General features: G+C 59.8%; 97 protein-coding genes and 1 pseudogene (2 of these 98 cut by a window edge). 47 read left to right on the forward strand and 51 right to left on the reverse strand.

The genetic code is table 11. The features are described 5' to 3' along the window. A protein-coding gene (locus tag BV106_RS18490; protein WP_038167133.1) for a hypothetical protein crosses the window boundary here: on the reverse strand, window positions 1-157 show its 5' portion. 251 nt of this gene lie to the left of the window's left edge; the window shows 157 of its 408 coding nt (coding positions 1-157); the start codon lies at window positions 155-157; its stop codon lies beyond the left edge, outside the window. After that, entirely contained in the window at window positions 154-642 is a 489-nt protein-coding gene (locus BV106_RS18495; RefSeq protein WP_038167135.1) for a hypothetical protein, read from the reverse strand. The genes BV106_RS18490 and BV106_RS18495 overlap by 4 nt, the downstream gene beginning before the upstream one ends. A gap of 141 nt (window positions 643-783) precedes the next feature. On the opposite strand from BV106_RS18495, the gene BV106_RS18500 reads away from it, so the two are divergent. The 3 genes from BV106_RS18500 to BV106_RS18510 are packed head-to-tail and all read left to right on the forward strand — an operon-like array spanning window position 784 to window position 4,447. Continuing rightward, window positions 784-2,019, forward strand: coding sequence for a putative zinc-binding metallopeptidase (locus tag BV106_RS18500; protein WP_081891902.1), 1,236 nt, complete (start codon window positions 784-786; stop codon window positions 2,017-2,019). A gap of 58 nt (window positions 2,020-2,077) precedes the next feature. Then, entirely contained in the window at window positions 2,078-3,187 is a 1,110-nt protein-coding gene (locus BV106_RS18505) for a hypothetical protein (RefSeq protein WP_038167136.1), read from the forward strand. A gap of 21 nt (window positions 3,188-3,208) precedes the next feature. Next, window positions 3,209-4,447: a PQQ-binding-like beta-propeller repeat protein gene (locus BV106_RS18510; protein WP_265595827.1), complete on the forward strand. Its 1,239-nt coding sequence runs from the start codon at window positions 3,209-3,211 to the stop codon at window positions 4,445-4,447. A gap of 663 nt (window positions 4,448-5,110) precedes the next feature. On the opposite strand, the gene BV106_RS18520 is transcribed toward BV106_RS18510, so the two are convergent. Then, entirely contained in the window at window positions 5,111-5,761 is a 651-nt protein-coding gene (locus BV106_RS18520; protein ID WP_265595828.1) for a hypothetical protein, read from the reverse strand. 139 nt (window positions 5,762-5,900) lie between these two features. On the opposite strand from BV106_RS18520, the gene rsmA reads away from it, so the two are divergent. The 5 genes from rsmA (at window position 5,901) to BV106_RS18550 (ending at window position 10,239) form a co-directional block, all read left to right on the forward strand. Then, window positions 5,901-7,205: a 16S rRNA (adenine(1518)-N(6)/adenine(1519)-N(6))-dimethyltransferase RsmA gene (rsmA, locus tag BV106_RS35845; protein ID WP_063767959.1), complete on the forward strand. Its 1,305-nt coding sequence runs from the start codon at window positions 5,901-5,903 to the stop codon at window positions 7,203-7,205. A gap of 326 nt (window positions 7,206-7,531) precedes the next feature. Further along, complete coding sequence (tnpA, locus tag BV106_RS18535) at window positions 7,532-7,987, forward strand: IS200/IS605 family transposase (protein ID WP_038167139.1); 456 nt, start codon at window positions 7,532-7,534, stop codon at window positions 7,985-7,987. Between the two features lie 381 nt (window positions 7,988-8,368). Further along, complete coding sequence (locus BV106_RS18540) at window positions 8,369-9,262, forward strand: TIM barrel protein (protein ID WP_038167140.1); 894 nt, start codon at window positions 8,369-8,371, stop codon at window positions 9,260-9,262. A gap of 62 nt (window positions 9,263-9,324) precedes the next feature. Next, complete coding sequence (locus BV106_RS18545; RefSeq protein WP_038167142.1) at window positions 9,325-9,804, forward strand: hypothetical protein; 480 nt, start codon at window positions 9,325-9,327, stop codon at window positions 9,802-9,804. Window positions 9,805-9,945: 141 nt separating this feature from the next. Next, the gene (locus tag BV106_RS18550) at window positions 9,946-10,239 is read left to right on the forward strand and encodes a hypothetical protein (RefSeq protein WP_038167260.1); all 294 of its coding nucleotides are present in this window, start codon (window positions 9,946-9,948) and stop codon (window positions 10,237-10,239) included. Window positions 10,240-10,587: 348 nt separating this feature from the next. Here BV106_RS18550 and secA read toward each other — a convergent pair whose 3' ends face one another. From secA to BV106_RS18585, 6 genes are all read right to left on the reverse strand, one after another. Next, entirely contained in the window at window positions 10,588-13,779 is a 3,192-nt protein-coding gene (secA, locus tag BV106_RS18555; protein WP_038167143.1) for a preprotein translocase subunit SecA, read from the reverse strand. 273 nt (window positions 13,780-14,052) lie between these two features. Continuing rightward, entirely contained in the window at window positions 14,053-14,589 is a 537-nt protein-coding gene (locus BV106_RS18560; RefSeq protein WP_038167144.1) for a hypothetical protein, read from the reverse strand. Between the two features lie 183 nt (window positions 14,590-14,772). Continuing rightward, window positions 14,773-16,128: an exosortase/archaeosortase family protein gene (locus BV106_RS35850; protein ID WP_051946034.1), complete on the reverse strand. Its 1,356-nt coding sequence runs from the start codon at window positions 16,126-16,128 to the stop codon at window positions 14,773-14,775. Then, a complete protein-coding gene (locus BV106_RS18575) occupies window positions 16,125-18,152 on the reverse strand; it encodes a VIT domain-containing protein (protein WP_051946035.1) in 2,028 nt (675 codons plus the stop codon). Before BV106_RS18575 ends, BV106_RS35850 begins: the two co-directional genes overlap by 4 nt. 130 nt (window positions 18,153-18,282) lie before the next feature. Further along, window positions 18,283-20,031: an alpha/beta hydrolase fold domain-containing protein gene (locus BV106_RS36855; RefSeq protein ID WP_063767960.1), complete on the reverse strand. Its 1,749-nt coding sequence runs from the start codon at window positions 20,029-20,031 to the stop codon at window positions 18,283-18,285. 76 nt (window positions 20,032-20,107) lie between these two features. Continuing rightward, window positions 20,108-20,500, reverse strand: coding sequence for a hypothetical protein (locus BV106_RS18585; RefSeq protein WP_051946036.1), 393 nt, complete (start codon window positions 20,498-20,500; stop codon window positions 20,108-20,110). A 107-nt stretch (window positions 20,501-20,607) separates the two neighbouring features. On the opposite strand from BV106_RS18585, the gene BV106_RS18590 reads away from it, so the two are divergent. Both BV106_RS18590 and BV106_RS18595 read left to right on the forward strand, forming a co-directional pair. Further along, entirely contained in the window at window positions 20,608-21,465 is an 858-nt protein-coding gene (locus BV106_RS18590) for a helix-turn-helix transcriptional regulator (protein WP_038167145.1), read from the forward strand. Between the two features lie 74 nt (window positions 21,466-21,539). After that, window positions 21,540-23,165 (forward strand): FAD-dependent protein, encoded by a 1,626-nt coding sequence (locus BV106_RS18595; protein WP_038167146.1) that lies wholly within the window; start codon window positions 21,540-21,542, stop codon window positions 23,163-23,165. Between the two features lie 120 nt (window positions 23,166-23,285). Here the strand turns inward: BV106_RS18595 and BV106_RS18600 are convergent, their stop codons facing one another. The 4 genes from BV106_RS18600 to BV106_RS18615 form a co-directional block, all read right to left on the reverse strand. After that, window positions 23,286-24,239 (reverse strand): hypothetical protein, encoded by a 954-nt coding sequence (locus BV106_RS18600; protein ID WP_038167147.1) that lies wholly within the window; start codon window positions 24,237-24,239, stop codon window positions 23,286-23,288. Between the two features lie 75 nt (window positions 24,240-24,314). Then, the gene (locus tag BV106_RS18605; RefSeq protein WP_051946037.1) at window positions 24,315-25,280 is read right to left on the reverse strand and encodes a phosphatidate cytidylyltransferase; all 966 of its coding nucleotides are present in this window, start codon (window positions 25,278-25,280) and stop codon (window positions 24,315-24,317) included. Window positions 25,281-25,343: 63 nt separating this feature from the next. Then, on the reverse strand, window positions 25,344-25,982 hold the full coding sequence (locus BV106_RS18610; protein WP_081891904.1) for a lysophospholipid acyltransferase family protein: 639 nt from the start codon (window positions 25,980-25,982) through the stop codon (window positions 25,344-25,346). Continuing rightward, on the reverse strand, window positions 25,982-26,683 hold the full coding sequence (locus BV106_RS18615; RefSeq protein WP_038167149.1) for a CDP-alcohol phosphatidyltransferase family protein: 702 nt from the start codon (window positions 26,681-26,683) through the stop codon (window positions 25,982-25,984). The genes BV106_RS18610 and BV106_RS18615 overlap by 1 nt, the downstream gene beginning before the upstream one ends. 117 nt (window positions 26,684-26,800) lie before the next feature. Here BV106_RS18615 and polA point away from each other — a divergent pair, with 117 nt between their 5' ends. Beyond that, window positions 26,801-29,704 carry a DNA polymerase I gene (gene polA / locus BV106_RS18620; RefSeq protein ID WP_038167150.1) on the forward strand — a complete coding sequence of 968 codons (2,904 nt, stop codon included), beginning with the start codon at window positions 26,801-26,803 and terminating at the stop codon, window positions 29,702-29,704. 89 nt (window positions 29,705-29,793) lie between these two features. Here the strand turns inward: polA and BV106_RS35855 are convergent, their stop codons facing one another. Beyond that, window positions 29,794-30,471 carry an SdpI family protein gene (locus tag BV106_RS35855; RefSeq protein ID WP_081891906.1) on the reverse strand — a complete coding sequence of 226 codons (678 nt, stop codon included), beginning with the start codon at window positions 30,469-30,471 and terminating at the stop codon, window positions 29,794-29,796. Then, the gene (locus BV106_RS18630) at window positions 30,380-30,751 is read right to left on the reverse strand and encodes an autorepressor SdpR family transcription factor (RefSeq protein ID WP_038167151.1); all 372 of its coding nucleotides are present in this window, start codon (window positions 30,749-30,751) and stop codon (window positions 30,380-30,382) included. The genes BV106_RS35855 and BV106_RS18630 overlap by 92 nt, the downstream gene beginning before the upstream one ends. 151 nt (window positions 30,752-30,902) lie before the next feature. Between BV106_RS18630 and BV106_RS18635 the strand changes: the two genes are divergently transcribed. Beyond that, a complete protein-coding gene (locus tag BV106_RS18635; RefSeq protein ID WP_038167152.1) occupies window positions 30,903-36,659 on the forward strand; it encodes an autotransporter-associated beta strand repeat-containing protein in 5,757 nt (1,918 codons plus the stop codon). A gap of 47 nt (window positions 36,660-36,706) precedes the next feature. Here BV106_RS18635 and BV106_RS18640 read toward each other — a convergent pair whose 3' ends face one another. Then, entirely contained in the window at window positions 36,707-37,021 is a 315-nt protein-coding gene (locus tag BV106_RS18640; RefSeq protein ID WP_038167153.1) for a hypothetical protein, read from the reverse strand. 254 nt (window positions 37,022-37,275) lie between these two features. On the opposite strand from BV106_RS18640, the gene BV106_RS18645 reads away from it, so the two are divergent. From BV106_RS18645 to BV106_RS18655, 3 genes are all read left to right on the forward strand, one after another. After that, window positions 37,276-37,974, forward strand: a complete 699-nt coding sequence (locus tag BV106_RS18645; RefSeq protein WP_038167154.1) for a DUF1080 domain-containing protein — start codon at window positions 37,276-37,278, stop codon at window positions 37,972-37,974. Between the two features lie 113 nt (window positions 37,975-38,087). After that, window positions 38,088-38,711 (forward strand): hypothetical protein, encoded by a 624-nt coding sequence (locus BV106_RS18650; RefSeq protein ID WP_038167155.1) that lies wholly within the window; start codon window positions 38,088-38,090, stop codon window positions 38,709-38,711. A 63-nt stretch (window positions 38,712-38,774) separates the two neighbouring features. Further along, window positions 38,775-39,728, forward strand: coding sequence for an amidohydrolase family protein (locus tag BV106_RS18655; RefSeq protein WP_051946039.1), 954 nt, complete (start codon window positions 38,775-38,777; stop codon window positions 39,726-39,728). 77 nt (window positions 39,729-39,805) lie between these two features. Here BV106_RS18655 and BV106_RS18660 read toward each other — a convergent pair whose 3' ends face one another. From BV106_RS18660 to BV106_RS18670, 3 genes are all read right to left on the reverse strand, one after another. Further along, the gene (locus BV106_RS18660; protein WP_038167159.1) at window positions 39,806-44,905 is read right to left on the reverse strand and encodes a PVC-type heme-binding CxxCH protein; all 5,100 of its coding nucleotides are present in this window, start codon (window positions 44,903-44,905) and stop codon (window positions 39,806-39,808) included. 102 nt (window positions 44,906-45,007) lie between these two features. Next, window positions 45,008-45,412 carry a GxxExxY protein gene (locus tag BV106_RS18665; RefSeq protein WP_009960980.1) on the reverse strand — a complete coding sequence of 135 codons (405 nt, stop codon included), beginning with the start codon at window positions 45,410-45,412 and terminating at the stop codon, window positions 45,008-45,010. An 85-nt stretch (window positions 45,413-45,497) separates the two neighbouring features. Next, the gene (locus BV106_RS18670) at window positions 45,498-46,361 is read right to left on the reverse strand and encodes a phosphoenolpyruvate hydrolase family protein (RefSeq protein ID WP_038167271.1); all 864 of its coding nucleotides are present in this window, start codon (window positions 46,359-46,361) and stop codon (window positions 45,498-45,500) included. A 164-nt stretch (window positions 46,362-46,525) separates the two neighbouring features. On the opposite strand from BV106_RS18670, the gene BV106_RS18675 reads away from it, so the two are divergent. From BV106_RS18675 to BV106_RS18690, 4 genes are all read left to right on the forward strand, one after another. After that, window positions 46,526-47,461 carry an AraC family transcriptional regulator gene (locus BV106_RS18675; protein ID WP_038167160.1) on the forward strand — a complete coding sequence of 312 codons (936 nt, stop codon included), beginning with the start codon at window positions 46,526-46,528 and terminating at the stop codon, window positions 47,459-47,461. 39 nt (window positions 47,462-47,500) lie between these two features. Then, window positions 47,501-47,686: a hypothetical protein gene (locus BV106_RS18680; RefSeq protein WP_038167162.1), complete on the forward strand. Its 186-nt coding sequence runs from the start codon at window positions 47,501-47,503 to the stop codon at window positions 47,684-47,686. Between the two features lie 64 nt (window positions 47,687-47,750). Next, complete coding sequence (locus tag BV106_RS18685) at window positions 47,751-49,892, forward strand: FAD-dependent oxidoreductase (protein WP_038167163.1); 2,142 nt, start codon at window positions 47,751-47,753, stop codon at window positions 49,890-49,892. Between the two features lie 165 nt (window positions 49,893-50,057). Further along, window positions 50,058-51,218 (forward strand): GTP-binding protein, encoded by a 1,161-nt coding sequence (locus BV106_RS18690; RefSeq protein WP_051946040.1) that lies wholly within the window; start codon window positions 50,058-50,060, stop codon window positions 51,216-51,218. 15 nt (window positions 51,219-51,233) lie between these two features. Here BV106_RS18690 and BV106_RS18695 read toward each other — a convergent pair whose 3' ends face one another. Next, entirely contained in the window at window positions 51,234-51,671 is a 438-nt protein-coding gene (locus tag BV106_RS18695) for a hypothetical protein (protein WP_038167164.1), read from the reverse strand. 94 nt (window positions 51,672-51,765) lie between these two features. Here BV106_RS18695 and moaA point away from each other — a divergent pair, with 94 nt between their 5' ends. Further along, complete coding sequence (gene moaA / locus BV106_RS18700) at window positions 51,766-52,767, forward strand: GTP 3',8-cyclase MoaA (protein ID WP_038167165.1); 1,002 nt, start codon at window positions 51,766-51,768, stop codon at window positions 52,765-52,767. Window positions 52,768-52,845: 78 nt separating this feature from the next. Here moaA and BV106_RS18705 read toward each other — a convergent pair whose 3' ends face one another. After that, window positions 52,846-53,511, reverse strand: coding sequence for a GDSL-type esterase/lipase family protein (locus tag BV106_RS18705; RefSeq protein ID WP_038167273.1), 666 nt, complete (start codon window positions 53,509-53,511; stop codon window positions 52,846-52,848). 198 nt (window positions 53,512-53,709) lie between these two features. Here BV106_RS18705 and BV106_RS18710 point away from each other — a divergent pair, with 198 nt between their 5' ends. After that, window positions 53,710-54,150 carry an NYN domain-containing protein gene (locus BV106_RS18710; RefSeq protein WP_038167166.1) on the forward strand — a complete coding sequence of 147 codons (441 nt, stop codon included), beginning with the start codon at window positions 53,710-53,712 and terminating at the stop codon, window positions 54,148-54,150. A gap of 776 nt (window positions 54,151-54,926) precedes the next feature. Here BV106_RS18710 and BV106_RS18715 read toward each other — a convergent pair. Continuing rightward, window positions 54,927-55,646 (reverse strand): MBL fold metallo-hydrolase, encoded by a 720-nt coding sequence (locus tag BV106_RS18715; protein ID WP_081891910.1) that lies wholly within the window; start codon window positions 55,644-55,646, stop codon window positions 54,927-54,929. 26 nt (window positions 55,647-55,672) lie between these two features. After that, window positions 55,673-56,647, reverse strand: a complete 975-nt coding sequence (locus BV106_RS18720; protein WP_038167168.1) for a hypothetical protein — start codon at window positions 56,645-56,647, stop codon at window positions 55,673-55,675. Between the two features lie 296 nt (window positions 56,648-56,943). Here BV106_RS18720 and BV106_RS18725 point away from each other — a divergent pair, with 296 nt between their 5' ends. Together BV106_RS18725 and BV106_RS18730 are read left to right on the forward strand one after the other, a co-directional pair. Beyond that, window positions 56,944-58,194 (forward strand): homoserine dehydrogenase, encoded by a 1,251-nt coding sequence (locus BV106_RS18725; protein ID WP_038167170.1) that lies wholly within the window; start codon window positions 56,944-56,946, stop codon window positions 58,192-58,194. Between the two features lie 38 nt (window positions 58,195-58,232). Further along, window positions 58,233-59,621 carry an FAD-dependent oxidoreductase gene (locus BV106_RS18730; RefSeq protein ID WP_038167171.1) on the forward strand — a complete coding sequence of 463 codons (1,389 nt, stop codon included), beginning with the start codon at window positions 58,233-58,235 and terminating at the stop codon, window positions 59,619-59,621. A 20-nt stretch (window positions 59,622-59,641) separates the two neighbouring features. Here the strand turns inward: BV106_RS18730 and BV106_RS18735 are convergent, their stop codons facing one another. After that, the gene (locus BV106_RS18735; protein ID WP_265595829.1) at window positions 59,642-60,097 is read right to left on the reverse strand and encodes a DUF4112 domain-containing protein; all 456 of its coding nucleotides are present in this window, start codon (window positions 60,095-60,097) and stop codon (window positions 59,642-59,644) included. Between the two features lie 102 nt (window positions 60,098-60,199). On the opposite strand from BV106_RS18735, the gene BV106_RS18740 reads away from it, so the two are divergent. Continuing rightward, window positions 60,200-60,598 carry a DUF423 domain-containing protein gene (locus BV106_RS18740; protein ID WP_038167275.1) on the forward strand — a complete coding sequence of 133 codons (399 nt, stop codon included), beginning with the start codon at window positions 60,200-60,202 and terminating at the stop codon, window positions 60,596-60,598. Window positions 60,599-60,610: 12 nt separating this feature from the next. Here the strand turns inward: BV106_RS18740 and BV106_RS18745 are convergent, their stop codons facing one another. The 4 genes from BV106_RS18745 to BV106_RS18760 all read right to left on the reverse strand — a co-directional run bounded on the left by BV106_RS18745 (window position 60,611) and on the right by BV106_RS18760 (window position 66,650). Then, complete coding sequence (locus BV106_RS18745) at window positions 60,611-62,500, reverse strand: DUF1592 domain-containing protein (RefSeq protein WP_051946043.1); 1,890 nt, start codon at window positions 62,498-62,500, stop codon at window positions 60,611-60,613. Window positions 62,501-62,627: 127 nt separating this feature from the next. Beyond that, window positions 62,628-63,731, reverse strand: a complete 1,104-nt coding sequence (locus BV106_RS18750; RefSeq protein WP_081891912.1) for a galactose oxidase — start codon at window positions 63,729-63,731, stop codon at window positions 62,628-62,630. A 39-nt stretch (window positions 63,732-63,770) separates the two neighbouring features. After that, complete coding sequence (locus BV106_RS18755) at window positions 63,771-65,213, reverse strand: neutral/alkaline non-lysosomal ceramidase N-terminal domain-containing protein (protein WP_051946044.1); 1,443 nt, start codon at window positions 65,211-65,213, stop codon at window positions 63,771-63,773. A gap of 57 nt (window positions 65,214-65,270) precedes the next feature. Beyond that, a complete protein-coding gene (locus tag BV106_RS18760) occupies window positions 65,271-66,650 on the reverse strand; it encodes a hypothetical protein (RefSeq protein WP_051946045.1) in 1,380 nt (459 codons plus the stop codon). Window positions 66,651-66,973: 323 nt separating this feature from the next. On the opposite strand from BV106_RS18760, the gene BV106_RS18765 reads away from it, so the two are divergent. From BV106_RS18765 to BV106_RS18790, 6 genes and pseudogenes are all read left to right on the forward strand, one after another. After that, the gene (locus BV106_RS18765) at window positions 66,974-67,798 is read left to right on the forward strand and encodes a PEP-CTERM sorting domain-containing protein (RefSeq protein WP_038167174.1); all 825 of its coding nucleotides are present in this window, start codon (window positions 66,974-66,976) and stop codon (window positions 67,796-67,798) included. Window positions 67,799-67,958: 160 nt separating this feature from the next. Further along, window positions 67,959-68,561, forward strand: a pseudogene (locus BV106_RS18770) (lactate racemase domain-containing protein); the annotation flags it as partial. A 261-nt stretch (window positions 68,562-68,822) separates the two neighbouring features. Next, window positions 68,823-69,662, forward strand: coding sequence for a PEP-CTERM sorting domain-containing protein (locus tag BV106_RS18775; RefSeq protein ID WP_081891916.1), 840 nt, complete (start codon window positions 68,823-68,825; stop codon window positions 69,660-69,662). 107 nt (window positions 69,663-69,769) lie between these two features. Continuing rightward, window positions 69,770-71,008 carry a Tm-1-like ATP-binding domain-containing protein gene (locus BV106_RS18780; protein ID WP_038167177.1) on the forward strand — a complete coding sequence of 413 codons (1,239 nt, stop codon included), beginning with the start codon at window positions 69,770-69,772 and terminating at the stop codon, window positions 71,006-71,008. A 43-nt stretch (window positions 71,009-71,051) separates the two neighbouring features. Next, complete coding sequence (locus BV106_RS18785; protein WP_038167281.1) at window positions 71,052-71,309, forward strand: DUF6429 family protein; 258 nt, start codon at window positions 71,052-71,054, stop codon at window positions 71,307-71,309. 150 nt (window positions 71,310-71,459) lie between these two features. Continuing rightward, complete coding sequence (locus BV106_RS18790; RefSeq protein WP_081891918.1) at window positions 71,460-72,836, forward strand: universal stress protein; 1,377 nt, start codon at window positions 71,460-71,462, stop codon at window positions 72,834-72,836. 16 nt (window positions 72,837-72,852) lie between these two features. Here the strand turns inward: BV106_RS18790 and BV106_RS18795 are convergent, their stop codons facing one another. Beyond that, on the reverse strand, window positions 72,853-73,416 hold the full coding sequence (locus BV106_RS18795; RefSeq protein WP_038167179.1) for a flavoprotein: 564 nt from the start codon (window positions 73,414-73,416) through the stop codon (window positions 72,853-72,855). 135 nt (window positions 73,417-73,551) lie between these two features. On the opposite strand from BV106_RS18795, the gene BV106_RS18800 reads away from it, so the two are divergent. From BV106_RS18800 to BV106_RS18810, 3 genes are all read left to right on the forward strand, one after another. Further along, window positions 73,552-75,891 (forward strand): GDSL-type esterase/lipase family protein, encoded by a 2,340-nt coding sequence (locus BV106_RS18800; protein WP_038167180.1) that lies wholly within the window; start codon window positions 73,552-73,554, stop codon window positions 75,889-75,891. Between the two features lie 75 nt (window positions 75,892-75,966). Continuing rightward, on the forward strand, window positions 75,967-77,757 hold the full coding sequence (locus BV106_RS18805; RefSeq protein ID WP_038167181.1) for an ABC transporter transmembrane domain-containing protein: 1,791 nt from the start codon (window positions 75,967-75,969) through the stop codon (window positions 77,755-77,757). Window positions 77,758-77,869: 112 nt separating this feature from the next. Beyond that, window positions 77,870-78,571, forward strand: a complete 702-nt coding sequence (locus tag BV106_RS18810) for a GNAT family N-acetyltransferase (RefSeq protein ID WP_051946047.1) — start codon at window positions 77,870-77,872, stop codon at window positions 78,569-78,571. Here BV106_RS18810 and BV106_RS18815 read toward each other — a convergent pair. Genes BV106_RS18815 through BV106_RS18825 form a run of 3 tightly spaced genes read right to left on the reverse strand, consistent with a single transcriptional unit; the run spans window position 78,537 to window position 80,435 of the window. Further along, window positions 78,537-79,493 carry a sialidase family protein gene (locus tag BV106_RS18815; RefSeq protein ID WP_265595831.1) on the reverse strand — a complete coding sequence of 319 codons (957 nt, stop codon included), beginning with the start codon at window positions 79,491-79,493 and terminating at the stop codon, window positions 78,537-78,539. The two genes, BV106_RS18810 and BV106_RS18815, sit on opposite strands and share 35 nt — an antisense overlap. Then, complete coding sequence (locus tag BV106_RS18820; protein ID WP_265595832.1) at window positions 79,490-79,999, reverse strand: DUF6614 family protein; 510 nt, start codon at window positions 79,997-79,999, stop codon at window positions 79,490-79,492. Before BV106_RS18820 ends, BV106_RS18815 begins: the two co-directional genes overlap by 4 nt. 25 nt (window positions 80,000-80,024) lie before the next feature. After that, window positions 80,025-80,435 carry a YciI family protein gene (locus BV106_RS18825; protein WP_038167183.1) on the reverse strand — a complete coding sequence of 137 codons (411 nt, stop codon included), beginning with the start codon at window positions 80,433-80,435 and terminating at the stop codon, window positions 80,025-80,027. Between the two features lie 277 nt (window positions 80,436-80,712). Here BV106_RS18825 and BV106_RS18830 point away from each other — a divergent pair, with 277 nt between their 5' ends. Beyond that, on the forward strand, window positions 80,713-81,189 hold the full coding sequence (locus BV106_RS18830) for a VOC family protein (protein WP_038167184.1): 477 nt from the start codon (window positions 80,713-80,715) through the stop codon (window positions 81,187-81,189). A 66-nt stretch (window positions 81,190-81,255) separates the two neighbouring features. Here the strand turns inward: BV106_RS18830 and BV106_RS18835 are convergent, their stop codons facing one another. Together BV106_RS18835 and BV106_RS18840 are read right to left on the reverse strand one after the other, a co-directional pair. After that, window positions 81,256-82,137: a CHAD domain-containing protein gene (locus BV106_RS18835; protein ID WP_038167186.1), complete on the reverse strand. Its 882-nt coding sequence runs from the start codon at window positions 82,135-82,137 to the stop codon at window positions 81,256-81,258. Between the two features lie 31 nt (window positions 82,138-82,168). Further along, a complete protein-coding gene (locus BV106_RS18840; protein ID WP_009961020.1) occupies window positions 82,169-82,675 on the reverse strand; it encodes a hypothetical protein in 507 nt (168 codons plus the stop codon). 149 nt (window positions 82,676-82,824) lie between these two features. Here BV106_RS18840 and BV106_RS18845 point away from each other — a divergent pair, with 149 nt between their 5' ends. From BV106_RS18845 to BV106_RS18860, 4 genes are all read left to right on the forward strand, one after another. Continuing rightward, window positions 82,825-83,604: a glycosyltransferase family 2 protein gene (locus BV106_RS18845; protein WP_038167187.1), complete on the forward strand. Its 780-nt coding sequence runs from the start codon at window positions 82,825-82,827 to the stop codon at window positions 83,602-83,604. A 6-nt stretch (window positions 83,605-83,610) separates the two neighbouring features. Further along, window positions 83,611-84,720 carry a glycosyltransferase family 4 protein gene (locus BV106_RS18850; RefSeq protein ID WP_038167189.1) on the forward strand — a complete coding sequence of 370 codons (1,110 nt, stop codon included), beginning with the start codon at window positions 83,611-83,613 and terminating at the stop codon, window positions 84,718-84,720. Between the two features lie 98 nt (window positions 84,721-84,818). After that, on the forward strand, window positions 84,819-85,526 hold the full coding sequence (locus BV106_RS18855) for a response regulator transcription factor (RefSeq protein ID WP_038167190.1): 708 nt from the start codon (window positions 84,819-84,821) through the stop codon (window positions 85,524-85,526). Window positions 85,527-85,567: 41 nt separating this feature from the next. Then, entirely contained in the window at window positions 85,568-86,833 is a 1,266-nt protein-coding gene (locus tag BV106_RS18860) for an ATP-binding protein (protein WP_038167191.1), read from the forward strand. Between the two features lie 91 nt (window positions 86,834-86,924). Here the strand turns inward: BV106_RS18860 and BV106_RS35860 are convergent, their stop codons facing one another. The 4 genes from BV106_RS35860 to BV106_RS18880 all read right to left on the reverse strand — a co-directional run bounded on the left by BV106_RS35860 (window position 86,925) and on the right by BV106_RS18880 (window position 92,251). Further along, window positions 86,925-87,701, reverse strand: coding sequence for an NlpC/P60 family protein (locus tag BV106_RS35860; RefSeq protein ID WP_265595833.1), 777 nt, complete (start codon window positions 87,699-87,701; stop codon window positions 86,925-86,927). 40 nt (window positions 87,702-87,741) lie between these two features. Next, window positions 87,742-89,877: a glucans biosynthesis glucosyltransferase MdoH gene (gene mdoH / locus BV106_RS18870; protein WP_063767961.1), complete on the reverse strand. Its 2,136-nt coding sequence runs from the start codon at window positions 89,875-89,877 to the stop codon at window positions 87,742-87,744. Window positions 89,878-89,900: 23 nt separating this feature from the next. Continuing rightward, window positions 89,901-90,515: a hypothetical protein gene (locus BV106_RS18875; RefSeq protein WP_265595834.1), complete on the reverse strand. Its 615-nt coding sequence runs from the start codon at window positions 90,513-90,515 to the stop codon at window positions 89,901-89,903. Between the two features lie 62 nt (window positions 90,516-90,577). After that, window positions 90,578-92,251, reverse strand: coding sequence for a glucan biosynthesis protein G (locus BV106_RS18880; protein ID WP_265595835.1), 1,674 nt, complete (start codon window positions 92,249-92,251; stop codon window positions 90,578-90,580). 220 nt (window positions 92,252-92,471) lie between these two features. Here BV106_RS18880 and BV106_RS38665 point away from each other — a divergent pair, with 220 nt between their 5' ends. Together BV106_RS38665 and BV106_RS38670 are read left to right on the forward strand one after the other, a co-directional pair. Next, complete coding sequence (locus BV106_RS38665) at window positions 92,472-93,293, forward strand: chloride channel protein (protein WP_265595836.1); 822 nt, start codon at window positions 92,472-92,474, stop codon at window positions 93,291-93,293. A gap of 47 nt (window positions 93,294-93,340) precedes the next feature. After that, the gene (locus BV106_RS38670) at window positions 93,341-93,811 is read left to right on the forward strand and encodes a chloride channel protein (RefSeq protein WP_343123378.1); all 471 of its coding nucleotides are present in this window, start codon (window positions 93,341-93,343) and stop codon (window positions 93,809-93,811) included. A 133-nt stretch (window positions 93,812-93,944) separates the two neighbouring features. Here BV106_RS38670 and BV106_RS18890 read toward each other — a convergent pair whose 3' ends face one another. The 3 genes from BV106_RS18890 to BV106_RS18900 form a co-directional block, all read right to left on the reverse strand. After that, window positions 93,945-95,180, reverse strand: coding sequence for an LL-diaminopimelate aminotransferase (locus BV106_RS18890; RefSeq protein WP_038167193.1), 1,236 nt, complete (start codon window positions 95,178-95,180; stop codon window positions 93,945-93,947). 350 nt (window positions 95,181-95,530) lie between these two features. Continuing rightward, the gene (locus BV106_RS18895) at window positions 95,531-96,007 is read right to left on the reverse strand and encodes a YetF domain-containing protein (RefSeq protein ID WP_038167194.1); all 477 of its coding nucleotides are present in this window, start codon (window positions 96,005-96,007) and stop codon (window positions 95,531-95,533) included. Between the two features lie 105 nt (window positions 96,008-96,112). Next, on the reverse strand, window positions 96,113-97,030 hold the full coding sequence (locus tag BV106_RS18900; protein ID WP_038167195.1) for a sugar phosphate isomerase/epimerase: 918 nt from the start codon (window positions 97,028-97,030) through the stop codon (window positions 96,113-96,115). A gap of 133 nt (window positions 97,031-97,163) precedes the next feature. Here BV106_RS18900 and BV106_RS18905 point away from each other — a divergent pair, with 133 nt between their 5' ends. The 3 genes from BV106_RS18905 to BV106_RS18915 are packed head-to-tail and all read left to right on the forward strand — an operon-like array spanning window position 97,164 to window position 100,880. Next, a complete protein-coding gene (locus BV106_RS18905) occupies window positions 97,164-97,355 on the forward strand; it encodes a hypothetical protein (protein ID WP_265595838.1) in 192 nt (63 codons plus the stop codon). Continuing rightward, entirely contained in the window at window positions 97,352-98,668 is a 1,317-nt protein-coding gene (locus BV106_RS18910) for a DUF3142 domain-containing protein (RefSeq protein WP_038167197.1), read from the forward strand. The genes BV106_RS18905 and BV106_RS18910 overlap by 4 nt, the downstream gene beginning before the upstream one ends. Then, the gene (locus BV106_RS18915) at window positions 98,643-100,880 is read left to right on the forward strand and encodes a hypothetical protein (protein WP_265595839.1); all 2,238 of its coding nucleotides are present in this window, start codon (window positions 98,643-98,645) and stop codon (window positions 100,878-100,880) included. The genes BV106_RS18910 and BV106_RS18915 overlap by 26 nt, the downstream gene beginning before the upstream one ends. Window positions 100,881-101,463: 583 nt before the next feature. Here BV106_RS18915 and BV106_RS18920 read toward each other — a convergent pair. After that, window positions 101,464-102,093 carry a hypothetical protein gene (locus BV106_RS18920; RefSeq protein ID WP_038167199.1) on the reverse strand — a complete coding sequence of 210 codons (630 nt, stop codon included), beginning with the start codon at window positions 102,091-102,093 and terminating at the stop codon, window positions 101,464-101,466. Window positions 102,094-102,225: 132 nt separating this feature from the next. Between BV106_RS18920 and BV106_RS18925 the strand changes: the two genes are divergently transcribed. Beyond that, a complete protein-coding gene (locus BV106_RS18925) occupies window positions 102,226-102,765 on the forward strand; it encodes a hypothetical protein (RefSeq protein WP_038167200.1) in 540 nt (179 codons plus the stop codon). Window positions 102,766-102,798: 33 nt separating this feature from the next. Beyond that, on the forward strand, window positions 102,799-103,695 hold the full coding sequence (locus BV106_RS18930; RefSeq protein WP_038167201.1) for a sigma-70 family RNA polymerase sigma factor: 897 nt from the start codon (window positions 102,799-102,801) through the stop codon (window positions 103,693-103,695). A gap of 574 nt (window positions 103,696-104,269) precedes the next feature. Here BV106_RS18930 and BV106_RS18940 read toward each other — a convergent pair. From BV106_RS18940 to BV106_RS18965, 6 genes are all read right to left on the reverse strand, one after another. Continuing rightward, entirely contained in the window at window positions 104,270-105,394 is a 1,125-nt protein-coding gene (locus BV106_RS18940) for an acyltransferase (RefSeq protein WP_038167203.1), read from the reverse strand. Window positions 105,395-105,678: 284 nt separating this feature from the next. Further along, window positions 105,679-106,782: a type IV pilus twitching motility protein PilT gene (locus BV106_RS18945; protein ID WP_038167204.1), complete on the reverse strand. Its 1,104-nt coding sequence runs from the start codon at window positions 106,780-106,782 to the stop codon at window positions 105,679-105,681. Window positions 106,783-106,853: 71 nt separating this feature from the next. Next, window positions 106,854-107,987: a type IV pilus twitching motility protein PilT gene (locus BV106_RS18950; RefSeq protein WP_265595840.1), complete on the reverse strand. Its 1,134-nt coding sequence runs from the start codon at window positions 107,985-107,987 to the stop codon at window positions 106,854-106,856. Continuing rightward, window positions 107,984-108,385 carry a hypothetical protein gene (locus BV106_RS18955; RefSeq protein ID WP_038167206.1) on the reverse strand — a complete coding sequence of 134 codons (402 nt, stop codon included), beginning with the start codon at window positions 108,383-108,385 and terminating at the stop codon, window positions 107,984-107,986. Before BV106_RS18955 ends, BV106_RS18950 begins: the two co-directional genes overlap by 4 nt. After that, window positions 108,355-108,765, reverse strand: coding sequence for a phage holin family protein (locus BV106_RS18960; RefSeq protein WP_038167207.1), 411 nt, complete (start codon window positions 108,763-108,765; stop codon window positions 108,355-108,357). The genes BV106_RS18955 and BV106_RS18960 overlap by 31 nt, the downstream gene beginning before the upstream one ends. Window positions 108,766-108,840: 75 nt before the next feature. Further along, the gene (locus BV106_RS18965; protein WP_038167209.1) at window positions 108,841-109,188 is read right to left on the reverse strand and encodes a DUF883 family protein; all 348 of its coding nucleotides are present in this window, start codon (window positions 109,186-109,188) and stop codon (window positions 108,841-108,843) included. Window positions 109,189-109,385: 197 nt separating this feature from the next. Between BV106_RS18965 and asnB the strand changes: the two genes are divergently transcribed. Continuing rightward, window positions 109,386-111,320, forward strand: coding sequence for an asparagine synthase (glutamine-hydrolyzing) (asnB, locus tag BV106_RS18970; protein WP_038167210.1), 1,935 nt, complete (start codon window positions 109,386-109,388; stop codon window positions 111,318-111,320). Between the two features lie 62 nt (window positions 111,321-111,382). On the opposite strand, the gene BV106_RS18975 is transcribed toward asnB, so the two are convergent. Continuing rightward, entirely contained in the window at window positions 111,383-111,880 is a 498-nt protein-coding gene (locus BV106_RS18975) for a hypothetical protein (RefSeq protein ID WP_038167211.1), read from the reverse strand. 136 nt (window positions 111,881-112,016) lie between these two features. Between BV106_RS18975 and BV106_RS18980 the strand changes: the two genes are divergently transcribed. Beyond that, entirely contained in the window at window positions 112,017-113,876 is a 1,860-nt protein-coding gene (locus BV106_RS18980; RefSeq protein WP_081891928.1) for a DUF1549 domain-containing protein, read from the forward strand. 11 nt (window positions 113,877-113,887) lie between these two features. On the opposite strand, the gene BV106_RS35865 is transcribed toward BV106_RS18980, so the two are convergent. Together BV106_RS35865 and BV106_RS18990 are read right to left on the reverse strand one after the other, a co-directional pair. Next, on the reverse strand, window positions 113,888-114,778 hold the full coding sequence (locus tag BV106_RS35865; protein WP_051946052.1) for a hypothetical protein: 891 nt from the start codon (window positions 114,776-114,778) through the stop codon (window positions 113,888-113,890). Between the two features lie 105 nt (window positions 114,779-114,883). Beyond that, window positions 114,884-115,343 carry the 3' portion of a Gfo/Idh/MocA family oxidoreductase gene (locus tag BV106_RS18990; protein ID WP_038167213.1) on the reverse strand. 698 nt of this gene lie beyond the right edge of the window, so 460 of the gene's 1,158 nt are visible here — the last part of the coding sequence; the start codon falls outside the window, past its right edge; it ends in the stop codon at window positions 114,884-114,886.

Consider the following 115,343-nt stretch of genomic DNA (forward strand, 5'->3'; position numbering starts at 1 on the left):
TGTCAATCAAGGTGATCAACGCCTTCACGTCTCCTTCGCATCTGTCCCGACAGGCCAGGCCCTTGCCCAAGTCTGTGAGGTGATTGGGCGAGAGACCTTTGCCACAGGATTTGCAGGTGCCGACAGCGTCTTGTGCGGGATCGTAAAAGCACTTCATGGCAACGTGTGGTCTTTCAAGGTTGATGCAGGAGGGGCGGGTTTGAGTTTCGTCAGCCAATGGTTGAGAGGTTCGACGACGACGTGAGCCATCGCCAAAGCAGTGGGTGCCGCCAGCCACATCCAGTCGAAGGGCTGATCGATACGGTCTTGAAACAACTTGGAAGGGGATAGAACCGCCAGCAGGTCAATCAAGATAATGCTCTCAATAAGCGTGGGCACAAACCGCAGGCGAAAGATCAACCACATGAGGAGGGCCATTGCCAGCCAGCCAAGAACCACAGGGTAGGTGACTGCCAGCAGGTGGAACTCTCCCAGCACTGTCGCCCGTGCTTGGAACAGCCAGGCGATAAACACAGCAAGCCAGAGAAAAGCGACGAGCCGCTCCCGGCGTGTGAAGCTGCCCGCCAGCGTAAACCACGACCAAAACAGAGGCAGCACAAAGACGCCGAGCCAGAAGAAAAACTGTTTGCGACGGTCTTGCACGGTTGGGGAAATCGTGGGTGTTAAAACCCACTATAAGAGGCAGTTTTTCCAAGTGCAATCCTTCTTCAGCGAGGCGTCGGTATCAGACCTTGGTCTTATCGCCACCGCCGCCCGTGCCCCCGAAAATGTGGGTGGCCCGGTATGAATACCTTGATTGAGAATATCGCGAAGCGCCTCGTGGACGTTTGGCGTTCGCCTGATGTCCCACGGCGGGGGCATACCTACCGCTGCCAGTGCGGTCGGCCGATATTCTTTCGCAACAGCGTCTGTCTCGCGTGCGATGCTGTCCTTGGCTATGAACCTGAGCGTGCGGAAGTGTGTGTTCTTGAGCGAGGGCCCACTGCCGATACCTGGCGGGTGCTTGGTGATTCGCCGGAGGCAACGGCTTTCCGCCGATGTGAAAGCTTCAACATGGCGGCGGGCTGCAATTGGCTTGTGCCGGTGGCGCATCCGTCGGCTCTGTGCATCTCGTGTCGGCTCAATCGCACCATCCCAGACCTCTCGGATCCGGACAATTGCCGCTACTGGCGCTCCATTGAGATTGCGAAACGCCGACTGGTCTCACAGTTGCTCGCGCTCGGCCTGCCAGTCAGGTCAAAGGTGGAGGAAGACCCCGACAGAGGCGTGATGTTTGACCTCCTCCGCTCGCCGCCGGAAGGCCCTCGCGTGATGACCTGCCACGGCAACGGGCTCATCACGCTCAATGTCGAGGAGGCTGACGACTCCATCCGTGAAAAGACGCGGTATGAAATGCGTGAACCGTACCGCACCTTGCTCGGGCATTTCCGGCATGAGATCGGTCACTACTACTGGGACCGCCTCATTGCAGGGACGCCCTGGCATGAGAAGTTCCGGGCGCTGTACGGCGATGAGCGGGAAGACTACGCTGCGGCTCTGCGACGGAATTACAAAAACGGCCCGCCGCTCGACTGGCGCGACCGTCACATCAGTTCGTATGCCTCTGTCCATCCGTGGGAGGATTGGGCGGAGTGTTTTGCGCACTATTTGCACCTGGTGGACAGCCTCGATACCGCGCTTGGGTTTGGCCTGACGGCGGATGATATCGAGATGGAGGTGGAGCCGTTCTTGCTGGAGGACCTCTACGATCCGGAAGACCCCGACGCTGCGAGGGCGCTCTCTCTGGTGAACTCGTGGATGGAACTCGTCACCGCGATGAATGAACTGGCCCGGAGCATGGGGCAGCAGGATTTTTATCCGTTTGTCATCTCGCGTCCGGTGCTGCGCAAGATGCACTTTATCGAACTCGTCGTGAAAAACGCACGGGAGTCGGCGGAGTCCGCGGTCATGGCGTCATGCGCCGGGGGCGGTCCAGAAGTTGCGCAAGTCACGGCATTCTCACGAAGGGCGTGGAAATGATGAGTGACATTCGTTCGTACTTTCTGGCACACTGCACCCGGTCCAGCCCTTTCCAGCAATGATCCTGCGAACTTCCTGTCTGCTGATCCTCTCCGCCGCCTTGGCGCATGGGGATGTTCCCACTTCTCTCAACACCATCCTCGCTGTCGGTCGGGAAGGGAAGGGGAATGAAGAGGCCAGTTTGGCTTGGCGGGATCTCGTGAAAGCGGGGCCGCAAGGGCTGCTTTCCATCGTGGAGGCCGCCGGCAAAGGCAATGTGGTGGCGGACAACTGGCTGCGCATGGCGGCGAGCGTGATCGCGGACGAGGCGATGGAGGCCAAGCAGCCGTTGCCCGTTGCGGAATTGGAGGCATTCCTGCGAGACACGCGGCACGCCTCCGCAGCGCGGTCGATTGCGTTCGACCTCATCCAGCACGCGGATCCTGCCAAGGCGAATGCGATTGAGCCGACCCTGATCAGTGATCCCGCCCAGGAACTGCGACGCGGTGCCGTGCAACGTCTGATCGTCGCTGGGAAGGAAAAGGCGGATGCCAAAGACGAGGCGACGGCTAAGAGCACCTATCAGGCGGCTCTGGATGCTGCCCGTGACGAGGATCAGGTGAAAGTGATCGCGGAGGCTCTGACGAAGCTGGGTGTGGAGGTGGATCTGCCCAAGCACTTCGGCTTCATCACGAAATGGAACGTGATCGGTCCGTTCGACAATGCACAGCGTGCTGGATTTGACGCGGTGTATCCGCCGGAAAAGGAGATCAAGCTCGATGCCAAGTATGCGGGCAAGGGAGCAGAAGTGGCCTGGCAGCCCTTTGAGACCAAGCACGAGTACGGCAAGCTGGACTTCAACAAGCCCCTTACGATGTTGAAAGACGCCACCGCCTACGCGGTGAGCACGTTTGATTCCACCTCCGATCGCGATGCCGAGATTCGGCTGGGCTGCAAAAACGGCTGGAAGGTGTGGCTCAATGGAGAGCTGCTGTTTGGACGGGACGAGTACCATCGCGGAGCGCAGATGGATCAGTACACTCTGAAGTGCCGGCTTAAGAAGGGAGCCAACACCATCTTGGTGAAGTGCTGCCAGAATGAGCAGAAGGAGCAATGGACCGTGGAGTGGGAGTTTCAGCTCCGCGTGTGCGATGCCACCGGAACCGCCATCCTTGCCAGCAATCCCTGAAACCCCTTTTCCTGTATCCCGATGAACCAGAAAGTTTCCTCGATCTCAAAGGCTGCATTTTTGACGGGCCTGCTGGCCATGGCTGCCCCTGCCTGTGCCTGGGCGTCTGACTGGCCCCAGTTCCGCGGCCCCAACAGCGCGGCGTATCTTGCCGAAGCGCAGATGCCAGTCGCACCCAAGGTGGAGTGGTCTGCCGAGCTTCCGGGCCGCGGGCTCTCCAGTCCCATCATTGTGGGGGACAAGGTCTATGTCACGGCTTCCAGCGGGCCCAAACAGGAGCGGTTGCACGTCATTGCCTTCAGCGCCAAGGATGGCAGCAAGGTCTGGGAGCGTCATCTGCGTGCCACCGGCCGGACCATGAGCCATGGCAAGACCTGCGTGGCCGCGCCGACGCCCTGCAGCGATGGCAAGCGCGTGGTGGCGCTCTGGTCGTCCAACGATCTGGCGGCATTTGACCTGGAGGGAAACCTGCTTTGGGTTCGAGGGCTTACAGTGGACTATGCGAATGCGAGCAACAGCCTGGGCATGTCCTCCTCTCCCATCATCGTGGGTGAGACGGTGGTGACAGTGATCGAGAACGACAGCGAGAGCTACACGCTGGGCATCGATGTGACCACGGGGCGCAACTTGTGGAAGATGGAGCGCCCCAAGGCGGCCAACTGGAGCAGCCCGATTGTGTGGCAGCCCGATGCCGCCAGTCCTCCTGTGGCTGTGCTGCAATGCAAGGATGGGCTCATGGGTGTGGATCCCGCCACCGGGAGCCGGCTGTGGGAGTACAAGGACGGGGCGTCAACCATGTCCTCCAGCGTGGCCGCCAACGGTGTGCTCTATGCCGCCTCCAAAGGCATCACTGCCATTCAGCCAGCCAAAACGGGAGGAGATCCTGCCCAGATCTGGCGGTCTGAGCAGATGAACGCCGCCACTGGCAGCCCGGTCGTGATGGGGGACAAAGTCTATATCATCAACAGCGCGGGGGTGCTGGCCGTGGCTGATGCCAAGACCGGCGAGCGCGGGTGGAAACTCCGTCTCAAAGGCCCCTTTAGCGGATCACCGGTGGGCGCAGGAAACCTGTTGGCCGCCGTGGGCGAGAAAGGTCTGTTGCAGATTGTGGACGTCACTGCGCCGGAAGGAGCGGTGGTGGGTTCCCTAGATCTCAAAGATGAACTGGCGGAAAAGGAGCTGATCCTGTGCACGCCGTCACTGAGTGGCGGGAAGATTTTTGTACGCAGTGATCGCAAGCTTTGGAAGGTGGGCGGCTAAGTCGGTGGTTCAGTGAGCGGGTGTATCGGGGGACAGGGGCATGCGCAGAGCTGCACTAGATACCCGCGTCGTCCAACCTCACTCCACAGCAGGAGCAGTTGCGGATGCTATAGTGGCGCCGCTTCCGAGTTATCATTTTCTTCCTGCAGGCCTGACAGCGTGGCGATTTGAACCAGCCTCCGGGTTGGAGCGAACGCTTGCCGCATTCAGGGCAAAACTCGCCCAGGTGGACGCCAAGTTTTACAAGGCATGCCGGACAATCTGGCATGTGTGGAGAGACAAGCATGGCGTAAAGCCACGAGCACATGGCCGTTGCCCACACATACATGAAGAGATGCTTGGGAACAAAGAAGCCAAGACAGATGCACGCGACGAAAAGGACCACGCCCGGAGTTGCCCTTCGCTGGCGACGGCGATAGTGATCCATGGACTGCTGAAAACGATCACGAAAGACAGCGAGCTCTTCAGGCGTGTAGTCCGACACCACGAATTTTGGCGTGGGCGGTGGCTCTCCTAAGTACAATCGAAAAGATTTCACGGGCATCACGTCAACGCTTAGAGAGGGCAGTTGACGATCCTCTGAAATTACTTTTGTTGGAGTGCGATGCAAGAGCTCTTCCGTGACCAATGAGGGCAGATGACATGGCCCGGCGGTCTGCCATGCTATCTGCGCCGGTAGTGAATCGATTTTAGATTGTGCTTCTTCTGCGAAGGTGTGCAGAAGAATCGCCCAGTCTCGGTGTTGAAGTGGAGACGCCAGTCCGAAATCCAGTAACTCTCGCCCGTGTCGGTTCCGTGGAGGCTGAACTCTAAGCACTTGCCGTCGTCGCCCCAAGAAAGAAATTCGACGCCGTCATGATAGAGGGCGATTTTGAGCTGGGTGTTTTGTTGGAAGAACTCCCAAGCCGCGTTCGAAAAGGGAAGGGGAGTTGAGGCGATCGCTATAGGACGGAATAGCCCATCGGCATCACGAGCAAAGAGGGCACCGTAGTTGTCGCCGCTTCCTGTTTTCTGGACGTGGAAAATGAAGCGCTCGTTGGGCGAAATCTCGAAGAGACCTGGCCAGGTGAGCTCTCCGTCATGACAGAGGGCCAGGCGGTAGGGAGACTCGCCATTTGCAGGTACGATCCAACTCTGCCAGAGCAGGGTGGAGTCGCTGTCCCCCTCTTCGGGGCGAGACCGTTGTTCAATGCGAAACGTGCGTTTGGGAGAGACTTTCTCCGTGTGGTGACTTCCTGGTTGCTTGTCGGCAGCCATCGATGCGGCCGACAGTGCGAGTAGGGAAGTCGCGATGCGAAGGAAGGACTTCATCATCTGGTGTGGTTTCTCGGGTGCCCGGCCTGCTATCCGTCAAAAATGGCATGGAAGATCTGGGACGCAATGATTTGCGGGAGGCTTCCTGGCGGTCCCGCCCATTGCACCTGCCCCCTTCCTGCGCTATGTCCTCGGCGACATGGCATCCTCCTTTGCACCCAAGAAAAGCCTCGGCCAGAACTTCCTCCACGACGCGGGAATCGCGAAATGGATTGCGGACGAGATCAAGCCCGATGGCGCGCCCCTCGTGGTGGAGATCGGCCCGGGGCAAGGAGCGATGACGACGCATCTGGTGGGCCGGGCGGCAAAAACCTTGCTGCTGGAGAAGGACAATACCCTGGCGGCAGATCTGAAGGGGAAATTCGAAGGCCGGGAGGATGTGGAGGTCTGGCACGGGGATGCCACCCGGTTCGATCTGCGTCCTCTGTTCAAGTTTGGTGGTGTGAAAGTGATCGGAAACCTGCCCTATTCCATGGGGGGTGAAATCCTGCGCCATGTGCTGACTCCACCCACTCCGGTGACGGAGGCGGTGTTCATGCTTCAGAAGGAGGTGTGCCAGCGTCTCGCGGCTGATCAGGAGGATGATGCCTATGGTGGCCTCAGCCTGGTGGTGCAGCATGACTGGGAGGTGGAGATCCGCCGCATCATTCCGCCCGAGGTCTTCAAGCCCCGGCCGAAGGTGGATTCAGCCATTGTCCGGCTTACTCCGCGGCCTCCGGGAGATCTGCCGGTGCATGACCGCGCGGTATTTGATCGCCTGGTTCGCATGGGCTTTTCCCAGCGGCGCAAACAGCTGAAGAACTTGCTGCCCGAATGCCCGGGTGGCTGGGACAGCCTCATGGGCACTTTGGGCAAGCCGCTGACCATCCGCGCTGAGGAACTGACGCTCTGGGAGTGGGTGGCACTCACCCGGCACTATGAGGGGCGGCATGAGGAAGATCGCGGACAGAAGGCCAGCGAGATCTTTGATGTGGTGGATGACAACAACGTGGTGATCGGCCAGGCACCGCGTGGCGAGGTGCATGCCAAGGGGCTGAAGCATCGGGCTGTGCATATCTTTGTCTTCAACAAACACGGTGAACTCTGGCTGCAGCAACGCTCCCATTTGAAGGACGTGCATCCTCTGACGTGGGACAGCAGTGCCGCCGGGCATCTGGATGCTGGAGAGGACTATGCCACTTCCGCCGCCCGGGAGCTGAAGGAAGAGATCGGGATCACCGCGCCGACGAGGTGCGTGGCCACGATCCCGGCCTGCGAAGCCACGGGCCAGGAATTTGTGGAGTTGCACGTGGCCGAGCACAATGGTCCGATGAAATATGCCCCGGACGAGATTAAGACCGGATTGTTCTTCCGTGTGGACGAGATTCAGGCGTGGATCGAGGCCCGGCCGCAGGATTTTGCGACAGGGTTCATTGAGTGTTTTGCGCTGTGGCGGAAGTTGTAGGCGGTGGCGGACCGTTTATGGAACTCTCTTGGAGTTCGGGGTTCTGGTTCGATGTACCCGGCGTTGCGGGTTGGGGCTCGCCTGACCCGGGGCTACGATGTGTGATACCTTTGTTGTCGAATCACATCGTGGGGATGTAACGCTGAGGACACTGTCAGTTATGTGACTGCACACCAAAGGTGTGATACAAAATAGCCCAGGGTAAGGCGAGGAACGAGCCGCCACCCTGGGTATTTGCAGGAGGAGCCGGAACTCCAAGGGAGTTCTACAAACCGGGCAATTCCTTCGTTGATTCACTTGAAGCATGGTGGCAAACATTTTCTCCGATGCCCCAGTCTCTCAGTCAGAATTACGTGCATTTGGTCTTCTCCACAAAGGAGCGGCAGGCTTTCCTGCAGGATTTGAATCTCCGGCATCAAATGCATGCCTACTTGGTCGGCGCCTGCAAAAACTTGGAATCACCAGCCCTTGTCGTTGGAGGAGTCGAAGATCATGTGCACCTACTGCTTCAGTTGGGCCGAACGAAGGCTCTTGCGGATCTGGTCCGCGATATCAAAAAGGAATCCACAAAATGGATCCGCCAAGAAGCGCCACGTCTATCGGACTTTCATTGGCAACACGGGTATGGGGCATTCTCAGTGAGCTATTCTATGATTTCGAAGGTGGAAGACTACATTCGGAACCAAGCGGAACATCATCAGCGAACTTCGTTTCAGGACGAGTATCGCAAATTGCTCGAGAAGAGCGGTCTCCAATGGGACGAGCGATATGTTTGGGACTGAAGATGGGACACCGGGGTGTTTGCACGGTTTGTAGAACTCCTTTGGAGTTCGAACTTCTTTTGTCGCATACCCAGGGTGGCGGCTCGTTCCTCGCCTGACCCTGGGCTATTTTGTACCACGCCGTTGGCGTGAGGGATCGGAGCGAAGGGGCGACCGTATGATGGAGCGACCTGGCTGGGGGGCGGACCAAAGAAGACCACGTGAGGCTGTGTCAGGCGGCGACCTTGGGGGCGATCTGGGTGATCATGTCGCAATGAGGCTCCCGAAGGTTCGCGTCGGCAGTTGAGCATGCCCAAACCACCTCTCCTGGCTGGTGGGCAAGAGATGCAGGGACTTTTGCCCGACGTTGACAGTTTGCCCCCGGCCTGTCAGCTTCGAGGCATGAGCATCCGCACGCGTCGCCAATTTCTCCATCAGTCTGTCGCCACTGCCGCCGGGGCCTTGGGGCTTTCCGCGTTTGCCCAGCAGTTGAAGCCGCAGGGGGAGAACATCTCCTTTGGTCTGGTGACCTACATGTGGGGCGCCGAGTGGGATATTCCCACCATCATCGCGAACCTCACCCAGCTCGGCATTTCAGGCGTGGAACTCCGTGTGGATCATGCGCACAAGGTTTCTCCCACTCTGAGCCCGGAGCAGCGGAGTGAGGTGAAAAAGCAGTTCACGGACGGTGGCATTGAAATCGTGGGCATGGGCACGAATGCGGCCTTTGACTCACCGGACAAGGGCAAGCTTCTGACGAACCTGGATGTGGCCAAGCAGTACATCAAACTCAGCCACGACATTGGCGGCAGTGGGGTGAAGGTGAAGCCGGACCAGCTTCACGAGAAGGAAGGCGTGCCGAAGGAGAAGACGCTGGAGCAGATTGGCAAGTCGCTCGCGGAACTCGGAGACTTTGCGCTTGGTTTTGGCCAGGAGATTCGGCTGGAAGTGCATGGTCAGGTGACTGCGCTGCCGGACATCAAGAAGGTGATGGAAGTCGCCGCAGCAGACAACGTGCGCGTCTGTTGGAACTCGAACCCGGCTGACTTGGAAGGAGACGGGCTGGAAAAGAACTTTGCGCTGGTGAAGGAGTATCTGGGTCGGACCACGCATGTGCGGCCTTTGGGGGATGAGAAGTACCCCTTTGCCAAGCTGATCAAGCTGCTGACGGAAGCCGACTACGAAGGCTGGGTGCTCATGGAGGCCAACACGAAGGTGGAGGACAAGGTGAAGGCGCTGGGCGAGCAGAAGGCGTTGTTCGACAAGTATCTGACGGACGCGCGAAAGGTGTCGTGAGCCAGTTGCCGTGACGGCGAATTGCGTATCGATCGGCGACAGCCGCCCTGATTGACAGCTCCATGCTTCGTTTCCTCAAACTGTTGGCGGTCTATGTGCTGCCAGTTTTCTTGTTCGACGGATGTTTTAACAGGGATCCGGCATTCTACTTGGACGACAAGACGGAGCTGATTGCCCCGTGGCAATCAGCCCCTCTCACGTTGAGCTATAGGAACGATTCAGCAGCCTCCGGCAACAGTTTTCAGCTGCGGGATGTCACTGAGTTTTTGATGGCGGGATCGGTTTTCACAGGTAAAACCGGGGAGGATTATTTCATTGTGCGAAGCTCGGATGGAGTGAAGCTGGTTTTTTCCAGCATTGCGAAGAGGGATCATGCGTTGAAGTCCCAGTTTGCGTTGGAGGTTTCGCAGATGCACCCAGAGCCATGGTATGCCGGAATGAGGGCCAATCACTTCTACCCATACAATCTGATCTACTACGCCATGGCTGCTGTCATGTGCTTCGGCTATGTGATCTTCACAAGGCGGAGAAACAGCCGATGACCGAGCAGAGGCACTTTACTCAGAGTCGCTAGGTTGCGAGAAAAGGCGATCGAACGGGCCTGTCTTGTGACGGTAAGGTTGTGATTTTCCGGCTCAAATGCGTTGCGGCGTTCATGGCGACGCTTGAATTTGGTCAATTTCATGCCGACCACAATCTATCGTAGAACCCCACCGGGTGAAAAACATAAAGATATCGCATCGCTTTGTGATGATGTTTGGGAGCTTCCTGCCCAAACGTTTGAGCTTGAAGTGTGGCTGAGCAAGAATCGCGAAAAGCTTGAGCCAGCTGACTACGTTGCTGACATTGGGTATACTCCGCGGGAAGGGGCCATGGGCGGCGGAGCAGCTCTCTCTCCGGAGATGCTCCGCACAATGGCTGATCTTGGTATGTGGTTGTTTCTCTCCGAGTATCCCGTCTGTGAGGATGATGATTAACCGCTTGAAGTTGTTTCGATCGAACATTGAACTGGGATTTGGAGCTGAGAGTCTTGGACGCGGGCCTCTAATTCGAGCGTGACGGATTTTGTGTCGGCGGAGGAGAACATGCGTCGCGAGTCAGCCTGCCCCGCCGCAACTCCTTCGGAGTGGGATATCCAATCCCCTTCAGGGATCAAATTCCAGTAGTCTGCACGTTGCAGGCTCTCACTCTTGAGCTTGAGGGTGGTCGTGATTCAGCTCAAACCAGTAGGCGTGGGGAGTGACGTCAGATTCACCTGCACGACACAAAAAAGCCGACCCTCTCGCGAAGGCCGGCCTTTTCATTGAATCAATAGTCAGGGCAGATCAAGCGCCGCGACCGCAGCAGGCCTTGTACTTCTTCCCGCTGCCACAGGGGCAGAGGTCATTGCGGCCTACTTTGGGGATGTCGCGCTTGAGCGGGATGGTGATCCTGGGGCCTTCGTCCTCGGGCTCGGGGGAGTCGGGGGCGGCGGACTGGCGTGGGGCGTTTTCCGGCCCGGTCTGGCGGGCGTTGTTGAGCATGCTGTTGCGCAGATGCTCCATGAATGCCTGAAGACGCTGGTGGCTGCTGAAGAGGTTGGAGACCGCCTTGTTGTAGATGTTGGTCATCAACTCCTCGAACATGATGTACGCCTCGGACTTGTACTCCACGAGGGGGTCCTTCTGGCCGTAGGAGCGCAGGCGGACGCCTTCGCGAAGGCCGTCAATGGCGTACAGGTGGTTCTGCCACTGCTCATCGATCGCTTCCAGCAGGATGATGCGCTCGCTCTCTTGCAGGAGCTGCGGCAACACGCCGGTGGTCTTGAGGTCGTAAGCGCGGCGGACGCGATCAATGACGAACTGGACGGTTTCCTCAAAGCTCTTCGTCTCCAGAGCGGCTTCCTTCTCGGTAAGCCCGAGGGGGAAGGAGGTGTTGAGCCAGTTGAGCAGGGCCTGATAGTTGGCCTGCGTGTCGCTGCTCTGATCTTTGGGGATGAACTCCTCAAGACGGGTCGGGATGACCTTGTCGAGCACCTCATTCAGCAGCAGGCGTGGATCGGGGCTTTCCAGCACCTCGTTGCGGTAGGTGTACACCACCTCACGCTGCTGGTTCATGACGTCGTCATACTCCAGCACGTGTTTACGGGACAGGTAGTTCCGCTGTTCCACACGCTTCTGGGCAGTCTCGACGGAACGGTTGAGCCAGGGGTGTTCCAGTTCCTGACCTTCCTCCATGCCGAAGCGTTCCATGATCTTTGTCATGCGCTCAGCTGCGCCGAAGTTGCGCATGAGGTCGTCTTCGAAGCTGATGAAGAACTTGCTGTTGCCCGGGTCACCCTGACGGGCGCAACGACCACGCAGCTGGCGGTCCACGCGACGGCTCTCATGACGCTCCGTGCCGAGCACGAAGAGGCCACCGAGTTCTGATACGCCTTCGCCCAGCTTGATGTCCGTACCACGGCCGGCCATGTTGGTGGACACGGTGACGGAGCCCTTCTGACCGGCGCGCGCCACGATCTCCGCTTCTTGACGGTGATACTTGGCGTTCAGTACGGAGTGGGGGATCTTCTGCAGCTTGAGCAGACGGGAGAGGGTCTCTGAGGATTCCACGCTCGCCGTACCGATCAGCAGGGGCTGACCCGTGGCGTGAGTCTCAGTGATGAGCTTGAGCACCGCCTGGTACTTCTCACGACGCGTCTTGAAGATGCTGTCGTTGTGGTCCTTGCGCTTGATGACACGGTTGGTCGGGATACTCAGCACGTCCAGACGGTAGATGTCGTGGAACTCTGCTGCGTCCGTCTCAGCGGTACCGGTCATGCCGCCCAGCTTCTGGTAGAGGCGGAAGTAGTTCTGAATCGTGATGGTCGCCAGCGTCTGGGTCTCGTGGTCGATGTGGACGCTTTCCTTGGCTTCCACGGCCTGATGCAGACCATCGCTCCAGCGGCGGCCGGGCATCTTACGGCCCGTCTGCTCATCCACGATGATGACCTTGTTCTCCTCAACGACGTACTCCTTGTCCTTTTCGTAAAGGCAGTAGGCACGCAGGAGCTGGTTGATGTTGTGAATGCGTTGGCCCTGGGTGTCGAGCTTGGCCTGCATTTCTTCCTTCCTGGCCAGCCGCTGCGAGTCATTCAGCGCGGCATCGGCATCGATGTCTGCATAGGCAGAAGCGATGTCAGGCAGCACGAAGGCATCGGGTTCGTCCGGGTTCAGGAAAGTGCGTCCCATTTCGCTGAGATCGGCATCATGCGTCTTCTCATCGATGGTGTAGTAGAGCTCTTCCTTGAGTTCGAAGAGGGCCGTCTTCTGCGTGTCCTGGTAGAAGCTCAGCTCGGCCTTTTCCATGGCACGACGCTTGTCGGCGTCTTCCTGGGCGCGGAGGAGGCCGCGGTTCTTGGGCTGGCCCAGGCGCACCTGGAAGAGCTTGCGCCCGCCCAGCTCGTTCTCGTTCTTCTCGAAGTTCTCGTTGGCTTCCTGGATGAGGCGGTTGCACAGCGTGTTCTGGCGGCGCACGAGCTGCTCCACGAGCGGCTTGTAGCGGTCGAACTGGTGTGTGCTCGTAGCCACGGGACCACTGATGATCAGAGGCGTACGGGCTTCATCAATGAGGACGGAGTCCACTTCGTCAATGATGGCGAAGTAGTGGCCGCGTTGGACCTGGTGGTCCTTGCTGCGGGCCATGCCGTTGTCACGCAGGTAGTCGAAGCCGAACTCACTGTTTGTTCCGTAGGTGATGTCGGCCACATATTGGTCGCGGCGTACGTCAGGGGCCTGGTCGTTCTGAATACAACCGACCGTGAGTCCCAGGAATTTATAGAGGGTGCCCATCCACTCGGAGTCACGACGGGCGAGGTAGTCGTTCACGGTGATGACGTGAACTCCGCGACCGGTCAGGGCGTTGAGGAAGACGGGCAGGGTGCCCACGAGCGTTTTCCCTTCCCCCGTGGCCATTTCCGCGATCATGCCGCGATGCAGGGCGATACCGCCGATGAGCTGAACGTCGAAGTGCACCATTTCCCAACGCAGGGGCTGGTCACACACAAGCACCTCGCGACCGCACAGACGGCGGGCGGCATTCTTCACCACTGCGTACACCTCGGGGAGGATCTCCTCCAGGATGCTGGCTTCGATCTGGCCGAACTTGGGGGCGATGTCCGTGTAGGCTTCGCGAGCCCTGACGATGCGCTCTTTACGAGCATCGAGAGGCTCTTTGGCCCACGCGTCTTCGCTCACAAGATTGACGTCCAGGCTGGGGAAGTGGGGCTTCAGGCGATTGAAACGGTCGGCAACCAGACGCAGACAGTGATCTACCTCCTCTTCACCTGCCACGCGCAGCCAGACGCCAGCGAGGAACTGGGGTTCATGGAAGGCACGGAAGCGTTCCTGCCAGCCCGCGGTTTTTTCGCGGAGCACGTCTTCAGGCTCATTCTGAAGTTTGGCTTCAATCTGGTTAATCTGATGCACCAGAGGCCAGAGGCGCTTGACGGCGCGCTGGTTCTTTGAGCCTATAATTTTTCGAACGATCCAATCAAACATGGCAAGGGGAGGGAAAAAGGGACGGTAGGATGGCTGAGGATTGACTTTGCGCAAGGTAAGTGTTGAGCAGGCCCCCGCAGGCAATCCTGAGGGGCGCGGAGATGCACGCAGTCAATTTCTCGATGAAGCTATGGGAACAAGGCAGAAGCTGCGCAAAGGCAGGATCTGCCGGAAAACTGCGCCAGCCATCACCCAGTAGAAGGGTGAAGGTTCAGGGAAGAGTACATTGTCTTCCTCAGGGGAGGGGCAGGGCTCCCAGGGTGTGTAGGAGGCTCAGGCCTCGATCCCGTCTGGTGCCCGGAGGCACCCCCTCATGAATTCCCACTTGTCGGTGAACCGGTGTTGCTGATGGTCTGGGTACTTGGCTCGTCGGGAAGTCAGCTCCGTTTCCGCCTGCCTCTGATGGTCGATATGGACGGCGGAAGAGGCCGCTGCGGGGTCGAAATGCAGCGGCGGATGGGTGACTTGATCGGCATCCGCCAGCGCGGGAACAGCACTCTGCCACGGCAGTGCCACTTGGGCATTGGCACGGGGGCGTTCCTGGTTGGCGGTCAATATCGCGACGAGCGCAGGTGGCGTCACGCGCAAGGGCGACGCTGGGCTGGAAGGATCCAGCGGGGTGCGCTTTTGTCTGTGAGGCTCACCGGTAGAAGGCCTGACGGACGCGGAGCGGAGAGGCAGCTTGATGGCGACCACTCCCGCCTGATCCTCACCGCTGTCACGCGCGAGGCGTGGCTCAGCTGGCGACAGCCCCACCAAGCCCGCTCCCAGAAATAGGAACGCACAGGTGGAAAGTCGGCTGGAGGTCATGGCGAAAAGGAGACAAACACCAATGGGTGTCACCGGAAATACGCGGCTCCTCTGGAAAAGGGAGCGGAGAACCCGGGAGAACACCTGAATGTCTGGAATGCGCAATTTCTCACAGTCTGGCCGCAGGTAAAGCAATTGCGTCTCGCAGCAGTGTAAAAGCTGGAAGGCTCTGCTGCCACGGCATCAGCGTGACGGAATGGTTTCAATCATGGTCACCGCCAGCCACGGCCCGGACTCAGGATTCCAGACAGCAGACCAATACCAGCTGGAGACGTCTGTGTGGCTGTGGGACTGCGACGAGTTGGTGATGCGTTCCCGGACTCGATACGATTGCCCTCGGTGACGGGCCTCGTAGCACCCCCAGACCCGGCCATCGACATCCTGCCAGGCGGGCTTTGGGTGCACTTCGTACCCGGAAGCCCGCAGGCAGTCCGCACTGCTGTGGAGAAGGCGGGTGGGCTGGGTGACATGCCGCAGGATGATCTCTGTCTCGCCACATTGGAATCGGCCGAGCTGACCGGGAAAGGAACGGGCGAACTGGACCTCACGTTCTGAGAGCTCCACGGGGCGCAGGGGCACTCCATCCCAAGTGGCGGGCCATACGAAAGCCTGAGAATGGGAAGGAGGGGACGGCAGGAAGTGCCACAGGAGTGCCAGAGCGATGAAGCAGGGGGCGAGCGCAGCCATCCAAGCATGGCTGTGTGAAGGACGTCCCGTTCTGTATCCATCTCCGATGCGACCGGCCATAAAGTACACCCCGGCCAGCACCAACGCCTGGCAGGCAAGTCCCACGCCCTCGTGGGCCACCTGAGGCCAGTGCGCCCGGCCCGACTCGGGAAAGAACAAGATCGTGGCGCGCAGACTGTTTCCTGCGGTGACCAGGATGGTGGCTACAGCCACCAACAAGAGGGTGCCGGGCAGACGGAGGCGTCGCAGGCTGGCCAGAGTGGCTGCGACAAACCAGGTGGTCCACAGCATCCTCACTCCGGAGCAAGGCGGGTCCACGCCCACGATGCGGTCGCCATCCATCAGGAGGGTGCCCGCCCGGGTCACGGTAAGACCGAGCGTCGAAAGTGTCACGCGGGCTATCTCTGCTGCCGCCAGACGCATGGGACTGCCCGCATAGAAATCGAGCGAGGCCATGAGCGGCAGTGAGAGGAGCAGCAGTGCCGCCAGGCCCGACTTTCCCTCACGGAGCTGCATGGATGAAAGAAGCACCGCGAGCACTCCCGCGGCCATCACCATCGGGTAGGTAAAGTTGCCGGCCCAAGTCCAGGCCAGCAGCAAGCCGCTGCCGCGGATCAAAAGACTGGAGTCCCACTGGATGTCCCGGCGTCGCGTCCAAACCAGTCCGGTGAACACAAGCAGGGCCAGGAGTCCGAGAGGTTCATCAGACTGGTCCGAGATCCGATGCAAATACCATCGGCAGGAGGGAAGGGCCGCCAGAAGAAAGAGACCCCAGCCCGCCAGGGGCCAGAGCCGCACCGGGAGCGGCAGGGCATCCCGGACGACCAGATCCGTGGGGGACGCAGGATTCACCGGGGGCGCTGGCGGTTCATGAGCAGACTTGCAGCGGCCAGGAGGAGCAGGCCTGTCACGCCGGGTTCAGGCACCGCCCCGGGAGTCTTGCCCTTGGAGGAAGAGCTCACTACCACCACGGGCTGGGCCGCGCCGGTGGGCTGGCCAGCGGCTTGCGCTTCCGCAAGGATTTCCTTCGGGGCCTCGTCCACACCGACGAAAGAGGTGTAGGGTGTCAGCAAGGCATAGCGGACGCCCAGATCGGTGACTGTCTTGATGGTCTTCGCGTCAGGCGTGATCTGGAGCTCGTAGTTAAGGGTGCGAACCCGGTCCTTGGCCCACAGGGGGCGCAGGGCGGGATTGGTCAATCCCTTGGCAGACTCTTGGCCGACGTTAAAGCTGGCTTCATACGGTGAGCCCCCGGTTTTTCCGCGAACGATGATGCGGCCTTGGGGCTGACCCCGCCACTTGCCGATCAACTCGATGGGACGGTCGGCAAAGACATCCGGGATGCTGGCAGGTTCTGCATCATAGGCATCGAAGCCTTCATAGGTCACCTGGACATCCGTGAGCACGGGGCGGGAGATGTATTCCCTGAACCGTTCCGCAGCAGCGGACGCATCTTTTTCCGAAAGCACGACGAAGGGATCGCCCTGGCCGGCATGTGCGAGACCTTCAATGAGCCAGCGGTTCACCGATGTGCCAATTCCGAAAGTGAACACGTTGGCGTCATGAAGCTCCTTCCGCACCAGTTGGAAAGCTTCTTTTTCGATGGTCACATACCCATCGGTGAGGATGACGATGCTGCGCGACACGCCTTCCTCCTGAGGCATGGCCAGAGCCCGTTTGAGCGCGGGCAGCAGCTCGGTGCCACCATTGCCGCGATGGCCTGAAAGATCCTTGGTCGCAAGCTGAATGTTGTCAGGGGTCGCGGCCAGGGGCTTGGGGGAAAGCACGGCGCTGTCGGAGGCGAAATGGAGGATGTTAAACGTGTCGCTGGGATTCAGTCCTTTGAGCAGGTCGCTCATCAGGCGCTTGGAGGTCTCGATGGGAAAGCCATTCATCGAACCGCTTACATCCAGGACGAAGAGGTAGTCCCGCGGAGGTGTCTGCCCGGCCTCCAGTTTGGCGGGAGGCTGCACGTTGAGCAGGAAGAAGTTCTCCGCGTCAGGGCCGGACCCGGCGGGAGCCTGGTGCAACAGGAGCCCGGTGGCGACCTCGCGTCCGGAGAGTTGGTAGCGTAGGACAAAGTCACGGGTGGCGTGATCTGCCGAAGGGGAGAGCGTGAAGGAAGCGCTGCTCTTGCCGCTGAACTGCATCAGCCCCTGATGGCTGGGGGAGGCGATGGACTGGAGGGGCATGCCCGCCTGGAGTTCCAGATTCATGGCAAAGGTCGCCGCGCCGGCTGTGCCTGTGGCCACGTAGGGATTTTCCGCCCAGGCCTCGCCGGTGCCATTTCCTGAACCGCCCAGGTATCGGGGACCTACCACGCTGGGGAAGATGAACTCGTAAACCCGATTCGAGGGAAGCAGCTTTTCACTGTAGTGGAGGGAGACCTTGACCACCTCTCCCGGCAAGATGTTGGCCACGCTCATCTCAAACACATTTGGCCGATGCTCTTCCAGCAGGGTTGCGGACTTGCTCTGGCTCTTGGCTTTCTCGTAGGTGGCCTTGGCCTGGGTCTTCTCCTGAATGACGGATTTGATGACTCGCTGGCCCAGTCGCATCTCTACGCCATGGACGGCTGCGCGGGTGGAGGCGGGGAAGATGTATTTGGCTTCAATGGGGGCGGACCCGGTATTCTGGTACTCTTGCTCCACCGTGACATCGGCGATGACACCGGAGATCTTTGCCTGGACTTGAGTGGACCTCAGCGGCAGCACCTCAGTCTGGCTGGCGGTCTTGCCGCTCACCTGGAAAGTTGGAGCGAGCGTCTTGTCCGGTGGACCGTCGCCATAGGGGTGGGGTTGGGTGATGGCCAGCCCCATGGGGGAGGCGCAGAGGGCCAGAAGCGTGGCCGCGAGCGGGATGAATCGCTTTTTCATAGGGCAGGGGAGGTCCGGATTGTGTTCCCGAACCCTGCCCGCCCTGGATGAAGCTATTGTGAACCGATGGTGAAACCGACGTGAATTGCCAGTGAAGCTGCCTGGCGAAAAAGGCGGTCCCTTCGGCAAGCTACTTAGGTGCCCCGAGCGATTTCACCAGAAAGTCCCAGATATCCGCGTAGCCCTCGGTCTCGCGACCGGGATACTTCACGTAGCAGGTCGCCCCTGCCTGAGTGGCAAGCTTCTGGAAGCCTAGGGCCCAAGCAGGAGAGTGGACCTTGTAGTCCATCTCGGTCACGGTAGTCGGTTGGGTGAGGTCCCAGTTGTTTTCGAAGTACATGGGGGCGGCGCCCGCGTGGAGCAGGTGGTCCGGCGACCACTTGCGGATCACTGGCAGGAGTTCCTCCCGTCGCTTGAGGGATTCCTCAAATCCAGAGCCCAGCGCGGGCGCTCCCCAGATCACACCCGGGACCCATTCCTGCATGCGCACGGGATCGATGGACGGTTGACTGCGATAGGCGGCGACGCAGGTCACCCGGCTGGACTGGCGCTCCACAGGATCGGCCGAGTCGGCACGCTGGCGGTCTACCGAGCAACCAGCATACAAGGCGGGCAGAGCGCCTTGGGAGCCGCCGCCCACAGCAATGCGGTCGGGGTTGAGGTTCCATTTTGAAGCCTGGGCCCGCACAAACTGCACCGCCCGGCAGGCATCCTCCATGGGGTAGGCAACGGGCGGGCTGATTTTGTCTTCAACACCGTCAGTGAGCGTCCGTGACTCCACCGCGACCACGGCGATATGGCGGGGGAGAAACTGGTTCAGATCGGGAGCGTTCTTGGCAGGTTTCCAGAGCCCGCCATACCACACCAGAACCGGAAAGGGCGCGCCAGATGGGTTCGAGGAAGGAAGATACACATCCATCAACTGGTGTGGATGAGGGCCGTATGAGACGTCCGCATGAGTGGGCGCGGGTTTCGTAGGCCTGGCAGAGCTGCTGGCGACTCGATTGAGGAACGCCACCATCACCTTCGTCCGAGCCTCATCATAGAACTCCCGGCCGCCGTGCTTGCCGCCGACCACCGGGACGAACTCTACGCTGAGTCCGGCCTTCTGGTAGGCGCGTTGGAATTCCTCGGACTGGGCGAAGGGCATCTGTGGATCGGCATCTCCGTGAATCAGCAACAGCGGCGGATCCTGGGCATCGAGCTGGGCGACCGGGCTGGCCAGCCGGGCGAGGTCTGGTTTCTGTTCAGGTTGCCCGCCTAGTAACAACTCGAGTGCAGGCACCCGAACTTTCAAGCCATGTGGCGTGCTCTGCGAAAGGATGGTCTGCAAGTTTGAAGCTCCGAAGTGGCTGATGATGCCTTGGACATCACTGGAAGCAGATGGGGCTGAGCCCACGGTGCCCTCCAGGACTTTGTTGCCATTGGTGACGCCTACAATCGCGGCGAGATGTCCACCAGCAGACCCACCGGCGATCACGATCTTGGAGGTGTCGTCCAGGCCGAGGTCCTTGCCCTTGGCCCGCAGGAAGCGGATGGCCGCCTTGATGTCATGAGCCTGCGCCGGGAACGGGGCGATGGTGGAAAGACGGTAGTCTACACTGGCAACTGGAAAGCCTTGTGCCACGAGGCTGTCCAGTGGCATGTCTGAGCGGGAGCCGGAACGCCAGCCACCGCCGTGCACGTAGACGATGAGGGGAGACTTTGCTTTTCCCTCGGGCAGGTGCAGATCGAGTTTGAGCGACTCGTCTCCCACCTGGGCGAACTCGATGCCCTCTTTGACCACCGGTTCCGCCTGAGCGGATTCTGCAAGGTTAACGAACCCGGTGACAAGTGAGAGCAGCAGAGCAGAGCGATACCAGTAGAAGGGATTAGTCATGGGAGGAGCCGGTCGGACTCTGTATACGCGACGGGACGGGCTCCTCTTTGATCAGGCTTTCTTGCTGAGAGGGCGTCTATTTCACAAGGCTGCGGTATTGGAGCACCGCGAAGGCTCCGACGATGGCGGCCTGTCCCAGGATGAAAGCGATGCCAAGAGTGGTGGGTTGAACCCAGTGCGTGGCGAGCAGGGCCACGCTGTCCAGCGTCCACAAGACATTGATGCCGACAATCGCCCAGGCCAGGCCGTGGGTGAAGCTCGGACGGAGTGACATCCAGGCAACCACGGCGGCGAAGGGGATGAGGATGTAGCTGACCCAGCGGAGTAGCCCGGCCGGGAGCCCAAGCAACGGCGAGAGCATCTCTGAAAAGAAGAGCAAGCCCAGAGCCATGCCTCCGGTGGCAATTGCATCGAGGAGGAAGATGGCAGGGGCTTTTTGAGCAGCAGTGGTTTGGGCGAACGTGTTCATTGATTTGTTGGTTTGAGTGGATCTCGGTTTCAGGGAGTCGCCTCTGTTGGCGACAAGGGGATTCTATTGCGGGCGCTCTCCTTCACGATTACCTGCGAGGTAATAAGATGAGCGTTTCCGCACTTTCTTCTGCGTCACCTTTTGTGGCGTCTGGTGGCTCCTTCGGGGCCATGCTGCGTGGCTGGCGTGAGCATCGCCGCTACCGGCAGATGGAACTGGCGCTGGAAGTGGAGATCTCCACGCGGCACCTGAGTTTCATCGAGAACGGTCGTTCCCGTCCCAGTCGGGAGATGATCCTGCGGCTCGCGGAATTCCTGGACATCCCATTCCGCGAGCAAAATGACCTGCTCATTGCCGCAGGTTTTGCGCCCGAGTATGGCGCGCGTTCCCTGAAGGATCCCTCGCTCAGCGAGGTGAGGCGAGCGGTGGGGCTCATGCTCTCCAGCCTGGAGCCCTGTCCCGCCCTGGCCGTGGATCGCAGATGGAATCTCGTGGAAGCGAACCGGCCCGCCAAGGCGCTGCTGGCCGGGGTGCCAGAGGAACTTTTGCGCGGGGACGTGAACGTGCTGCGGGTGAGTCTGCATCCGCGAGGACTGGCACCGCAGATCCTGAACCTCTCAGAATGGCATGCCTATGTGTTGGGCAGGTTACGTCGAGATATCGCGATCACTGGCGACCGTCAGCTCCAGGTGTTGTTGGCAGAGCTGGAGTCCTATGTGTCGCCCAACTCGCGGGCACGTGCTGCGAAAGGGACCGCAATCGCTGGCGAGTCAGGACCCGGGTTGCCGGTCCTGGTGCCGTTTCGCCTCCGCACTCCGGTGGGGGATTTGTCCTTCGTCAGCACCACGACGGTCTTTGGCTCCGCTCTGGATGTGACCGTGTCTGAGCTGGCCATCGAGTCGTTCCTGCCAGCCGATGAGGCCACGGCTGAGGCCCTCAAGACGCTGATCCATGGCGCGAGTTAATGGCCATTCTTGGCAAATCTCCTCAGAGGAAGCTGGAGTTTTGGCCCGGATCAGGCTAGAGCAGGCAGCATCTCATGCTTCAGATCAGCCAGTTCCGCCTGCCCATCGATCACACCGACGACGCTCTGAAAAAGTCTGTCTGCAAGGCTTTGGATACTCGCCCGGAGCGGCTGGGCAGAATCAAGATCAAGCAACGGGCGGTGGACGCCCGGAAGAAGAATGAAGTTCTCTTCTGCTACACGCTGCTCGTGGAAGTGCCGGATGAAGAGCGCGTCCTACGGCGGGTGGGCAAGCCCGGCCGGATTGAGAAAGCACCGGACGAACGGTACCTGGAGCTGGAGAAGCTGACAGCCGAGGGAGGCAGTGACACGGCACCCAAGCCCAGAATCGTGGTGGTAGGCACGGGGCCGTGCGGACTTTTCTGCGGGCTGCTGCTCGCCCGGCAGGGGTATAAACCCATCCTGCTGGAGCGGGGCAAGGCGGCGGGACCGCGCGCTCGAGATGTGACTGGCTTCTGGCGTCGTGGCTGGGCCTTCGATCCCAACTCCAATGTTCAGTTTGGGGAAGGGGGCGCGGGCACCTTCTCCGATGGCAAGCTCTACACTCAGATTCGGGACCGGGAGAACCGCATCCCCTGGATCTTGAAGGAGCTCGCCAAGGCGGGGGCTCCGGAGGACATCCTGGTAAAGAGCCGACCTCACGTGGGCACGGACCGTCTGATCAAAGTGGTGCGGACGATTCGTGAGGAGATCATCAGTCTGGGTGGCGAGGTCCGATTCGAAACCCGGGTGGCTGACGTGGTCCTGGAGAACGGAGTGATGCGCGCGGTGAAAACTGAGACCGGCGAGATCATCGAGGCGGAGCGGTTTGTCTTTGCCGTGGGGCACAGTTCACGGGACACCTTCGAGGCGCTGTACAAGCAGGGTATTCCTTTTGAGGCGAAGCCGTTCTCGGTGGGGGTGCGCATCGAGCATCCCCAGGCACTGCTGGACCATTCCCAATTTGGAAAAGCCGCAGGGGACCCCAAGTTGGGGGCGGCGGCCTACAAGTTCGTGGCGCACGCTCCCACCGGGCGGGCAGCCTACAGTTTCTGCATGTGTCCTGGTGGGCTGGTGGTGGCTGCCACCTCTGAGCCGGACATGGTGGTGACCAACGGGATGAGCAGCTACGCCCGGGCGGAAGCCAATGCCAACTCGGGGTTCATGGTCGATGTCCGGCCGGAGGACTTTGCTGCGGAGAATGTGCTGGGCGGAATCGACTTCCAACGAAGCCTGGAGCGCCGTGCCTTCGAGGTCGGCGGGCGGAACTACCATGCGCCTGCGCAGTTGCTAGGGGACTTTATGCAGGGCCGGGCCAGCACCAGTCAGGGGAAGGTGAAGCCTTCCTATGAACCGGGAGTGTTCTGGACGGATCTGCGAGAGGTGCTGCCTGAGTTCGTGTGCAACACGATCAAGGAGGCCGTGCCCATGATCGAGAGCGGGCTCAAGGGATTCATGCTGGATGACGCGGTGATGACCGGCGTGGAAACCCGCAGCTCTTCACCTGTCCGGATTCCACGAGATGCCCAGACATGCGAGTGCGTGGGGGTGAAGCATTTCTATCCAGCAGGAGAGGGCGCGGGATACGCCGGCGGGATCATCTCTGCGGCGGTGGATGGCATGCGCGTGGCAGAGAAGATCATTGCGGGGATACAGGGGTAGGTTCGGCCTTTGGTTTGGGTTCGTGTTTTCCCACGGGCGTAGTCGTTTTGGTACATGCACAAAAAAGGCGTCTCGCGCTTTCACGCGAGACGCCCAAAAGAGCATCGCTGTTGAGGTGGCTTAGGGAACCACTTCGCCGGAACCCGTATAGATCCACTTCTCAACCTTGCCGCCGAAGACGCGGGCTTGGGCTTGGGTGTCGAAGTCACCGAACATCGTCTTGGTGGTGTAGTCCACGATGATGGTCCAGTACTCCTTCTCGTCGATCTTCTCGAGAGCGGCATCACCCCACTTCTTGATGTTGGTAGGGGTGATTTCCGTCACCTGACCGGCTTTCATGCTGGCGAGCAGGATGTCGTAAGTGCCTTCGGCATTCTTCGCGGGCTTGTCACCACGGCTGGCGACGGCCGGCGTGGAGGCTGCGGTCGCCTTGGCGTTGTTGGCGGAGTTCTGGGCGAAGAGGAACTGGCGCTTCAGCATGGCGGTGCGATCCACCTTCCAGCGCTCATACACATCAGTCAGCACGGCCTTGAGGTCCGTGTCATCCAGAGACACCGTGGCGCGGGCAGGGGAGGTCGGCGTGGGGGAGACGGTGAGGTTTTCACCGAGTTGGCCAATGGCGGTGGCGATGCCGCCAGCGGTCATTTTCGAGCCGAACTTGTTGCCATTGATCTCCGCCATGAACTCCACGTTCTTCATGAGCTTGATCGGACGTGGGAAGGCGGACTTGGGAATCTCAGCCCAGTTTTTCACCACTTGTTCGATCGGCGGGAAGTCAGGAGGGAGGAAGCCGTCAGCATCGGGCTTCTTCACTTCAGCACCCAAGCCAGCCGTCATCGGGGGCGGTGTGGGCATGGGTTCGGGCTTGGGCGGCTCCGGTTTGGGCGGCTCAGGCTTGGGTTCAACCTTCGTTGGCTTGGGTGGTTCCACCGCCACCAGTTCCGGTTGCTTGACCTCCACGGTCTGCGGTTTGGGCTTCTCCAGACCAAAGTAGTCCGCCACGGGCGGATAGGCATACTGGAAGCCGACAAAGCCGACGCCGAGGAGTAGGATTAGAATGCCAAGGGCTTTCATGGGTGGGATATATCAGCGCACTGAGCGGGTGTTGGGGGAGGGAAAAGGTACGGCCAGCTGGGAGGTTTTCAATATTCAGCCGTTGAAAAAATAGCGGAGGATATGGTAGTACAGCGGGGCGGAAAAGCAGAGGGAGTCGATCCGGTCCATCATGCCGCCATGTCCCTCGATGAGGGTGCCCCAGTCTTTGATACCACGTTCGCGCTTGATGGCGGACATCACCAGGCCACCAAAGAAAGCCACGAGGCAGAGCAAAAGGGACACCCCGAAGGCCTGAAGCGGGGAAAACGGGGTCAGGCGATGCATGAGGGCCCCCAGCAAACTGGCGGAGAGGATGCCGCCCACGAGCCCTTCAAGGGTCTTTTTGGGGCTGAGAGCGGACACCGGGGTCTTGCCAATCAGTTTGCCCCATACGTACTGAAGGACGTCACTCCCCTGGATTACGGCGACGAGGAAGATGATCAGGCCGGCGCTCCCCATCTTGATGGCGGGCAGGTTGTCCAGATTCTCCAGCATGGGGATGTGGCTGATGAAGTACACACAGACCATCAGGCCCCATTGCGTACGCGCATTTCGCTCCAGGAACTCCGTCACATCCGGTGTCAGCACCGTGAGGATCGGGATCAGGATGAATGCATAAACAGGAATCATGATGGCAAACATCCCGTACCAATGGGTGGCGACCAGCCAGTACTGATAGGGGAGGATGACGAAGAATGCGGCAAACAGGGCCCAGTGGTCCCCCCTGCGCGTGGGGGTGGCGGTGATGAACTCGCGCAGCGCCAAGAACGAGATCAGGCCAAAAATGATGGTGGAGCCAGCCCGATTGAAGGACAGAGCGGAGAACAGGACGATCACCATGACCCACCAGCTGTTCACGCGGGCTTTCAGGTTGGCGACGGTCGCTTTGCCCCCCTCACTCTGAACCTTGCGCCCCAGAATGTAACTGATGGCGCTGGCCAGAAAGAGCACCCCAAACACCGCGATGAAGAGATTCCGGGTGACGTCGGAGCTGAAGTTGATGGAACTGAGGATGGGCACGGGGAGGGGTAGGGAAGGCGCTGGGTTCGAAACGGATGGGGCGGGATTTCGTTAGGTGAGACGTCAGCCGGGCTTGAGGCTGCCCCCATGCGCGTGAGGCATGAGATTCAGCACGGCCTCGCGAGTGCGACGGAGGAAGTCGGGTTTCTTTTCACCCTCCTCCAGGCGGAGCGGGGCTCCAAATACCACGGTGCTGATCAGAGGGATGGGGAGGAGGTGGCCCTTGGGGAGGATGCGATTGAGATTCTGCAGGTACACGGGGATCAACTCCGCTTCCGGCACCTTGTTTGCCAGGTGGTAGAGGCCGGGTTTGAAGTCGGTGATGTTCCCATCCATGCAGCGGGTCCCTTCCGGGAAAATGATGAGTGACTGCCCTGCGCGCAAGGCATCCGCCATCTGGGAGATCGGGTTTTCCGTCCGGGAAATGGCCTCCCGGGCGATGAGGAGAGAGTTAAAAATGCCGCAGGCAACCCCGCGGGTGAGGGCGGTTCGCCCCCAATAGTCGCGGGCGGCAACGGGGCGGGTGCGTTCCCGGGCCGCGGAGGGCAGGGCGGCCCAGAGGGTGGCAAAGTCCAGGTGACTCCCGTGATTGGCAAAGTAGATGCGCAGTTTTTCGCACTTGGGGTCGCAGCCTGCCCACACGGCGTTCGCGCCGGTGATCAGCTTGGTCAGGAAGATTGAGGCGGGTCTCAACATGGGCATCACGGGTTCGTTGGAGTATTCTTGTAAAGATCCCGCGAAATAATACACAGCCTCCTCCAGCAGGTGAAAACACAGCCCACCACGATGAGGGCCAGGGCGACGGTCATGACGATGTCCGCCTTGCCATCGGGACGCACCCAGAGCTCCACGATGCTGCCCAGACAAGCGAAGGTGATCACCGCCATGCGGTGCTGCTTGGCCATGGGGCCAGCGAAGGATTGGTTGCCCGTGAGGGTGCCACCCAGCACGCGAATGTAGGCGGTCATCACCGCCAAGACGGCGGCGACCCAGCCCAAGGGCATGCCCCAGAGCTTGATGATCCAGTCGCTGCTGTAGCCGGCGGCCATGAGGATCAGAGGATCGGCAATGCGGTCAGGCACCTCGTTGTAGAGGCCTCCCACCACGCTCTTTTTGCCCCCTTCGATCGCCACCATGCCGTCCAGGAGATTGCAGAGCAGACGCATCTGAATGCCCACGGCGGCACCGATCCAGAGCAGTGTGGCGGCTGTAGGGCAGCAGGCCTCGCTGGCGGTCATGAGGCAGACGACGCTGACGAGAGCAAAGGCCACACTGAGCACAGAGATGGCATTCGGCGTGAGGCCCCACGCGTCCACTTTCACGGCCAGACGTTGCGCCCATGGTTTTTCACGGGATTTCAAATAGCGCCGTGCTCCCATGCCTGCGGGGGTCTCTTCTTGCATGGTGCACTGTTGGCGGATTCGGTGGTCGTGCAATGCGATTTGTTGAAGCAGGCAACTGGCAGCCAATGGGTGTGACTTCCTGCTTCTCAGAACGCGCATCCTGCCTATGCTGCGCGGATGCCCCAGTCTCAGCCCCAGCGCCTTTTCCTCTTGGACAGCATGGCCCTGCTGTATCGCGCCCATTTTGCCCTGATCAGGAAGCCGATTTTCACCAGCGATGGGGTGAACTCCTCCGCTCTGTTTGGCTATGCGAATGCGCTGCTGGACATTCTGCAGAATCAGAAGCCGACCCACTTGGGGGCGGCATTCGACACCAGCGCACCCACGCCCCGCCACACGATGTTTCCCGCATACAAGGCGCAGCGAGACGAGATGCCGGAGGATCTGAGTCTGGCGATCCCGGCGGCCAAACGTCTGCTGAAGGCGATGCGCATTCCGGTGCTGGAAGTGGATGGCTGGGAGGCGGACGACATCATCGGCACCCTGGCCCACCATGCAGAGGCGCGGGGAGGATTTGAGACCTACATGGTCACTCCGGACAAAGACTTTGGCCAGCTGGTGACGGAGAACACGTTGATCTACAAGCCGGGGCGGCAGGGCTCTGACACCGAGATCCTGGGGGTGAAGGAAGTCTGTGAACGCTGGGGTGTGAGCAAGCCGGAGCAAGTCATCGATCTGCTGGGGTTGATGGGGGATGCCAGCGACAACATCCCGGGTATTGCTGGGGTGGGGGAAAAGACGGCTGCCAAGCTCATTCAGCAGTTCGGCAGTGTGGAGGCTCTGCTGGCCCGGTCGGACGAGGTTGAGGGCAAGCTCAAGGACAAGGTAAAAGCCGGAGCGGAGATGGCGGCCCTGTCCAAGCAACTGGCCACGATCATGATCGATGCTCCGATCTCGGTGCAGCTCGATGATCTGGCAGTGCAGGGATTTGATGACGACGCGCTCAAGTCCATCCTGGTGGAGTATGAGTTCAATGCGCTGGGGCGTCGGCTGTACGGAGATGACTTCAAAGCTGGCAGAGGGCGACAGCTCGGGGCCGCGACCCCGGCAGCTACGACTCCCACCAGCAAGAAGTCCAAAGGGACGGACCTGCAGGGGGATCTGTTCGGGGCGGGGACGGAAACCATCCCGGTGGCCACGGCTGGAGACGAAGGTTCCGCTGAGGACATGGCTGCAGAGCCTGTGCATCTTCCTGGGCTGAAGACCATTCAGGACGTGCCGCATCGCTATGATCTGGTGAAAACCGCAGAGGAGCGTTCAGCATGGTTCCAAAAGCTCAGCGAGGTGGAGGCCTTCTGCTTTGACACCGAGACGGACGGGCTGGACCCGCTCTCCGCCCGCATGCTCGGCATTGCCTTCAGCATCGCCCCTCATGAAGGATGTTATTTCCATATTCCAGAGGACCGGGATGAGCATCTGGCGGTGCTGAAGGAGGTGAAGTCGTTCTTTGCTGCTTCGACGGCGGAGAAGATCGGTCACAACCTGAAGTTCGACCTCCGCGTGTTCCTGGCCCACGGAGTTGAGGTGCAGGGGCCATTCTTTGACACCATGCTGGCGCATGCCCTGGTGGAGCCGGATCAGCGCCATGGCATGGACTACCTGAGCGAACGCTATCTGGGCTACAGCCCGGTGTCCATCACGTCGCTTATCGGTGAGAAGAAAGGGGCGACGCCCCAGAAGAGCATGGCGGAGGTGCCGCTGGAGCCTCTTGCCGAGTATGCTGCGGAAGACGCTGACGTGACGCTGCAACTCTCTCAGAAGTTGCGCCCTGAACTGGAGCGGCTTGGCTTGAATAAGGTGTTTTTCGAGATTGAGGCCCCGCTGCTGCCGGTGCTGGCGCACATGGAGCACGAGGGGGTGAAGGTGGATGTGCCCACTCTGGAGGAGTTTGGGCTGGAACTGCTCAATCAGGCCAATGTGCTGAAGGAGCGCATTCAGGGATACGTGGACTGGCCGTTCAACCTCAACTCGCCCAAACAGCTTGGGGAGGTGCTGTTCGACCATCTGAAGCTGATGGAGAAGCCGAAGAAGACGGCCACCGGTCAGTACCAGACCAATGAGCAGACGCTGCTGACGCTTCAGGGGAAGCATCCCATCATCGATGACATCCTCGCCTATCGCGAGTGCACCAAACTCAAGAGCACCTACGTGGATGCGCTTCCCGCGGCAGTGAATCCTCTCACGCACCGCGTGCATACCACCTTCCATCAACTGATGGCGGCGACAGGGCGCATGGCCTCGACGGATCCCAACCTGCAGAACATCCCCATCCGGACGGACCAAGGCCGGGAGATCCGCAAGGCTTTCGTTCCCGAGAAGGAAGGCTGGGTGCTCATGAGTGCTGACTACTCCCAGATCGAGCTGCGGGTGATGGCGGAACTGAGTGCTGATCCGGCCATGATCGAGGCCTTCCAGGAAGGACATGACATTCACCAGGCCACCGCGGCCAAGGTGTATGGGGTGGCATTGGACGAGGTGTTGCCAGAAATGCGGCGCACGGCCAAGATGGTGAACTTCGGCATCATCTATGGCATCAGCGCCTTCGGGCTGAGCCAGCGGCTGGGCAATACTTCACGTACGGAAGCCGCGCAGATCATTGAGAACTACTTCAAGCAGTATCCCGGCGTGAAGCGCTATATGGAGGACATCGTCACCCAGGCGCGGACGCTTGGCTATGTGGAGACCGTCGTAGGCCGCCGCCGCTATCTGCGGGACATCAACTCCTCCAACATGTCGGTGCGCAGCGCCACGGAGCGCGTGGCGATGAATGCGCCGATCCAGGGCACCGCCGCGGACATGATCAAACTGGCCATGGTGAACGTGGCCCGCTCACTCAAAGAGGGCGGGTTCAAGACCCGCATGCTTCTCCAGGTGCACGACGAACTTCTCTTTGAAGTGCCAGCGGATGAAGTGGAGAAGGTGAAGCCCGTCATCGAGCAGGGGATGCGGGAGGCTCTGCCGCTCAAGGTCCCCGTTCTGGTGGAGGCCGGGACTGGCAAGACCTGGCTGGAGGCGCATTGAGGGCGGTGGGTTAGGAGTTAAGAGTGAAGGGTTGTGGGGCTGAGACTTGAAGTTTGAGTTTTGAACTTTGAAGTTTTCAGCCCCCTTTTTCACAACGCCTTCGACTGTAGTTTTCGTGAGGTATGGAAGGCGTAGCCAAGGGCCAGGGCGGACCAGCCGAGCAAGAGAGCCAGCAGCGTCCAGAAGTAGGGGACGGCGCCAAGGCCGGAGAGTTTGAGGACGATCAAGAGCAGGCTGATGCCCATGAGGATGCGTCCGGCGAAGCGATGGGTACGGTTCCAAACCTCAGGAGACTCCAAGGTCCAGGGGCAGCGGATGCCGATGGTGTAGTTGGGGCGCAGTTTGCCGAAGTAGTTTCCCAGAAACAGGAAGAGCAGAGGCACGCCGTAGAAGATGGTGCCCTTGATGACCTCCAGGTTGCCCCATGAGGCATAAACGATGCCCACGGTGCATGAGCCGAGAAGGATGCACACGGCCAGCATCGATTTACGCAAAACGTTGCGCACCTGGTCGCGGGTATCCGGTTCGTACTTCGCCATTTTGGGATCAAACCGGAACCAAATGAGAGTGGCCACGGTGACCAGAATAGAGGTGATCGGCAGCAGGAGCACGCCCGGAAAGCGGTTCATGAAACCATCTGGCCGGAAATGGATGTTGAAGTGAACGGGCACCCGGTCAGGGATCTGTGGCCAGACGACGGCGAGATACACCAGAGGGGCGGCGAGCACCACGATCTCGGGCCAATGTTTGATCAGTTGCTTTTTCATGGGATTCGGGGAGCTCGGCAGGCTTGGCTGCCGTGAGGCTGAGCAGCCAGCGGATGGCGTCTTCCACCACGCTGGTGGCGAGGGAATAGATGACAAACTGCCCCTGCTTTTCCGAGGTCACGAGGCCTGCCCGTTTCAGCAGATCCAAGTGGTGGGAGACGGTGGGGCGCCCCAGCTTAAAATGCTCTGCGATGGCTCCGGCAGACAGGTCTCCACCCCGCAGCAGATCCAAAATGGCCCGCCGGGTGTCATCATTCAGTGCCTGAAAAAGAGTCGTCACAGGATTGATTCGATATTTCGACAATCATCGAAATGATTGGCCTTGTCAAGGCGGCCAAAAATATTTTGTCCAACGGGCAAAATATTCTGCCTTTTGTTCAACAGCCCCATCAGCTCGCACGTTAAGGTCCAAGATTTTAGTTCGTACATACATGGTAACAACCACTTCTGACTCCCATGCCCGGTGCAACCGACCCATCGGTTCGCAGGCAAATTCACTCCAGGGCCCGGGCAGATACGCCGGTTGGTGGAAGGGGTTCTGTGCGGCAATCATCCTGTTGGCCACGAGCGCGGAACTTCCTGCGGCGAACATCTACTGGGGTGGCACGAGTGACGGAAACTTCCAGACGCTGGGAAACTGGTACACGAATGTGACGCAGACCACGGCGGCGTCGGCCCTCCCTGGGGCATCAGACATCGCCACCTTCAACGCCCAGGGGACGGTGACGAACGCCATCAGCACGCTCGGGCAGTCGCTGGCGCTCCAGGGGATGCTCTTTAATAGCAACGCGTCGGGCAACATCACTCTCGGTACGTTGAACGACTTCGTCGTGACGTTGGGCACGGCAGGGATCTCCGTGCAAGCTGGCAGCGGGAGCCATACCATCAATTCGGGAGTGACGGTGGGGAGCACTCAGTCCTGGACGAACAATGCGGGGAGCAACAAGATGCTGACGGTGGCGGGCAACGTGACATTGAGCGCCAACCTGACCCTGGCGGGTGACACGGGGATCAATGTGACGGGTCCGATCACGGCCACGACCAACCGGACTCTCACGATCTCCAACACCAGCGGGGCAGTCAATTTGGGGGCGGTGAGCACGACGAACACCCAGACCTTTACTGTGCAATCGGGAGCGGCGGCGACGGTGAATGGGGTGGTGTCGGGGGCGAACTATCACAAGGATGGAGCTGGCACCCTGACCTTCGCAGCAGCGAATACCTTTACTGGCAACCTGCGCATCCTCGATGGCAAGGTGGTGGTCAAAGCCTCAAACACCGCCAATCATCAACTGATCTTTGGCAACGCCTCAGGTGGGGCGGGCTCAAATGGATTTGGCACCTTCGAACTCGACAACACGGTGGCGGATGTGAACTACCGCATTTCCACGCTCTATGTGCATCCCACCAGCGATGGAGCGGTGATTCAATCCACGGGGGGAGCCTTTGCCGCCAACCTCTTCCTCAACGCAACTCGCGATTTCATCGTCAATGAAACGGCGTCGGACATCGATCTGCTGGTCAAGGTGGGGATTGCCAACGGTGACGGTACGGCACGCAGCCTCAACAAGCGGTCGATCGGCACCATGGTGATGCAAGGGGTGAACAGCTACACCGGCACCACCTCGATCGCACGTGGCAAACTGGTGCTGGACTACAGCGTGAACAACAGCAACAGCCGGTTGGCAGATGCTGCGGTCGTGTCGATGAGCGGCGGGAATCTGGAACTGCTCGCGAATGGATCCGCCTCCTCGGCGGAGACTATCGGTTCCCTGACGCTCGGTTCAGGAACCAACGGAATCAAGCTGGTGGAGAATGGCGTAAATGGTGTCACGCTGACAATGGCGGCAGGCATCACTCGGGCCGCCCCCAGCTCGTCCAGCGGCTCTGGAGTGGTGAACTTTGAGCTGGGAAGTGCCAGTCTGAACAAAGTGGTGTCCGTCGGTGGATTGGGGAATGACGCCCGTGGCATTCTCGGTGCGTGGGCAACGGTGGGAGGAGATCGCTGGGCGACGAAGAACGGCAGCAATGAAATCGTGGCCCACGCGGGCACAGTGCAGAGCAATCAGTCGGCTTGGGTCGCCCTGGATCATGTGGTGGTGGACGCGGCTCTGACGGGCACATTGCGGACAGCAGAGGTGGCCTCATTGGTCTTCGACGCTCCCGTCGCCAACAACCTCGTCATCAACAATGCGGCGGCAGCGCTCATGTTGGGATCTGCCGGGGTGCTCGTGAGCGACGATGTGGGGGCCAATGCCACGACGATCTCGGGAGGTCAGCTGCTGGTACGCAATGCCACCCAAGGAGCCAACGCTGAGCTGGTGCTCACCAACTATTCTACGGGCACCCTTTCGGTGACCTCGCATATCGGCGCCAGCAACACCACGCAGTCGGCCACGCTCAACCTGACGCTGGCCGGAACTGGCCTGATTGAGATTGCCGGAAACAACTACTACAACGGCATCACCAACATTCAGGGCAACGTGCGGGTGAGTGGGGGCAATGCTTTCAACGACTACGCCGCACTGGTGATGGCGGCCAGCGGGCAAATGACGTCCCTGGGAGCCTCTATGAACCTGAACGGCTCTACGGAAATCGTGGGGTCACTCCAGGGCGGGGCGGCCACGGATGACACCTATGCCGAACTGGGGCGTGGTGAGCTGTCTCTCGGCACCGGGGGCACCTTGATTGTGAATCAATCGGCGACCAGCACGTTCCACTCCCGCATCAGCGGCAGTGGCACACTGGTCAAACGGGGCAGCGGTACTTTGACGCTCTCCACAAATGGCAACCACACGATGACGGGAGAGCTGCGGGTATTGGGAGGATTGTTGGATCTTACCAGCGGCAGTGAAGGATTCATCAACATCAACACCATCCGGCTCCGGGGTGGGCAGCTTCGGGTGGAGCAGAACCAAGCCACTCAAGTCAACAAGCTGAACAACAATGCGACGCTGGTACTGGAAGGGACGGCCGGCGACGGCTACCGCATCACGGGCAACCAGAATGCCACGCGGACGGAGACGGTGAACATCCTGGAACTCCAAGGTGGGGCGAACACCTTTACTTTGAGCCATTCTCTGACGGCGAGCGCAACGAACAATGCAGTGCTGACGACCTTCGCGTTTGGCAGTACGACGACGAGCAACTTTGTGCGGAACAACGGGGCCACCCTCTTGGTACGTGGGGCCAACTTGGGAGGGACCGCGAGTGCCACCACAACCGCCACACGGGTGACCTTTGGTAGCTACACCAAGCTGGACAGCTTCTTGATTGGGGATGTGAGCAACAGTGGTACGAAACGCAAGATTCTGCCGTTCATCATCTCGGACAGCTCGGCCACTGGCGCTGGAAACACCTTCGTCACGCGGGATACGAATGGCCTAAGAGCACTGGATGTTGGCACCGAATACGTGATCACCTATGCGGGGGCAGTGGCGGGCGACAACGTATCGCTCAACAGCGCCGTGGCTGCAGCGGGTACGGCGACAGTCAATGCCTTGAGATTGGATGGTAGCGCCGCTGGCTTCAGTGTGACGGGGGCAGGTGGAGGCACCAATGTCCTGACCCTGACGAGCGGCGCACTGTTGTTCACGGCAGGTGCCACCGACAATGACGTCACGATCAGCGGATTCGATCAAATTCTGGCGGGCACTGCAGACGCTGTGGCGGATGAACTGGTCGTCTTCACCACCAGCACGCATGCGACAAACCCGGCTGGGGCGACGCTCACGATTGCTTCCCAGATTGCGAACCAGGGAACAGCCGCAACTGGGATTACTAAAGCAGGGAATGGCACCCTGGTGCTGAGCCACACAAACAACACTTACTCGGGCCCCACCACCATCAACCAGGGAGTGCTGGAGTTTGGGGCGGCGGGCAGCCTTGGCAGCGGCGGCGTTGTCATGGCGGGAGGAACGCTGCGCTGGGGGGCGGGAAACAATGCTGATATCAGCAGCGGTCGTTCGGTGGAGTTGCTGGGGACTTCCGTTTTCCTCACCCCAGCCGGTGGGGGCAACATCCTGAATGTGGGCAATGTGTTCGACGTAGGGGCTAACAATGTAAGTTTGAGTGGGGCAATTGGAAACAACGGCTACGGAGGACTGACCAAGATTGGTGCTGGCACCCTCTCGCTTTCTGCGGCCCCCACCTATAAGGGCGCGACGGTGGTGGCCCAGGGGGCGATGAACTTTCAGACCATTGCTGCGAACACGACGGAGGCTCTCTACCTGGTGGCGAGCAGCGGGACGGTCTCCTCCATCGTTGAGAGTGGCCTGAATGTGCAGTCGCTGATTGTGGGCGGGGTGTACGGCACGGCCCAAGGCATGACGGGGCAGTTGACCGTGAACGGTGGAGCAGTGAACATCGGTGATGGAAGCAGTGACGATTTCCTTCTCATCGGCTACCGTGACGCCTCTGCATTGGGAGGCGTCGATACAACGAGCAGCACCCGAGGGGATGCGAATTTTTCGGCCGCCAGCTCGGTGAACATCAATGTGAGCCGGATTCTGATTGGGGCCTACCAAGGAACGGTGCCTACTACCAACTCCTATACGGCTACAGGGGGGCTTGTGCTGTCCAACACATCCAACACCATCACCGCGGGTACTTTCATCATCGGCTTCGCTCCTACTGCGGTGGTCAATACAAATACCGCCTCGACGGTGAACTTGGGAACAGGCTCCACCGCCATCAACGTGGATTCCTGGGTGATCGGAGGTGAGCGGTCCAAGGCCACGGTATCGATTGGTGGCGGAGGAAGCCTGACGGTGAGAGGACAGGCGGGTGGGGAAACCGGTGCCAATCTTTTCATTGGCGACAACGACATGGTGGGGACGGGAACACCCAACATCTCATCCCTGGATCTGACTGGGGCCTCATCGGTCAACATGAAGCTGAATCTGCTCGTGCTCGGGCGAATTGGCAGTGCCAACGGTGCGAACGGCTACGGGCAAGGCAGCCTGACCTTCGGCATTGGCACCATCGAAGCCACCAGCATTCGCATGGCGGATCACGACTACTCGCAGGCGGGCACCGGGGCCACCACCCCGGCCAACACCAAGGGAACGATCACGCAACGGGGGGCATCGACCTTCCGGTTCGGGGAAATGAGCCAGGGCACAGGGGTTGGGACCTATTACTGGGAGGCGGGCACCATTGAGAACCTACAAGGGCGGGATCAACTCAATCAAAATGTCACCATCACGCTCAATGGCGGCGGCTCTGCGACGGATGTGGGACTGCGTACATTCTCAGTAGGCGAGAACCAGCAGTCCACGTTTGAGTCTGCGGCAGAGTTTGCCGGGACCGGCTCGTTCACCAAGGCCGGTCTGGGGGAGCTCATTTTGAACGGGATCAACCTGAACTCGGGCAACCTGCGCATTGCCGCGGGTCGCGTTTCACTGCGCTCCACTGCGACGATGGATGATGTGGCCTGGGTCAATCTGGATTCGGGCGCAGCATTCGACGTGAAGAATCGCACGGCCCCGAGCTACACCACGGATGCGGTCATTTCAGGCACGGGCGTGATCGATGCCACAGGAGGTACATTCACTGTCGGAACGGGCGTGGGGGGAACCTCCCGGGTGGGCGTGCTGCGGCCTGGGGCGTCCAGCGTGGTAAACAGTGCCGCCTCAGCGAGCACCGTTGGAGACGCTACAGGCACTCTCACGGTTCTGGGAGGTCTGAATCTCGCAGGCGATGCGAGCCGTGTGGATCGGGCAATTCTGCAGGTGGGAGGCACCACTCGCAACATCGCCTCCTCGTTCAGCTCCTTTGCCACAGTCGGGGAGTGGGTGGACTCCATCCCCACCGCTTATGCCAGCTACTTGGAGGACAGCGGCGGCAACCACGATTTCATCGACGTGCAGGGGGCGATCACGCTGAATGCCAATGGCGGCATCACCGTGCAGACCACTTCTGGCTACACCGGGGCGTTCGGCGATGTGTTCAACCTCATCGACTGGTCAAGCATCATCAACAACGGCTTCACGGTTCCGAATCGCTACGATGATGGCACGGGGCTGGGGCTGATGCTGGATCTGCCCACTTTGAGTGCTGGCCTGACCTGGGACACATCCTTGTTCCTGAATCACGGCACTCTGGTGGTGACGCCAGAACCCTCACGGATGCTTCTTCTGGTGGCGGGAATGAGCACGATGGTTCTCCGTCGTCGAAAGAAGCGGTGAGAACAGGGCAAGCCGAACAGGGGCGGGGCACTCGCCGCCCCTGCTGGTTAGATTCCCTTGAAAGCCATTGAGCAGCCGAAGAAGAAGACTGCGGCACTTAGGAAAATCCCGCCCAAGAACAGGCCAAGCGCAAGTCCCACAGGGGATTTGTCTGGATCGACCTGAACGGCGCGCGCGAACACGGTGCTGGCGACAAGGATCAGGATCAAGCCGATCGGAATGGCCAAGAGGACGATGGGGCCAGACGGCATGAACTTGTCGACGAGCACCATCGCTATCAAGGGATAGGCCACGACAGCTCCGAACCAGACGGTGCAGCCCATGCCAGAACTGGTGGGGGGGCGGGATTCGCGATCTGACATGGTGAGGTTGACGGATTTTACTTCATGGGATCTCCAAGTGGCAAGACCTGTGGTGGTCAAATAGGTGCCCTGACTACATTCTCACGGAACACAGCCGCGAATCTCTCCGCGAGCGTTCGCTAAGGTGCAGCCGCATGGACTGACCGCTTCAACGCTGCATTTGACGAAAGATCACGGCGGGGGCGGAGCGTTTCACTTGGCCCCGTCTTTCCGGGTACGGAGAGGCGATGGTTCACTAGGATCCCAATACACACATGAAGAAACTGCTTCCCGCCCTCTTTCTGGCCGCCCTCATGACGGCCCAAGCTGAAGACAAAAAACCGGCTGCCGATGAAGGCAAACCATGGAAACAATGGTTCGCAGACGGCAAGCTGGATGGCTTCACCATCGTGAGCGGGACCGCAAGCTACAAGATCGAAGACGGCGTGCTGGTGGGGACGACGACAGAGGGCAGCCCCAACTCCTTCCTGATGAGCCCGAGCTTCAAGGACTTCGAGCTGGAGTTCGAAGTGAAGGTGGACGACGCCCTCAATTCCGGCGTGCAGGTGCGCAGCCATCTGGCCAAGGATGGTGATCCAGCTCCTGAAGGGGCCAAGAAGCCGCTCCCGGCAGGCCGCCTCTACGGCCCGCAGTGTGAGATCGCCGTCAACGGCACCGCCGGTGACTTTTATGACGAAGCCCGCCGCGGCACCTGGTGGAGCGAACTGACCCAGACCAAGGAAGCCGTGCGCACCGAGGCGGCCAAGGCAGCTTTCAGGAAGGGCGAGTGGAACCAGTACCGCATCGTGGTGAAGGGTGACCACTATCAGAGCTTTGTGAACGGCGTGAAGGCGGCCGACTTCAAGCAGGCCAATGACCCCGAAGGCCACATTGGCTTCCAGGTCCATGGCATCAAGAAGGGCACCGGGCCGTTCAGCGTGCGCTGGAAGAATGTGAAGATCCGCGAGCTTTAACCGGTTCGCTGGATCTTTGGGGGATGAGGTTTCGACCTGGGTGTTTGACCTGCGGCGAAAAACCTCGTCCCCCTTTTTGTTTTGATTATGCTGCGACGAACATGAAACACGGAATGAAAGTATACGTTGCCGCTGTGTTGTCGGCGATCTGTCTGGTAGACAGTGGTGTTCTCGCGGTGGACTATTCCGCCGAATCCTTGTTGCAACTACGACTGCGCCATACGGAAATCGAATTCGTATCGGGTCAACTTCACGAGTGCATCTCCAAAGTTGAAGCCAAAGTGAAGGAGCAGTTTCCGTGGGTGACTGGTCTGCCGGTGAAAGTAATTCCTGGAAGCCCTATGGTCAGAATGAATCAACTGGATTTTGGGAAACGCCCGGCAGAAAAAATTTCTTACGACGCCCCTTCGCTCGGTGAGCTTCTTGCAGCGATTGCCACATTGAATGGATACATGTTCGATGTGAACGAAGGTGTCATCGAGTTCAGGCCTGCAGATGCGAGCGGTAGCTATTACTTTGAGAGGATCTACGCGCTGGAGTCGAAGGCGTGGCGAGTACTAAAGTTTGACGAGAAGAATCAAGCCGTATTCTTCGAGAGAATGAACGACTTGGGAGTGGAGTTGAAGGTGAAGTTTGTCGACGAAAAACGTGGTTTCATCGTCTTTTTCGCGACTCGCCGGGATCTGGACCTGTTGGATCAAATCATACGGTTGGCTGAGTTGGATATGTTGAAGTGAAAGGCAAACTAGCAATGGGCAGAACAGCACCCAAACAGTTCTGGCTCAGTAACTCGAAGCATTATGAATCATCTCACAATGGGGCGCAGGGAGGCGATGGGGATGCTCATCGGAGCCGCATCAACTGCACTGGCATCCTCAGCGAAATGCGAAGAGGTGCCTGCGGGCCTGGAAATCGTGGACACCCACACGCATTTCTATGACCCCACCCGGCCGGAAGGGGTGCCCTGGCCCCAGCCGGGAACGCCGCTCTATCGCAAAGTGATGCCTTCCGACTGGAAGGCTCTGGCCAATCCTCTGGGCATTCAAAAGACGGTGGTCGTTGAGGCCAGCAAGTGGGTGGAGGACAATCAGTGGATCCTCGAACTCGCGGAGCGGGAGAAATGCATCGTAGGGTTTGTGGGCAACCTGGACCCGGGAACGCCGGAGTTTGGGGACCAGTTGAAGCGGTTTACGGCCAATCCAGTGTTCCGGGGCATTCGCGTGGGCGGGTCGAGGTTGATCAAAGGGGTGGAGGAGCCGGAGTTTCTCGCGGGCATCAAGCGTCTCGTGGAACGGGATCTCTCACTGGATGTCAACGGTGGCCCTGACCTGCTGATGGCGGTGGACAAACTTGCCGTGAAGGTCCCCGAGCTGCGGATCGTGGTGGATCATGTGGGTGGGGCCGGTGATGCGGCCAAACCCAGCAGTGCGTGGAAGGAGGGGATCAAGGCTGTCGCCCGACACCCCAAAGTCTGGTGCAAGGTAAGTGGCCTGGTGGAAGGTGCGGGCGGAGGAAAGGGAAATGCACCCAAAGAGGCCGGATACTATGCCCCAGTGCTGGACATGGTCTGGCATGCCTTTGGCGAGGATCGGGTGGTCTTCGGCAGCAACTGGCCCGTCAGCGATCGCGGGGCACCCTTTGACGTGGTGGTGGGTTTAGTCCGGCAGTACTTCGAGGGCAAGGGCAAGACGGCCGCGAGGAAGTACTTCGCAGACAACGGGAAGGCCGTTTACAAGTGGATTGACCGTTCCTGATTGCCCCCTCAAACGCAAAAAGGCCGCCAGCAGAGCTGACGGCCTTTGGGTCTCGGAGGTTAAAGCGGCTTAGGAAGTTATTTCTTGGTCCACTTCACGGCATTGATCAGGATCTTCTGATAGCCATCCACTTCGTGGGTGCGGCCATCATGTCCCAAGGTGATGCCGACAATGCGGGCCTTGTCGTTCTGAGTGACCCACACCGCGGGGTGAGGCTTCTTGTACTTGTCGCTGGGGGAAGTTTCCGCCAGGACTTCGATCGGTGCAGTGCCTTCCGGCACGGCTTCCGCATTCATGTAGTACAGCTCGTCCTCCACCTTGAAGCTGGCAGGCACGCCCGCCATGACGGGGTGATCCTTCTTCAGCGTGTTCACATCGAACGGGTGGATCTTGTCGTGGCCACGGGAGCCACCACCCACGATCTTCGCGTTCACTTCTGGCCAGCGAGGGAAGCCATACCAGGTGCCGGGGTGGAGCATGATCACGCCCTTGCCCGCCTCCACGTGGTCGAAGAGGGCCTTGCGCCAGGCGGGGGTGTCAAAGAACGTGCGGTTGGTGCTGCTGATGACAACGTCCGCGTTCTTGATCTCCGCCGTGGCCTGGGGGCTGTTCTCCGTGTAGTTCACGGAGAAGCCTGCGGCCTTGAGGAACTGGCTGTCATACTCCTCGAACCACTTCTTGAAGTCGTGGGAGGATCCGCCGGCGACGATGAGGACTTTGATCTTGCCGTCCTCCCACTGGATGGGGAGGGGGGCAGGCATTTCGTCCTCAGGCTTCTTGGCTGGAGCAGGAGCAGGAGCGGGTGCCGCGGCCGCGGCAGGCTGGCTCGGGGCGGCATTAAGCTTGGCTCCAGCCTTGCCTTCCACATCGGCGGTGATGGCCACGATCACAGGAGTGACCCCGTTGTTGTAGCTTTCCAGCTCGACCTTCGTGATTACCGAGGCCTTGGCGATGTCCAGGCTGATCAGGCGAAGCTGGCCGCGGGACACCACACCTTCCGCGAAAGCGGACTTAGGCACGTCGATTTCACGATTGTAGTCGGCGAATTCCACCCCGTTCTTCATTTCATGAACCTCCGTCTGGCCGTCCGCAAAGGTCACGGTCAGCTTCAATGCGGGTCGCTCGTCTTTGGTGGCAGGGAAGCCCCAGCCTGCGATGCCACTCAAGAGGTGGAGCTTCTTCGCCGCCACGCCCACCGGTGCTTCCACCTTCTGGGGGAGGGTGTGGGCAAAGGTCTTGTCACCGCCACCTTTCAGCGTGACCACGTTCATCCCGGTGGAGGACTTGGCAGGATCCATGATGTAGAAGGGGATGCCGTCCACGGTCACGTTGCCGAACTTGGAAAGGAACACCGTGTCCTTCGTGGCTTCCTCGCTGTTGAAGAGGCCGCGACGGGTGTCCGTGGTATAAGCCTTGGCCAGATCCACAATGCGGAACTTGGCATCACTGCCGCCGCAGATGAAGGCGAGGATGTCGCGCATGACTTCCGGTCCGAGCGCCTCAAAGCCTTCTGGCATGAGGGAGCGGCGGGTGTTTTCCCGGTTGGCGATGTTCGCCTTGGGGATCTCCACGTCACCTGTCTGGCTGCGCAGCGTCACGCTGGCGGCGTTTTCACTGGTGATCACGCCCACCAGGGTTTCGCCCTTGGTGGTGGTGATGTTCCACTGCCAGAAGCTCGGGTCCACCTCACGGTTGGGATCCACGATATGCACAAGCAGTTCGGCAGGACCATGGGCACCCATTCCGGTGAGGGGAGGACCCACATCACGTGTGCCCACATCGCCCAGCTTGTGACAGATGGCACAGGCAGCGGTGAACATCAGTTTGCCGTTGGCCACGTTGCCAGGCTTCAACACCTCGGGGGTGAGGGCGGCGATGGCTTCGTTCTTTTGCTTGGTCTGCGGGCTCAGGGTGTCCATGAGCGCAGCCGCCTGCTTGGCTACGGCCTTGTTCGGGTGGGTGCGCAGACGGGCGACATTGCCGGGACCGAGGTCGGTCACGGTAATCTTGCCGTCCTTCACTGAACCGAGGAAGGCGAGGGTGGCTTCCGGACGTTGCAGGATCTGGTCGAAGGCCTGTGTGCGGACGGCACCTTGCAGAGAACTGAAGGTGGACACCAGGGCGGACACATCACCACTGTTGCCCAATGCCTCAATGATGGCTGAGAGCAGGGGGGCAGGACTGTCGCTGGCCGTGAGCACGGGGACGACGGCTTTCCGGCCTTCGCCACCGACACCGATCAACGCTTTGGCGGCATTGATGCGGGACTCCACGGACTGGGCCTTGTCGGCGAGTTGGGTGGAGAACTGGCTGACCAGGGACTTCACGTCATTGACCAGGGTGCCGGCTTGATCCCACTTCACCACGAGGGGAAGCGTGGAGGAGGCGAGGGCTGGCTGGCTGATCAGCTTCTTCAGTGTGGCAGCCAGTTCAGGAGTAAGGTTGACCTTGAGGTCGCTGGCGGAGCCGATGGAGCGAAGCACGACGATCTTGATGGCGTCGGAGGTCGCGGGAGCGTCGGCACAAGCACTCAAGAGTTGGGCGGCGTTTTGAGAGGGAGTGATGGCGACGTTCTTACCATTCAAGACCACGTTGACTTCGTCTCCTGTAACTGCCGTGATGACGAGTGGGCCGACAAGACCGGACAAGTCAGCAGCACGGGGATGCTTGAGCGCATCCGCAACAGCGGCGACTGGATGCGCGGTAAGGGCCGCAATCATCGCAGAGCGAGTCCAGTCGTCCTGGGCGGAGAGATATTTCTCAATACCGCGATTTCCGACAACTTCAGGATCCGCCGGGGTGACCGTGTCATCCAACACCTGAATATCTTCATACTCTCTGAGTACTTTGCTGCCCATGCGGTGCAAGTTAGGCGTGGAAGCCAGGATCCAGTCGATGCTGTCACTCTCGATCTTGCCTTTCTGGATGCTGCCACTCTTCGCTTTCACATCATTGTTTTCCCCTTCCCTGATCAAGCGCCAGGCATTCTGCTTCACCTTCGCATTGGGGCTGGTCTCGATGACTTTCGTCAGGCTTTTCAGATCCTTGGCATCGAGCACGGGAACGTCCAGCTTCTTGGCCTGCTTGTGCTGCACCTTCCAGATGCGGCCGAAGTAGTGGTCGCGGTCAGGGCGCACGGCGGCGTTGGCAGGGCCATGGAGCGGGCCGCGGGTGTCATTGTGAATGACGGCCTGGTTGTAGAAGTCCACCAGATAGAGGGCGCCATCGGGGCCCACTCGGTTCTCAATGGGGCGGAACCAGAGGTCCTTGCTGCGGATGAACTCGGTTTCTTCGCGACCCTTTTCCTTCTCCACGGTGTAGCTCACGCCATCGGGCTTCACGAACTGCTGGTGCACGATGTTGAGCGTGGCCTCGGTCGTGAAGTAGCTGTAGTTCCACTTCTCCGGCCAAGCCCCGCCTTCATAGACGGCGCAGCCAGCGGCAGCGGTGAAGGAGCCCACCTGGTCAATCTGCACATAGGCCTGCTCCGGCCAGCTCATGAGCGGGAAGGTCTTCTGCCCGGTGATCATGCCCTTCCAGGAGTTGGTTCCAGGAACCTTGCCCTTGGCGAGTACGTACTCGGGCAGGACTGTGTGGAAGAAGACGGTGCCGCTGGTGGGCTGGGTCCAGAAGACCTGACCATCCCAGGTGATGTCCAGCCCCCAGGTGTTGCCACCGCGGGAGGAGTACATCTCGATCTCAGAGCCGTCTGGCTTGAAGCGCACGACACCGGAGGCGATGCGTACGGGGGGCTTGGGGGACTTGGCACCCAGAGAGGTGACATCGCCGGCGGAATAGCCATGAGTCGCATAAACCCAGCCATCAAGACCCCAGCGGAGGTTGTTCATCACGGCATGGGTGTCGCCGTTGCCGAGACCGCTATAGAGCTTGGTGCGCTTGTCGGCGACATCGTCGCCGTCGGTGTCTTCAAAGTACCAGATGTCCGGTGCGGCAGAGACGATGACGCCTTTCTTGTAGAAGCAGAAGCTGGTGGCGAGCTCGAGCTTGTCGGCAAAGATCTTCTTCTTGTCCATCACACCGTCGCCATTGGTGTCGGAGAGGATGGAGATCACGTCGCGGGGCTCGCGCTGGTCATAGCCTTCCTTGGAGATCGAGCCGGATTCTTTCCAGGCGTCGGTGTTGGGCACGCGGCGACCATTGGGATACTCGGGGGTCTCGCAGACCCAGAGGCGGCCCTTCTCATCCCAGTCGATGTTCATCGCCTTGTTGATGAGCGGCTCGGCGGCGACCAGGGAGATTTCGAACTCCGGGTGCACCTCGATGAGGGCTGCAGCCTTGTCCGGGCGGGTGGGGCCGCCTTCCACGTAGCGAAGGCCGTCGCCCAGTTCCTCGGGCTTGCAGAACTCATCTGCATTCTGCCTCTTCCCGGCCCAGGCGATGCCGCGCAGCAGGATGGCGCGGTAGTTGGGACGGTTGAAGTTGATGTAGAGGTGGCCGGGAATACTCACGAAGGAGCGGTAGGCGGTGCTGCCTTCCGGTGCCGTGGTTTCATAGGTCCACATCTGCGGCTGGATGTCGTAGATGGAGACCTTTTTTCCGCCACCCGTTATCTCCTCAGCCCGCTTCGCGGCCTGGGCATTGCGGGCCCCGGCCGGCTTGGGCGTGTAAGCACCGGCAAGGATGCGGGCCTCCGGCAGGATTTCCATGTCATAGTAGATCTCATCGTCCATCGCGAAGTTGGAGCAGTCCTTCGTGATCGGGTTTTCACGATCCGTGAAGTAGAGGTGCATGGGCCCCTCCAGCCACTTCGTGGTGCCCTGGCGCCAGGAGCCACCGATGATGCTCTTGAACCAGTCGGTATCCTGCGAGACCGCCCCGGCGTGCAGGGTCACCAGACCGCCGCCGCGTTTGAGAAATTCCAGGAGGTTCTTGCGCTCTTCACCGATCTTGATGTTGCCCGCCTCCTGGGAGTGGAGGATCAGCACATCGGTCTTGTCGAGCTGTTCTTTCGTCGGGAAAGCCAATGCGCCATCGGCCTGAATGCCGCGCTCCTTGAGTAACGGTACCCAGTCTTTCAAGAACTGGGGATAGTCATGGGCCCCCGGGCCGTGGGACTTCTGTCCCGCCCGGATGAAGACCCGCAATGGGCCTTCCGCCGCGGCGAGCATGCTGCAGGGCAGCACGGCGCAGAGGGTGAGGAGGATAAATGATTTCATGGAAGAGGAAATGCGAGGGGAGGAACCACTAATTGACACTAATGGAACACTGATAAATGAGATTCAAAACAACCCAGAACTATGATGGGAGAGAGGAGCTGGCTAGAGGATGAACCGCTGCCATCTAAGCTTGTCGAGCGGAGCAAAGTTGAGGAGGTAACCCACCGGTTTACGTGCAAGTCGCATGTAGTTCATGAGCTGAGCCACGTGTTCAGGGAGAAATTCGCCAACGGCTTTCAATTCCACGACCACTCCGCCGTACACACAGAGGTCTGGGATGTAGCATTTGCGGAGCTGCTGACCTTTGTAGTAGATGGAGAGCGCTTGCTTTGCCACAAACGGAATACCCCGTGCTGCGAGCTCCATCTCCAGGCACTCTTGGTAGACTTCTTCCAGCAATCCACCGCCAATCGTGCGATGAACCTCGAACGCAGCGCCTACAAGAGCATAGCCCTCGTTTTTGAAGGGCGTAGCGATCTCGATATCCGGAAAACTGCTGGCATCCATGGAGTGCGAATGAAGAGTCTATGAACCCGTGTTATTTTTTGGATTTCATTAGTGTTAAATTAGTGTCAATCAGTGGTTCGGAATTCTACTGCTTGAACGGCACCTTCTTGAACTCTTTGGTGAGGTTCGTCAGGCTTTCTTCCACGCCCATGCGCTCCAGGCTGCTGGCACCGACGAAGCCGTGGGCGGTGGTTTTACCGAGGATGAACTCCACGTCCTTGGGCGTGTTGATGGGGCCACCGTGGGTGAGGAAAAAGATGTCCTTCCGGACTTGGCTGGCGGCGTCGATGATTTCCTGAGTGCGGGCGACGGTGTGATCCCAGGACACGACGGCGCTGGTGACGCCGATGCTGCCACCGACAGTGGTGCCGACGTGGGCGATGATGCAGTCGGCGCCTTGTTTGGCCATCTCGATAGCTTCCTCAGGGGTGGCCACATAGACGATGCTGAAGAGATCCATGCGACTGGCGAGACCGATCATCTCGAACTCCTTCTTCACACTCATGCCGGTCTCTTCCAGCACCTGGCGGAAGTGACCGTCCACAATGGTGTGGGTGGGGAAGTTGTTCACGCCGGAGAAGCCCATGTCCTTGACCTTGCCCAGCCAGTGCCACATACGGCGGCGGGGATCGCTGGCATGCACCCCGCAGACCACGGGGATCTCATTCACCACGGGGAGCACTTCGTACTCGCCGATCTCCATGGCGATCTCGTTGGCATCACCATAGGCCATGAGGCCGCAGGTGGAGCCATGCCCCATCATGCGGAAGCGGCCGCTGTTGTAGATGATGATCATGTCCGCCCCGCCGCGTTCGATGAACTTGGCGCTGATCCCGGTGCCGGCACCGGCGACGATGAGAGGCTCGCCGCGCTTCAGAGTGGCATTGAAGCGATCGACGACTTCTTGGCGGGTGTAGGGATTACCGATTCCGGTCCAGGGATTGGGCATGAGTTTGGAATTGCTGATTTTTGGTTTTGGTTTGCGGATTGGCGTTGCGGCGGAACCCATTCACGCGCTTCATGTCTTTTGGACTGAATCGCAGGCGTGGATCGACGCGGATTTAGCATCTCAGAAACCAACGCCTCCCGCCCGCTTTTTTCACTTACCGTCGCATGAGCAAGACGCACCAAGACCTATCCGAAACCCACATCCTGGGGGAGGCGACCACGCAAAAGGTGGTGCGGGTGGACGTGCGAGACCGGCGGGAATGGCTGGCAAAAGCGCCTGCCTGTAGCGCCTTGGCCCAGCATCGGATCGCTCACCTCGGCATCTGCGAGGCCCAGTCTCCATACAACATCGTGCGGATGAAGCAGAGCGGCACCTACTTCATGGCCTGCTACGGTGGGGAGGGGCGGATCCTCGTGGACGGACGTTGGCAGAAATGCCGGGCGGGCATGGCCTGTCTGCTGCCTCCCCATCTGCTTAATGCCTTCCATGCCATCCCCAGCAAGCCCTGGAACTTCGTCTGGGTTCGCTACCAAGCAGTGCCGGAGCAGCGGCCCCTTGTTTCGGCCAGTTCCCCAGTGCTGGCCAAGTTTGACCCTGAGCCCTTGCGTCTGGCCATGCTGGGGCTGCATGCGGAGTGCGTCCGCTCCCAGTCAGAGACCTCCGGTGAGAAAAAGGTGCCGTCTTCTGCTCCCCCAACTCCCGCCCCGGTGGCGATGCACCACTGGGTGGAACTGGTGCAAACTTATGTGCTCCGCTTCGCTCAACCCTGGCAGATGGATGACCGGCTTTCCCGTCTCTGGGAGAAGATCGCTCATCGGCTGGGAGAGCCGTGGACCCTGAGCCAACTGGCCCAGGAGGTGCACATGAGTGAAGAGCACCTGCGGCGTCTCACCACGCAGCAGCTCGGCCGCTCACCCATGCGGCAGCTCACGTATCTGCGGATGCGCCATGCGGCGGAACTGCTGGCGAGCACTGAGGATAAGATCGAGTCCATCGCCCTTGCGGTGGGCTATCACAATGCGTTTGTGTTTTCCACCACCTTCAAGAAATGGACGGGGTGGCGCCCCAGTGAGCATCGTGCCCGCAGTCACCGCGTTTAGTCGCCGCTCCATCCCTGATAGTTCTATTTTCTGAGTTACATGTCCGCTCCCAAGACGATTTTCACCTGGATCATGTGGTTGCTACTGGCTGCGCTGGTGGCTCTGGCCGGATGGATCTTCTGGGCAGTGGGCAAGGTGGAGGATGCCAAGCGGGAGGGGAAAAAACCCGCGGTAGCACCGGCGGCACCAGCCGCTCTAGGGCAATCGGGGAACGCGACCCCCTAGGCGGGGTGCCGTGTCCATCGAGCGATTTCTTGTCCAAAAGGGAGAGTCGTGGCCTTACCCTGTCATGACGTTCCAACGTTCCCTCCTCACACTCACCCTGACAGCGCTCTGTGGCGTGCCTCTGGCGGCGCAGGCGGAAAAGGAAACTCCCAAGGCCGGGGCCAAAGCCAAGGCGTCCGCTGAAAACAAAAAGACGGAGACCTACGACATCGTCGTCTACGGCGGCACCTCCGGTGGCATCACGGCTGGGATTCAGGCCGTGCGCATGGGCAAGACGGTGGTGATCATTGAGCCGACCAAGTTCCTCGGTGGCCTGACCACTGGCGGGCTGGGAGCAACCGACATCGGGAACAAGAAGGCCATCGGCGGCATGTCCCGGGAGTTCTACCACCGCGTGTGGCAGCACTACCAGCGTGACCAGTCCTGGGTACAGCAGAAGCGGGAAGACTATGTGGCCAAGCGTCACGGCGGCAATACTCCCAACGAGGAAACGATGTGGACCTTCGAGCCGCATGTGGCCACGAAGATCTATGACGAGATGATCGCTGAGGCCAAGGTGCCGGTGGTGTACGGTGAGCGCCTGGACCTCAAGAACGGAGTCAAGAAAGACGGCACCCGCATCACCGAGATCGTGATGGAGTCGGGCCGCACCTTTGCAGGCAAGATGTTCATCGACGCCACCTATGAGGGCGACCTCTTTGCCAAGGCGGGTGTGTCCTACCATGTGGGGCGCGAGGCCAACGCCAAGTACGATGAAAAACTCAATGGCGTGCAGACCGGCCATGCCCGCAGCCACCAGTTCATCAAGAACGTGGACCCGTACGTGGTGCCCGGAGATCCGAAGAGCGGAGTGCTGCCCGGCGTCCAGAAGGAAGCTCCCGGGGAGGAGTTCGCCGGTGACCACCGGGTTCAGGCCTACAACTTCCGCATGTGCACCACGGATGTGCCTGAGAACCGTCTGCCCTGGCCCAAGCCAGCCAACTACGACGAGAAGAACTACGAGCTGGCTCTGCGCAACGTGGAGGCGGGGGATGGTCGTTTGTCCTGGAATCCGGTCTGGATGCCCAACCGCAAGACGGACACGAACAACAACTTCGCCATCAGCACCGATAACATCGGCCTGAACTACGACTATCCGGACGGCGACTATGCCACCCGGGATCGCATCATCCAGCAGCATCGCGACTACCAGCTGGGCCTCATGTGGACCTATGCGAACCACCCCCGTGTGCCGGAAAAAATCCGTGAGCACTTCACCAAGCTGGGCCTGGCCAAGGACGAGTTCGCCGACAGCGGTCACTTCCCGCGCCAGCTCTATGTGCGTGAGGCCCGCCGCCTGGTGTCCGACTATGTGATGACGGAGAAGAACTGCCGCCGTCTTGAGATCGTGCCCGACTCGGTGGGCATGGGGGCCTACAACATGGACTCCCACCATGTACAGCGCTACATCACGAAAGAAGGTTTTGTGCGCAACGAAGGCGATGTCCAGGTGGGCAGCCGCCCGTATCCCATCAGCTACCGCTCGATCGTACCCAAGGCAACTGAGTGCACGAACGTGCTGGTGCCGGTGTGCCTGAGCTCCTCGCACATCGCCTTTGGTTCCATCCGCATGGAGCCCGTGTTCATGGTGCTGGGGCAGAGTGCTGCCACGGCTGCCTCCCTGGCCATCGACGCCAAGGTGGATCTGCAGAAGCTGGACTATGCCACCCTCAAGGCCAAGCTGGATGCTGACAAGCAGGTGCTGGACTTCGAATCACCGGCCAAGCCGATGGTGGAGTCTCTCGACAAGGCCAAGCTCGGCGGAGTGGTGGTGGATGATGTCGACGCGGTGCTGACCGGCTTTGAGTCGCACGGGGCCAGTGCTACGCCGTTCATCGGTGCTGGCTATGCCCATGATGGCAATGCCGAAAAAGGCCACCAGAAGGCCGTGTTCCGCACCCAGCTGAAGGAGGCTGGCCAGTATGAAGTGCGCCTGGCTTATCAGGCCTTGGCCAACCGGGCCAGCAATGTGCCGGTCACCATCCGCAGCGCGGATGGCGTGAAGACCGTGAAGGTGAATCAGAAGGAGAAGGCCCCGATCGACGGCGTGCTCTATTCACTGGGCAGCTTCAAGTTCGAAGCCGGTCAGGATGCGGTCGTGGAAGTCTCCAACGAAGGTACCGATGGCCACGTGATCGTGGACGCGGTGCAGTGGATCAAGAAGTAGAAGGGAGATCAGCTTCTCGCACATTTGATGGGCCGCTTGGTGATCCCAAGCGGCCTTTTCTTTGGGGACTTGTGATCAGATGACACTGGGCAAGGCAGGTGGCATAAAACGCAATTTAGTTGCGAAAGTGTTTGCGAGGGAGGCTCTGCGGTGTCTTCATTGCTAATGCAATCTAAATGCATTAGCAATGAAGCCCTGTCCAAATCAAAACTGCCCGTCACTGTCCTCTCCGGATTCTTGGGAGCGGGAAAGACAACCCTGCTGAATCACATTCTCCGGAATCGGGAGGGAATGAAGGTGGCAGTGATCGTAAACGACATGTCCGAGGTGAACATGGATGGCCTGCTCGTGAAACAGTCGGATGTCGCCTTCGCACGGGCCGAAGAGAAGCTCGTGGAGCTGTCGAATGGCTGCATCTGCTGCACCCTGCGGGAGGACCTTCTCATCGAAGTCGGGCGCTTGGCGGGTGAGGGCCGGTTTGACCACCTGGTGATTGAGAGTTCCGGCGTCTCAGAACCGATGCCCGTGGCGGAGACCTTCTCATTTGCGGACGAGTCAGGGCGCAAGCTTTCGGATGTCGCTCAGCTCGACACGATGGTGACCGTCGTGGATGGGCGGAACTTCATGAATGACTTCCGCTCTACTCAGGACCTGAAAGGTCGAGGCCAGGAGATTGGAGAGGAGGACGAGAGATCGGTGGTGGATCTCCTCGTGGATCAGATTGAATTTGCCAATGTGATCCTGATCAACAAGGCGGATGCCATGGATCTGGATTCCCGGGTGGCGGTGCGAGCAATTGTGAAGGCACTGAATCCCAAGGCTCAGGTCTATGAAACGACCAAGTCCGAGGTGGCCTTGGGGGCGGTCATGGGAACGGGCCTTTTTTCTGAGAGTCAGGCCGAGTCCACAGGGGGGTGGATGGACAGTCTGACGGGGCACACCCCGGAGACGGAGGAATACGGCATTACCAGCTTTGTTTACCGCGCCCGTCGCCCGTTTGATTCGCGCTCATTTCACAAGTGGAGCCAGCAGGAGTGGCCGGGGGTGCTGAGGGCCAAAGGACTGGTTTGGCTGTCCAACGAAATGGACAAGGCCAGCTTCGTCCAGCAGGCAGGGGTGATGCGGCAGACAGAAGAGATCGGGTACTGGTGGGCCGCCGTGGATCAGGCGGCCTGGCCGACGGACCCTACGGAGCGGAAGGAACTCCAGGAGAACTGGCAGGAACCCTGGGGGGACCGGCGTCAGGAAATCGTGGTGATTGGTCGGAAGATGGACGAGACCGCCCTCCGCCGCGAATTCGACGCCTGTCTTGCCCGAGGATTCTAAAGAGTGGAGTCAGCCTTACTTGGTGACGGACCAAGAGGAGACCTTGCCATTCAGGAACTCAACCCGCCCGGCTTCGTAAGGCACCTCGATAAAGGGATCATAATAGAAGAGGGGGTCATAGATGTAGCGGTGGCCCCAGAACCCAGGAGCGTAGCCGTAGCCAAAGCCGCCGCCATAGGCGGGGACAGTGTCGGTGCCCGTGTAGCTCCAGCGCTCGTACTGCTTGCCATTCTTGGTCCCACGTCCGACGCGATCCGCACGGCCCCAGGCGATGAAGACGGCTCCTTTCGACATGCCTTCCTCGATCTTGCGTTGGGCGACCATCGCCTTGTGTCGCTCACTCAATGCACTGTAAATCTGAGGGTTGCGCTCGATGCGCTTCTGCACGGGGGCCGTGCAGCTGGCCAGCAGGCCGAGCGCGGCCAGGGCAAAAATGAGCGGGAACTTTTTCATGGGACAAGCGTAGCACAATTAGACGCGTCATCACCAGTGCTGTTCAGCGTGGTGGTGGTTGCCTTTGTCCAGCGTTGTCCTACCTTTCCCCTCTGTGGAAGATCCCTTTGGTCATCACATTTCCTATTTGAGAGTCTCGATCACGGACCGCTGCAATGAGCGGTGCCGGTACTGCATGCCAGATGAAGAGCAGCAGTGGTTCGATCGGGCGGAGGTGCTCACCTATGAGGAGATGTTGCGGGTCGTCCGGGTGGGAACCCGGTTGGGCATTCGAAAGGTCCGCATCACGGGTGGGGAGCCGTTGACCCGACCCGGGGCCGTGGACTTCTGCGCCCAAGTGGCCGCGCTGCCGGGCATCCAGGACGTAGGGATCTCCACCAATGGGACGCTTCTCACCAAGCCTCTGGCGGATGGTCGAACCACCGCAGAAGCCCTGGTGCAGGGGGGGGTACGGACAGCCAACATCTCTCTGGATTCGCTGGATCGGGCTTCGTACTTCTCGACCACGCGCCGGGATCTGCTGCCGAAGCTCATAGCAGGAGTGGATGCGGCGAGGGATGCCGGGTTTGAGTCGATCAAGTTCAATTGCGTCCTCATCCATCACCAGACGGAGCGGGAACTCATGAATCTCATCATGTTTGCCCGCGAGAAAGGGGCGCTGATCCGGTTCATCGAGCTGATGCCGGTGAGCACGGCTGAAGTGCTGCGGGAAGAGAGTTTCCTGGCCTGCGGTCAGGCCAAGAAGCTCATCGAACGCGAGACCGGGCCCCTGATCGCACGCCCGGACTTCAAGACTAATGGGCCGGCGAGCTACTATCAGATTCCTGGTACGGATCAGTTGATCGGCTTCATCGGGGCCATGACCAACTTCCATTTTTGTGAGACCTGCAACAAGCTGAGGCTCACCTGCGATGGCAAGCTGAGACCCTGCCTGGGCAGCTACCTTGAGTTTGACCTGCGGGAGGTGCTGCGAAGTGGATGCTCAGATGATGAACTGGCTGACTTCTTCCTGCATGTCGTGGCGCGGAAACCCAAGGAGCATGACTTCCGGGGGAGCTACCAGCCGGGACGCCGGATGATCGCCATTGGCGGGTGAGATCCAGTAGCCTAGTGCACCGGTAATTCCGCAATTCAGAACTACCCGGAACACTGGGCGCGGCGGGCCGCGAGAGCTTCAAGATGCCTTTTTGCTGTTCTTGAGTGACTCGAAGACGGTCTTGGCAATTATGGTGGCCCCGGCGTCATTGGGGTGGACCCGGTCTGGCACGAGGTCGCCCTTGCCGTCGAAAGGGGTGTGCAGGTCGATCAGCGGGATCTTCAGCTCCGCAGCGATCTGCTTGTCCAGGGGGATGATCTCGTTGAGCACCACCTCTCCGCGGATCCCAAAGTTCCCTTGGGCGAAGACGGGGACAGGAGTGCAGAGGTACACCTGCGCCTTGGGATTGGCCTTCTGAAAGGAGGCGATCAATGCTTTGGCGTCGGCTGCGAACCCTTCCTTCTTCTGCCAATTGTGGGGCTTGGTGTCGTTCGTTCCCAGTTTGATGACCACAATGTCCGGGGCGAAGGCCAAGGCATCCTGATAGCGCTTCTCCTTTTGATAGGGTTTGTCACCGGCGTTCAGCATGGTGGAGCCGCCGACACCAAAGTTCTGGACTTCATACTTGTCACCCAAGAGGCCGCCCAGCTGCTTCGGGTAGGTCTTGGTTTTGTCTTTGACGCCGGATCCGGCGGTGATGCTATCTCCCACACAGGCGACTTTCACGGGAGCGGCTGCCGCGTGGCTGAGTGCCATGCCGACCAAGGCGACGGGGAGAAGGCGGAGCAGGGAACGGCGAAGCATGGGGGGCGTGACGAAGGAACGGGATGTTGGGAGGATGTTCATCGGGATGAGGTTGCGGTCTTGCGACACTTCGGAAACGCACGGGGAGGGGATGACATCCAACTTTTTTTTGGCGAAGACATCACTTGGATATGCTGATTCCCACCGGCTTCTGCTTGCCCGGCACCGGAGCGTCTGGAAAGCTGCTGAAAGAAACCCATGGCGGACATCACAATGCAGTTTGTCATCGTGGACGGACACAGCGTCATCCACGCTTGGGAAGAATTGCGCCAGCTGCATGGCACCGGACCGCGTAGGTACCTCGCCCGGGAGGCGCTGTTGAAGAGGCTCCGTCTCTACCAAGACGTGACCGGCACGCGAGTGGTGGTGGTCTTTGATGGGGTGGGAACCAAGGTGACTGATGAGCGGGAGACGGCTGGGATTCAGATTTTCTACGCGGATTCCGGCCGGACAGCTGACTCGGTGATCGAGCGGCTGGTGGCCAAATACGCCGACACGTTTGCCATCCGGGTGGCGACGGCAGATCAAATGGAGCGGGATACGGTCGAGTCCTTCGGGGCCGTCTGGGTCTCGCCTGACGAACTGAGATACGAGGTTGAACGAGCTGAGGCAGATCTCGGCCGGCGTCTCAAACCCTGATTCGAAACAGATAGAGGCGGGGGCTCCTGGTGAGTTCTGAAGGCCGCTTCACGTGAAGAGAGGGGAGAGGACCCTGACTCAAACACACGATGGACCTGCCAAAATCAAAGGTAATTTTCTTGATGGTCTGAGGAAAAAATAATTCCGGGTTTCCCCAATCTGCCCGACCTAAGTTACAGAGAATTTAACTTGCTCGTTGTTTAACTTACATTGATAATCAAATTAATTGAACTAAATAGTAACGTGTAAACGTTATCACTTAGTGTGCGTGTTTTGGTGTGGGAATAGAAAATATCGGACATTGCCGATGGGGTAACTATGCTAGCGTGTTATATTTATTTATAGAATTGAGGTTCAGAGTTTTAAGATGCAATAACACGATATTTATAGTTTGAAATGAGAGTGCAAAGGTTGCGATTGCTGATTGTGAATATCTCCTTGGTGAAGGAAGTGGTGAACATTCAAGTTGCTCCCAAGTATCTTCACACGTTGTTCACAAAAGATATTGTTTTATTGCATCCGTAAAATGCTGGCAAAACCTGATCAGTCTTAAACTGATAAGACAGATATTACGAAAAGAATTCCGCATCGGAAATTAGTGAATGTGAGCTGAAATGTGAGTAAAGGGATGTGAATCGAGGTGTGGATTTTTGAGCTCCTAATCCAGAGTTGTGAGTAAAATGGGAACAACTCTATCGTCAGTTTGATGTGAATATGTGAATAACCCTGAGAGATTCAGGCGAGCTCAACCCGTGTGACTGAGGGATGTGAGAGTGTCAGGAGGGCTCGCGATCTCGGTGGCGACCAGCCAATCTATGAAGCTGTTCCAGGTGGCGGGCAGGTGTGGCTAGCCAGCCGTGATTCGGAAGTATTCCTTCAAGGTTCAAGCTCGCGGCGAGTTCCAGACTGCGAGCGATCTGATGAGGGGAGCTGTTCAGGAACCGCGGCGGCTGATGGGAAAGTGCACCGAAGCTGGCGAAGAGGTCGCCGGTGAACAGGAGCTTCTGGGCAGCATGAAGATAACCCATGTGGCCATCGGTATGTCCCGGGAGGTGGATGGCCGTCCAACCGGGGCCGATCGGGATGGAGTCGCCATCGTCGATCCAGTGGGTGACGGTAAAGGCCTGAAATCCAAGACAGCGGCGCCCGCAGGCTTCGAGCCACCCGCAGGCTCGCGACCAGCCGCGGTAGGGAAACCTTCCTTCGCAGTGCAGTTTGTCCAATCGCGGCGCGGCCACCCACGCACCGGTCTCGCGTACTAGCTCCGCTACGTTCCGGGTGTGGTCGTAGTGTCCGTGCGTGAGGACGATGCCGCGAATCGGCAGGTGATCCCATCCGCGATTCTTCAGGGTCCGCTTCAGAGCCGGAATGGCACCGGACATCCCGGTATCGATCAGATAGAGGGAGTTCTCTTTTTGTACGTTAATAACGTGAAAAGTCACCCAAGGCGTCCACACTGGTTGAATGTCCGGTGGGTAGCCAGGTGGCGAATCCATAGCGAACAATGAAGCTTGGCCTGGAGTTATTTGAGTGCCTCGATCCGTGCCGATTCATGCAGGCGTCGGATTTCGTCATCGCTGAGGGCCCGATTGAAAACGGCCAGTCCGCCGAACTTGCCTATGGTTGCTTTGCCCTCGGCAAAGAGGCTACCCACCGCATAGCGAGCACCGACAATGAAGTCCGATCCGCCCATGGGCTTGGACTCGGTATGCTTTTCACGGTCGTAGCGGAAAATGCCCCGTCCATGGTAATAGGGATTGAGGCCGCGACTGCCTCCCTCGAGCCCCTCCTTGAGGAAGTAGGGATCGGTACGCTTGTGCTTCACCGGATCCAGCTCGTTGGCGTCGAGCCGACCATTGATGTAGGCCCGGAGGTATTTGGAATCATAGGTGAAGGCCAGGGTGCACCATTTTTCGGTCGGCACGTCACCAGCGCTCACGGCGTAGTCGGCGCACCAGGGGAACTTCGAGCCATCAGCCCGGCGGGTGACGCCGCCCTCCGCGGAGATGTGGGGGACGAGTTTGTTGGGGCCACCGTACGCGGGCATGTTCATGAGCAAGGCGTACTGGCGGGTGCCGGAGTCGTCGTCCTTGCCCTTACCCTCGCTCCACATGCCGGCGATGGTGCGGCTGACGTGGAGGTTCTCGATGCGAACGACGGCGAAGAGGGTGACCTGGGCGTCTGGACCGGAAATGTTCAGATCGGCGGTCTCTGCATAGGGGATTTGGAGGAAGTTCTTCCCGCTAAGCTCGGCACTGTAGCCAGAATAGGGCCCGCCGTCGGAGCGGGTGACCGGGTCGCCCACCTCCTTCAGAGGGTGGGGATTGGGCGTCCCAGTGGAAAGGCGGGGCTGACCGGCGGACTCTCCAAAGGTCCAGAATGCCACGAGGCCCGGGGTCTGCGTCACGATGGCGGGGTCGCCAGACGGAGGGGCTGCCGGGAGCCAGGGGCTGGCCAGAAGCAGGGGCAGCAGCAGGAGAGAGGTCAGGTGACGCATGGTGCATGCTGGATCAGACCTTGCTTCAAGGCCACGATTTTTGTTCCAGCGCCATGCCCATCGCATTTCGGATGGTGGGTGGGAGGGACATGACCGATTTTTCATTCCGGGGAGAACTTGAACAAATGTGTCACTTGGATTGGCAGGAAGGGGAGGTTCACTGGGCCGGGATCCGCCTGCGAAGGGCTTTCGAGCCGGGTTCACCGATCCGCTGAATCCCGTATTTTGACCATTTTCATGCAGTCCCATACCGTTTGACAGCCCGGTGATGCCGTGTTGAATGCCCGCCCTACATCATGTTGCAAGAACTGAAGCAGAGAGAGAAAGAAGGCCGGCCCATCCAGATCGGATTGATCGGGTCTGGCGCCATGGGTACTGGCATTGCCTACCAGATTGGCCGGACCCCGGGCATGCGGCTTGCATTCGTTGCCGACCAGAATCTTGAGGCTGCGCAGAAGGGGGCCGACAAGTACGGCAAACCCACTCTGGTCACCACGGACGGCATGGCCGCCCTTCGTGACGAAAAGCTGCACGTGGACGTGTTTGTGGAGGCCACGAACTCCATCATCGCTGCGTATGACTACAGCATCGCGGCGATCCAGCGCAAAGCGCATGTGGTCATGATGAATGCTGAGGTGGACCTCATTCTGGGGCACCTGCTGCAGGCAGAGGCCCAGAAGCATGGCGTGGTGGTGACCAGTGATGCTGGCGACCAGCATGGTGTGCTGGCCCGCATGATGGAAGAGATCGAGATGTGGGGCTTTGACATCGTCCAGGCCGGCAACATGAAGGGATTCCTGGATCGCCATCGTGACATCGAAGGCACCGTGGAAATCGCCAAGAAGCTTGGCCTGAGCACCATTCAGTGCCTCGCCTACACCGATGGTTCCAAGTTGAACATCGAGATGGCCGTCATCGCGAACGAATACGGCCTTACGCCGTTCGTTCCTGGCATGGAAGGCCCGAAGGCCAACAAGATGCAGGACGTGGTCGATCTCTTCGACTTCGACAAGTACAACGGCCAAGGCCGCGTGGACTACGTGCTGGGTGCCAAGGAGCATGGCGGCGGCGTCTATGTGGTGGCCAAGTGCGAGAGCGAGTTCCAGCAGGGCTACATGAACTACTACAAGGTGACGAACAAGCACCCGTACTACGTGTTCCTGCGTCCGTATCACCTCTGCCACCTGGAGACGCCCCGCGCCTCCGCGCTGGCAGCGCTGTACAACAAGCCGGTCTGCACCCAGCGTATGGGGCGCGTGTCGGATTGCTTTGCGTATGCCAAGAAAGACCTCTCGGTAGGCACTCGCGTGGAACACGCGATTGGCAGTGACGAAGTGTACGGCCTCATTGAAGAGGCTGCACCTGCCTACGCCGCGGGCCGCATGCCGCAGGGCGTGCTGGACGTGGAGGAATCCAACGAGCGTCCAGTACTCAAGCGTGCTGTGAAGAAAGACGAGCCCCTGTTCTGGGATGACTTCAACATGCCAGGCAGTCGCATGGTTGAGCTGTGGAATCAGCAGATGGCCCTCCCCGGCATCAAGAAGTAGTCGGGAAGTTGCGGCGGCAAGGCACGAAAGGCACACGGATGGCAGCTACCAAGAAACATGTCGCAATCCTCGGAGGAGGAGTGTGTGGGCTCTATGCCGCCCGCGTGCTCACCCGGGTGGGCATTCCCGTCACTGTCCTGGAAAAAGGATCTCTGCCGGGAGGCTTGGCCACCTCGCATGAGCGGAGTGGCAACTGGTATGATCTGGGGTGCCACATGCTTCATGAGTTCGACAAAGAGGTCTATGAAGACATCATGTCACTCATGGGGGATGATAGCATCCCGGTGCAGCTGGATGCCAAGATCCGCTGGGCGGGCAGCTTCTACCGCTACCCACTGCAGTTCCAGGACATGATCAAGGGGATCCCCATCTTCACCCTTGCCTTCTATACCTTGGGTCTGTTCTACGCCCAGATTCGCCAGGCTCTGGTGCCCTGGCATCCGAAGAATGCCGAAGAGGCGCTGATCCAGCTCTACGGAACTCCTCTCTACAAGTTCTTCTTCAAAGACTTTACGCACCGCTACTGGGGCATTCACCCCCGCGAGCTCAGTGCGACATTCATCACCACCAAGATGCCGCGCCTCAGCGCGGTGGATGTGATCAAGAAGACGCTCGGCAAAGTGGGGGTGAAGGACAAGAGCCTCAAGGCGGTGGACAGTGCCCTGCATGAGGAGACGCTGCACTACTCCCGGACGGGCGCAGAAGCGATGCCTCGTGCGCTGGCCAAAGCGGTGATGGAAGCGGGCGGGAAGGTGATTCTCAATGCGGATGTCCAGCAGGTGCAGATGACCGATGGCCGGGTGACGGCGGTGACCTATCAACAAGGTGGGGAGACCCACGTGGTGGAGTGCGATGAGTGCATTTCCACGATCCCTCTGCCCTGGCTGGTGCAGAAGGCGGACCCGGTGCCAGACGCGAGCGTGGTGGAGGCCTCCCATCAACTGCGCTTCAAGCCCATCTCCATTTACGGTCTGCTGGTCAAGAAGCAAAAGTGCATCGACGGCCTCTATATCTACTATCGCGATCGTTTCTTCCATCGCGTTGGCGAGCCCAAGAACGCAGGGCTTGTGGTGAAACCCGAAGGGCACACGGTGCTCATCGTGGAGACCACCTGCGAAATTGGTGATGCCAAATGGTTGGGCACCGACGAGGCCAAAGAGCGCCTCTTCACGGATCTGGAACTGGAGAACATCTGCGCCCGGGAAGATGTGGTGGAGGTGAACATCCTCCACGGCGAGACGGGGTACCCCATCTTCAGCCTGGGCTTTGAGCCGCACTACGAGCAGGTCATCCAATGGGTGAAGAGCGTCAGCAACCTGCAGTCCACCGGACGACAGGGCGGCTTCAAGTATCCGAACATGCATTCAGCCATGCGCATGGGTGCGACGGCCGCTCAAGTGGTGCTTAAGCGGTTGCAGCATTCCTAGACTCCGAGAGCTTCCGTTGACTACCGGTTAGCGGGCGGTGTATTCCACCCCCGCTCCATGGGAGGGAGCTGGAAATGCTCCCGGATCATGTCCACATTTTTGAGGTTGGCCTTCACGACGAGGTCAAAAATGTCACCGGCGAAGGGGACGGATCCGACCCCTGTATCCACGAGGATGTTCATGACCATCTTGGCCAGCTTGGCGCGAGGTAATCCCAGTCTTCCGGCTTGAACCACGATGTAGCCGGAGGCCAGAGAGGTGGCGACATCGCCCACGACAGGCAGCAGCATGCCGATAACTCCATCTGCTCCCACCCGCCAATTCAAGCCGGGGATGTTGATCGCCGAGTCCAGAATGCGGGCCAGTTTCTCCACTTGCTTCAGGATGAGCTCCTGGTCTGGGGTCAGGTCTGTCGACGTGTAGGAAGCGCCGGGCATCTCTGGTGGCAGGACTTCGAAATCGGTTTCGTTCGGCATGGTCGTGGATGAGGTGGTCATACGGCTTGAGACACTCTCTGACACCGTTGCCGCGACATTATTTCATTGGCATCGCTTCAAACGCTGGAGAGAGTGCTTTTTATGAAGGTAGATCTCCTCAAGCTCCGCATTGCTGGCATCATGGGATTCCTGGCCGTAGGCCTCGGGGCGATGGGGGCGCATGCGCTGAAGAAGGCGTGGGACGCGTCGCTCAGCGCGACTGACGCCGCCTACCGTATGGAAATCTGGAAGACGGCCAGTCTCTACCATCTCGTTCATGCCGTCGTTCTCTTGATCCTTGCTTACACGTACTCTGATCGGAACCGGGGCAAGGGGGCGTTCTGGAGTTTTGTCGTTGGGGTGTTTCTCTTTAGCGGGAGCCTCTACACCCTTTGCCTGACTGGCTTCACAAAGCTGGGGGCGGTGACACCTTTCGGCGGCGTCTTGATCATGCTGGGCTGGCTCCTTCTGATGTTCCCGGGGAAGAGGGATCAGGTGTAGCGTGGCTCCCCATTATCTGCGATGCAGGAAGGGGAAGCTCTGGACGACGGCGATGATCAGTGACTCGCTGCGATAGTCCGCCTGCTTCAGCGTTTCCTCCAGCCGGAGCAGGGTGGGCTGGTCGTTCACTTCCAGGCCGCGGTTCAGGGCATAACCGAGGAGGCGTGAACAGAGGGTGCGGACGAACATGTCCTTCTCCAGCATCAGCACTTTTCGCATCTCGGCGGGTCCGGCAAAAGCTGTGCCATCGGGCATTAGACCGCTGGCATCGAGCGGCTTGCCGTTCTCGTCATTCCGCCACTTGCCGATGGCGTCGAAGTTTTCGAGGCCAAAACCAAGTGGGTCCATGCGGGCATGGCAACCGGCGCAGACGGGCTTGGCGCGATGTTGCTCCAGGCGCTGCCGGAAGGTGAGTTCTCCTTTGATGGATCGATCGTCTTCAGGGAGTTCTCCCACATTGGGCGGAGGGGGCGGGGGAGGGGCGCTGAGTAACTGTTCCAATACCCATTTGCCGCGAAGAACCGGGCTGGTCCTCTGAGGGAGCGCGGTGACGGCGAGAATGGCACCCATCCCTGTGAGGCCGCCGCGCTTGTTGTCGGTGAACTTCACCTGGCGCATCTCTTTGCCTTGAATGCCGGGGATGTCGTAGAGCTTGGCGAGGGGCTCATTGACGAAGGTGTAGTCACTGTCCAGTAGATCGAGCACTCGTCCGTTGTGGCGCAGGACCGCGTCACAAAAGGTGAAGACCTCGTCGTACATCGCCTGCCGGAGGGTGTCGTTGAAGTCTTTGAACTTCCGGCGATCCGGATCCACGGCATTGAAGAGTTGCTCGAAGTGGAGCCACTGCCCGGCAAAGTTCTTGGTAAAGGCCAGCGCCTTGGGATCGGCCAGCATGCGTTTGGTTTCCGCAGCCAGCACCGCCGGGTCTTGTAGCTTCTGTTCCGCAGCCAGCTTGAGCAGGGCGTCGTCGGGCGTGGACACCCAGAGGAAGAAGGAGAGCCGGCTCGCGACCTCGTAGTGATTGACCTTCCAAGGCTCCTTCACCCCCGGCCGATCCTCCTCTTCAATCAGCAGGAACTTGGGGGATAGAAGGATCGCTTTGAAGGCGACCTTCATGGCGTTGTCCCAGTTCTCGCCACGCTGGAGAGCGGCAGTGAAGATCTTGATGACTTCTTTGAGCTCGGCTTCGGTTGGGGGCCGTCGATAGGCCTTGAGCAGGAAGGGGCGAAGAGCGAGCTCCGCACCCACCTCGGCAGGCAGTTTGTCGCTGGTGACGGGGGCCATCAGGCGGCCGCGCAGTTCTGGTTTGCTCCAGACTTCGGCGATGGCGTCATTGGCCCCGCCCATGAATTTTTCCATCAGGAGCGTGGAAAAGGTCAACGTATCGGCATTGTTGGCGAAGCCCTCGCCACCCGCGCCGTCGGCAGGAAATTTGTCCCCTGGTCGGCTGGAGATGCCCAGCAGATCGCGAAGGGTGTTGGAGTACTCCTCGCGATTGAGACGGCGGACCTTGCGATGGCCTGGGTCGGAGGCGGGGCTGGCCTTGATCGCCAGTTCATTGGCCTTGATCCAGTCGAGCACGGCCTGTTTCTGACCCGCCTCGAGCGGAGTCTTGTTCTTAGGAGGCATGGTTCCGGAGCGGACCTGCTCCCGAACCTTGTCCCAGAGCCGGACGTTGTGCCGGTTCAGGCCCGGCTGCCGCAAGGATTCCAGGCTGACGTCGCCTTTCTTCATCTCGTCGTCATGGCAGTCCATGCATCGCTGTTCAAGAATAGGGAGGAGGGCCTTGTCCAGAGCATCCGACACCGAGGCAACCGTGGGGGAAGGTTCTTGAGCCGGGCACATCTGAGCCAGGCCGCAGGTGGAGCCTGCCAGAAGAAGCCGGAAAAAGCGAAAAGACATGGGGAAAGGAGGATACGCTTCCAAAAGGTCGCAGCTTTCCTCGCGACAGACTTTTGCCTCCCGAATGCGGAGCAAATCGTGGGCCCACAGATGAGGAGAAGCCCCTGCCTGTGTTGCCGATTCTACTCTACTTTGTCGTGGCTTGAGGAACGGAGGGGGCCCAGCCGGCCGGGAGTTGCAGGGACCACACCTCGTTGCTCAATGGCCGGGCATGGCCGCCGGCCACAAAGATCTGGTCACGAAAGACGTAGGCAGAGTGCTCATGGCGTTCTTTCCATGAAACAGCGGACTTCAGCTGCGCCCATTCCCTGCCGTTACGGGAGTACCAGACGTCACCAAGGTTTTGTGAGGGGTGGTTGGACCATCCGCCCAGGATCCACATGCAATCCCGATAGACGACCGATGAGAACCAGAGCCGCGGACTCCAGGGGGCGGCGGAAGTTTCCTGAACCCAGTGGATACCATCGTCGGAGGACCAGACATCGTTCAAGGCGTGGTACTCGGGCACATAGTTCCCGCCGCCGAAGAGGTAGATCCTCCCGTTGAGCACCACCGCCTGATGATAGGCACGGGGTGACCATGCGGCGTTGGCGGTGGCCAGAGTCCAGACCTTGCCGTCAGGGGAGGACCAAACATCGTTTTTCAGGCTCTTCGCGTCGCCAAAGTAGTAGTTCTCCGTGCCGCCCAGAAGCCACATCCTGTCGTTGAAGACCACGGCTGCAGCAGCGGTGCGTGGCGTCCAGGCGGCTGTGGCGGTGGCCTGCTGCCAGGTGGATCCGTCTTGGGACCACCACACCTCCCGACCCGCGGAATAACCCGGTAGTCGCCCGTTGTGCCAGCCGCCCATCATCCACATCCGGTCATTGAAGACGAGGCTCATCGGCAGATCGCTGTGTTTCCAGGGAGCTTCGCGGCTGACGAGTGTCCAATCTTTGCCGTTGGGGGAGCTCCACACATCGCGGGGAGGCGCCTCTTGAGAGTTGAACCAGCCGCCGAAAATCCAAAGGCGGTCGCGGTACACCACCTCACCTGAAGAATCCCGAGGCTGCCATGCTGCCTGAGGTGTGGTCAGCACCCAGTCGGGGCCTTTCTCTGCTGGTGCCGCCTGAGGTGCGGCGGGAGTGGAGGTGTTTTTTCCTTGATCCGCCTGCAACGCATCAATGACGAGGAGGGAGGCAATGGCGAGCGCCGTGAGATGCCGGTGGAAGCGGGGGAAGGGGTGGCAGTTCATGGAGCGCCTCCAGAGGAGTGATGGTGGGATGTTGCGGGTTCAAGACCTGACTTTTTTGACGAGGGCGTGGATGCCGGTGGCGATGCGGTCTTCCACATCTCCGGCCCAGCGCAGGGCGGGGTGGCGGTACTCATAGAGGAAGGAGCCGCCTTCGTACCCGCCTTCCTCCCACACTCGGCGGGAGGGAATGTAGGCGACCATGTCATCCACATAGCCGCAGACCCAGGTGCCGGGGCCAAATTCCTTCTTGAACCGGAGGGCGTAGTCCACCACGGCTTCGGCACCGATGCCCAACATAAGCATTTCCCCGCCAAGCTGCCATGCGTGGAGTGGGTAGGGATAACTGGTGCCAAAGGTCTCGCCAGCATCTAGGCGGCGCAGCAGGCGGGCTGCCCAACGAGCACGGATGGGATTCGCGTTTTGCAAGTCCGGCTCAATCTCTGCACGGGTCATGACCTTGTCGTAGGCCAGACCGACGTGGGAAAAAGCGGTGCGCAGCTTGGGGGAGATGGGCTGCAAATCCTTGGTCAAGGTGTCCTCCACCGCCTGGGCGAGCATGCGTCCGTAGCGCTCGCACAGCAGCACACTGCGACGGGGCAGCGGGTTCTGATCTCCGCCGCAGGTGTTCACAAACATGGCGGTCGTGCCGGGGTGCTGTTGCTCCAGCGCGAGCTGGGCGAAGCCGGGGTAGTCGCCGCACCAGGTGGTGAAGCTGAGCGTGGTGGGGTGGCAGGCATAGCCAAAAAGCACGGCTTCCAGTTTTCCATCCGGTCTTGTCACCGTCAGGACCGGCACGGAATGGTCCACGGGGCCTTTTAGTGGTGTTCCTTGGGCGAGCAGTTCGCTCACCTCGGCTTCGCGGTTGTTGCGGCGGTTGACGGCGAATCCGGTCATGCCGACGCCCTGCTTGAGCGTGGCCGGGGATAGTTGCTTCAAGGCTTCGTCCACCAGCGCCACCAGCTTGGTCTCCATCTGGGTGGTGTATTGTTCCACCCGGGTCACCTGCTCCTCTTCCACGGGATAGTAGTCTCCCAAATCATCGCCTAATCTGGGGCCGCAGTGATTGTGGGAGAATGCGAGCATGACCTGATGCCGCTCCAGACCCAGTTGCTGGCGGAGTTGGGCAAAGACGCGGTCGCTCATCTCCCTCGGCACGCCTTGGAAGTCGGTGGTGATCAGCACCGCACGATTCCCGGTGGCGTCTTCCAGTGCCAGGACCTTGGCCCATAGGTCATGCAGCTTGCCATCGGGAACCCGTTTGCTGCCATAGCCGGCCAGCCAGACCGCTTGTTCTGGCGTGATAACGGCACGGGCTACACCTGCTTTCCACGACGCTCCCGCCTGAGCCGCAGCGCGGTCCGTCAGCGAGTGGACTCCGACGCTGAGAGCGCCCAGAACGCCCATGCGGAGAAGTTCACGCCGTGTGACGCCTGAGTGAGGCGGGACAGTTCTCCAGTGGTTCGATGAAAAACAAGGTTTCATGAGTTCACATGGAGGAGGTTGGTCTGTCTGAGTATTTCCAGCCCGGGGTGGGAGTGATCAGCGGGCCAGCAGCTTCTTTACCGCGCCCATGAGAATCTCTTCGCTCTCGGGGCCGACGTTGGTGGAGCGGGGTTCCATCTCATAGCCGCCTTGGGCATAGGCAGCGCGGGTGCCGATGTAGCCTGGGCCGTAGTCACCGTAGGCGGCCATGGCCACCTTCAGGTCCGGACGCAGAGCTTTGGCGTTGAGTTGATACTCCACGAAGAGCTCGCCTGGCATGTGGAGAACGCGGGCAGGGCCGACTGACAGACAGCCGATTTCAATTTGGTGCTTGGCCTGATCCCGATCCAGGAAAGAGAGCTGGTCGATCTGTCCGATGTATCCCATCCGGACGGAGGTGCTGAGGAGAGTTTTTTCCAGGTCTTCTTTGATGAGGTGCTTGCCGGCGGGCAGGCGCACTGGTTCATAGGACCAGCGGACGTCACCCGTGGTCAGCGGAAACTTTTCGGTGGCAGCATAGGCTTTCGTCATGGCCTCGGCCAGACGCGTGGCCAGGGTGAGGCGGTTCTCTTTGGACCCGTCGTTGTACTTGCCAGCGGCCACATTGCCGCCAGCGCCGTTGAAGTGGACATGCAGGGCTTCTGGCACGGACTGCCCGCGCATGAACCGGGCGATGCCGGGGAAGTCGCAGCTGGGCACTCCGGTGCGGTAGTAGCTCTGCGGGTGGCACGCGTAGTAGCTCAAGACGGCGAGGGGCTTGTCACCATTCCAGAAACTCAATTGAGAAACGACGGGATCGATCAGGCCTTCGGGTTCGGCGCGCAGGCTGGCGTCCTTGGTGGCGCTGCCTCTCATGGGCCGGAGTCGACCCTCGGGTCCGACAATGCGGCGGTTCGAGGCGACTTCAACGGCTTTGGCCTCGCCCCAGCCGGCGTGGGTGGCTGGTTGCGCCAAGGGTAGGGCGGTCTTCACTGCGGTAGTCAGGCGTGCCACCACTTCGCGGTGGAAGGTGCCTTCGCAGCGGCCCAGATCTGCCACTCCCAGCTTCTTCATGATTCTCTCTCCAGTGAAATCGCACCCAGGTGCATCATGTTGATGAAGCGCGTGCACGGCGACGCGGTGCACTGAGGTGTTGGCTGCCGCTGCCAAGGCTTGGCAGAAGGCGTCATGCCCCTCATTTCCAATACCAATCCAGTCCACCGCGCACAGCACAATCGGCTCTTCCTGGCCCAGAATGACAATGCCGCGGGCTCGCAGGGTCAATTCATCCAACCGCTTCACCTTGTCGTAGGCCATGGCGGAACCTACTGGCGGTGTCGCATCCACATCGAAAGTCGCGATCTTAATGGCTTCGGCACGGGCAAGCGGTTTGCAAACGAAGAGGGCTAACAGGAGCAGGGCAAGCTGCAGGAATGCTCTGGGGACGATGGTGGGCATGAAGCCACATACGCGGGCCAGCCTTGGTGATTTTGTTGCGGGTAACTATCCGACTACAAGTCGGCAAAAGAGTATCACCTGAGGTTTCAAGCGGCGGTGTGTGATGTGCTGGCGAGGCGCTCTTGGGGGTCGCAAAAAGGAGAAGGACTGCATGATGGAGAAGGTTGCAGGGTGGTTTCTCACAATTGATAGGCACCATAGAGGGCGATATCCACAATAGGAGGCGCAAAAGAGAGAAAATTGCTGTAAATGCGATAATAAGGAGTTGCTTTTCTGATGGAGTCTGTGAAAATTGAGAAATCAACCGCGCGGCACTATCAGCTATGAGATTCTCCTTCCTGACCACCTTGGCTACCCTTCTGTTGGGTGCCTCCCTTCCTGCAGCGGAGTCGGTAGATATTGAGTTCGACAACTTCTCCGGGAATCAAACCGGGACGCTGCAAGATCTCGGCCCGTACTACCAGTCCTCGGTGATGAAGTTCACCAATGTGGCGAGCGTGGGAAATGTGTCAGTCGATCTCCGCGTGACGGCCTCTGCTTGGGGCACCTACGCTTTCACCGGTCACCTGCCTGACTACAGCCAAAACTCCGCTCAGCCCAACGGCGACCTGGGCCTCTACTACACGGCCACTTCCTACGGTTCAGGTGGGTTGCACTACACGCTGGAGTTTTTCAAAGGTGGCACGAATTTTAGCACCACCTTTACGGTGAGTCAGTTTGACCTGCTCATCTATGATGTGGACGGCGAGGCCAGGCAAACGGAGGCCTTCCGCGCCTATCTATCTGACGGTTTGACCTCTTACCGTCTGGCAGACAGCCCGAACAGTGTGTCGGCTTCCTACTTCACCAACGGAGTTCTCTTCAGCGGTCCTGGCTACAACATCGCGGAGACCGACCCCTCGGCCGCAGCCATCCTGACCTATAACAACACCAACAAGATCACGCTCGACTTCGAGTCGAAAACAACCGGTGGCTCCTTGCCCAACGGCATCTTCACCGCCATTGACGGGGACTTGAGCCTTCTCAAGGGGGACACGAGTGATTTCGGCACTCCAGTCGCAGTGCCTGAGCCTTCCGGTTTGGTGTTTATCGCGGCAGCCGGCATGGTGCTGGTGCTGCGCCGTAAGCGCCGTGCGACTGCTGATTGATCGTCGCGCGTGAAAAGACTTCGCCTGGTCCACGTTGCGTGGCCAGGCGTTTTTTGTTTTCTGGTCAAACGACTGGGAGCTTGGTCCTTTGGGCTTGCAGGGGCTGAGGATGTGGCGAAAAAAGGGCATGCGGATTTCGCTCGCCTAAGGGGAAGGAAAGCTTGGGTTTGACCTTCCTGACCATGGGGTCACGGTTATCGAGCCCTCGCATCGGCCGGGTCTCCGTGACGAGAGAGGTGGGATGGAGCAGGCGTTGGCGTCTCCTATTGGGTGTGCTCCTCTGCGGGAGGGGCTCACTCCGGGGGCTTCGGTTTGCATTGTTTTTACGGATATCACGCGGGCGACGCCCAACCACCGCATCATACCCTGGCTCCTGGACTGGTTGGGTGCCGCTGGTGTGGAGAGGGAGGCCATCACGCTCCTCAATTCCACCGGAACTCACCGGGGGAATACGCAACAAGAGCTGGAGGGGATGCTGACGCCAGAGGTGGTCAGAGGCTATCGGGTGATCAATCACGATTGTCATGCCCAGGAGGAGATGGTGGAGTTTGGAGAAACTCGGGGAGGTGCCAAGGCTCTCATCTCCAGGCGGGCCAGAGTGTTGCTCTACAGCAGCCTGACCCCGGATCTGGTGGAGGCGACACTTCTGGCGTCGTGTTCCGACATAGGCGCTGCCGTGCAGCAGGAGTTGGACGCCCTGGGAGGGCAGGGGCGGGTGGCAGTTTTGCCCCAAGGGCCCCTTACGATACCCTATATCGGCTGAATGGCCTGGAAGGGGGAGAGTGTGGTGGGCAACCGGTGGGGCTATCGTAAAAAGTTGCTCGATGCAGTAGTAAAAAATTTGTTCTTGAAAGCTGTTGAGCGTGTGGGCAATATAAGAACAGGTAATGTAAAAATTATCTACCCATAAGAAAACGTTCTTGTTTTTATATTAAATTATCTACTATTATGCCGTCGTGCAAAGTAGAGCCATTAATGTAAGGCGTCCCCTTGGTGGCCTTCAACCCTTCATCCATTCAGCGTCATGACTCCAAAAACTTTCTTCCAACGCGGTGCCGTTCCGGTGCTGGCTATGTTGCTGGGACTGACAGGTGTCGCTTCCGGCCAGGCCATCATCAATTCGGCGGACTTTTTTGATCCCGACTTCAGAGCGGAGCGGCCAGGCAGTGCGCCCGGACTGCTGACGTTGACGGTTGACACCAGTCTCTACAACCCAGGCTCTCAAACGGACGGGAATGTGACGTGGACTCACCAGGCTGGCGGACTGGTAGAGCTGGACATCAGCGTGGTGGCTGGGGTGAACTTGGCGGCTTATACGCAAACGACAGGGAACACGCTGGTGTTTGGACGCGAACTTACGACGACTGGCCTAGTTGGGTTATTGGGGCCGACGATATCTTCCGTGGTAGGGGCGAGTGCCATCAACTCCTGGGACAGTCAAGCGACCGTTGGAGGGCTGAGCCTTGGCTCAGGAAGCGCCTACACCGTCAGTTTCACAGTTGCCTCTGGTGGCGGGATCAACTTGAACGCACTGAGTGCGGCGAACTTCGGGCTGAGCAGCAATGGAGTGGCCATCCAGGATATCAATACCGTGGAGACGCTCAATGTCCTCAACCTGCTGCAGCTCGGTGGTGGATTGACCAACATTGAATTCACCTTCATTGCACCGTCCAACCTGAATCAGCTGGAGTTCAGTTTTGATGCGGCCACGATTGCCAACGTCAGTCTTCTTGGCGGTATCACGGACAACCAAAACGTGCTGACCTTTAGCAACTTCGCAGTCACCCCAGTGCCGGAGCCCGGCAGTCTTACCCTGCTCGGTCTGGGCATCTACTTCCTGGTGCGCCGCCGCAATCGCGTCTGAGGCGGCTGTCGGGAAATCTCTCTTCTCAAATGGATGCCGGAATTCCGGCATCCATTTTTTTGTTTTTTTGAGTACGAATTCTCCGCGGATTTGCCTATGGATGAAGGATGTCTTCGCAGCCCTCACCGAAAACGATCGCAGTCCTCGGCACACTTGATTCAAAAGGCGATGAGCATGCCTATGTGGCCGGAATCATTCGCAACAAAGGCCATCGGGTTCTCTTGATTGATGTCGGTTCTCTGGAGCCGCCCAAGGTGACCCCAGACATTACCCGGGAAGAAGTGGCGGCCGCTGCGGGAGTGGACCTTGATGGGCTGCGTGCGAGGCAGGATCGGGGAGAGAGCGTGACGGCGATGGCGGGAGCGGCTGCCCAGTTGCTCGTGGGCTTGGTGAGCGCCGGGAAGATCGATGGGGTTATTTCCCTTGGCGGCGGCGGCGGCACAGCTATCGGCACCGCCGCGATGCGGGCTCTTCCAGTGGGCTTTCCCAAGGTGATGGTCAGCACTCTCGCCGCCGGGAACGTGGCCCCTTATGTTGGGACGAAGGACATCGTGATGTTCCCCAGCATTGTGGATGTTTCGGGCCTGAACCGTCTTTCCCGAGTGCTGTTGGCAAGGGCTGCAGGAGCCATCTGTGGCATGGTGGAAGTGGTGCCGCCTGTGGTGGATGAGAAGCCCTTGATCGTGGCTTCCATGTTCGGCAATACCACCCAGTGCGTGAGTTCTGCCAAGCAGATCCTTGAGGATGCGGGCTACGAGGTGTTGGTGTTTCACTCCACCGGCATAGGCGGGCGTATCATGGAGTCGCTTATTGAGAGCGGTCTGGTGACTGGTGTCCTTGACGTCACCACCACCGAGTGGGCGGACGAACTGGTGGGAGGGATCCTAGGCTCTGGGCCCACTCGCTTGGAGGCCGCCGGCAAAGCTGGTGTTCCGGCCGTGGTCGCTCCGGGCTGTCTGGACATGGTGAACTTCGGGGAGCCCGCAACCGTCCCGGCGAAATTCGCTGGTCGTCTTTTCTACCAGCACAATCCCCAGGTCACTCTGATGCGTACAAATGCGGAGGAGAATGCAGAGCTGGGGCGGATCCTGGCCGAAAAAATGAATGCCTACACGGCTCCTGCGACGCTGTTGCTTCCCTTGCGCGGGGTGAGTGTGATCAGCGCGGAAGGCGGATCTTTTTACCGGCCGGCCGCTGACCAAGCCTTGTTCGAGGCCGTGAGGCAGCATGTCAGCCCCGGTTTGCCCGTGCTTGAGGTGGACGCCACGATCAATGATCCTGCGTTTGCGAAGGCGGCAGCAGAAGCTCTCTTGAAAAATATTGAGGCGTTCAGGCAGGCTTCCTAGTGTCATTTGATTCGTCTGGAGGATCGGAGCCATGGCAAAGGAATTGGACTACGACGAAAGCAAGATTGATGAGGTTGTGCTGGCCTTGATGTACCTTACCTTGCACGGCCACGCTCGTGCCTGGAAGGGGTTTGATTGGGCATCGTTGGACAGACTCTCTGAAAAGGGGCTGATCTATGATGCCCAGAACAAGGCGAAATCCGTGGTGTTGACGGAGGAGGGGCTGAAACAGTGCGAGACCCTGTTTTACAAGCATTTTGGCCTGGAGGAGGGGCCTCGCGATGGGGGCACCCCGTCGTGAACCGGCATCTTTTCCGGAGTTCTGGTTTGGTTAAATAACCTCATCTGCCCGACCTCCTGCAGCAGTGGCTGCCGGAGGTCGACCGCAATACCCGCCCTGTGATCCGCAGGATTGGTCGAGCCGAAGAGGCTGGGGAATACGATGCTATAGATGAACCAACGATGGGAGTGGTGTTACTCCCGGGAGGTGATTGCCATGCATGTCTTGTGTCCCACGGATTTTTCGGAGTCCGCCCAGCGGGCGGCGGAAGTGGCTGCCTTGCTCGCGGCCAGGATGAATATGCCGCTCAAGCTTCAACACAGCGCCCCGGACGCGGTGGTGAGTGTGGAGATGCCGGTCATCAGTCAGATTGAGGAGCGAGCCAAGGCTGCCCTGGAGGAAGAGGCGTCCAGGCTGCGGGCGGCCTACGGCGTGGAGGTGGAGACGGACCTGCACTTTGGCCGGGCGGTGGATGATGTGGTGCACGGCACCCATCGGGAAAACACCCGGCTGGTGGTGCTGGGGTCTGCCGGGAGAGGGTTTGCGGGCCGCTGGCTGACCGGAAACGTGGCGGAACGCGTGGCCGAGACTGTGCCGGTGCCGACGCTGGTAGTGCGGCAACCCGCCCCGTTGCTCAAGTGGTTGCAGGAGGGAGATGCTCTCAAAGTCCTCTGCGGGGTGGATTTCTCCATCACTGCTGATGCCGCGCTGCTTGCCATCAAATCCCTCGCCAAAGTCGCCCCCTGCGAAGTGGATGCGGCGTTCATTGAATGGCCCCACGACTGGCCCTGGCAGGGCTCAGAGGAGGCGACTCCAGAGGGAGATGCGGAATGGCGGGAAACGAAGGAGAGCCATCAGCGTGATCTCTGGGAACGGGTGAGTGGCCTGTTGGACGGTATTCCCGTGCGGGCTCATGTGAGAGGGACGGGCGGACGGCTCGACTACGAATTCGTCCGACTCGCGGAGGAAATGTCCAGTGGCCTGCTGGTTGTGGGGGCGCATCAATGGCATGGATTGCAACGGCTCCGGGGGCCTTCATTCTCCCGTGGTGTCCTGGCGCAGGCGGCCCGGAATGTGTTGTGCGTGCCTCTGGCTTCCTACACGCCTGAGTTTTCGGTCTCACCCGTGAGAAGTGTGTTGGTCGCAACGGACTTTTCCAACAATGGCAACGGGGCGTTGCGGGTCGCCTACGGCATCTTGGAAAATGGTGGCAGTATTCACCTCTTTCATGTGGCTTCACTGGGCAAGGGGGATGCCGCCATCCTTGAGAATGGCGGTTTGCATTCTCAGGTCGAGGAGGCTCGACTCCAGGCGCTGGTGCCAAAGGAACTGGCCTCGCGCCGGGTGAAGGTGGACGTGAAAGCCGTGCACCGGCGCGATGTGGCGGGGGCAATTTGCGAAGAGGCCGAGCGCCGCCGGGTGGATCTCATCTGCATGGGCACCCGGGGGCATTCCGGTGTGGTTTCGGCCGTGCTCGGCTCCGTGGCCCAGGCTGTCCTGGCCCACACGCGGATTCCCGTGCTGGCGGTTCCGACTCGGGAGGCCTGAAGTATTCAGCCAAGTCTCACTCTTCCACCGGAAGGGCGGCAGATCTGGCTTCCAGCATGTGCATGGCGCGGTCCACGATGCCCTCCACCGGCCACAGGCGGCCGGAGCCCTCGTAGCCACAAGCCAGCATGCCTTCATCTGGGCCGATAAACTTGACTCCGCGTCCCTTCAGGGCGCTCACATTCTGCTGGGTGGCGGGGTGGGACCACATGTGGCCGTTCATCGCGGGGGCAATGAGCACAGGGGCCAGCGTAGCGAGGGCGATCGCGGAGAGGGCGTCGTTCGCGAAGCCGTGCGCCAGAGAGGCCAGGGTGTTGGCGGTGGCGGGGGCGATCAGGAGGAGATCGGCATGATCTGCCAGGTGGATGTGCCCCGGGCGCCAGCTCTCTTTTTCATCAAACAGCCCCGTCACCACTGGATTTCGTGACAATACCTGGAGGGTGAGGGGGGTGATGAATTCCTGAGCGCCGGCGGACATGATGCAGGTGACGGTGCAGCCCCGCTTCACAAGCTGGCTGGCGAGATCTGCGGCCTTGTAGGCGGCGATGGAGCCGGTAACACCCAGGAGGACATTTTTCATCTGTGCGGGAGCGTAGCGTGAAAGGCCTTTATTGCCAAGTACGCTGCAAATCGGCAGTCGGGTGGGGGTGTGATTTCGTGCTGGAAATGCCGCGCCCATGGTGGAAATAGCCTGTTCCCGATGACCACCCCCCCAATGGCAACTTCCCTCATCCGTCTGGTTGTTTGTTTTGCCCTGCTGGCCACCCAGGGTCTCCAGGCCGCCAGTTATGACCTTACCATGGAGCAGGAGGTGCGGCTGCGGAAGTTCGTACCCCGCGCCTATGCCAAGATGCTGCGCCGCCAGCCCATCCACGCCGTCTGTATTGGCGACAGTGTGATGAACATGCAGAGCAACGATGCGGACAGCGGCAACGCCCTGAAAGCCTGGAGTGGCGTGTTCCTGCAGGAGCTGGCGGACCAGTTTGCCTACACGGGTGGGGTTCGCCTGATCCGCCCCCCCAAGGGGCAGCCTGAGAAACTGCACTCTCTGCACGGTCCGGAGTTCACGCTCCAGAACTTCTCCCGCGGCGGCCGTCTCATGCTGCATGCCACCCAGCCCCTCACCACCGTCGCATTTGAGAACAAGCCGGACATCGTGATTGTGAGCTACGGCATCAATGATGCGAACTCAGGGCTCCCTCTGGAGGTGTACCGCAGCTACGTGCAGCAGGTGGTGAACCTTGTCGCGGCGGCGAAGGCGGACCTGATCCTGTGCGGCCCCAGCATCATCATGAGTGACGTTCCCGAGCAGGGGCTGGCTCACACACGGCCCTATGCGGATGTGATGAAGGAGGTGGCTGACGCCAACGGTGTGTTCTTTGCGGATCTGGGTGATCTCTCCTGGCTGCTCAGGCTGGATGACCGGAAGTCCCCCCTGGCTCCGCCGAAAAAGCCCAAGACGGACCCTGCCGCTGCCGCCCCCCCGGTGGCAGCGCCGCCTGTGGTGGCCCCGCCGGTGCCAACGGTGGACGGAACCCCGGCCCCTCCGCCTCTCCCGGCTCCCAAGGTCGAGAATCCTGTGGCGAAAGACTACGATCCGGATCCTGACAAGATCGCGATGCGTCTCTTCCAGCAGGTGGTGGAAGCGATGAAGCAGCGGTTTCAACAGGCCAATCCTCCTGACTGGCTGCACCCGAACAGCGTCACTCAGCGGGCCTTGGGCAAGCGGGTGTTTGCCGAGCTTCTGAATGGTCCCCGGACGGTGCCTTGGGAGGTAGGGGGCGCGACAGCAAATCTGGTGAGCGGCGGCAAATGTGAGCTGGCCTACCGCCTGGAAAATCCGAGTCAGGAGGAGCGGACCTACACGGTGCTGCCTCTGGTGACCACCAGCCTGCGTCCGCTCAATGCACCCTCGCGCGTGACGCTGAAAGCGGGCAAGAAGGCGATGGTGAACATTACCTACGAGCGGGCTGCGGCCCCTGATCCCGCCTCAGGTGGGGGGAGGATGGATCTGCTGCCCAGCCAGGACTACTATCTCCGGCTGCCGGTGGTCATCACCAGTGGGGATAGTGCCCGCATCGAGGTGGTGCGGGCCACGATGACTCCTGTGGCCCTGTTGTGGAACACCGGGGTGCTCTACAATCAAGAGAACATCGCAGAACTCAGCGGCCGCCTCGTTAATACTAGTGCCCAGCCGTTGGAGGGGAAGTGGGAGGCCAAGTGGTTTGGTCAGGCTTGGGGCGGTGCCTTCAAGGCCGCGCCCAAGGGCGAGTCTACCCTGGCCATCCCTGTGAGGCTGCCGACGGGGTTTAATGCCCCTGCGCGTCAGAAAGGCACCCTGGCAATGACCGTGAGCGTGGGCGGGCAAGTGCTGAAGTTTGACCGGGAAATCGAGCTCGTTCGCAATCTGGGGCTCAAGGAAACGATGGTGCTGCTGAGTCCCTCGGCGTATGTGCGGGACCAGGTGGTGACGCCCCCGACCCCCGGGCCGGCCGCGCCCAGTGTGGCCTTCCGCGCGGATGCGGATTCGAATGCGCTCTACCTGACGTGGGATGTCTTCGGACTCAATTTGCAGGACAACCCCGGCGGTGGCGGAGCCCTGCAGGTGGACTTGAATCTGGACGCCCGAAGCTATGGCAAACGGCTCACGCAGGGCACCACGGACGTTGTCCGGGTTGCCGCCGCAGCCGCTGACGGCGATGCCAAAGTCGGGCCTCTGCCACCGTGGGTGTTCGGCACGGGCTACGGCATGTTCTTCGATGAAAAGGCGGTGAAGGCCCGGTTGACGAGCCGTCCCGATGGTTCAAGGAGATTTGCGATGACGATTCCGCGTTCCTACCTCTACCTTCACGAGTGGGCCATGGGCAATGGCAACAGCCAGGTGGGCATCAACACGCAGTTCTCCCTCTGGCAGGCCAACGAGGGCGGCACCGGTGGGAGCTATCTGCCCTTTGTGCTGACCAGCAACGGCCGCTACCGTGATGACGCCGAATCGCTGGCCGTCTTGGAACTGACAGACAAGCCGACGTCCCGCTGGACGGTACGCTTCTACTAAAGTCCCTTCTCACGGCCTGTCCGGCCAGCCCGCGTTCCATCAATCGTTTCCTTCCTTCCTTCCTTCTACTCAACTGTGTCGCGATCATCCACCTCCGAACGCAAAAGCAATCTCAAATCAGGCTTCAAAGCTGAGGCGGGCTTTTTTCTCAAGTACCTGAAGCCGCATGCGGCGGTATTCATCCCGGCGATGTTCGTGCTGATCATCACCGCGCTGCTGACGCTGGTGTTGCCGGAGTTCATGGGCAAGATCGTGGCGAGAGCCGTGCCGGCGCATGGGGAGGATGTCAGTCAGGCCCTGCACACCATCAATCACTACGCCCTGCTCATCGGCACGGTGTTGGGGGTGCAGGCGCTGCTGGCCTTCTGGCGCATCTTCTTCTTCAGCAAGGCGGCGGAGCGGGCGCTGGTGCAGGTCAGGCTGGACACGTTCAGCCGGATTCTGAAGCTGCCCATGGCGGCGCTTCAGGCCCGGCGGGTGGGGGAGTTGGGGTCCCGGCTTGCCAACGACGTCGAGGTGATTCGCGAGACGCTGGTTTCCACGATCCCGCAGATCATCCGCCATAGCATCATGCTGGTGGCGGGGGTGGTTCTTGTCTTCACGAAGTCGGTGAAGCTCTCCCTCTTCATGCTGGCTTGCATCCCGGCCGCCGTGCTGCTGGTGGCCGTTTTTGGCGCGAGAATCCGTAAGGTTTCCCGGATGGCCCAGGATGAGCTGGCCGCCAGCCAGGTGGTGGTGGATGAGAGCCTCACGAGCATCACCAGTGTGAAGGCCTTTGCCAATGAGACCCAGGAAATCAGGCGTTACCACGGGTTCCTGGAAAGCTTCCTGAAGGCGGCCATGCGGGGGGCCTGGCTGCGGGCCGCGTTCGTCGCGTTCATCATCTTCGTTTTCACCAGTGTCCTGACGCTGTGCATCTGGTTCGGGGTGCGCATGGTGATCAACGGAGAGATCGATCGCGAGCGATTCATCCAACTCACTCTCTTCACCGCGGTCATGAGCGGCTCCATCGCGACACTGCCGGAACTGGTCTCCCAGCTACAGAAGGCCGTGGGCGCTCTGGAACGGGTACGGGAAATTCTGGAGGAACCGGAGGAAGAATTGCGGCCAGAGGAACCCGTTCGCTTGCACGGTGACATCACCATGCAGGGCGTGTGGTTCCACTATCCCTCCCGCACGGACACCACGGTGCTGGCGGACTTCAACCTGGAAGCCAGAGCCGGGCAAAAGATCGCTCTCGTCGGTCCCAGTGGTGCAGGGAAGAGCACGGTGGTCAATCTGTTGTACAGGTTCTATGAGCCTGAGAGGGGAGCTGTCCTGCTGGACGGCCGCCCCGCCCGGGACTACCCCCTGGCCGCCCTGCGCAAGAACTTCTCGCTGGTTCCCCAGGAGGTGCTTCTCTTTGGTGGATCCATTCAGGAGAACATTCGCTATGGGCGGCCTGATGCGACGGATGCCGAAGTGGTGGAAGCGGCCCGCCAGGCCAATGCACACCTCTTTATTGAGAAGTTGCCCGAGGGTTATCAGACCCTAGTGGGAGAGCGTGGTACGCAACTGAGTGGAGGGCAGCGTCAGCGCGTGGCCATCGCCCGTGCCATCCTCGCCAACCCGGCGGTACTGGTGCTAGATGAGGCCACCAGCAGCCTGGATGCCGAGAGCGAGCGTCTTGTGCAAGAGGCGCTGGACAAGCTGATGGCCAATCGCACCAGCATCATCATTGCCCACCGTCTGAGCACCGTGCGCCGGGCCGACCAGATCCTCGTCATGAGCGGAGGCACTGTCATCGAGCGCGGGACGCATGATGAACTCTATGCGCGCGAGAACAGCCTGTATCGCACGCTGGCCAAGCTCCAGTTGGAGGAGTGAGAGTGAAGGGGGGGAGACGTTATGAGTTATGGGTTATGAGACGATGAATTTCAACGTCAACCTGCCAACGTCTAACCCCTAACTCTTAACTCCTAACTTTTACCCCTTCCCCATGCCCCTCCCGCCGCTGATCTGGGATTCTGTGGACGCGGAGGCTGTGCCGCCGGAGGGCATGGACCTGTTGTGGTCCACGGGCTGGAGGCATTTCGGAAAACAGTTTTTTCGGTACAGTGTGGCGGAGCATGCTGGTCAGTGGCAGGGGATTGTGCCGCTGCGGATTGACTTGCAGGCCTGTTCACTGAGCAAGAGTCAGCGCCGGGTGTTGAGAAAGAATGCCGATCTGACGGTGCTCTGGACGCCGGTGAGCGTTTCTGAGGAAACTGTGGCGATGTTCGAGCGGCACAAGGGTCGTTTTAAAGAGAACGTTCCGGAATCTCTATCCTGCTTTTTGGGGGAGTTGACTGAGAAAGGTCCGTGTCAATGTCTCGAACTCCAGTGCCGCCTGGGGGACAGGCTCGTCGCCGTCAGTTTTGTGGATGTGGGACATCGTGCCGTCTCCAGTGTGTACGGCATCTTCGAGCCGGAGGAGTCACGCCGCAGTCTTGGCATCTTCACCATGCTGCTGGAGCTGGAATGGGCCCGGCAGCAAGGGTTCCGCTACCATTACCCTGGTTATGCCATGACAGGCCCCAGTCACTATGACTACAAGAAGCAGTTCAGCGCGATGGAGGGGCTGGACTGGGCGTCAGGGGAGTGGTTGCCATTGGGAAAGTCCGAGCTCAAGGAAGATGTACTTCTTGATGACGGGGCGTGAACAAGTCGTCCGCTGCTATTTTTGCCAGGCGGATGGCGGTGCGGTTGACCGTGTATGCCAGCCAGATGTCCCGACCGTCAAAGTCCAACGCCGGGTAGGAAAACTCTCCACTATCGTTCGCGACAGTCAGCGTATCCCGCCAAGTCAGGCCATCGCTACTTGTGGCCACCACAAGTGGTGTCCGGGAGGTAGTGGATCGGTTGTACGCGAGGACATGGCGGTCATGCGCCAGGCTGATCGCGCAGATGGCGGAGTCTGGATTTGGCAGCTTCGTGGGCCCCACTGAGTCCCAAGTGCATCCACCATCTATTGAGTGGGTTTGAACGATGAATCCCATGGAGCTGCGGGCCAAGGCCAGCAGGTGTTTTTTCCCCAGATCGAGGATGGCAGGCTGGATGCATCCTTCCACGCCAAGATGAGAGGCGGGGGCGACTCTCTTCCAGTGGCGACCGGTCGTTGTGAGTTCGAAGTGGACGGTGCAATCCGATCGTTCGTCACTGCTTCCACTCACGATCTGGTCTCCACAGATGACGGGCGGATTCTTGGTTGGGCCAACGATACCCGCGGGGAGCGGTGCAGGATGAGACCACGTGTGCCCCCAATCGAGACTTTCCATCTCATAACCCCGCCAGCTTTGCGGCGACGTGCCTACCTTGAAGTAGAGTTTCAAAAGGTCTTTGCAGCGAAAGAGCACGGGGTTCCAACACGCCCGCTCCATGCCCGTGCAGACTTTTCCGTCTGCCAGTTTGCGGGGTGCTTTCCAGACGCCTGCTTCATAGACGGATATCCAGATCGCAGTACGGCGGTGCCCCTCATAGGGACCAGCGAAGTAGGCAACCAGCACCCGTGATTCGTGGACACAAACCGTGGCCGCATGGCACGACGCATTCTGCCCAAAGCTTGGGATGTCCTCTTGAGTCACGAACCTCGAAATTCTCCAGGCTCCGGTATGGTGATTCCGCTAAACACCTCGACGTGGAATTGGTCGATGACTTCCAGCATCTGGCCGTGAAGTCCGTCGTGGATGCCTTCTTGGGCCTGTCGTTTTATGGCCGATCCCAGGGCTGCGGCGTCAGCGAAGCGAATTGCGGCATGGTAGGGTGGGAGTTTGGAGCGGGGTGGTTGGCCGTTGTTTTTGGCGAGATGGAAGTCCACTGCCCGGGACTCTGTGCACAGTCGTGTCAGGAACGCGGCCACAGCCTCCAATCCCTGTTGTTCGGGGATGTCCTGCTTGAAACTGAACCAAACGTGATAGTGGGTCATGGGCGTTGAACCGATGCTTGGGTCACAAGAAATCAGCTTTGATTTGATCCAGGTCAAACGGGGCTTCAGAGCCGCCGCGAGAGAAATACTTCGCCAGTGGGGTGTTTGCAAGCTTATGGCGTAAACACCGGGGGTGCCTGACTGGGGAGTCAGGATCGGGTTCAAGGAAAGTGCCGGTCCCCGTGCGGGCTCATCCCGCTGTGGCGAGTGCTTGCTGGGGCTGACGGAGGCTCGGGCACATGTCGGCCACAGGGCGGACCTCAACGGTGAGGCCAAGGCGCACACTGGGGCAGTCTCTGGCAATCTCCACGGCCTCATCCAGAGTCTTCACTGTCAGGAGAAAGTAGCCGCCGACCGCCTCCGTGGACTCCACGAAGGGGCCATCTACGGTGCGGCTTCCCGACCGGGAGACAACCCGGCCCGAGCCTTCCAGCGGATGTCCGCCTTCGAGTTTGCCCTGCGAGGAAAGGCGCTGGTACCACTCGTTCCATTGCTGGAGCAGCTCCTGGCGCTGATCAGGGGACATCTGGTGGTAGCTGGCGTTGCTATCGCGGAAAAGGAGCATGTACCGGGATGTGGAGGGGCCGGTGGTGGCGTTCATGGAGAGTGGGTGGTTACAAGGGTCGTCAGCATGACGAATAAACGGGCTCAGATGGGACAGACACGAATTGTTTGCATCGGATTTCTGGCTGCCCGTGAGCGTGTCTGCTGGAGTGGGAACGACCAGTTCAAATAAAATGGTGGGGACTGTCCGAAACGACCGCCCCCATTCGTCGTCACGATGAAATGCCGGAAACACCGGTTTTTCCCAACCTCATCCAACCGGGATCCTCCCGAGCAAGTCCAACCCTACCCTACCCAAACCAACTCAACTTGTTATGAGCACGAACAAAGTAGAACCCGTACCCGCTGGCATGCATACCGTGACCCCGCACCTCATCTGTGATGGGGCGGCTGACGCGATTGAATTCTACAAGAAGGCCTTCGGTGCCACGGAGATCTGCCGCATGCCTTCGCCGGAAGGCAAGATCATGCACGCCGCGATCAACATCGGCGATTCCATGGTGATGCTGGTGGACCAGTATCCTGATTGGGGTTGCATGGGGCCGGCGGCCCTCAAGGGAGCCTCGGTGACGATTCACCTCCAGGTGGTGGATGCGGATGCCCTCTTCAAGCAGGCGGTGGACGCCGGTGCCAAGGTGATCATGCCGATCGAGGACGCCTTCTGGGGCGACCGCTATGGCAAAGTGGAAGATCCCTTTGGCCACCATTGGTCGATTGCCACCCACGTCCGAGACGTGTCTCCCGAGGAGATGCAGGAGGCCATGAAGGCCGGTTGTGGTGGCGAAGCCTGAGTGGCGGCCTTGTGATTCGTTCCGCATGCGGCATCTGGGGGAACCCGGTGCCGCATTTTGTTTCTGTTACATCTCCAGGTCCGGAAGCTGGGACTTCACCTCTTGCTCCATCTCGTGGCAGGACTTGGCGTAAACTCGCGCCCCCTTCTTCTGGATTCTCGATAGCAGCTTATGGCGTCTGCCTTCGAGCACTGAGCGGGTTGACTCATCGATCTCCTGTGTCTGGACGAAGACATCGAGGTCGTGCACCTTGCCAAGCAGCGAACTGAGTCGGCGGGTGCGGCGCAACCGGCGGGGATGCCCCAGCCACACGTACAGTGCCAGCGTCTGGTAGTAGTGGTCCTTCACGACCTTCCTCCACGTATGCAGGGCCTCGGTGCCGGTTTCGCTGTCACTTCTCTCAGATGCCTTGTGCCCCTTGCGATAGGTCTTGGCATATGCCTCGGCCACGGTTTCCCAGGAGAGGGAAAAAAGCCGCAGCCGTCCCAGTCGGTCAGTCAGGCTGGAGGCTTGCCGGGTGAGTTGCTCTTGGGTGGCCTTGGTGAGCACAGTCGCACGCACGGACTTACGACGGATTTTCCGCCCGGCTGCATCCTTCGGGCAGATGCCATCGTGGTCGAGAGACTCCAGGAGTTGAGACATGACCACCTGATCTCGCTGGGTGGCCACGATGCGTTTGAGATTCCGAATTGCACCTTTGAGGGGGGCGAACTGCTCCACCGACAAGGCAGGGCGGGCGAGGCGCAGGAGTGCCAGGAGCTTCTTCATGCGTTTGCGCAGCGCATGGATGGCGGTATCCGGATGGGCCTCTACGCGATGAGCGTCCTGCTCCGCCAGCGTGGCCATATGCACGAGGAGACGTTTCAACCACACCGCGGCTTCAGGAGCGGCGGCATGAGCTTTTTCAGAAGTAGAGCACCGGGCGATCACAGACGTGAGCGGCTTCATTGCCACAGCGCGGCCTCCAGATGCCGGGAGGTTAGCGGCCTTCCCGAGTCAGCAAAAACTGACGTCTCTGAATACGGGTGGCCCGTATGTGTGCCATCTCCTGAGCTTCGGTCAACTCCCAGCGTCTGTCAGAAACGCCAACTTGCCAGTGACAGGCGCGGATGAGCACCCGCTGTCCTTGGGGGTTGAACCACTCCAACAGCAGCATGTTTTTGAGCGTGGAGTTGTCGAAAACGAAACAGGGATGGCTTGGCCGGCAGCTTCTCTGCCAGAGCTGGCTCACTCGTCGAGAGGCGGACATCTCCCCGGCGGTTCCCGTCTGATGCGAGTGCATCGCGAGGGTGTCCTCGAGACTGGGCTCAGGGAAGGGATTGAAGAAACTGATCCGGCACCCGGCGATGTCGCGGAGGAAATTACCCCGGAGTTCAACGATCACGGGCTCTGAACATCCGATCACCCACAGCCGTCCCCGGATATGGTGTGGCACCTCATTGGAGAGGTAGCCGTGTGATACCGGATTGTTCAGGAGGATGTCCATTATAATAACTATAACGAAACAAAGACGTGTCGCAAGAGGAACTCTTAGCACATATTTAGCTTTGCATGCAAATGCAAATGGCTTCTCACGGGTTGCATGGTCCGGAAATTTGTTGGACACATGACTATCGAACTTTTCCGCTGAATTGGATGCCGCTCCCTCTGTCTCTTTCCATCATTTCTTGTAACGAAGAAGCCAACCTGGGCCGGTGCCTCGCCAGTGCGGCGGACCTTGCGGAGGAGATTGTGCTGGTGGACTCGGGTTCCAAGGACCGAACTCGGGAGATTGCGGAGTCCTACGGGGCGCGCGTGGTGCATCAGGACTGGCTGGGTCACCGGGATCAAAAGAACGTGGCGCTCGGGTTATGTACCTGCCCTTGGGTGCTGGCATTGGATTGCGATGAGGAGCTCTCACTGGAACTTCGGGCCAGCATTCTGGAGTTCTTCCAGTCGGGCGAGGCGGAGCGCTTTGACGGTGGCATCTGCAATCGCAAGGTCTGGTTCCTGGGGCGCTGGATCACGCACGGCGACTGGTACCCGGACCGCAAGCTGCGCTTGTTCAAGCGGGAAGGGGCCCGGTGGGCGGGCAGCCCCGAGCATGATTACATCGAACTGAGCGGCCCGACGCAGCATCTGAAGGGGGACCTGCATCACTTCTCCTTCCCCAACATGAGCCGCTACGTGGACAAGATCAACGGCTTCGCGGACGTGTTCCTCGAACGCCAGAAGGCAGGAGGCAAGCAGTGGTCTCTGGCCTCCAATGTCTTCCGTCCCTGGTGGCGGTTTGTGCGTGCGTATATCTTGCGCAGGGGATTTCTGGATGGCTTTCCGGGGTTCTGGATCGCGGTGGCCACGTCTTTCTTTGCATTTGTGCGCTACAGCCGGAAGTATGAGGACGAGGTGGGATCCCAACCGCCACCCCGCGAATAGCTCAACATGCGCATCGCTCTTATTTATCATCAGTTTATCCCGCGTGGTGGTCTGGAAGGCTATCTCATGGAGTTTGCCATGAGGCTGAAGGCGGCCGGGCATGAGCTGGACGTGGTGACGGGTGAGATCCATCCCACGCTGGAGAAAGAACTGGATGCCCAGGTTCACCGGGTGCCACTCCTGAGGGGGTCTCCATTGCTGCGCATGTGGCAGTTCGAGCGGGAGGCCGCCCGGCTTGCCGGAGAGCTTCCCGTTTCCGTCACCATCGGATTTGGACGCACCACTGCTCATGATCTGCACCGTGCGGGTGGAGGATGCCATGCCGTGTACTCGCGGCTGCTGCCGCCATGGAAGCGCTGGTCGCTGAAGAATCTCCTCGAACTCAAGCTGGAGCGGCAGCTCTACACTTCAGGACGGACCCGCCAGTTTGTGGTAAACTCCGCGCAGGTGGCGGTCCAGTTGCAGGAGATCTACGGCACACCTGCCGATCAGTTTCAGGTGATCCACACGGCAGTGGATACCACCCGCTTTCAGCCGGCGGCAGACCGGGCCGCGGCAAAGGCGGCCGTCTGCAAACAACTGGGGAGCGATCCCAAGCGGCCGGCGTTTCTGTTTGTTTCACTGAGCCATCGGCGCAAAGGGCTGGACCCTCTGCTGGAGGCCTGGCGCGGGGTGGAGGCGGATCTGTGGATCGTGGGCAAGCCGCTGAACGCCCACTACCGGTCCTTGATCGCGAGGCATGGTCTGGAGGGTCGGGTCAAAACCATGGCTCCGCAGTCGAATGTGGCCCTGATCTACCAGTCGGCCGACTGGTTCATCCACCCGACGCAGTATGATGCCTGCGCCAATACGGTGCTGCAAAGCATGGCCTGTGGACTCCCCGGTCTGATTTCCGTGCATGATGGGGTCATTGATTTGCTGGAGGACGGGCGCAATGGCCTGCTCCTGAGCCAGCCCGGGGATCCGGGTGCGATCCGCGCTGCCGTAGGGCGGGCCATGGAGCTGGGTGAAGATGGGCGCAGGGTGATGGGGGAGGCCGCGCGGGAGACGGTGGTACCGCTCACCTGGGAGGCCCATTTGCGAAAGTGGATGCTGCTGATTGAAAAAATGGGCTAGGTACCAGATGTTGGGTCGGGGGTGACGATCTTGTCACACTCGGAGGTTTGTTGAGCTCGACGAATCCGTCACATTCAAGGGGATACCCCAACACTCCTATGTCTGACAAATCACTCATTCTCATCGCGGACGACGAAGAAGATGTTCGCGAACTCGTCGGGATGAATCTCCGACGGGCTGGATATGACACTGTCGAGGCGGCGGACGGGCTGCAGACGCTGGCCCAAGTAAGAAGACGCAAGCCGGATGCCATCGTGCTAGACGTGATGATGCCAGGCCGGGATGGCTTTGGCGTCTGCCAGGAACTGCGGGAGGATGAAAATACCCGGCACATTCCTGTGATCATGCTCACAGCCAAGGGGCAAACGCAGGACCGCATCGCTGGTCTGGAGCGTGGTGCGGATGACTACCTTTCCAAGCCCTTCAGCCCCAAAGAGCTGGTGCTGCGGGTGCAGGCGCTGCTGCGCCGGGCCGCTACGGTGGTCTCCGGGTCCGAGCTGAAAGAGGGGCCCTTCGAATTTGACCTCTCCGGAGTGAAGCTGAATCTGGGGGGGCAACCCATGGATTTGACACTTCTGGAGTTCAAGCTGCTGCATCTGCTCGCCAGCCGGAAGGGCGAGGTGGTGGAGCGCGACTTCATTCTGCGTGAAGTGTGGGGATACACCGAGCAAGTGCGCACCCGCACGCTCGACACCCACGTGAAGCGCTTGCGTGAAAAGCTGGGCGAGCATGCTGAGTGGCTGCAGACGTCTCGTGGCTTCGGCTACATCTTCAAGGAACCTTCGCCTGTGGCGGTTGCCGTTTAGATTCGGTTTCGCATCGTGGCACCCCGGCCTTTATCGTTCAAATGACCGCTTTTGCTATCGGGGTGCTGTTTACGTTGGTGGTGTGCAGCTGGCTATGGCTGCGATCTCGGATTCACGTGCGTGAGCTGGAAGCAGACCTGATGAAGAAGCTGAAGGTGGAAGAGAGCTTTGTGCAGCGAAATCAACGCCGGGCGGAAATGCTGCACCAGCTGGTGGACGGCATTGACGATGGATTGTTCATCGTCAGCCCCGAGCTCAAAGTTATTTTCGTGAACCGCGGTGCCATGCGGTTCTTTCAGCCGGTGTCAGAGCCGGTGGGGCGCACTCTGCTGGAGTGCGTGCGGGATCACCGCATCGTGGAACTAGTGGCCACCGCTGCCGAAAAGGGAACACGGGTGAAGGAGGAGTTCCTGGTGGCCATGAGCGGCCAGGCCAAGACGATCGAGGATCGTGTGTACTCTGTGGAAGTGCTTTCCCTGCGGGCCACGATGCCAACCGAAATGGACGGCGCGCTTCTCATGGTGCTACGGGATGAGACTGACAAGCATGCGCTGGAGAAGATCCGCAAGGATTTCGTGGCGAATGCCTCTCATGAACTGCGTACGCCGCTGTCCATCATCAATGGGTATCTCGAGAACCTGGTGGAAGGCGATATCGAGACACCAGAAGAGGCGAAGCGTGCCTACATGGTGATGAAGAAGCATGGCGACCGCCTGGCTTCCACGGTGGAAGATCTGCTGGTCATCAGCCGCATGGAGTCGGGTGAGCACGATGCCGTGCGTGCGGAGGAGTTCGACTTCCGTGCCTGCGCGCAGGACGTGGTGCATCGCCTCAGCCCGGTGATTCAGAGTAAAGATGCCAGTGTGACGCTGGATATGGAGGAGGGCTCCGCAGTGATCTCCGGCGACCGCTACTACTGGGACCAGATCCTCTTCAATCTGGTGAGCAACGCCCTCAAGGAAAACCTGGCAAAGGGCTTGGAGGTTGTGATCCGACTTCGCCAGGAGGCGGAGTCGTCGGAGATTCAGGTGCGGGACAACGGCGTGGGCATTCCGCATGCTGATCTGCCGTTTGTCTTCAAGCGCTTCTATCGGGTGGCTCGCCACCATTCCCAGGAGATCAAGGGGACGGGGCTGGGGCTTTCCATTGTGAAACGGGCTGTGGAAGCCCATCGTGGCACCATCACGCTGCACAGCCGTCCTGGCATCGAGACTGTCTTCACCATTCGCATCCCGCGCAAAGGCGGGGACTTGCTGGTCACGGAAGAGACCCAGTCAGCTGTTCCTCAGCTGCTGTCCGCCGATTGAGCGTGGTTCAAGGTATCGAGACTCAGGGGCGGGCTGGGAAGCCCGTAGGTTCATCCACCTTCCTATGAAGGTGGATTCAGAGCGGCCCAGATCACCGTGACTTGCCGCCGCGGATCTTCTCCCAGGCCGCACTGGGCAGCGGAGCGTAGCCGTAGAACTCTGCGGGGCTGCCCGGCTTGGGCAGGGGAAAGTCGAAGACGCTGACCCCGTTCTGACGTTCGCCATCGAAGGAGCGGCCGTCGCTGGCGCCAAAGATGACAGGCTTGCCGTTCTCCTTGCGCTTCCCGAGGTAGATCATCACGTGAGTGACTGGCGTGGAGCGGGGAGCATTGCTCTCATAGGTCCCGGTCCAGAAAAGCAGATCTCCGGGCTTCATCGCGGAGAAGGCCGGGTCCTTGAGATTCCCGACGTGCTCGGTCCGGTAGAGCATGCTCTGGCGCATGGTCCAGTCGCAGACTTCGCTGGACTGGCGGGGTACGTCAGAGACGCCCAGCTTGTGCAGCAGGTGGTAAATGGTGCCAGAGCAGTCCATGCCTCCAGATTTGGGATCCGAAGAGCCGAACTGGTAGCGCAGATTCAGCTTGGTGAGGGCCAGTGCCTCGGTGACCAGAGTCTGCAGAGGGGCTGGATAGCCGTCGTACCCCTCGATCTCATCGGGCGAAAGGGTGGCGACGTGGGCCGCCTTGGCCGATCCAGCAGGTTTGATGACGGTGGACAACGACTCCTCAGGCTCCGCGACCTTGGCCCGCGGGGCCGCGGTGGGCAGGGGAGGAATGGGGAGGGTGTTGCTGGCGGAATCCTGGGCACGCAGGACCGGGGCGGATAGCAGACCGGCCAGCAGGCATGCCAGGCAGGTGGAAGGCGTCACGGGGTGCATGCGTGGATGCTACCAGACGATTTCAAATGGCTCAAGCCGTCACTTCCTTCTGCGCAAGCAGATGGGTGAAGGGATTGGGGGCCACGAGGTTGTACTGCCGGATCGCGAGCCGCCAGAACGGTGCGAGGTTCTCATCCGCCGCCGACCAGAGCTGGTAGTGCAGGTGGGTGACCGAATCCTGATCGTAGAGCACCGCCACGAGCTCCTTGGAGCTCAGCGAATTGGGCCCTTGGGCGACCAGCTTCTGCGCCAGGTAGGCGAAGTACTCCCGGGAGTGGTGCGGGTGCTTCCTGCGACGCAGCAGGCTCACGTGCAGACCGTTCACGTAGGGATCCAGGCAGACTTGGATGAGACCGTAGCGCTGCTCCATTTCGGGCTGCATCTTCGGGCGGTCCTTCACCTCCTTGAGGTGCTGGTTCAGCGCCTGAAGCACCGGCGGCGGGTGCAGTTCCTCAGGGGTGAGGAACAGGCCAAACCGCTGAAGGGAGCGGTTGCTGGAGGTCATGATGGCAAAGGGAATGGCCACCACCAGGGCGAGCAGCACAGGGCTGATCCAGAGGAGGAAGTTCGAAGAGATGAAAAAGGCCAGGACTCCCCAGGCGACGCCGAGGATGGAAGTGCCCCCGAAGGTGAGAATTGGTTCCCGCCAGTCGATGCCGGAGCCCAGCTTGCGGCGCTGGGCCACCCAGCTGACGCCTTGGCCCAGGATGGTCTTCATCACAAACTTGCTGTGGAAGATCATCATCACGGGGGCCATGAACGTGAAGAGCAGCGTATCAAGCAGGCTGCTGAAGGCAGTCAGCATGCGAAGACGGAAGGGTTTGAACATGCGCCCCGTGACCACTTCATCCATGACGATAACGGTCTTCGGCAGGAAGATGAACATGAGCGTAAGCAGGAGAAGGAGCTGACCGGCAAAGCTGGCCTGCTGCCCCATCACCCCCTCACCCATGCCAGCCATGATCGTGCCCAGCACCAGGAAGATCAGCCACAGCGGGGAGCTCACATAGCTCATGATGCCGTGGAAGAAGTTCAGCCGGCTGATCGGATGCCAGCCGCGGGCGAAAAGCAGCCAGAAGTGCTGCATGTTGCCCAGGCACCAGCGGCGGTCACGCTTGAGCATGTCGATGAGCGTGGGAGGGCCCTCCTCATAGCTGCCGTGGTCTGTGGGGATCAGCCGTACGGCATACCCAGCTTTTCGCATGAGCGCGGCTTCCACGAAGTCGTGACTCATGATGTGCCCGCCAAAGGGAACCTTGGCCGGCAGCGGCGGTAGGGCACAGTATTCGATGAAAGGGGCGAGACGGATGATGGCATTGTGGCCCCAGAAGTTGGCCTCACCACACTGCCAGTAGTTGAGCCCCGCGATGAAGGCCGGGCCGTAGAGCGCCTGCGCGAACTGCATGACACGGCCCAGGAAGGTGTCCGCTCCGATCTGTTTGGGAAAGGTCTGAAGAATGCCCACGCCAGGGTTCTTCTCCATGATGCGGACCATGTTCACCATGAGTGAGCCACTCATGACGCTGTCCGCGTCGAACACGATCATGTAACGGTAGCGCTTGCCCCAGCGCCGGCAGAAGTCGCTCACGTTGCCGCTCTTGCGGTTGATGGGCGTGCGTCGCTTGCGGTAGAAGATGCGGCCGAAGGCGTTGAGTTGGCGGCAGAGCTCCAGCCACCCCGTTTCCTCCTCGATCCACTTGTTGGAATCGTCGGAGTCGCTCAGGATGAAAAAGTCGAAATGCTCGAGCTTGCCGGTCTTGTTCAGCGAGTTGTAAACCGCACGAAGGCCTTCAAAGACGCGGGTGACGTCTTCGTTGTACACCGGGATGATGATGGCCGTGGTGGCGTGCAGCGGAGCATCAAGGTCGTCCTTGGTGATGGTGCGGAAGAGGTCAACGGGATCCGGTTTGGCCCGGTTCATGATCCACACCCCAATCAAGGCCGTCCAGAAGCCGACGTTGAGCTGGTAGTAGAGGGGGATGAAGACCAGGATGATGCCCACTTCATACCAGGCCATGCCATCCACCTGCAGCATGAGAAACAGCAGCCAGATGCCGATGACGGTGCCCAGAAATACGAACGAGAAGAACGTGGCCCGACGCATCCGTGAAGTCGTGACGGAGGGCAACCCTGCATGAGATGCAAGCTGCGCGGTGCGGCTACCCATGGGTGGGTGAACGGCGGGGGTACTCATTTGTCAATGGTCAACCGGTAAACTGCTGTAAGGACGGCGGCCACAAACAACAACAACACGAAATAGCGGACGAAGGCGAAGGGGCGACGGTCGGTCTCATCTTCCTCCTCATCACCGAACAACCCGAGGTCGATGGCGCGAGGAGTCATCTTGGAGACCTGGAGACGGGGGCCAGAGGCCCGGATGGCGGAGCGCATGGCTTCGGCCATATCGGGCGGGAGGTTGTCCCGATCGATGAAGAAATGGGGCCAGCGGGTGGGCCCATCGCAAAGGTGGAAGCCGAGGCGGCCTGAACCTTCGATCTGGGACTCCGTCAATTCCATGCCTTCATAGATCTGCCCCAGCCACTCACGCAGCATGAGACGAGCCTGCTCGATGGCATGGGCGGTCGGAGTCCGTTTGGGGTCAGCCTCGTGGGCATCTGCCGCACGGCGCAGCGTTTCCAGAATGAGCTGTGTCCTCCGAATGCGATTGTGCAGGCGGAAGGACCGGAAGTAGTCAGCCAGCCGGGCGTAGGCCTCGTTCCATTCCTCCTCCGAGCCCGTCTTGGGCGCGAAGTGGATGGTGACGGCCTCCATCGGGAGGGCGGATTGAAGATCAGATAGCGACATGGAAGAACGGGACCGCGGGCCGGAAAGGTGATACTGACGCAAACCCGCGGCAACTTATTCTACTATCGACGCCATTGGTAGTTCCAGCGCTCGGAAATGGGATTTTTGTCGTCGAGCAGGTCAGAAGTGATTTCCAGCAACTTGGTGGCGGGCGGAATATCGAGCTTGAAGAACGCACGCCAGCCGCCGGTTTCCGGGTTGGCCATCACCCGCTTGTCCAACACCTTTGCATCTCCCTGAATATTGACCGCGACGTCCGGCACCCAGCCCGCAGGCTTGTTGGCAGGTACGGGACCTCTTGTGAAGTCCAGGACGAACACGAAGTCGTTCGGGATCTCCGTGGTGGCGACACCTTCACCCCAGCGGGTGGCGGTGACCTTGGCCAGGCCGTGCTCGTGTTCCTTCAGCCAGTTGAGCTTGTAGGCAAACCGAAGCGGTTCTGTGGAGGTGGGGAAAATGTCTGGTTCCCAGAGGGTGACCACGTTGTCCCAAGTCTCTTCACCGGTGGGGATTTCAATCAAGTGCAGCTTGCCGCGGCCGAAGCCTTCGATGGGCTCCACCCACACGGCAACGCGCTCGTGGTAACGGGCCTCAAGGTCTTCGAAGTTCTTGAACTCGCGGTCACGCTTCTGCAGACCGAAGCCTTTGATACCTTCGATGGCGAAAACGCTGTGGCGAAGTTCCCGTCCGTTGTCCAAGGGACGCCAGAGAGTGGGCGCGTGGGCTTGCTCGATGAGCAGCCCGTCGGAGTCGTGCACTTCAGGGCGGAAGTCGAGTGGCTTGGGGTGCGTGTTCTCCCCGTACCAGAACATGCTGGAGAAAGGAGCCAGACCCAGAAGCTTCACTACCTTGCGTAGGAAGATGGAGCCACTGATGCGCATGACGGTGGTTTCACCGGGCTCGATTTCAAACTCGTAGGCTCCGGTCACGCTGGGGCCATTCAGCAGGGCGTAGAAGTGGAACACCTTGTCACCCGGTTTAGGGGTGAGGAACCAGAAGTGGGTGAAGTCAGGGAACTCCTCGGGCTCGCCCCCTACGGTGTTGATGGCCAGACCGCGGGCGGAGAGGCCCCAGCCCTGCTTGGAGGTGACGGCGCGGAAGTAGCTGGCTCCCATGAACACCATGAACTCAAAACGCTTGTCGAGCAGCGTGTCCGGAGCCAGGAGGCGCATGCCGCTGTAGCCGTTCGGATAGATCGCCTGATCGGGAACCTTCAGATCGCCATAGTTGAAGAGCGTTTTGTCGAAGGGGATGAAGGTGGGCTGGCCGCCGTCAATCTGGAAGTATTCGACGGGTTTCCGGAACATCCAACCGGGATGGAAAAACTCCACCTTGTAGGAATGGTCCACATCGCCATAGAGCGCCTTGTCAGGCTTGAACCGAATTTGACGGTGGCCGTCATACTTCAGGCTCTCGAAAAACGGATCCAGTTTCATGGTCGGAGCCACATAGGGCTTCTGAGCCAACTGGGATGCGTAGGCCTCGAGGTCGAGGTAGGTGCGAATGGGTGGGATGCCCGCCACGGGCGATGGAGCAACCTCCACGGGGACGGCTGGCGCTGGCGCTGGCGCCGGAGCGGGTGCTGGCGCAGGTGTAGGCGCCGGAGCCGGGTTGTTGGGTACGGCTTGCGGGGCGGGCGCAGGCGCTGGAGAGGGTGCCGGTGCGGGAGTTTGCGCCACGGCGGGCAGCGACAAGACCAACGAGCACAGACCTGCGAGAGTGTAACGGCGATGCATAGTGCGATGCTTCACAGAAAAAGGTGCGGAAGCGCGGCAAGAATGCCGCGACTTCCATTTCCGTCAAGCGTTGCGCGTGCCATGTTCAAAATGGAATATGCTGTGCAGGTTGCGGCAGACGGTTGCCGCGCTTAATTGCTATACACAAGCTAATGAATTCAGTGTTCATCATGGCAAGGGATGCTGGCAACTCACGGGGCGAGGGGGCCTGTTTTGAGGCATGAACGTGGCGGGCGCAGAGCGTCGGTGGGCGACTGAGTTTGTCCAGATGTTCAGGGGCATACTCCTGGCCCTTCCGGTCGCCTTGCTGGCTGGCAGTGCGAGTGCCTTGTTTCTCCAAGCGCTGGACTGGGTCACTGCCTTGCAATGGGCTCACCCCCGGCTGCTTTGGGGGTTGCCAGCGGGAGGGCTGCTGGTGGGGGTGCTCTATCACTTTTGGGGGCGGGGTTCGGACAAGGGAAACAATCTGATCCTGGAGGAGATCCATACTCCTGGGGGAGGCGTGCCAGCCCGCATGGCTCCTTTGGTGCTCGTTGGAACCCTGGTCACTCACTTGTTCGGTGGCTCAGCGGGCCGGGAGGGGACGGCGGTGCAGATGGGAGGAAGTCTGGCTTCTCTGTTGTCCCGCTGGTTTCGACTGGGGCCAGCCCCGCGTCGGATGATGCTGATGTGTGGCGTTTCAGCGGGGTTCGGCTCCGTTTTTGGCACGCCGTTGGCCGGGGCGGTCTTTGCCATGGAGGTGCTGGTGGTGGGCCGGGTGCAATATGATGCATTGGTCCCGGTGCTGGTCGCCAGCATCGTGGGGGATGCCACCTGTGCCGCCTGGGGTGTGCATCACACGATTTATCATCTGGATGTCGCGCCCGGGTCCGGCAGCCATGCCGCATTCAATGCGCTCTTGCTCTTGAAGGTGGCTGGTGCGGCCATTTGTTTTGGTCTGGCGAGCCGCCTGTTTTCAGAAGTGACACACGGGCTGCAGCGTGGCTTTGCCAGGATACTGCCTTTTGCTCCGCTTCGTCCGGTGCTGGGGGGGGGGTGGTGATCGGCTTAGTGTTTCTCTGTGGGACCCGGGATTTTCTTGGGTTGGGGGTGCATGCTCCGCCCGGTGGGGCGGTGTCCATCTTGTCCTCGTTTGAACCAGGCGGGGCATCCGGCTGGAGCTGGCTGGGGAAGCTAGTGTTCACCGGAGTGACCTTGGCCAGTGGATTTAAAGGGGGCGAGGTGACGCCGCTTTTTTATGTGGGGGCGACGCTGGGAAATGCACTGGGAGCGCTGCTCAATGAGCCTGTGGGCCTGTTTGCGGCACTCGGTTTCATTGCCATCTTTGCGGGGGCGGCAAACACGCCGCTGGCCTGCACCCTCATGGGTGTGGAGCTGTTTGGGGCGCACTATGCCGTCTATTTTGCCGTCGCCTGTTTTGTGGCATTCGTCTCCAGCGGGCATTCGGGCATCTACCTGTCGCAACGCATGGCGACGGGAAAGGGATCCCTGCCGGGGGACATGGGCAAGAGCGGGGTGAGCTTGCGCGATTGGAACAAGCCGCCGCCACCCCAGGGCTGAGGAAAGCAGTTGCCGCGAACCAGGGTCTGGCGTTGCGAAGGAGACTGAAGAAGATACAAAAACGGCCCGGTTCAAGGAACCGGGCCGACAAGATTCTGGTGCGGGCTCTGATGAGCCACGGGGGTGATGAGGGCTATTTCAGCGCGGCGATGCGGCGGCAGACTTCCTCCACATTGGCGCGGCTGTTGAAGGCGCTGATGCGGAAGTAACCTTCACCGGCGCTGCCGAAGCCGCTGCCAGGAGTGATCACGACGTTCGCTTCGTTGAGCATCTTGTCGAACATCTGCCAGCTGGTGAGGCCAGCAGGGCAGCCGACCCAAACGTAGGGGGCGTTGACCCCGCCGAACACCGGAAGTCCGGCGTTTTTGCATGCTTCGACGAGCAGGGCGGCATTACCCATATAGTGCTCGATGAGCGCCTTGGTTTGAGTCTTGCCTTCAGCGGAGTAGAGAGCCTCTGCACCCTTCTGCACAATGTAGCTGGCACCATTGAACTTGGTGCTGTGGCGGCGGGACCACAGAGGGTGCAGTGCCAGGGCTTCGCCATTCTTCTTGCGGCCCATGAGGGACTTGGGAATCACCACGTAGGCGCAGCGCACGCCGGTGAATCCGCCGTTCTTGGAGAAGCTGCGGAACTCAATGGCGCAGTCGCGGGCTCCTTCGATTTCAAAGATCGAATGGGGAATGGCAGGGTCTTGGATAAAGGCCTCGTAAGCGGCATCATAGAACAGCACGGAGCCGTTCTCGCGGGCGTACTTCACCCATGCCTCAAGCTGGGCGCGTGTGGCGACAGCACCCGTAGGGTTGTTGGGATAGCAAAGATAAATCAGGTCCGCTTTCTCCTGGGGGATATCCGGCACAAACCCGTTCTCGGGCGTGCACTTGAGGTACACAAGACCGGCGTAGGCGCCGTTTTCGTCTGCCTCGCCAGTGTTGCCGATCATCACGTTGGTGTCCACGTACACGGGGTACACGGGGTCAGTGATGGCGATCGTGTTGCCCTGGCCAAAGATGTCCAGAATGTTGCCGGTGTCGCACTTGCTGCCATCACTGATGAAGATTTCATCGGCCTCGATCTGCAGACCGCGGGCCTTGTAGTCGTTGTCGGCAATGGCGTTGCGCAGGAAGTCGTAGCCCTGTTCCGGACCGTAGCCCTTGAAGGTGGAGCGGTTGCCAAGTTCATCCACCGCCTCGTGCATGGCGTAGCGAACGGCCTCAGGAAGGGCCTCGGTCACGTCACCGATACCGCAGCGGATGAGGCGCTTGGCGGCCTCAGGATTGCCCTCAGTGAAGGCTTTGACGCGGCGTGCGATTTCCGGGAAAAGGTAACCAGCCTTGAGCTTGAGGTAGTTTTCGTTGATGAGGGCCATGACGTGAACGGGTGATAGAGGGGAGTGAGGATAGCGAAGGTTGGGGGAATGCCAAGTGATTCTAAAAAGGGAAGGGAGGAGGGGGAGTTTCGAAACTTCAAAAACCAAAATTCAAACTTCAAAGGGGTGCGCGAGAGTCAGGGATCAATTGCGCGATGCGCTCTCCCTACAGTCTCCTAGGGTGATTGAATGTTGGGCCGGGCCGGGCCGGAATATCCCTCGCTCGGTTTTCTGAACGCTTCGTTGGGCGCGAACTCCTGCGCGGGGAGTTCAGATCTTTCGTCTGGGCTGGGCCGCCCTCAACTTGAGGATTGAATTTTGATTTTTGAAGTTTTGATATCCCTCCGTAGTTAATCTGAGGCTTTCATTTTCTGCACCACGCTGATTTCCCCATTGTTCTCCAGCACCGCCAGACGGACTTCAGCCGGGGAGGTGCAGCCGTGGCGGCGGAGGGCGAGTTCCAATTCGTGCCGCGTAAGTTTGGCGTCGGACATGATTGCGTCATCCACCTGGCCTTTGTGAATGAGGACCTGGGGTTTGCCTTCGATGAGTGTCTCCAGCTTGCGGCTCTTGAAGGTGGCCAGACTGAAGAGGTAGTTAAGGCCCACCAGGGTGGCGGCGAGGACGAGGCCTCCGGTGATGGAGTTGTCTCCTCCGTTCATGGAGTTCTGCACTGCGTTGGAAAGAAGCAGGAGCAGGACGAGGTCGAAGGGCGCGAGCTGTCCTACTTGCCGCTTTCCGGTGACGCGTAGCATGAGCAGCACCAGCACGTACACCACCGCAGCGCGGACGACGAATTCCCACCAGGGCAGGGAGATAGACCACATGTCACCAGCATGTCCAAAATCGTGCCCTGCGAAAACGAAAAAAAGGCCCACCCCGCAATGGGATGGGCCAAAGGCAAAACAGGCAGGGAGGGACGGATCTTCAGATCACGCCAGTTGAGCTCCCACCTTCTTGAGCAGGGTCTCAAGCTGGCGACCGTACTTCACATAGCTGTCGTACTGCTCCTTGGCCTTGGCCTCAGGGGAAAGGTCGTCGGCTGCGCCGGCACCGTGGAAGACGACGGCGACGTGCGGCTCGATGCTGATGTAGCCATCGTAACCGCTGGCAACTACGTCTGAGAGGATCTTTTCCACCTGACCGTCGCCTTCACCGGGGAAAGTATAGTCGGCATCGTTCTTCTCTTTGTTCCAGCGGCCGTCTTTGACGTGGATGTGCACCATGTGGGGCTTGATGGCCTGGTACATCTCCCATGCGTCCTGCTTCTGGCCGGGACGGTCACGGTCGTCGATGAAAACGGGATTGCCGGTGTCGAACACCCATTTGATGCCGGGAACAGCTTCGTTCATGCGATTCACGTAGCTCACGCTCATGCCGCCCCAGTTCATGCAGTTCTCATGCACCACAGTCAGACCAGCGTCGTTGAAGCGCTTGTTGATCTCACGCATGCGTTTGATGCGCTCGTCGGCCAGCTGGTCTTCCAGATCCTTGCCCGCTTCGTCTTTGCGCACGGCGTAGCTCATCACGCGGATCAACTTCGTGCCCAGCTTCTGCATGCGGGGGATGGCGCGGGCGATCTCCGCATCGGTGATGGAAAAGTCGTCTTCGATCTTGTGAGCCCAGTTGGCGATGATCGAACCGAAACCGCTGACCTTCATATTGGCGGCAGCGAGGGTTTCGCAGGCCTTTTCAAAGGTGGCCTCGGGCACCTCGTGCAGGTTGCCTTTCACGCCGTCGATCTCGATGACGCGGGATTCGATGCTGTCCCATCCCAGTTCCTGGTGGGCCTTGATTTGCACGTCGAGGGACGCGCCTGCTTCGTCTGCGATGCCGGTGAGCTTGATCATGGAACGTCAGAATTGGAACGATCCCCAACGGGGTGCAAGTACGGATTTCTCTCAATATGTGACAGGTTCTCCTGGCCGTGTGATCTTGTGATGGGCGGATTTTTTGGGATGGTCCCGTGAAGCCGAACTGAAAATGGACAAATCTCAGTATCTCCACACCCTCCAGTCCGCCCCACGGGCCTTCCCCAAGGCGGCGGGATGGGGGCCGCCAGATCCAGCGTGGATCGCAGAGGCTTGGGATCTGCCAGAGGTGCAGAGTACGGTGGCAGCTGACTTTCCAGAGGAAGTCTACGGAGATCGTCAGTTTGGGGAGGCTTCTCCATGAACAGGCTGGGTGCATTGGCGCTGCTGGCGGGAATCTCCAGCCTTTTGATCCTCTCTGGATGTCGGCAGGAGCAGCGGGCGAACGGTGATCTGATCCCGTCTCAATCACCTGCGGACCTCCCGCAACGGGCCTATGTGTGGCAGCGGGACTGGAGTGCTCCAGTGGCGAGGTCACTTCGGGAGGGGAAGGACGTGCTGGCAGGTTGTGTGGTGCTGGGGGCCGAGGTGGAGTGGCGGAATGGTTCCCCTTTTCCGGTTCGACCCAAGATCGACTGGGATGCGCTGCGGTCCTTTGGGAAACCCATCGGTCTGGCTCTGAGAGTGGCTCCATACCCCGGTCCCTTCAGTGGAGAGGGGAGCGTGGTGGCCAGCCTGCAACAGGTGGCACAGGGCCTTCTCGCAGAGGCCCGCAGGGAAGGAGTGGAGGTTCAGGAGTTTCAGCTCGATTTCGATTGTGCCCAGAAGAAGCTCACCGGTTATGCCGCATGGGTGAAGGCGCTGCGACAAAGCGTAGGCTCCATGCCGCTGGTCATCACGGCGCTGCCTTCCTGGCTGTCGGAGCCCGCCTTTCCCATCCTCGCCCGCGAAGCGAGGCGCTATGTGCTCCAAGTGCATTCGGTGTCCTCTCCTCTGGGTGATGACAGGACCCAGATCTGTGATCCTGCTCAGGCCAGGCGATGGGTGGCGCAGGCGTCGGCGATTGGGGTGCCGTTTGAAATCGCGCTGCCCACCTATCGGTCCTACGTGGGATACAGCCCGGAGGGCAAACTGGTGGGCGTGGCGTCAGATTCCGTGCGTCCCTCCTGGCCATCAGGCACCCGGATCAAGGAGTACGGGCTGGATGAGATCGCCATGGCGGCCATGATGAAAGAGTGGCTGATGAAGAGGCCTGCTCATGTGGAGGGCATCATGTGGTACCGCCTTCCCGTGGCCACGGATGAAAACAACTGGCGCTGGCCGACCCTGCGGGCGGTGATGGAAGGACGCCCACCCAGCCAGAACTGGAAGGTGAGAGTGGAGGGGAGCAGTCACGCAGGAGGTGACTTGCCGAACCCGGTCGATCTGGTGTTGAGCAATGCGGGTGAGTCAGACGAAGCTCCGAGCTGCCGGGTGGAAGTTCGCTGGGACACTGATGCCACCGCCGTTGCCGAGTCTCTGCCGGGTTGGGAGGTGCGGAAGGGGAAAAGGTCCGTCGTGTTTTTCCGTGCCGTTGGGAATGCGAGACGATTGCCGCCCGGAGGGGATTGTGCTATCGGCTGGCTGCGTCTGGAACCCGGCGCTCCAATCCATGTTGAAGTTGTCCCTGTCCGCTAGAGTTGGGTTGTTGGTAGTATTTGCTGGTGCTTCGGCACAGGTCTTTGCCACGGGGATGTGGATGCCCCGTTCCTGGATCGGTGAGCGTGGGGAACCTCTGGTGGCGGCACCGGAGTTCTTCTGGGAACTGGAGGTCAAACGTCTGGCCGCAGAACAAGAAGCGGCTGAGGAACTGGTCCCGGCGCCCTATCCAGAAGACTCCACGGATCAGGAGGCCTTTGAGGGCTATCGACAGGCTTTCACTGCCAAGGTGGACGTCGAGGAGTTCGAAGCTGCTCTCAAGTCGGGCGGCGTGAAGGCTGCGGATCCGGCCAAGGCCCTCCAAGCTCACCGGCATGCCAGGCAAAAGCTGAGCGGCCTTGCCAAAGGCGAGGCCGAAGTGCCCGCGGCAGAAGAAGCGCCGGGCGAATTTGCCGACTATCATGCAGGAGCGCTCGCCATGGATAGCGACAAAGCCAAGGCCAAGGCAGCATGGGAAGCTTTGCTGCAGCGTCCGGCGGAAGATCGCAAATACCGCTCCACCTGGGCGGCCTCCATGCTGGGCAAGCTGGCGCTGGGCGAGAAGAAATATGACGAGGCGGTGAAGCGGTTTCAGGAAACACGCAAACTGGTCAAAGATGGATACGCTGATGCCTTGGGGCTGGCGGCGGAGAGTTATGGGTGGGAAGCCCTGGCGGAGATGGAGTCTGGCCATACCGCGCAGTCGGCCCGGCTCTACCTGACCCAGTTGTCCCTTGGTGATGTCTCCGCGGTGGTCTCGCTGAAGTATCTGGTGCCGGATCGCGATTCGTCCCCGTATTCAGACAATGATCCGGTGAAGGTGTCACCCGTGGTTGGAACGGCCTATGCTGTGGAGACAACGGAGGCCGCACTGGCCAAAGCTGCTGCGGATCCCGTGCTGCGTCGTCTGGTGACTACCCACGTTCTTGCGGTTGGCGTCGGCTCCACCTGGGACAACGATAGCGGAGTATCCAAGCCAGATCCCTCCCGGCAGACCCGGTGGCTGGCGGCCGTCGCCAAGACCGGTGTGAAGTCCACGCCGGATGCCGAGTATCTGGGTTGGGTGGCCTACAGCATGGGCAAGTATGAAGATGCCGGTCGCTGGTTGAAGCTCTCGGAAGGGACCAGTCCGGCCGCTCGTTGGCTGAAGGCGAAGCTTGCCCGGCGTGCCGGGGACCTGAAACTGGCGGCGACGTTGATGGCCGAGGTGGTGCGCGACCTGCCTGAGAAGGAGGAATTGGAGAACTCGTTAGGAGAAGACTCGTATCCCATGCCGCTCAGCCGGAGCGCAAGTTGCGATCTGGGAATGATCCAGCTCACGCGAGGCGACTATCTGGCCGCGCTCGATTCCTTCCTGGCGGTGAACATGTGGGATGATGCCGCCTATGTGGCCGAGAGGGTGTTGACCACCCAAGAACTGCTCGCTTACGTGGCTGAGCACTTCCCTGAGGTGCCCAAGCCAAAGGATCCGGACAACTACACGGAGGAGGAGGCGAAGCAGCATGACGAAGCCACCCGGATCCGTTCGCTGCTGGGGCGACGCCTGATGCGGGAGGATCGCTATGCCGAGGCTCGGCCCTATCTTCCAGAGAATCAATGGCCCAATCATGACCGCTACGTGGCGGCATTGAAGGCGGCGGCGAATGAGAAGGCGTCCAAGCAGGAGCGGGCTCGCGCCTTGTTCACGGCGGCGTGGGTGGCCCGTTATCACGGTATGGAGTTGATGGGGACAGAGGGCGGTCCAGATTCCAGCTCCACGGCTGGGGACTTTATCTCACCCAACACGGCCATGGAGCGCCTGACTGGGCAGAAGCAGAAGATCGGTTACTCTGACGATGAAGAAGAGCCGGATTTCAAGCCCGGACCTGCGGGTCTGGTCGTGCCGGTCAGCCCGGATGAAAAGAAGCGTCTGACGAACACGAAGCTCAATCCGGAAAAGCGTTATCACTATCGCCACGTGGCCGCAGGCTTGGCCTGGAAGGCGGCTGGGTTGTTGCCCGACCAGTCGGAAATCACCGCTGATGTGCTGAACACGGCAGGTGGGTGGCTCAAAGGTCGCTACCCCAAGGAGGCGGATCGTTTCATCCAGGCCATCGAACGGCGGTGTTACAAGACCGAAATCGGCAAGGAAGCCGGCAAAAAGCACTGGTTCGTGGAAATGGACGGCCCCTGGAGCAAGGAGGAGGAAGCGGTGGATCCGGTGCCGCAGTAGCCGGTGCGTCGGTGCGTCGGTGTTGCGCGTGTTATCTCATGAACCCGGAGGGTTCGCCAAACGTAGCCATGGGTCGGCCGAGCGGAGCGAGGACTACCCATGGTGGACCGGGTTGGGAATTCTACCGCGCAGCGGTAGGCCTGGAGGGACCAAATGACGGATGAGATGTATCGCGGGATGTCGTCTGGGGTCCGGCAACTCGATGGGCCTACCGCTCCGTGGTAGAGCGGCGGGCGGGAACGTTCCAGTGGTAGCCCTCGCTATGCTCGGTCGACCACTGGCTATTCATGGTGAACCCTCCGGGTTCGGGGGGCGAATGTGGAGGGCCGCAGCATCGGGGTTTCGGATGTGTACAGGGTGTGGTATCAGAGACCTGTGTCGGCTTTCGAGCTGAGGACGAATCGGAATGTCTTTTGGTCGGGTGCTAGCGCCACCCATGATCGTCTCGCCTTGTAGAGAAATGCAGGGAACTCAAGCAGGGCCGAGGATTTGGGAATACTGACTCGACGATGGCTCAGCACATCTTCTTTGTTGAAGTAGTAGCTGACGATTTGCGGTCATGGAGGAGGGGAAGGCCTAATCATCACTGCTTTGATGCATCGCCCCGATGCCTCTCCTGCGGAGGCAGGTCGGTCGGAATTCCCGCAGCAGTGAGGATGGCATTGAAGTGTTTGTTCTGCTTCTCGTGCTGCACTTGATCGTATTGGTCGGAGGAGAGATAAATGGTTCCCATCAGCACGGAGTCTTTGTAGATTTGAGCTGAGGCGCATTCGTAACAGATGAGCAGGTCGTGTACGGTGCTATCCACCTTCGCTGGTATTCCGTGCCGGGGACTGAAGCAGGAGACGACTCCTCCTGACCAAAGTTTGCCAGATTTGTCCAGATCGGTGACAATGGCTCGGAGGTCGGGGGTAACGGAGGTTGTCGTCTTGCCAAGAACGGGATGGTCGTAAAATAGCTCAGGGCCTGCAGTCGCGTTGTCGCTGGGCGCAGGGGACTCTTCAGGATACACCTGCCCGGGAGATAGCGAGAAGAGCGTCCACTCAGTTGCTTTGAAGAAGGGGAGCAACTGGTCGGACTGGTATGTGGGATCTTGAAAGATGTGGGGCTGCCAGCGGACAAGGTACCATCCACCCGCGGCGATCAGTCCCAGAAGCGAGACCAGCACGATGAAGACTCTGAGGAGCCAACGACGAATCAAGGGGACATTCATGGAGAAAAAAAGGATTGTACTGGAATCACCCGTGCTGGGGAAGTGGGAGTTGAGGTGCGGACAGCGCGAAGTTCCTAAAAAAACAGAGGGTGCCGGTCACACTCTGCCCGTCGGTCTCGTCATAAGGGCGTTATGAACGACACTCTAAATACCACTGACCGCATCAACACGTCCCGAGCCTCCATCCGAGCCTTCGGGCAGCACTATGATTATGACGTCAGCTACCTGGACGAGCTGATGGATGTCTCTCCTGAAGCCTTCCTGGCCTTTGAAGGAGCCATGGGCATGAGCCAGTATCACAACGTGGCCCCGCTGGATCTCCTGACCGTCGCCAAGCTCACGGCCGCCCGTTCGGAAGACTGTGGGCCGTGCACCCTGCTCGGCGTGAAAATGGCCCGTGAAGCGGGCGTGCCGGAGGAGGTCATCCAAGGAGCCTTGCGCGGTGGCAAGGGGCTGAGCGCCGACCAATTGGAAGTGCACCAGTATGCCCAGGCGGTGGCGACCAATGAATCGCTCGATCCTGAACTTTTGACCCGCCTCGAACAGCGCTTGGGCAAGGAAGTGATCGCAGAGCTGGCACTCGCCATTGTGGCCGCTAAAATTTACCCCACTCTCAAGCGTGGTCTTGGGCATGCCTCCAGTTGCTCCCTGATCCCCGAACTGGCTGCCTGACGTACCCCACTCTCAATCCCCTTCCTCGCTGTCATGAAAAGTCTGGACCCGCATGTGGACGCCTTTGAATCGCATCGTAGCCTCCTCACGGGAGTGGCGTACCGTATGCTGGGCTCCGTGAGTGACGCGGAAGACATGGTGCAGGAGGCATGGCTGCGCTGGCGGGGTGTGGATGTCGCCACGGTCAACGCTCCACGCAGCTGGCTGCTGACGGTGGTGAGTCGGCTGTGTCTGGACCGGCTCAAGTCGGCCCAGGTGCAACGGGAGCAATACTTTGGCACGTGGTTGCCGGAGCCCTTGGTGGGCAGTGTCGAGCCTCAGCAGGCAGCTCAGGTGGATGAAAGCGTCTCGATCGCCTTGCTGCTGGTCTTGGAGAAGCTCTCACCGGTGGAGCGGGCGGGGTTCCTGCTGCATGAGGTGTTTGGTCACACCTTTGATGAGATTGGCGAGATTCTGGGGAAGCCCGCTGTGAACTGTCGCAAGCTGGTCTCTCGTGCCCGGGAAAGGGTGCGTGCGGACAAACCCCGCTTCACCGCCACACGCGGAGAGCACGAAGAACTGCTGAAGCGGTTTCTGAATGCCTGCAGGGTAGGGGAAATAGAGCCTCTGATGAATTTGTTGGGTGAAGATGCTGCGCTCCATTCCGATGGCGGTGGCAAGGCCCAGGCGGTGGCCACCGTCCTGCATGGGCGCGACAAGATTGCGCGTTTCTTTGCCGGCATCATGCGCGGCAGCGAAGCGGGGGAGTCAGGCTATGGGGTGCGGGAAACAACCTTCAACGGTGCTCCGGGGGTGTTGCTGTTCTCGGGAGGAAAGCTTGTCACTGCCATGACGGTCGAAGTCCGTGATGGAAAGATCGCTGCCATCTTTGCCCACCGCAACCCTGACAAGCTCAAGTGGTTTTCCGAGAGCGATGGGGCAGGTGGGTAGCTTGCGGTAAGCCGAATTCACGGTATATTGACCAAGTGGTCCCGCTATCGAGCAGTTCGAGGTACTGGCTTCTGTATGTTGGCCAAATGAGTTGGGCCCTCTTCATGGCCATCGGTGGCGGGGCTGTCATTGTAGGAGCCGTTCTTGAAAGGCTTGGGAGAGGAGAACCGTGGTTGCTTGTTCTCATCATAGGCTGACTCTTTCTTGCGGCTTTTGAGGGCATTGCTTTCTGTTCGATCCGGTTTGTGCGCAAGTTTGCGAGTCGGGTTGCACTCGACCCTGAAACCGTGCGGATTAGGATTCGCCGCCGAGGGCTTTCGAGTGATGCGCCAATTGCCGACCTCGTAAAAGTGGGCTACATCAGATACGGTGCCATGGGATATGTGGAAATGACTTTCCGATCGGGGAAAGTGTACCGAGTCGTTCCCGATTTGTTTGACGATCTGGATATAAAACGCCGGGGCATCAAAACTTGGTGGGAAGGGAAACTTGCCAGCGCAAGGCTCTGAGGTCCTTGAAGCTGAGACCGAGTGAACTGACGAGAATGCCCTGATCCCAGTTTTTGGATGGCGAGTCAGATCGAATGCGGAACTCTTCTCTGTCGCCAGCGATCCAGTCTATTTTCGACCAAGGAGGCTAGTGCGGCTGCGAGAGTGATCGATACGACCGTGCAGATGGCGGTGAAAAGCAAGTGCCCCTGAGTTGTGGTGACGAGGGCTTTCTTCAGCCCTAGTTGATCCCCAATCCTGATGACACTAACATGGACGAGATACACTGGGTAGGAGAGGTTGCCCAGCCAGCGATCCCATCCCAGTTTGCTGGATCGGGAGAAAAGGGCGGGCAGGGCCAGGATAGTCAGAAAGTAGAGCATCAACTCAGAACCCGTGTAGCTGATGGAGCTGGCAGGAGTGAAAGCCAGCATCAATACCACCAAGGGCACGACGAGGGCGAGCTGGACCGATGGTGGCAAGAACTCCATGCGAGGGCGGAGGACGTGATAAGCCACCATTCCACCGAGGAAGTACCCCATCTGCATCAGAGACAGGAAGTCTGAAGAGACGCTCGCGACATTTCCCGGGAGCCAGTAGTAGCTGGTGAAGCCCATCCCCATCGTGATCAACCACAGTCCGACAAGCCAGTGTGAACGAAGGCGGTTAAGGAACGGGGCCATCGCGTAGAACAGCAACTCACAGGAGATGGTCCACATGTGCCCCATCGGGTAAGGCTTCCATCCCCGGAACTCTCCAGGGCCGGCAGGACCGTGATAGAATTCCAGCGCGGCCTCCTTGGTGATGTTGAACAGGAACATGACGTCCACCCCAATGGCGGAAACCTGACTCACAACATAGGCGCTGACGAGGTCCCATTTCCCATGATCCACGAGAAACTGAAAAGCGGGCATCCACGGGGAGTCCGCGGGAGCCATCCCCATCGAGTAGAAAGTCAAACTCGCGATGACCTCCAGGGTCAGTACAATCCAGAAAGGTGGAAAGATCCTCAGAGCGCGGTTCGAGTAAAATAGCCACTTGCGCCGATCTCCTTCGTTGTACTTTTCCGAGAGGATCATGGCCATGTAGAAGCCAGAGATGACGAAGAAGATCCGGACGGCGTGCTTGCCACCGATAAAGGGGAGCAGGCCACTCGCACTGGTGTGTGCGACAATGACCACACAAGCCAGGAAAAGACGAAGGGCGCCCATGACGAATGCGAAATCAGGGCTGATGCAAGCTCCCGCCCGACCCCCGCTTTTATTGGCCAGTAAATGGTTGCTGGTCAAGTCGATGCAGCGGATTGCATGACATTGGCTTATCGATTCAGCAGAATGGGGCTAATTATGGAGAAACTAGAGTGAGCAGGTGTCGATATAATGGGGAGGGGTTGATGCCGGAGTTCCGAAAGGTGAAGACAAAAAAACACCCCAGACCTTGCTGGTCAGGGGTGTCGGTAAGTCGGGCAGCGGAAACTGGGCGTATCGCCCCGGAATTACTTGTTTGCTTCGGCACCCGAAGCCACAGCCACCGCGGCTTCGTCGGGCGGTAGGAAGGCCTTGAAGCGGTTCTTGTCGATGGCCTTCATGTAGGCCTCCATTGGGCTGATGTAGCCGTCGCGGAGTTTCTCCCAGATGGCCTCGTCCATGAATTGCATGCCCTGTGCTTTGCCGCCGATGATGACGTCGTAAAGCTTCTGGGTGGCACCTTCACGAATGATGGCGCCCACGGCTGGCGTGGAGACCATGATTTCGTTCACGGCAGCACGGCCTTTGCCGTCGGCTTTCTTCACCAGGAGCTGGGCCACCACCCCGCGGAGGGATGCGGCAAGCATGGTGCGCACCTGGCTCTGCTGATCGGCAGGGAACACGTCCACAATACGGTCGCAGGTCTTGCGGGCGTTGTTCGTGTGCAGGGTGCCGAAGACGAGCAGACCGGTCTCAGCGGCCGTCAGGGCCAGGGAGATGGTTTCATAGTCTCGCATTTCCCCCACCAGCACGATGTCGGCGTCTTCACGGAGAGCGGCCCGGAGACCGTCTGAGAAGGTCGGCGTCTGGATGGGCACCTCACGCTGGGTGATGATGCTCTTCTTGTTCCGGTGCACAAATTCGATCGGCTCCTCAACCGTGATGATGTGACGGTTGAAGTTGGAATTGATGTAGTCGATGAGCGCGGCCAGCGTGGTGGACTTGCCGGAACCCGTGGGGCCGGTGACGAGCACCAGACCGCTGCGCATGTGACCGAACTCCTTGACCACTGGAGGAATGCCGAGCTGTTCGAGCGAGGCGATCTTCGTGGGAATGATACGGAAGACCGCGCCGTAGCCGCTGATCTGACGAAGGTAGTTGCAACGGAAGCGGGAATCCGCGTCCATTTCATAAGCGAAGTCGAGGTCGCCACGTTCGCGGTAGCGTTCCCAAGCGCGAGGCTCGCAGATCTCGCGCATCATGGTTTCCATGTATGCTTCGGTGAGAATCTCGTCAGCGATCGGCTTGATGCTGCCGTGCACACGCACCTTGGCGGGCTGGCCCTGGGTGAGGTGAAGATCCGAACCGCCCAGTTCGATGAGGCGGCGGAAGTAGTCGTCAATGATGGGCATGGTAGAAAAAGGAAAAAGAGTCGTTAGGAGGGTGGTGGGAGCAGTCGGTGGTGCGCCCCGGTCACGTTCACTCAGCTTTCGAGGAACTTCTTCATGCTCATCTTGTCATCGGCGCGGCCGAAGCACTCGTCGCGGGAGATGTAGCCCTGGGAGTACAGCGTCTTCAGGGAGTCATCCATGGTAACCATGCCGACGGATTTACCCGTCTGCATGATGCCGGGCAGCATGAAGGTCTTGCCTTCACGGATGCAGTTCGCCACAGCCGGAGTGTTCACCAGGATTTCCAGGGCCATGATACGGCCCTGACCGTCCTGCCGGGGGATAAGTTGCTGCGAAATGATGCCGCGCAAGGACTCGCTCACCATGATGCGGATCTGGTCGCGCTGGTCAGAGGGGAACACGTCCAGCACACGGTCCAGGGTACGTGGGGCGTTGCCCGTGTGCAGGGTTCCGAGCACCAAGTGACCCGTTTCTGCAGCCGTAATGGCCAGGGAAATGGTCTCAAGGTCGCGCATTTCCCCCACCATGATCACGTCCGGGTCTTCACGGAGGGCACCGCGGAGGGCGGCGGCGAAACTTTGCGTATGGGAGCCCACTTCACGTTGGTTCACGTGGCAGCCTTTGGCTGCGAACACGAACTCGATGGGGTCTTCCAAGGTGATGATGTGGTCTTCACGTTCCTTGTTCACCTCGTCCACGAGGGCGGCCAGGGTGGTGGACTTGCCGGAGCCGGTGGCACCGGTCACCAGCACCAGGCCGTTGTGATAGCGGGTCAACGTGCGACAGGTCTCAGGAAGGGCCAGATCTTCAATGGAGCGAATGCTCGTGCTGATGACTCGGAAAACCATGTCAATGCCGAGGCGCTGCTGCACAACCGAGCAGCGGAACCGGCCATAATTCGGAGAGTAGGCGAAATCCACGTCTCCGCGCTTTTCCAAGGTCTTGATGTGACCGTCGGTGAGGAAGGCGTAGGCCAGGCGCTGGGCCTCCTCAGCTGTGATGAGGGAGGCGTTGTTCCAGATGGGCTGAAGGGTGCCGTACCGGCGCCACATGGGCGGGGATCCGGTGGCGAGGTGAAGATCGGAACAGTCGTACTGCTGGGCAAGCTGCAAGTACTCGTCCACGGACGAAAGCGTGGCCACCTTGGGAGATTCATCTTCCACGGAGACGGCAACGGCAACGGCTTCTTCTTGGTCTTGACTCATTCGAAAGTTTCTTGCTTCGGGGGTGACTGGAATCGGGACAAATATTGAAGGGCGATCGGCATCAAGTGTTGTGCGGCAAGGCCGAACAACGGCTCGCGCGCCAAATTCCAAATATTTGACAATAGGAAGCTGGCGAGCGTGCGTTTTCTAGCGGGTTTTGCAGAAGTGTCACGACTATTCTGCCGGGAGCCAAAAATCATTCGAGTGGCAATAAATCCTGCAACGGCGGCACTGATTATTACGGCGAGCCGATGCTTCTCGACGCTCTGCTGAATCAGGTGTCTGGGGTGCCACTGTTCCCGTACCTGAACGATCTCTCCCCCAAGGGAGGCCCGGGCAAGGTCCAGAGAGTGAATCACCTGCGCTTTTAGCGCTTTCCTGTCTGTCGGGCCAGCCATGCGCGGTCTTTCTTGAATTCGTTAAGGGTGTCTGCGAACCAGCGCATGGAGGATAGGCGCTTGGACATGGCCAGGAGGAAGATGAAGGCTACGAGGAGGTTCCCGCCGCCCACGACCGTGGCCGCCTTGAGCCAATGCCAGCCGGATTGCTCCACGAGAAGGCCGATCAGAGCGGCCACCAGTAGACCCCAACCGGTGAGTGAGGCGATGCCGCCGACGATAGCGAAGACCAAGGTTCGCAAAACCTGCTGAACAGCCTCCTGGGCTTCAATCGTCAGCAGCACGCTGCGAGCTTCCAAGTAGGCCGCCAATGACGAGGAGAGTCCCTCCGGTGGATGGGGGGCGGCGGAAGGTTTGGATACCGGCGGGGCCGTGTCCATGTAGGAAATGAAAGGGACGTGGAAATGCGGTCCGGCAGACCGTTCTGCCGAACCTGCAGGGAAGAAACTCGGAGATCAGCGCTTGAAGATGGCACCCAGCACAAATCCCACCCCGAAAGCGGTAAGGAGAGCCTGGAGAGGCTTCTCACGGGCGAATTTCTCCGCTTCTGTAGTGAAATCCTTGGCCTGAGTGCGGGCTCCATCCCAGGCCTTGCCTGCGTAGTCCTTGAACTCCGCGGCCTTTTCGCCGGCGGCTTCCTTGAAATGTTGCGCCTGGTTTTCGGCCACGGAGCGGAACTCTTCCGCTTTGGCGGCAGCGGCTGCTCGCAATTCCTCGGCGGCTTTCAGAGCGCTTGCCTTGGCGGAGGCAAAAGGATCGCTGCCGGGTGCAGCGCCGAAGGTGTCGTTTGGCAGATCACTCATGGTCAAGAGGGTGGAGGATTGAGTGTAAAAAATCGTGTTGAGGGATTCAACTACAAGATGCCCGTGAAGCGAGGAAAACTTGATTTACTTTGATACGGGCCTGACAGCCTCGCTGGCCCCTTGTTTCCATTTGCCCGGTGCGGGAGGGCTGGCATACTCCGCGCTTCCACTTTCATCCTCCTTCCCTTCGCAACAACATGTGTGGCATCTACGGTTTCGCCGGTTTCAGAGAAGAAAATTTGCTCGACCGGATGGGGAAGATCATCCATCACCGGGGGCCGGATGGCCAGGGCCGCTATGAGGCTCCGAACGGCGTGCCGTTCAGCATGGGCATGCAGCGGCTCTCCATCATCGATCTGGAGGGGGGATGGCAGCCAGTTTACAACGAAGATTCCACGGTGGCAGTGTGCTACAACGGGGAGACTTACAACTACGTGGAACTCCGGCAGGAACTGGTAGCCAAGGGGCACCGGTTCAGCACCCACAGCGACACGGAATGCATCGTCCATGGCTACGAGGAGTGGGGGATCGAGGGGCTGCTGCGCCGCATGAACGGCATGTTTGCCTTCTGCCTCTATGACGTGCGCAAACGGGAGTTCTTCATCGCCCGCGACCGGTGCGGGCAGAAGCCGCTCTACTACCACCAGGCCAACGGGCGCTTCCTGTTTGGGAGCGAGGCAAAGTCTCTGCTGGAGAGTGTGCATGTCACCGCTGAACCCAACCTGGAGGCGATCGACCCGTACCTGACGCTGCGGAATGTTCCTGAACCGGAGACCATGTTCAAGGGCATCTACAAGCTGCCCACCAGCCACTACCTTCACTACAAGCTGGCGAACAACTCACTGGAGATCCAGCGTTACTGGGAGGTCCAGTTGCTGGATGCCCGCACTGCCAAGTACAAGAGCGAGGGGGAGTACTTTGAGGCGTTGGAGGAGGTCTTCAACGATGCCGTGCGCCTCTGCATGCGCAGTGATGTGCCGGTGGGCGCCTACTTGAGTGCGGGGGTGGATTCATCCCTTACGGTGGCCGCGATGACGAAGCATTCTTCCAACATCAACACCTATTCGGTGGGGTTCAACTCACCTGTTGATGAGACGCCTGCGGCGCGTGAAACGGCGGCATTTCTGGGAACCAAGCACCACGAAATCATCTGTCAGCCGGAAGATTTTGATCTCCTGCCAAAGATCGTCTGGCACATGGACCGGCCTGTGGGGGATGCCTTGCTGATTGCGTTCTACAAACTGGCTCAGGGGGCAAGCAAGGATCTCAAAGTCGTGCTGGGAGGCGAAGGGGCCGATGAGGCCTTTGCTGGGTACTCGTTCCAGGGCGTGATCACGAAGGTGGAAAAGATGCGGCGGAAGATCCCTGGCGTGACCAGCCTCGCCGCCCCGATTTTCGCGGCAACGCCGGCGAGCATCCTCAACAAATTTTTCAAGTTTCCCGCAGATCTGGGCAGCCAGGGTAAGAAACGGGTGGTGGAGTTCCTGGCGGGATACACCCGTCGGGATCTGAATCACAACTTCAACGCCCTGCGCACGCTGTGGAGCCAAGATGAGCGGCATGACGTTTATGCGGACAGCTACAAGCGTCTGGCCACCGATGAGTGGATGGCCAAGGAGAAGGACAAAGACAAGGGCGGGCCGTTCCTGGATCGACTTCTGAAACTCCAGTATGACGAATGGCTGCAGGACTGGGCCCTGATCCGTCAGGACAAGAACACCATGGCCCACAGCCTGGAATACCGTCTGCCTTTCCTCGATCACCGCCTCATTGACCTGGCATTCACCATGCCGGCAGAGATGAAGATCAACAACGGCACGGACAAGTACATCGAGCGGAAGCTGGCGGACAAGATCTTCCCCGCCCACATCGCGCGGCGGCCCAAGATTCCCTTCTACCTCCCGGTGGAGTACTTCCTGGACAAGCCGCAGTTCCGCAATCTGGTGGCAGAGACGCTGAACGAAAGCGCTGTGAAACGCCGTGGTTACTTCGAACCTGCCAAGGTCAAAAACCTGGTGGACAACATGAATCGCACCCGTGAGTTCGTGTACTGCAAGCAGGTGGTGTCCCTGGTGATTCTGGAATTGTGGCACCAGGTGTTTGTGGACAAGAAGTTCTCGTTTGGACGCTAGAGCCCCAGGGGGGCTCGTGGCGTTCAAGATGAGGTTGCCAGTTGGCGCTGGTCATTCCCAGCCTACTTGCGCGAAACTTCCTCGAACTCTGACTCGACCGCCGCCCAGGTGTTTTTGTCGGAGTCGAACTGCCACAGCGTGGCCTTGAGTCTGGCTTTGCCCGACTTCCGGCCGATGAGTTTCCATGCTGTCAGCGGCGGGTAGGGTTCTTTGCGGTTCGCAGGCGGAAAGAAGGTGAGCAGACCGGTGCCGCGGATTTCGAGAAGTTCCGTGTTTTTGGCTTTGGGATCCTTCTTCAAGACAGCAGCGAAAGGGAGCTTGGACTCGGGGCTGTCCTCATCGTCCTGGCTGTAAATTTCCACGGCCCCGGAGGCGAACTCATTGGCCTCATCGAACTGGTGGAAAACCACCCGGTAGGTGTGCTTCAGCCCCCCGTTCTCCAGCACCATGGCCGGTGGCTCGGCAGCCTGAAGAGGAGAGGGGACGAGGGTGGCAAGGCTGACAACAATCAACGCCGACAGGAGGATGAGGCGCGTCAGATGGGACAACAAGCTGCTCATGGCACAGCATGTGGGCAGATGGGCTGGCGGCAAGCAGGATGATGGAAAAATCCCGGAAGAGTGTGGGTGTCGCCTAATACATCTCGCGCGGCATTCGTTTGGGTGATGCAGTTGTGTTGCTCCATTGAACCACCCTATGCGCTCCTCATTGATGACTCTCTTGGTGGCGCTCGTGGCCGTGTTTGGCCCGGCGGGTCTCCCCGCCAGTGTGCCGGGGATCATGGTCGCGGCACAGTCCGGCTCGTTCCCGATGACGCCGGAAGCCGTGGCCGGACGGATTGACCAGGCCATCCTGCAGATGGAGGGAGACATCTGGCGGCAACAAAACGCAAAGGTTGAACCAGCGCAGCGCAAGCCGCTGAAACTGCCTCCTCAGGTTTCAGACGAGGTCTTCATCCGACGTGCTTACCTGGATCTGCACGCCAGGTTGCCAGATGCCGCTACGGTGCGCTCTTTCCTGGTTAGTACCCATCCGCAGAAGCGGCAGGTGCTGGTGGACCGGTTGCTGATGGATCCCATGTCCGGAGCCCGGCGGTTTCTCAGGCTGGCAGATATGCTCCGGGTCAAGGACGTGGTTTTGGGGTATCCCATGCGGTCGTATGTGGAGTGGCTGAGGGCGGCTGCAGCGAACGACATGCCCTATGACAGAATGGTCCGAGCCCTCCTGACCTCGTCAGGCGATGTCGGCAAGGTGCCGGCTGCAGGATTCCTGATGACAGATGGTGGCCTCATGGAGGTGACCATGCAGGAGATTGTGAGGGTGTTTCTGGATGAGAACATTCAATGCGCGACCTGTCATGATCACCCCTTCGCGGATACCACCCAGATGCAATATTATCAGCTGGCGGCCTCTCTCACCGGCGTGGAGGTGACCAAGGGAGTGCCCGGGGCGGTGCAACCGCAGCGCTTGTGGCCGGCTCGTGGGGCAATGGCGGAGCCAGACCGTCTCGTGATGCCGGGCGAGCAACTCGCGACCCAACCCGCCAAGGCTCGGGTGCCGATCTTTCTCCCCAATGATTACCTTTACCGCGATGGCAAACCTGGTGATGCGGTGAAACCAGGGCTGCCGGTCTGGACACCCAAGGGTATGGGGGTTCCCAGAGCTTTTGTGCCCGCAACGGGCAGAAATGGGGAGGTGGCAGTCGAGCTGGCGGAGTGGGTGATCGGGAGCGCCCGCTTTGCCGAAGTGGCGGCGTTGCGGACGTGGCAGGAGCTTTTTGGGCTCCCTGCACAGGCCGCGGATGTCTTGATCAAGGAAGACTTCGCTACGGGGAAGACAGCGGTGGAGGTTTATCAGTCCCGATCCTGTGAAGGGGCGGGGCCGCGGACTGAGACGGGCGGCTACATGGGATATGGCAATCGTTTTAGCACGTTTGTCGGGGATTCTACCAACGAACCCCACAGGCGCTTTACGCAAGTGTTGGCAGCGGAGTTGGTGCGGATGAAGTACAACCTGCGGGAGTTCGAGCGGGCACTGTGCCACACCCAGGCCTATCAACGTCAGGCGCAGGTGGTCGCGTTGGGGGAGCCTGGCCATGCCTTTTCCCCAGCCTTCCGCCGACTCCGTGCGGAGACGATTTGGAACAACCTGGTGCTGGTGCAGACGGACGGGGCGGCGGTCGGCAAAGCCCTGCTGAGCCACGAGCTGCCCCAAGTGCCAGAGATTGAGCATCCTTCCCGCGCTCTCGGGCGGGCAGATCGGGCTTGGGGGGATGATTCGCTGCGGACCATCACTCATCGTCTGGTGCAGACGTTGATGACAGGGGATACGGTAAAGCAGGCGAGTGCCAAGGACGGTCCGCTGGTGCAGCGGCTCAAGAATACGCAGCCTGGAGATCTTGCCGTGGAGGAGGCCTTCCTGGCGGTGCTGGGCCGCCTGCCCACACACGTGGAGAAGATGAAGACTCTGGACTACTGCCTGGAGAACCTGGGAACTGGGTGGAGTGACACGGTGTGGTCACTGCTCAACACAAGTGAGTTTGTGTTCCAGTATTAGGGTGCGCTGGCTCACGCATCCGGGTGATTCATGGCGTGGGCATACTCGGGGTAGAGCCTCCGCACACAGTCGGGACAGATGCTGTGGGAGAATTCCGCTTCGGTGTGCCGCTGAACGTAGGATTCAATCTTTTCCCAATGGCCATGGCCGTCGTGGATGCTCTTGCAGGAAGCGCAGATGGGCAACATGCCGCGCAGGACTTTGATCTCGGCAAGTCGTGCGGTGAGTTCGGCTTCGGAATCAGCCAGTTCTTCCTCGAGCCGCTGGCTGTTGACGAGCAGGAAGGCCATGCCCATGCCCATTTCCCCGAGGATGGCCCCCAGCACGTAGGGGGCGTGGAAGCCGGGGGCTTCGAAAAGGCCAGCTTGGGGATGCATGCACCAGAGGACGGCCCTGATGAGCATGACGACCGCAAACGCCGCCATCATGAAGGAGATGGCGCGGTACAAGACCAGGCGCCGGGCGCCAGCGTGGCGGAGGAACTCCCAGGCCATCTTCAGGCAGAGGCCCGCGACAGCCAAACTGATGGCGAGGTTCCGCAAACTGATGCTGGGCTCTATGAAATAGAACCACGCCAGGATCCCGGTGACGACAGGTATGAGGAGATAATACGCGCGGCTGGCCGGAACTCCGTCCAGGAATCGTGAGGTGGCTTCCAGGCGAAGCACTGCCGTGAGGACGAAGAGCGCATTTCCCAGGAGAATGCTGAGGGCTTCGTGGCCGGACAGACGGGCCAGGAGGGCGACGTAGCCGCAGATGGCCACCACATTGCCAGCCAGCCAGTAGTCAAAGCCGGCATACGTTTTGAGGTGGACCCGGCAGAACAGCAGCACCAGGGCGACAAACCCCACCATGCCGACATGGCAGACGGCGATCGTCTTGAGATCCAGACCTTCGAGCATGAGCAGCGTGGGGGTTGAAGAAGACGGGGGCGGAAGAAAAAGGGGGCGGTGACCGTGCTCTGCGGTCACCGCCCCCACATGACTGATACGCGCGAAGCGAGCTGCCTAGCGGAAGCTCTTCGCGAAGTCGTCCGAAGTGGCCTTGGCGGCGACTTTGGTCTTCTGGAAGGTGCTGTTCTCGGACTTGTCCTTGAGGATGGTTTCGTAGTCGCTGGCGGCCATTGGCAGCTCAATCGTGGCGTCCTTCCATGTGGATAGGAGAATGGCATTGGCCAGTTCCACGCTGCGAATGCCTTCCTCAGCCGGGGAAAGGAGTTTCTCACCCTTCAAGATGGCGCCGGCGAAGTTCTGGAGGATCTCTACGTGCTGGCCACCAGAGTTGTCCACGGGGATGTCCATGTGCCAGCTTTCCGGCATGGCGAAGGCGGCTTCTGCGGTCATGCAGAATTCACTCATGGGCTGGCGGTTCCGCTGGAAGTGGATGTGCGTGCCGTCTTTGACGGTCAGGCGGCCCTTCTCAGCCGAGATTTCCAGCACGTTGCGGCCAGGAGCTTCCCCGGTGGAG

Source organism: Verrucomicrobium sp. BvORR106 (assembly GCF_000739655.1).
Taxonomy (GTDB): Bacteria; Verrucomicrobiota; Verrucomicrobiia; order Verrucomicrobiales; family Verrucomicrobiaceae; genus Verrucomicrobium.

Bases quoted from the DNA above. Each gene is read 5' to 3' on its own strand.
- BV106_RS18500 (WP_081891902.1), top strand. From the start codon at position 784: ATGAATACCTTGATTGAGAATATCGCGAAGCGCCTCGTGGACGTTTGG.
- BV106_RS18505 (WP_038167136.1), top strand. From the start codon at position 2,078: ATGATCCTGCGAACTTCCTGTCTGCTGATCCTCTCCGCCGCCTTGGCG.
- BV106_RS18510 (WP_265595827.1), top strand. From the start codon at position 3,209: ATGAACCAGAAAGTTTCCTCGATCTCAAAGGCTGCATTTTTGACGGGC.
- BV106_RS18520 (WP_265595828.1), bottom strand. From the start codon at position 5,761: ATGATGAAGTCCTTCCTTCGCATCGCGACTTCCCTACTCGCACTGTCG.
- rsmA (WP_063767959.1), top strand. From the start codon at position 5,901: ATGGCATCCTCCTTTGCACCCAAGAAAAGCCTCGGCCAGAACTTCCTC.
- tnpA (WP_038167139.1), top strand. From the start codon at position 7,532: ATGCCCCAGTCTCTCAGTCAGAATTACGTGCATTTGGTCTTCTCCACA.
- BV106_RS18540 (WP_038167140.1), top strand. From the start codon at position 8,369: ATGAGCATCCGCACGCGTCGCCAATTTCTCCATCAGTCTGTCGCCACT.
- BV106_RS18545 (WP_038167142.1), top strand. From the start codon at position 9,325: ATGCTTCGTTTCCTCAAACTGTTGGCGGTCTATGTGCTGCCAGTTTTC.
- BV106_RS18550 (WP_038167260.1), top strand. From the start codon at position 9,946: ATGCCGACCACAATCTATCGTAGAACCCCACCGGGTGAAAAACATAAA.
- secA (WP_038167143.1), bottom strand. From the start codon at position 13,779: ATGTTTGATTGGATCGTTCGAAAAATTATAGGCTCAAAGAACCAGCGC.
- BV106_RS18560 (WP_038167144.1), bottom strand. From the start codon at position 14,589: ATGACCTCCAGCCGACTTTCCACCTGTGCGTTCCTATTTCTGGGAGCG.
- BV106_RS18575 (WP_051946035.1), bottom strand. From the start codon at position 18,152: ATGAAAAAGCGATTCATCCCGCTCGCGGCCACGCTTCTGGCCCTCTGC.
- BV106_RS36855 (WP_063767960.1), bottom strand. From the start codon at position 20,031: ATGACTAATCCCTTCTACTGGTATCGCTCTGCTCTGCTGCTCTCACTT.
- BV106_RS18585 (WP_051946036.1), bottom strand. From the start codon at position 20,500: ATGAACACGTTCGCCCAAACCACTGCTGCTCAAAAAGCCCCTGCCATC.
- BV106_RS18590 (WP_038167145.1), top strand. From the start codon at position 20,608: ATGAGCGTTTCCGCACTTTCTTCTGCGTCACCTTTTGTGGCGTCTGGT.
- BV106_RS18595 (WP_038167146.1), top strand. From the start codon at position 21,540: ATGCTTCAGATCAGCCAGTTCCGCCTGCCCATCGATCACACCGACGAC.
- BV106_RS18600 (WP_038167147.1), bottom strand. From the start codon at position 24,239: ATGAAAGCCCTTGGCATTCTAATCCTACTCCTCGGCGTCGGCTTTGTC.
- BV106_RS18610 (WP_081891904.1), bottom strand. From the start codon at position 25,982: ATGCCCATGTTGAGACCCGCCTCAATCTTCCTGACCAAGCTGATCACC.
- BV106_RS18615 (WP_038167149.1), bottom strand. From the start codon at position 26,683: ATGCAAGAAGAGACCCCCGCAGGCATGGGAGCACGGCGCTATTTGAAA.
- polA (WP_038167150.1), top strand. From the start codon at position 26,801: ATGCCCCAGTCTCAGCCCCAGCGCCTTTTCCTCTTGGACAGCATGGCC.
- BV106_RS35855 (WP_081891906.1), bottom strand. From the start codon at position 30,471: ATGAAAAAGCAACTGATCAAACATTGGCCCGAGATCGTGGTGCTCGCC.
- BV106_RS18635 (WP_038167152.1), top strand. From the start codon at position 30,903: ATGGTAACAACCACTTCTGACTCCCATGCCCGGTGCAACCGACCCATC.
- BV106_RS18640 (WP_038167153.1), bottom strand. From the start codon at position 37,021: ATGTCAGATCGCGAATCCCGCCCCCCCACCAGTTCTGGCATGGGCTGC.
- BV106_RS18645 (WP_038167154.1), top strand. From the start codon at position 37,276: ATGAAGAAACTGCTTCCCGCCCTCTTTCTGGCCGCCCTCATGACGGCC.
- BV106_RS18650 (WP_038167155.1), top strand. From the start codon at position 38,088: ATGAAAGTATACGTTGCCGCTGTGTTGTCGGCGATCTGTCTGGTAGAC.
- BV106_RS18655 (WP_051946039.1), top strand. From the start codon at position 38,775: ATGAATCATCTCACAATGGGGCGCAGGGAGGCGATGGGGATGCTCATC.
- BV106_RS18660 (WP_038167159.1), bottom strand. From the start codon at position 44,905: ATGAAATCATTTATCCTCCTCACCCTCTGCGCCGTGCTGCCCTGCAGC.
- BV106_RS18665 (WP_009960980.1), bottom strand. From the start codon at position 45,412: ATGGATGCCAGCAGTTTTCCGGATATCGAGATCGCTACGCCCTTCAAA.
- BV106_RS18670 (WP_038167271.1), bottom strand. From the start codon at position 46,361: ATGCCCAATCCCTGGACCGGAATCGGTAATCCCTACACCCGCCAAGAA.
- BV106_RS18675 (WP_038167160.1), top strand. From the start codon at position 46,526: ATGAGCAAGACGCACCAAGACCTATCCGAAACCCACATCCTGGGGGAG.
- BV106_RS18680 (WP_038167162.1), top strand. From the start codon at position 47,501: ATGTCCGCTCCCAAGACGATTTTCACCTGGATCATGTGGTTGCTACTG.
- BV106_RS18685 (WP_038167163.1), top strand. From the start codon at position 47,751: ATGACGTTCCAACGTTCCCTCCTCACACTCACCCTGACAGCGCTCTGT.
- BV106_RS18690 (WP_051946040.1), top strand. From the start codon at position 50,058: ATGCAATCTAAATGCATTAGCAATGAAGCCCTGTCCAAATCAAAACTG.
- BV106_RS18695 (WP_038167164.1), bottom strand. From the start codon at position 51,671: ATGAAAAAGTTCCCGCTCATTTTTGCCCTGGCCGCGCTCGGCCTGCTG.
- BV106_RS18705 (WP_038167273.1), bottom strand. From the start codon at position 53,511: ATGCTTCGCCGTTCCCTGCTCCGCCTTCTCCCCGTCGCCTTGGTCGGC.
- BV106_RS18710 (WP_038167166.1), top strand. From the start codon at position 53,710: ATGGCGGACATCACAATGCAGTTTGTCATCGTGGACGGACACAGCGTC.
- BV106_RS18715 (WP_081891910.1), bottom strand. From the start codon at position 55,646: ATGGATTCGCCACCTGGCTACCCACCGGACATTCAACCAGTGTGGACG.
- BV106_RS18720 (WP_038167168.1), bottom strand. From the start codon at position 56,647: ATGCGTCACCTGACCTCTCTCCTGCTGCTGCCCCTGCTTCTGGCCAGC.
- BV106_RS18725 (WP_038167170.1), top strand. From the start codon at position 56,944: ATGTTGCAAGAACTGAAGCAGAGAGAGAAAGAAGGCCGGCCCATCCAG.
- BV106_RS18730 (WP_038167171.1), top strand. From the start codon at position 58,233: ATGGCAGCTACCAAGAAACATGTCGCAATCCTCGGAGGAGGAGTGTGT.
- BV106_RS18735 (WP_265595829.1), bottom strand. From the start codon at position 60,097: ATGCCGAACGAAACCGATTTCGAAGTCCTGCCACCAGAGATGCCCGGC.
- BV106_RS18740 (WP_038167275.1), top strand. From the start codon at position 60,200: ATGAAGGTAGATCTCCTCAAGCTCCGCATTGCTGGCATCATGGGATTC.
- BV106_RS18745 (WP_051946043.1), bottom strand. From the start codon at position 62,500: ATGTCTTTTCGCTTTTTCCGGCTTCTTCTGGCAGGCTCCACCTGCGGC.
- BV106_RS18750 (WP_081891912.1), bottom strand. From the start codon at position 63,731: ATGAACTGCCACCCCTTCCCCCGCTTCCACCGGCATCTCACGGCGCTC.
- BV106_RS18755 (WP_051946044.1), bottom strand. From the start codon at position 65,213: ATGAAACCTTGTTTTTCATCGAACCACTGGAGAACTGTCCCGCCTCAC.
- BV106_RS18760 (WP_051946045.1), bottom strand. From the start codon at position 66,650: ATGCCCACCATCGTCCCCAGAGCATTCCTGCAGCTTGCCCTGCTCCTG.
- BV106_RS18765 (WP_038167174.1), top strand. From the start codon at position 66,974: ATGAGATTCTCCTTCCTGACCACCTTGGCTACCCTTCTGTTGGGTGCC.
- BV106_RS18775 (WP_081891916.1), top strand. From the start codon at position 68,823: ATGACTCCAAAAACTTTCTTCCAACGCGGTGCCGTTCCGGTGCTGGCT.
- BV106_RS18780 (WP_038167177.1), top strand. From the start codon at position 69,770: ATGTCTTCGCAGCCCTCACCGAAAACGATCGCAGTCCTCGGCACACTT.
- BV106_RS18790 (WP_081891918.1), top strand. From the start codon at position 71,460: ATGAACCAACGATGGGAGTGGTGTTACTCCCGGGAGGTGATTGCCATG.
- BV106_RS18795 (WP_038167179.1), bottom strand. From the start codon at position 73,416: ATGAAAAATGTCCTCCTGGGTGTTACCGGCTCCATCGCCGCCTACAAG.
- BV106_RS18800 (WP_038167180.1), top strand. From the start codon at position 73,552: ATGGCAACTTCCCTCATCCGTCTGGTTGTTTGTTTTGCCCTGCTGGCC.
- BV106_RS18810 (WP_051946047.1), top strand. From the start codon at position 77,870: ATGCCCCTCCCGCCGCTGATCTGGGATTCTGTGGACGCGGAGGCTGTG.
- BV106_RS18825 (WP_038167183.1), bottom strand. From the start codon at position 80,435: ATGAACGCCACCACCGGCCCCTCCACATCCCGGTACATGCTCCTTTTC.
- BV106_RS18830 (WP_038167184.1), top strand. From the start codon at position 80,713: ATGAGCACGAACAAAGTAGAACCCGTACCCGCTGGCATGCATACCGTG.
- BV106_RS18835 (WP_038167186.1), bottom strand. From the start codon at position 82,137: ATGAAGCCGCTCACGTCTGTGATCGCCCGGTGCTCTACTTCTGAAAAA.
- BV106_RS18840 (WP_009961020.1), bottom strand. From the start codon at position 82,675: ATGGACATCCTCCTGAACAATCCGGTATCACACGGCTACCTCTCCAAT.
- BV106_RS18845 (WP_038167187.1), top strand. From the start codon at position 82,825: ATGCCGCTCCCTCTGTCTCTTTCCATCATTTCTTGTAACGAAGAAGCC.
- BV106_RS18850 (WP_038167189.1), top strand. From the start codon at position 83,611: ATGCGCATCGCTCTTATTTATCATCAGTTTATCCCGCGTGGTGGTCTG.
- BV106_RS18855 (WP_038167190.1), top strand. From the start codon at position 84,819: ATGTCTGACAAATCACTCATTCTCATCGCGGACGACGAAGAAGATGTT.
- BV106_RS18860 (WP_038167191.1), top strand. From the start codon at position 85,568: ATGACCGCTTTTGCTATCGGGGTGCTGTTTACGTTGGTGGTGTGCAGC.
- mdoH (WP_063767961.1), bottom strand. From the start codon at position 89,877: ATGGGTAGCCGCACCGCGCAGCTTGCATCTCATGCAGGGTTGCCCTCC.
- BV106_RS18875 (WP_265595834.1), bottom strand. From the start codon at position 90,515: ATGTCGCTATCTGATCTTCAATCCGCCCTCCCGATGGAGGCCGTCACC.
- BV106_RS18880 (WP_265595835.1), bottom strand. From the start codon at position 92,251: ATGCATCGCCGTTACACTCTCGCAGGTCTGTGCTCGTTGGTCTTGTCG.
- BV106_RS38665 (WP_265595836.1), top strand. From the start codon at position 92,472: ATGAACGTGGCGGGCGCAGAGCGTCGGTGGGCGACTGAGTTTGTCCAG.
- BV106_RS18890 (WP_038167193.1), bottom strand. From the start codon at position 95,180: ATGGCCCTCATCAACGAAAACTACCTCAAGCTCAAGGCTGGTTACCTT.
- BV106_RS18895 (WP_038167194.1), bottom strand. From the start codon at position 96,007: ATGTGGTCTATCTCCCTGCCCTGGTGGGAATTCGTCGTCCGCGCTGCG.
- BV106_RS18900 (WP_038167195.1), bottom strand. From the start codon at position 97,030: ATGATCAAGCTCACCGGCATCGCAGACGAAGCAGGCGCGTCCCTCGAC.
- BV106_RS18905 (WP_265595838.1), top strand. From the start codon at position 97,164: ATGGACAAATCTCAGTATCTCCACACCCTCCAGTCCGCCCCACGGGCC.
- BV106_RS18910 (WP_038167197.1), top strand. From the start codon at position 97,352: ATGAACAGGCTGGGTGCATTGGCGCTGCTGGCGGGAATCTCCAGCCTT.
- BV106_RS18915 (WP_265595839.1), top strand. From the start codon at position 98,643: ATGTTGAAGTTGTCCCTGTCCGCTAGAGTTGGGTTGTTGGTAGTATTT.
- BV106_RS18920 (WP_038167199.1), bottom strand. From the start codon at position 102,093: ATGAATGTCCCCTTGATTCGTCGTTGGCTCCTCAGAGTCTTCATCGTG.
- BV106_RS18925 (WP_038167200.1), top strand. From the start codon at position 102,226: ATGAACGACACTCTAAATACCACTGACCGCATCAACACGTCCCGAGCC.
- BV106_RS18930 (WP_038167201.1), top strand. From the start codon at position 102,799: ATGAAAAGTCTGGACCCGCATGTGGACGCCTTTGAATCGCATCGTAGC.
- BV106_RS18940 (WP_038167203.1), bottom strand. From the start codon at position 105,394: ATGGGCGCCCTTCGTCTTTTCCTGGCTTGTGTGGTCATTGTCGCACAC.
- BV106_RS18945 (WP_038167204.1), bottom strand. From the start codon at position 106,782: ATGCCCATCATTGACGACTACTTCCGCCGCCTCATCGAACTGGGCGGT.
- BV106_RS18950 (WP_265595840.1), bottom strand. From the start codon at position 107,987: ATGAGTCAAGACCAAGAAGAAGCCGTTGCCGTTGCCGTCTCCGTGGAA.
- BV106_RS18955 (WP_038167206.1), bottom strand. From the start codon at position 108,385: ATGGCTGGCCCGACAGACAGGAAAGCGCTAAAAGCGCAGGTGATTCAC.
- BV106_RS18960 (WP_038167207.1), bottom strand. From the start codon at position 108,765: ATGGACACGGCCCCGCCGGTATCCAAACCTTCCGCCGCCCCCCATCCA.
- BV106_RS18965 (WP_038167209.1), bottom strand. From the start codon at position 109,188: ATGAGTGATCTGCCAAACGACACCTTCGGCGCTGCACCCGGCAGCGAT.
- asnB (WP_038167210.1), top strand. From the start codon at position 109,386: ATGTGTGGCATCTACGGTTTCGCCGGTTTCAGAGAAGAAAATTTGCTC.
- BV106_RS18975 (WP_038167211.1), bottom strand. From the start codon at position 111,880: ATGAGCAGCTTGTTGTCCCATCTGACGCGCCTCATCCTCCTGTCGGCG.
- BV106_RS18980 (WP_081891928.1), top strand. From the start codon at position 112,017: ATGCGCTCCTCATTGATGACTCTCTTGGTGGCGCTCGTGGCCGTGTTT.
- BV106_RS35865 (WP_051946052.1), bottom strand. From the start codon at position 114,778: ATGCTCGAAGGTCTGGATCTCAAGACGATCGCCGTCTGCCATGTCGGC.